We start from the raw sequence: 109,252 nt of genomic DNA, 5'->3' as shown, positions 1-109,252 counted from the left end.
GGGCAGGGCAATCGCATGTGGCGATCGCCGTTTTGTGCTCGTCTCTCTCCACGTCGTCATGGCCGGGCTTGTCCCGGCCATCCACGTCGGCCGGCATGCTGAGAACGACGTGGATGCCCGGGACAAGCCCGGGCATGACGGAGTAACTAACTTGCAGGATCGTTCGTCGAGACAGCCTGGAATTTCCACATGCGATGGCCCTGCCCTCCAGGGGAGGGGTGAGAGACCGAGATCGCGGCGCCCGACCATCGTTATCATCGGCATTTGGCCACCGTCGCGGAGAGCAGTCGGTGATGCTGGTCCCAATCGCTCGTAAGAGCGTCGAGGCGCGGTCTGCGCCAAGCATCTGGCTGTCGGATGCGGCGCGTGATCGCGAGCCCCTGAAAGAGGCTTACTCCACCACGATCTTGACGCGGTCGCGCACCTTCACCTGGGCGCGGGCGTCGAGGCCGTTGAGGACGCGGAAGCGTTCGATCGGGCGGTCGACGCCGTTCATGCGATGCGCCAGCGATTCGACGGTGTCACCGGGCTGCACGGTGATGACCTTGATCCGCAGCGGCCGGGCCGACTGGATCTCCTCCAGGCTGAGGCGGCGGAACGAGTTCACCGTCTCGCGGGCATTGCGCTCGCTCTCGGTCGTCTTCTGGCGCGAGGCGAAGATGAAGCGGTAGACGTCGCTGCCGACGCGCATCGCATAGACCTTGAACTGCCAGGGATCGCCGCTGGCGGTGGTCGAGGCCGCCGGGAAGCCGTTGATCGTCAGCTCCTCGGTCGCGGACTTGTCGACATTCTCCATCCAGCCGGAATTCAGATAGTCGCCGAGCGTCTGCTGGGCCGGCACGCGCACCACGTCGAAGCGCATCGCCTGGGCGCCGCCCTCACGCACGCCGATCACCGCCTGCGCGGTGTTGTCGAGGGTGAAGTTTTCGGGCGCCTGGAAGGTGAAGCCAAGCTTGGGATGCAGGAAGCGGCGGCCGCGGACGAAGCCCTCGCTCGGGTCCTCGCCGTAGACGATGTTGTCGACGGCCGCGAGATAGGTCTCGCGGTCATGCTCCTTGGCCTCCGGCGAGACATATTGCTTGGCAATGGCCGCGGCGTTCTGGACGCGCTCCGGTGTGGCCGGATGCGACGAGAGGAAATCCTGGGCCCGCGGGTCGAGCGCGACCTTGCCGGCCTTCAGCTCCGCGTTGCGCTCCATCGAGGTCAGGAAGCGGGCGGCGCCGTAGGGATCGAACTTGGCCTTGGCCGAGATGCCGACGCCGATGCCGTCGGCCTCGAACTCCTGCGTGCGCGAGAAGCTCGCCATCGTCAGCTTGGTCTTGGCCAGTGCCAGCGCCGTCAGGTCGGGATCGTTGCTCATGTCAGACACGACGCGGGTGACGACCGCCGCCTGCCGCGCCTGGTCCTCGCGGATCGCGGCGTGCCGCGCCAGCACATGCGCCATCTCGTGGCTCAGCACCGACGACAGCTCCGAGGTGTCGTTGGCCAGCGCAATCAGGCCGCGGGTGACATAGAGCTGGCCGGTCGGCAGCGCGAAGGCGTTGACCGCGCCGGAGTTCAGGATCGTGACCTTGTAGCCCTGGTCGGGGCGGTCCGAGACCGCCACCAGCCGGTCGACGATTCGGCCGATCAGCCCTTCGAGCTGGGGGTCTTCGTAGGCGCCGCCGTAGGTTGCAAGAATGCGCTCGTGCTCGCGGTCGCTCGCCGGCGTGGTCTGGACCATCGCCGGCTTCGGGCGCGGCGTCGGCAGCGGCGCCGTCGCCTGCTGCAACTTGCCCATGTCGCTGCAACCGGCCAGCGAGAGGCCGAGGACAACCTGGAGGCACAGCAAAGCCGGTGCGATCCGCGAACCGCAGTTCATCACCGTCATGCGCCTTCGAACAGACAGGGTCACGTCGCTACTCACGTACCTTAGCGGTCACTTCCGCTCAAAATCTCGATCTGCGCGGCTTGCGTCAGTTCCAGTCTCGGACCCGCCTGCGCTTCGATCCAACCGCGCACGCGAACCTGCCGATTCGCAAGTGATTTGACGTCGATACCGGCACCTTCCAATACCGCCATCATACGCTTTGGAATAATCACCGCGAAGCCCCGTGTCCAGCTACGAGCGAAGTTCAGATAAGTTGTTGTGCCCGTCTGTCGTACGGACAACACCTTGCCTTCGACAACCGTAAATAGCCCTGCGCGAGCCAAAATATCGTCTGGACTTTCCGCGTTTTTTATGACGGTTCTAATATTCCAGAGACCCCGGCGCGCCGTGCGCGCCTCATCCTCGGCCAGGCCCAGGCTGGCGGCGCAGTCGCGGTCGGCCAAGTCGAGCCCGCGCAGCACGGCCCCGGCCTTCAGCAACCCGATCTGCACCGGCTGATCCCCACCTGTCAGGAATGCGAACGCCCGCTGCCGGCCGTAGCGGTCCGGCGCGTCGTCGTCGCCGCGCAGCACGATGTCGCGGTCGCGCAGGAGCGCGCCGAGTGCCTCGACCGCAGCGGCGAGGTACTCGTCCGGCGGCGCTTCGAGACCGGCAAGCCGCACCTCTCGTCCATCGGATAATCGGAAGCTGCGCGCGTCGACGATGTCGCTGACACGACCCTCGCCGAGCTCGGCAAACATGCAGGGCGCGGCGCGGCTTGCGGGCGCGGCCGCGCCGATCGCGAACAGCGTGAGGTTGCAGGCGAGAAGCCAGTGTCTGGCAGCGATGATGCGGGCGTGCGGCATGACGCATCATCGCACGCTTTGTCCATTCCACTCAGCGGAAAACAGCGGCGCGTATCGTCTTTGTTGAGCGCTTGCCGCGTGCGCGCGCGTGCGTCATGATACGAACTATCAACGAGGCCGTCGCCATGCAGCGGCGTGTCCGCAGGGAGGAATTTGATGAGCAGAACGATCGGCGGCGCCGCGGTGTCATTGTTCACGCTGGCGCTTGCGCTGACCTTGTCGGCCGGTGCGCATGCGCAGAGCAAGCCGCCGCTGAAGATCGGCGGCATTCTCGACATGTCGAGCCTGTATGCCGACATCACCGGCCCCGGCAGCGAGGCTGCGGCGAAGATGGCGGTGGAGGATTTCGGCGGCGAGGTGCTCGGCCGCAAGATCGAGGTGATCGCAGCCGACCATCTCAACAAGGCCGATCTCGCCGCCAACATCGCCCGCGACATGCTCGACAACCAGGGCGTCGAGATGATCTGGGACGTGGCGGCCTCCGCGACCGCGCTCGCCGCCGGTGAGATCGCCAAGGCGCGCAACAAGATCATCATCTTCAACGGCCCCGGCTCGGTGCGTCTCTCCAACGAGGCCTGCGGTCCCTACACCGTGCACTACGTGTTCGACACCTTCGCGCAGGCCAACGTCACCGGCCTCGCCGCGGTGAAGTCGGGTCTCGACAGCTGGTTCTTCCTGACCGCCGACTACGCCTTCGGCCAGGACCTGGAGAAGGACACCACGGCTGTCGTCACGAAGTCGGGCGGCAAGGTGCTCGGCAGCGTCCGCCATCCGCTCAACACCTCGGACTTCTCCTCCTTCCTGCTGCAGGCGCAGGCCTCGAAGGCCAAGGTGATCGGTCTCGCCAATGCCGGCGGCGACACCATCAACGCGATCAAGCAGGCGGCGGAGTTCGGCCTCACCAAGAGCGGGCAGAAGCTGTCGCCGCTGCTCGCCTTCGTCTCCGACATCGACAGCGTCGGGCTGGAGACCGCGCAGGGGCTGCTGGTCGCGGAGGCTTTCTATTGGGATCTCAACGACGACACCCGCGCCTTCACCAAGCGCTTCATGGAGCGGACCAAGCGCGTGCCGACCTCGGCGCAGGCCGGCGTCTACTCCTCGGTGACGCACTATCTGAAGGCGGTGAAGGCCGCCGGCACCACCGACCCCGACGCCGTGATGAAGCTGATGCGCTCGACCGAGATCAACGACATGTTCGCCAAGGGCGGCCGCATCCGCGCCGACGGCCGCATGGTGCACGACATGTATCTGTTCGAGGTCAAGAAGCCGTCGGAGTCGAAGGCGAAGTCCGACGACTACAAGCTGCTCGCGACCGTCACGGGAAACGAGGCGTTCCAGCCGCTGGAATCCTCGCGCTGTCCGCTGGTGAAGAAGTGACCGCCGAACGGCGGTCATTCCGGGGCGCGCGTCAGCGCGAAACCGGAATCTCGATATGAGTCCATCATCTCCGGATTCCGGGTTCGACGCTGGCGCGTCGCCCCGGAATGACGGGGATCAAAATTGCGAACAGGAGCGCCGGCCATGACCACCAACTCCACCGTCCTGCAGCACCTCGATTCCGGCCTGCTCACGGTCACGATGAACCGCCCGGAGCGGCGCAACGCACTCAACAGCGATCTGACCAAGGGCCTGGTCGAGGCGGCGCAGCGCGCGGCGAATGATCCCGACGTCCGCGCCGTGCTGCTGAAGGGCGCCGGTGGCACGTTCTGCGTCGGCGGCGACGTCAAGGCGATGGCCGAGGCCAAGACCGCGCCGTCGTTCGAAACCAAGGTCACCAGCTTGCGCGAGCGCATGGAGGTGTCGCGGCTGCTGCATCAGATGCAGAAGCCGGTCATCGCCCAGATCGACGGCGCGGCTGCGGGCGCCGGCCTGTCGATCGCGCTGGCTTGTGATCTCCGCGTCGCCGGCGAATCGGCCAAGATCACGACGGCCTTCGCGAAGGTCGGTTTGTCGGGCGATTTCGGCGGCACCTATTTCCTCACCCAGCTGCTCGGCAGCGCCAAGGCGCGCGAGCTCTATCTCACCTCGCCGATCCTGACCGCGCGAGAGGCGCTGGCGCTGGGCATGGTGACGAAGGTGGTCGCCGATGCCGAGGTCGAGGCCGCCGCGCGCGAACTGGCGATGTCGCTGGCGCAGGGCCCGAGCGTGACGCTGGGCTACATCAAGCGCAACATCAACAATGCCGAGACGATGACGCTGGAGGCCTGCTTCGACGCCGAGGCGGTGCATCACTCGCGCTGCTCCGACACCGAGGATCACAAGGAAGCGGCGAGGGCCTTCGTCGAAAAGCGTGCACCCGTGTTTCACGGACGTTAAAGCGACCTCCTTCGTCATTGCGAGCGTAGCGAAGCAATCCAGAATCCTTGCTCGGCCCTGGATTGCTTCGCTGCGCTCGCAATGACGGTTGCTGGTGCTGCGGAGCTGTGTCGTAGATCGAACCTCATGAGGCCGGCCATGCCTTACCTCCATTTGCGCCAGTTCTGTCTTGTCGCTCGCAGGCTGGAGCCTGTGGTCTCCGACATCGCCGCGATCATGGGGCTGGAGGTCTGCTACCGCGATCCGCATGTCGGCAAATACGGGCTGGAGAACGCGCTGCTTCCGGTCGGGCCGATCCTGCTCGAAGTGATCGCGCCGACCCGCGACGGCACCGCGGCCGGACGCTTCCTCGACAAGTCAGGCGGCCGCGGCGGCTACATGGCGATCCTGTCCTGCGATGATCCGGACGGCCGTGCGGCGCGAGCCAATGCACTGGGCGTGCGCACCGCGAATGTCATCGATCACGAGACCTATCACGGCGTGCAGTTGCACCCGCGCGACTGCCGCGCCGCCTTCATCGAGCTCAATCACACCGATGGCAGCGACGATGTGCTGGGGCCGTATCCCCCGGCGGGGCCGGACTGGACGCGCGCGATCCGTCACGATGTCACGACGGCGCTGACCGAGGTCGTGCTGCAGAGCCCGGAGCCATCAGGGCTCGCCGCGCATTGGGGACGGATCCTAGATCTGACGCCAGCGGCTAACAGTGAGGGTGATTGGACACTGTCGCTGCCGAACGCCGCCATTCGCGTGACAACAGGCGAGCGCGAGTGCATGAGCGGCTTGTGCTTCCGGACGGATGTGGCTGTTGTCCTCGATGCTGCGCGTGCGCGAGGCTATGCGGTCTCGGGGAACGGGTTCGAGATCGCTGGTGTGACGTTCGCGGTAGTCGCTTGAGATCGGTTTTGAGGGAAACTCGTGCTGCGAACTCGCCGTAACCTCGCCCCGCTTGCGGGGAGAGGTCGGATTGCATCGTCAGATGCAATCCGGGTGAGGGGGACTCTCAGCACGGTCGGTGGGTGGGGCGGCCCCTCACCCCAGCCCTCTCCCCGTGAAGGACGGGGAGAGGGAGCGCAGCAGCGATCGTGGCGAGAGTGTAGGTTCACAACAACAATCGCTCACCGTCCCTTGAAGTTCGCGAAGCGGCGCTCCTCGGTGGCCTTGACGCCTTCCTTGAAATCCTCGGTCGCGCGCAGGCGGGTCTGTTCGGCGAGTTCGTGCTCGGTGGCGGCCATCACGCGGTCGGCGAGGTTGGCGCGTATCGTGGCGCGGGTCGAGAGCAGGCCGAGCGGCGAGCATTCGGCGATCTCGGAGGCCAGCTTCATCGCGGCCGTGCGCACCTGGTCCTGCGGCACGCATTCATTGGCGAGGCCCATCTTCAGCGCCTCTTCGCCGGTAACGCGGCGGCTGGTGTAGAACATCAGCTCGGCGTTGTTCTTGCCGACCAGCTCCGGCAGCGTGACCGTCAGGCCGAAGCCGGGATGAAAGCCGAGCTTGGTGAAGTTCGCCGAGAACCGCGCCTCGGGGCAGGTGACGCGGAAATCGGCTGACACGGCAAGTCCAAGCCCCCCACCGATCGCAGCGCCGTGCACGGCGGCGACGACAGGCTTCTTGCAGCGGAAGATGCGCACCGCCTGCATGTAGAGATGGTTGATCGCCCCGAGGCTGTCGGCCGGATCGCCCTTGGCCTCCGCCGCATCCTGCGCCTGGCGCGCCGGATCGGTGAAGTTGGCGCCGGCGCAGAACGCCTTGCCCTGCGCGGCCAGCACCGAGGCGCGGATCTCGATGTCGCGATCGAATCCCTCGAGCGCGTCCGCGATCTGGTTGATCAGGGAAATGTCGAAGAAGTTCAACGGCGGCCGGCGGATCTCGATCAGGCCAACATGGCCGTGGATCTCGACGCCGATGTCAGGGAAGGTCGTCATGGGGGTGGTCTCCGATTCTATGTCCTCAGGCGTCATTGCGAGGAGCGAAGCGACGAAGCAATCCAGAATCGTCGTGCGGCCCTGGATCGCTTCGCTGCGCTCGCGATGACGGTGCGAGCTGTTAGATGTGCGTGCTCGTTTTCGACGGCAGAGCGCCGACGGTGCCTACCGCAACCCCAGCCCGCGCGCGATGATGCCGCGCAGCACCTCCGTGGTGCCGCCCTGGATCGTCAGCTTCGGCGCGGTCTGCATCGCAAAGGTGAGCTGGCTCTCCAGCGTCTCGCGATTGCCGGCGTCCTCGTCGACGAAGGCGGCGAGGTCGCGCACGCGGTGCGGCAATTGCTGCTCCCAGACGGTGCCGACGTCCTTGACGATCGAGGCCTCCACCACCGGCTCCTTGCCCGCCTGCAGCATGCCGGCGACCGACACCGACATCCGGCGCATCGCATGCAATTGCGCCACCAGCCGGCCGATGCCCTCGGCGCTGCGCGTGTCCGGATCGGGGCCGACCGCGCGCACCAGCTCGGTCAGCACGTAGTAGGTCTCGAGGAACCGTTCCGGCCCGGAGCGCTCATAGGCGAGCTCCGAGGTCGCCTGTTTCCACGCGCCGTCGATCTCGCCGAGCTGATGATCGTCCGGCACGAAGGCGTCGGTGAAGACGACCTCGTTGAACTCCTTCTGCCCGGTGATCTGCGGAATCGGATTCACCTTGATGCCCGGCGATTTCATGTTGACCAGGAACTGCGTCAGGCCGTGACGCCGGTTCTCCTTGGTCGACGGCGAGGTGCGGAAGATCGCGATCATGTAGTCGGCCATGTGCGCCGAGGTCGTCCAGATCTTCGAGCCGTTGATCAGCCAGCCGCCGCCGGTCCTGGTGGCGCGCGTCTTCGCGGCGAACAGGTCGGAGCCGGAGTTCGGCTCGCTCATGCCGATCGCAAAGCACAGCTCGCCGCGGCAGATGCGCGGCAGGATGTCCGCCTTGATATGCTCCGGCGCATAGCGCAGCAGGATCGGCCCGCTCTGGCGGTCGGCGACGAAGAAGCGCCGCACCGGCGCGTTGGCGACACGCATCTCCTCGGTGACGACGTAGCGCTCCAGGAACGAGCGCTCATGGCCGCCATATTGCTTCGGCCAGGTCATGCCGATCCAGCCGCGCGCGCCGACACGGGCGGAGAACTCGCGCGCGTCGGCGTCCTCGCGCTTGGGCTGGTACGGGTTGAAGGTGCCGGCCGCGATCTCCTCGGCGAGGAAGGCGCGCACCTCCTTGCGCAGCTCCTCGCATTCGGGCGGCAGGCGGATCGGATCGAAACGAAGTGCGGTGGTCATGCGACAATCCTCTTCGTATCAGCGTGACGCGACCAGCGGCCACAACTCGTCGGCGCCGCGTGCGGCGACGCGTTTGCCGAGTTCGACGGCCCAATGGCTCTCGGAGCCGAAATCGTCGCGCCAGGCCAGCGCGCGCAACGAGAAACGGTGCAGGATGTGCTCGGTGGTGAAGGCGATCGCGCCATGGACCTGGTGGGCGATCGCCGCGCCCTTTTCGGCGGCCTCGGCGCAGCGGATCTTGGCGGCCGCCGCTTCCAGGAACACCGCGTCGTCGAATGTGCTGGCGCGCGTGATCGCATCGGCGGCCGAGGTCGCGGCGGCACTGGCCGTGGCGCTTTCGCCGGCGAGCCGGGCGAGGTTGTGCTGCACCGCCTGAAACTTCCCGATCGGCTTCTCGAAGGCGACGCGCTCACCGGCGTAGTTGACGCTGATCGACAGCAGCCGGTCGAGCGCGCCGGCGATCTGCAGGCCGCGCACCACGCCGCCCATCAGCATCAATGTCGCGGCGTCGAAGCCGGCCGGCGCCTTGTTGCTGGCGCGTGGCGCGACTTTGTCGAAAATCACGGTGTCGCTGGAATCATTGGCAACGTTGAGTCCCGGCTCGATGCGCAGCTGCGCGGTCTCGACCAACGCGATCACGGCGCCGTCGGCGCTGTCGGCGATCACCGCGACATGTTTCGCAGCCTTGCCGAATGGCACGCCCCGGGCGCGCCCTGACAGCGTACCGTCGGCGGCGAGCGTGATCCTGTCCTTCGGACTTGCGGGCGCGACGGTCATGGCGCCGTCGGGCGACGACAGGCCGCCCTGCTGCAGCAGCCAGCCGGCCAGCAGCGTTTCGGCGAGCGGCACCGCGATCGCGAACCGTCCCGCGGCGCTGATCACGGCAAAGCCGTCGGCGAGATCAACCCCGGCGCCGCCGAGCTCCTCGCTGACCCAGGCGAGCGGCAGGCCGGCCTCGCTCAGCGCCTGCCACAACGGCGCGGTCCAGCGGCCGTCCTTGTCGTGATTGATCGTCTGCGGGTCGGCGAGATCGGCGAAGATCTTCTCCGCGGTCGCAACGACGATGTTCTCAGCTTCCGCCACGGCGCGCCTCGTCCCTCTCTTGTTGTCCGCTTCGGCTGAAAGCGCCAGCGGTGCTTTGCGGCGCATGATGGGCGCAAGCGCGGTTCCTGACAAGCACTGCGCAGTGCAGGGCCCCGTCCGCTCGCCGCATGGAATCGACGGCGATTTCCGCAACGCGGAGATCGCGCCGATTTGCAGTCGCGGTGATCTTGGCTAGAAGAAGCCAAGCAAACAGGACGGCAAACAGGGAGGAGCGGCATGGCGGAAGGTTCGTGCGCGATCGTGACGGGTTCGGCATCCGGCCTCGGGGCCGCGAGCGCGCTGCTGCTGGCGAAGGCCGGCATGCGCATCGTCGTCAACTATTCCAACAGCAAGACCGAGGCGGAGCAGACCGCCGATCTGTGCCGCAAGGAGGGCGTCGAGGTCGTCGTCGTCCAGGGCGATGTGTCGCGTGACGAGGATTGCCGCAAGATCGTCGCGGCGGCGGCGCCCTGGGGCCGGCTCGACGCGCTGGTCAACAATGCCGGCACCACCAAGCATGTGCCGCATGATCAGCTCGACGGCCTGTCGGCGGAGGATTTCCAGCGCATCTACGCGGTCAACACCATCGGCCCGTTCCAGATGGTGCGTGCCGCGCGGCCGCTGCTCGAAGCCGCGGCGAAGGCGACGGTGCGCGCCTCGGCCGTCGTCAACGTCTCCTCGGTCGCGGGCATCAGCGGCATCGGCTCATCAGTTGCTTACGCGGCGAGCAAGGGCGCGCTGAACACGATGACCCTGTCGCTGTCGCGGGCGCTGGCGCCGTCGATCCGCGTCAACACCGTTTGCCCGGGCTATATCGATACGCCCTGGTTCACCAAGGGCCGCGGCGAAGCCGGCGCCAAGCAGGTGCGCGATGCCGTGGTGGCGCGGGTGCCGCTGCGCGCGGCGTCATCGGCCGAGGACATCGCGCAGCTGGTGGCGTTCCTGGCGAGCCCGGCGTCCGGCCACATGACCGGCGAGGTCGTGCGCATGGACGCGGGGATGCATCTGCTCGGATGAGAGCGGTGTCGCGTCGTCAGGGGGCGACGCCATCCGCCATTTTCGCGTAGCCCCTGGATTGCTTCGCTGCGCTCGCAATGACGCGGATGGAGCACCGCAGTCACTCCGTCATTGCGAGCGCAGCGAAGCAATCCAGAGGCCCAGTAAGGAATCTGAATTGCTTCGCCGTGCTCGCGATGTCGCGGAGGTCAGCGGTTGTAGTCGCGGATCGTGCCGCTGGCGACCAGCCGGTTCCAGATGAACAGCACGGCGACGGCGCCGATCGTCGCGGTGATGAAGCCGGCCCCCTGGTTCGGACCGTAATGGCCAATGGCCTGGCCGACGGCGGTGGCGAGGAACGCACCGACGATGCCGAGCACGGTGGTGAGAATGAAGCCGGAGGGATTGTTCGGTCCCGGCGACAGCAGCCGCGCCAGCAGTCCGGCGACGAAGCCGACGATCAGTATGTAGATCATGGAATCATCCTTGCCTGATGGCCGCGCTCAGATCTGGCCCGCGAGCTCATGCTCGGTCGGCAGCCGTCCGTCCGGCGTCAGCTGGTCGATCACCCTCGGCAGGTATTGGCTCAATCCGCTCAACAGTTCGTCGCGCGACAGGCCGCTCTGCGCGGTGAGCTGATCGAGCTGGTCGGCGCCGAGCGCATTGGCGAGATCGCCGGGGGAGATCGGCTTGTTCTCACCGGGCGAGACCCAGGAGTTCGCGGTGTCGCCGTGACCCTTCTCCTGGAATTGGCGCAGGAGATCGCCGAGTCCGCCGGACAGCACGCTGCCCGCGGCGCCGCCAGCCAGCAGACCGCCGAGCCCGCCGGCAATGATGTTGCCGAGACCACCACCAAGACCGCCGCCAAGTCCGCCACCTTGGTGACCGGTCGGCTGCGGCGGCGGAACCGGCGCGGGCGCCGCATTCGGCTGCTGCCCATTCTGCGAGAAGTGCTTGACGGCCTTCCACGCCAGCAAGGCGAGGATGGCCATGGTCATCGGCGACATGCCGCCGCTCTTCTGCGTCGTCGGGTGACTGGGCCCGTTCGGGCCGTTCTGCATGCCGTTGAGGATATCGAGTAGACCCATTGACCGCCTCCGTGCGCGCCCCGCACGTCAAGCTATGGCTTGGCCCGGAGCGTTACAAGGCGGGCGGAATCGCCGCATCTTCAACATGCTCCGCGCGCGCGGGTCGGCTCAGTTCCTGGCGTCCGCTCGCTTGGGCGCCTTGGCGGCCGGCGGCGCTGCCGCGGTCTCGCGCGGACCGGTGAACATGCGCTTCAGCTCGTCGAGCTTCTCGGACAGGACCGGGAAATTGCACGAAAACGAATCGCGCCGGCCGCCGTCCTTGGCACATTGCGCGGCCTTGATGCGGGCGCGGGCCTCCGCGGTCGAAGCGGGCGGCGGCACACCGCCCTGGGCCGTCGCGGCTGGCGGCTTGGCCGGTCGCGGCTGCGGCGGTGGCGCCGGCATCGCGGGCTTCGGCGGCTCGATCGCGGCGCGCGCCGTCATCTCGCGCAATGTCGGCTGCAGCTCCTGGGGCTGCGGCCGCGACATCATCGCGGAGCTCATGTTGGAGTGGCGCTGCCGCTCCAGATATTGCGTATACTGCTGGTCGATGAACTTCTGCTCGTCCGGCGTCGGATTGGGGCCGGCGATGTCGAAGCTGCGGTCCTGCATGAAGTCGTAATAGACATAGCCGCCGCCGGGCTTCCGTCTCCCGGCAAATTTCGCGTTGCATTGCGCGAGCGCAGCCGTCTTCTCCTCCTTGGAGGCGGACTTCTCGGCCGCGTCGGCGCATTCCTCGAAATCCGTCGGCGAGCGACTCCACCATTCGGCGTGCGCGCGTTGAGGTTGCGCGGCGGGAAGGCAGGTCAACGCTGCGAAAACCAATATTGGCAAGCGGGGTCGATACACGAACGGCAATCCTCAACGTCTCGCTGCCTCAGATGACCGGAGATTGTCGCCAATTTGCGGCGGGGTGTGACTCCAATGCTGCGTAAATTTGGACTTTCTTCTTTGTTTGCCGTGGTTCCGTGATCGACTTGCCACACTTGGTTCAGCCTTCACGGCCATGAGGTGAGTGAATCACGCCTGGCTGTGGCGCGCAAACGATACGCGGCATGGTTTTACCGTTTTTCTCCCGCCGTGGTTGACAAGGCAAATCTTGACGGTGGAAAGATTTCGGTTGACGGCAGGTTCCCCCGGCCCTAAAGCTTAATCTTGACATTGGAAAGATGGCGCGCGCCGGAGCGGCGCGGGGGAGGCTGGTATGAAGGTATTCCTCACGGTGAAATTGGCGTTGCTGCCGTTCGTGGTGTTCTGGGCTCTGCTCGCCTGGAACCAGCCCGCATGGGCGGTCTGGTCGGCGCTGGCGCTGGCGGTCGCCGGCAATGTCTGGCGCGCCTTCCGCGGCGAGCTGGCGCTGCTCGAACTCGGCGGCCTTGCCTTGTTCGTCATGCTGGCGATCGCGAACGACGTGGCGCCGAACTGGACGATGGCCAATGCGCTGTGGCTGTCCTTCGCCGCGCTCGGGCTGATCAGCTTCGCCTCGCTCGCGGTCGGCCGGCCCTGGACCGCGGACTATTCCCGTTCGGCCTATGCCGACAGCGCCGCGACACCGCAGTTTCATCTGATCAACATGCTGATGACCGGGCTCTGGGGTGTCCTGTTTCTCCTGCTCGGCCTGTGCCGCTGGGCCGGCGTCGCCTCCTGGATCACCACCGCGATCGTCGTCGGCGGTGCGCTGGTCTCGATCTTCGGGCCCCGCCTCGCCGTCCGCCAGGCGCTGCAGCGCATGCGGGCCGCGCGCGAGGACTATCATTGGCCGGCCCCGCGCTTCACCGGCCAGGCCGAGACCGATCAGGCCAAGACCGATTGCGGCGTCGCGGTGATCGGCGCCGGCATCGGCGGCCTCACCGCGGCCGCGCTGCTCGCGGAGTCCGGACTGAAGGTAAAGGTGTTCGACCACCACGTGGTGCCCGGCGGCTTCTGCCACACCTATCTGCGCAAGGCGCATCACGACAACATGCCGGTGCTGTACCGCTTCGATGCCGGCCCGCATGATTTCTCCGGCGTCTGGCCCGGCGGCCCGGTCGACAGCGTGCTGCGCCGTCTCGGCGTGGCCGACCGCATCCAGTGGAAGCGAGTCACTCATTCCTATCGTCTCGCCGGTCGCCGTATCGACGTGCCCGAGGACTGGCGCGCCTATGTCCGCCTGCTCTGCGAGATGTTTCCCGCCAACGCCGACGGGTTGACCCGGCTGTTCGACACCATCCACGCGATCTTCGAGAGCATGTACGCGACCGGGCAGGGCCGCAGCGGCATTCCCGGCATGCCTGCGACCCTGGAGGAGCTGCTCGCCTTCCCGCGCAAGCATCCGCAGGCCTATCGCTGGATGAACCGCCCGTTCGACGAGCTGGTCGCCGCGCACGTCTCCGATCCCGAGCTGATCAGTACGCTCAACGCGCTCTCCGGCTATCTCGGCGACGGCAGCGAGCCGCTGTCCTGCGCGCAAATGGTCCCGATCTTCGGCTATTACTTCAAGGGCGGATTCTATCCCGTCGGCGGCTCCGGTCATCTCGCCGACGTGCTGACGGATGCGATCACCGCGCGTGGCGGCGAGGTGCAGTTGAAGTCGCAGGTGACGCGAATCCTGGTCGAGCAGGGGCGCGCCGCCGGCGTCGTGCTCGCCAACGGCCGCACCATCCGGGCGCAAGCGGTCGTCTCGAATGCCGACCTCAAGCGCACCTTCACCGAGCTTTTGAAGCCCGAGGATCTGCCCGCCGCGTTCCGGGAGCGCGCCGCCGCGATCGCGCCGGCCACCTCCTGCTTCTCGGTGCATCTCGGCCTCGACATCGTGCCCGACATCGCCCCGGCCACCCATCTCGACACGCCGATGGGCGTCGGGCTTGCGGTGATGTCGAAGCTCGATCCGTCGGCCGCGCCCGAAGGCCATTCGACGATGACCATCATCACCCTCGTTCCGCATGAGCAGGCCAAGGCCTGGTTTCCGTCAGAGGGCGGCGACGACTGGAAGGCGTGGCGCCGTTCGCCGGAGTACGAGGCGCGCAAGCAGGAGCTGGGCGACGCCATGGTCGCGGCCGCCGAAACCGTCATTCCCGATCTGTCCAAGCACATCGTCTATCGCACCGATGCGAGCCCGGTGACCTATGCGCGCTACGATCTCGCCAGCGCCGGCTCGATCTACGGCGTCGGGCGCGCCGGCCGGCTGAAGGGCGCCAAGGCACCGGTGTCCAACCTGGTCATCGCCGGCGGCGGCAATGCCGGAGCAGGTGTCGAGGCGGTGGTGATTTCAGGGGCCGAGGCGGCCGAAGCGCTGGTCCCGGGCCTGCTGGCCGGCGCCGCGCGGGCCGGCTCGCGGCAGCAGACCGAGCAGCCCGCGCGGGCGGCGGAGACGCGGCCCGTAACCGCGGCCAATCAGGGCGTGTAGAGATAGCGCAGCAGGGTGCGACCGACCGCCTCGAGGCTCTGCGCCGAGCACTGCTCGATCGTGTCCTGCGTCGTGTTGAAATAGGGCTCGTAGTCGAAGTCGATGACCAGGAAGCTCGGAATGCCCGCCTGCATCAGCGCGGTGTGGTCGTCGCTGATCGGGTAGGCCGTCGGCTCCGGCGAGAACGCCTGCGGCGCGATCCGGCTGCCGATGCTCCAGAACTTCTTGACCTCCGGCAGCGCCGAGGCCAGTGACGACGGCTCAGGCTGCAGCTTGAGGTCCTTGTCGCAGACCATGTCGAAATCGACCGCCTTCTCCGGCTTTATGGTCGGGTAATAGGTCTTCAGATTGGCCGCGAAATGGGGCGAGCCGAGGGGGCGCCAGGTCGGGTCGCCGGCGCCGAGCGATTTCGGTCCTTCCTCGCCGTCGAAGAAGATGAAGTCGATGCCGATGTCCGGCTTCGGCGACAGTGACAGCACGCGGGCGGTCTCCAGCAGCAGCGCGACGGCGGAGGCCGAGTTGTTGGCGCCCGGCATCGGGGCATCAGGCGATTTCGGATCGCGATAGGCCTTGATGATGCTGTCGTAATGCGTGGCGACGATGACGCGGCGCGGGTTCTGCACCTGGAAGCGGGCGATGATGTTGGTGAGCGGGATCGCCTTGCCGTCGTCGCCCTTGGCCGTGAAGCTCTGCGTCAGCACCGCCTCGGCGGCGCTCTTGGCCATCTCCGCCTTGATGTAGTCGATGGTCTTCTGGTGCCCGGGCTCGCCCATCGAACGTGGCGTGAACTTCAGCAGGTCAGCGATGTGTCCGAGCGCGCGCTGGCCGTCCCACAGCTCGATCTGGGCGTCCGCCGCCTGCGCGGGCAGCGACGTCAGCAGCAGCGCGGCCGTTGCCGCGGTCGCGGCGAGGCGGGGCCAGAACTCGGTCATTCGCAAAGCTCTTCGATGATGAATATCAGGACGTCTTCTTGCCGAACGGAATGAACAGGATGCCGGCGCAACCGGCGAGCGCCACGGCGAAATAATAGGTGATCGCGCGCGAGCCGATCGATGGGATCAGCGTGAACGTCGTGACCAGCGTGCCGACGACGTTGCCGATGGTGGAAACGCCGTAAACCAGCCCCGCGACGCGGCCCGCTTCGCCGGCCGAGCGGGTCAAGAGACTGACCGCGATCGGCGAGAACGTGCCGAGTAGGGTCAGCGGCACCAGCAGCAGCGCGGTCGCGGCCATCAGCGTCGCCATCGGGCCGTCGCCGACCGTGTCGAGAATATCGGCCATGACGATGTCCGCCGTCGCCGGCACCAGCGCCATGTAGGCCGCAGCAATCAGGATCATGGTGGCGATGGTGCGCGTGGTGGGCCTGCGGTCAACGATGGCGCTGCCGGCGAAATAGCCGATCGCCAGCGCGCACAGCACGGTCGAGATCAGGCTCGCCCAGGCGCCGATGCCGCTGCCGAAATACGGGTTGAGATAGCGGCTGCCCAGCATCTCGAAGCCCATCAGCACGCAGCCGACCAGGAACGAGCAGATATAGATCGCCAGCATGCCGGCGCGGGACACCGGCTCGCTCATGGCAGCTTCTTGTTATGGCGCTCGATGCTCTTCAGCGCTTCCACCGGCGCGAAGTCGTCGGTCAGGATCTTGGCCTTGGCGTCGATCACCTGGCCGCCGTCGATGTCGATGCGCTTGCGCTGCGCCAGCATGTCGGCGAGCTTGTAGCGGAAGCCGAATTCCTTGTCGCGCTCCTGCGCGATGGCGGCGAGATCCTCGGCCTTCCGCTCATCGCCGGGATAGGCGACCATCACGATGTTGCCGCCGGCCTCGTAGAAGTCGACCTGCGGGAACACGCTGTGGATGGTCTTGACCGCGGCGTCGAACAGCATGGTCGACGGCTCGACGTTCTGCGCCACCACGCCGCCCTCGGCGAGGTGATCCTTGACGAGCTGGTAGAATTCCTTGGTCAGGAGATGGAACGGCACGAAGGGCCCGCGATAGGCATCGATCAGGATGATGTCGTAGCGGTCCTTGGATTCCTGCACGAACAGCCGTCCGTCGCGGTTGGCGACGTGGAAGTTCGGCTCCTCCTTGATGCCGAAATATTTCTTGGCGAAGTCCAGCACCGTCGGGTCGAGCTCGACCGAGGTGACCTGCACCTTGGGCAGGAAGCGGTGCAGGTACCAGGCGGTGCGGCCGCCGCCGAAGCCGATCTCCAGGATCGAGCTGACATTCTTGGCGTACATCACGCTCGCGGTCATGAAGCGGGTATAGTCGACCGGCAGATCGAGCTCGTCGCGGGTGTTGTAGACGCTCTCGGTATAGATGCGCCGGTTATGGCCGAACGTCATGCTGCGGTAAGGCCCCTGCTCATAAACGTAGATGTTGTTGTAGAGCGACTCCTTGGATTCCAGGAGATGACGGGCGTCCTCGGCGCCGGCGGCGGCGACGGAGAGGAGAGCTGCAAACGCACCTGCAATGACCGACCGGATAAGCATCGAACTGTCTGTTTCCCTCGGCTGAACAATGGGCGGGCGTGCCGCGCGCAAGCTCCGTGACCTCTGATGGCTGTCACGCGCTGCGCTCAGGCACGACCAATACGGCGATCCCGAGGCCGGTTCCGCATCGGCGCCGTTCTCTTAGACCATCGGCTGCCTGCCGGATAGTCAAACCGCCCCCCGCCAACGGGGCTGTGATCGCCCGGCCATGGCAGTAGGGCACAGGCGGTCTTCTGTTCCCGCCTCGAGGTGCCTATGGTCGAACCGGGGCACCGCCGTCCGGTGTCGCGTCCGGTTGGTGGGAATTCATGACTGCGTTGAAGTCGGCGCTGATCGCCTGTCTAGCACTGCTCGGCGGCCTGGCCTGGGCCCAGGATGAGACCGCGCCGAACCGCCGTCCCGTGGCTGTCGTGGCCGATGCGCGGCTTGCCGTCGGCGATCGCGGCATTCTGCCGCTTTATGTCTCCCGGCCCTGGACGAAGCCGCAGCCCGACATCACCCGCGCGGTTCTGGTCCTGCACGGCCGGCTGCGCAACGCCGACGTCTATTACGACACCGCGATCAAGGCCCGCGACGCCGCGGGCCCCGCCGGGGCCACCACCTTGCTGGTCGTGCCGCAGTTTCTCGCCGACCTCGATGTCGAGGCGCATGGCCTGCCGCCGGAGACGCTGCGCTGGACCCTGGAAGGCTGGCAGGGCGGCGATGCGGCGACCGCTCCGCACCCCGTCAGCTCGTTCGAGGCTCTGGATGCGATCCTCGCGCATCTTGCCGACCGCTCTTTGTTCCCGGCGCTGACCGAGGTCGTCGTCGCCGGCCATTCCGGCGGTGGCCAGGTGGTGCAGCGCTACGCGATCGCCGGGCAGGGCGAGGCGGCGCTGACGCGGCGCCAGGTCGCGGTGCGCTATGTCGTCGCCAATCCCTCGTCCTACGCCTATTTCTCCGCCGACCGGCCCGAGCCCGAGATCGCCGCGGCCTGTCCGGGCTATGACCGCTGGAAATACGGCATGGCCGACCGGCCGGCCTATCTCGCCACCCCGACGCCTTCCGAGCTGGAACGGACCTATGTGGCGCGACGCGTGATCTACCTGCTCGGCACCCGCGACACCGATCCGAATCATCCGGCGCTCGACAAGAGCTGCATGGCGCGGGCGCAGGGGCCGACGCGCTATGTGCGCGGGCATTCCTACGCCGCGGTCATGGCCGCGCGCGACGGCGGCACGCCGAATCACCGGCTGTGGGACGTCGCCGGCGTCGGTCACAACGGCGACAAGATGTTCACCTCGTCCTGCGGGCTCAAGGCGCTGTTCGACGTCCCCGGCTGCGGCGAGGCCCCGTGATGAGGCTTCCGGTCGCAGACCGGGTCTGCTATGCAGGCGGTCGAAGCAGGTGCACGTCGGTGCAGGCTCCGGTCCCGTAGCTCAGCTGGATAGAGCGGCGGTTTCCTAAACCGTAGGTCGGAAGTTCGAGTCTTCCCGGGATCGCCAATGCGAAAACGCACGAAACCCCTTAAAATATAGGCATTTCCTCGGCAGTTCTCGCTGCGTTCCAGGCGATTCCGGGGCTCTCAAGCGGTATTACGCCTGTTACGCCCAGTACATAGATTACAATGGGTTACGCCCAGTACCGTCCACTCCGTGCAACATCGATGCAACACGGAATCGACGTTTGTTCGCACTTCGTCCGTGCGCAATTGGATGACTTACGTCCTCCAATTGGAGGCTTTGCACCGGCCTCAACATCAACGCGTGTATCCGCTCCGACGTGCCGATCGTCCTACGATCGGGGAGTGCTGTTCGTGACGCCGTGAAGCAAAAGGCGAACGCATTTCGGCGTGAACGTGAGGGCGGTGGGAAGTCGAGGGACGGGGCGTATCCCGGGCATTCCGTCCGACGCACCGGTGTCGATTCTGCAAATGCGGATCGCCGGCCGGATGAAGTTTGTCATCATGGGAGGTCTGAAATTTCGCTACCGCAGCGCCCGCCTGCACACCTACAGCCTGGGACGACCAGAAACCCGTCCTAAGCTGCCGCCACCGCAGGCCCCCGGCCGCAAACCGGAAGGGTCTTCACTGGCACTCCCTTCCGGCGATGAAACCGTAGAACGTATGACTTCCCAGATTGAATATCTTTTCCTCGCGCTTGCTCGGTGGATCATTGGCGGCCTGATTGAACTGCAGCGGGACGCGTGTCGAACCTGGCCCTGCCGCGGGCAAAGGCTCCTTCATCACCGCGGCAGCGATCGAGACGACGTTCTTCAGGACGGCGGCTTCGGGCGCGTCGAGATCCTTTTCGAGAGCGGCCTTCGTCTTGAGGACGTCTCCGTTCATGACCAGTCTCCAGCGGGGCGTGTCGTAGCCTTTCACGCTTGTCTTGATCGCCTTGATGATCGTGCCGTCACCGAATGTCGTGTTGAAGCACTTCTTGCCGTTCTGCGTCGTCATGCGCGCATAGTAGGCCATATTGAGCACGCAATGGCCGATGGCACGCTTCTCGTCATCGCTTGCGTTCGCGCCGGTCGTTGCTTCCGAGAAGATCGCGCCGACGACAAGCATCTCGTCGGTATCGGTTGGTAACGGAAAATCGATCTTCCCCATGGCTTGTCTCCCTCATCCTGCGTCTTCAGAGAACGCACCATAAAAACTTTGTCGTTTACATCCAGCAGACAAGCGGCTCACAATTCGAAAACCGCCACGAAGCGAGGTCTAGAACAGTTGCTTCAATGGAATCTTTGCATTGCCGCGCGCGACGAAGCCCCCCTCTACCCCCGGGGGCGCGGCGCGGCCGTACCTCGCAAACAGGCGTACCACGGCATCGAACTGATAGACCCGGATGTAAGTCCATAGCGCGCTCCGAGCGTCATCGGACAGATGGCCGATCTTGTCATCGGGTCGGGCCGTCTCCCCCAGAAGAATTAGCCAATACGAAAACAGCTCTCCGAATTCGCGAGCGCCGATCACGCCGTTGACGATGAGATGCTCGATCGACTCCAGCTGCACGAGAAAACCGTCAAAGGCAGTGCGTATCGCCCGATCCCTAGCGTTGAAGGCTTTTTTCTCCGTCCCTTCCTGCTCCGATCCGCGCCGTGTGTCGACCCAGTGTTGTTTCAAGGCTTCTCTCAACTCTGAGGCCGCAACTTCTCCGACGCCCTCAAGATGAGCCCGTCCGTGGTCCAGCAGCTGCATCGCAAATTTTACGTTTGGGTCGTCGTAGAAGTTTTTCATATGTTCGACGGCCATCACCGCACGTTCCCGTCTCCGGGCACGATCGGCCTCCTCGCTGTTCATCCGATATTGATAGAGAGCGAATGCGAAGCCGGCCGCGGTTAGGCCCAGTCCGATGAAGGACCCTGCGTTCGAATCTGGCATGGTTCAAACCTCAGTAGGGCTTGTCGGTGCTTGCGGGGCCGGCCGTAGTGTACGCCTTGGTGCCGAGATAGGTCGCATGGCTGACCAGCAGAACCGCCGTGAAGGCAGCGCCCGGATCGGGAAGGTGGTCCAACCCGCTCAGGATGCTGTCCGGAGATATCGCGCGAAGCTGTCCGGTCAGCATCGCGAAATATCCGAGAACCAGGGTGACGGTCAGTACGACGTTCTGCAATCTCGAGATGTCGACGTTGCCCGCATCCGTCACCTTCTCGCCCATGAACACGTCGGCGATGGACGCCTGGGTAGGATCCGCCCGCGTCTCAAGTCCCGAAGGCGCCGCGGTCAGAAAATCACCGCGACCCCCGAAATCCTTGGCGTCTCTGGCAGATGCTCCAACTGTCGTGACATCCTCCAGCCCCTTGGTCTTGAGGATGAGCGCCGAGATCATCGGCGCGGCAAAAGCGATGCCTAGGGCGGCCGCGATTGATGCCGGGATTTGCGGAAACGCGACCGGCGCCCCTAGTCCGACATTGTACAGAGCGATTGTCGCGAAGCCCCCGAGTGCGACGATGGTCCATAGCGTCACCTGCGCGCGCGCCAGCGATACACGGTTGCGTTCGTCGATCCAAATACCATCGACTCGCCCTTTGGTGCCCAGACCGAGCGCGATCGCGAGCCCTGCGATTCCGATCGTGGTCAACAAGAGCTGCAGCAGAATTGACCTCGTCCCGGCAACAAGCTTGGCTCCAAAGAGCATCGCTACGGAGTTATTGAGAAAACCGGCATCGGCCTTCACAGGAACGAGATTGCCGGCGCTACGTGCGATCAATTCGCACGATGCGGCTTGATCCGCGGCGGCGGCAGCAGCATCGGCATCGGGAGTTCCTGCCGGCTTGTCCTCGGCGGGCGGAGCCGCCAGCCCGACGTTCAGGCATTTGCGGATCAACGCGATTGTCGCGCCGACGTCGCCGAACTCTCTGACGTCCTTTTGGGAAGCTTCAGACGCGAGGGCAGATTTTGCAGAACCGTTCTGCGAAGGCGCCGGTGGCACGCTCGGTGCGGCCGTCGGAACGGCCGAAGGCGTCGCCGTCGGTGCAGCCGTGGGCGCGGGTGTTGTTGTTGGTGTTGGTGTTGCCGTGCCGGTGGGCGTCGGCGCAACCGTGGGCGTAGCCGAGGGTGCCGCCGTAGGTGTAGCAGTTGGGGCAGCCACAACTGCCGCAGCCGCTTGTACGGCGATGCCCTTCGCTTGTGCCTCCTTCGCTCGGGCCGCCTCGGCCTCCTCGACCTTGCGCGGCATGACGTATTTGTCGCCGTCCTGGAGAAAGCTGCATGCGCCGCGCTTCCATTTCGGGAACAGTTTCTGGTCGTTGATGCAGTTGTTGGCCAGCTTGAGGACGATGTCGTACTGGAAATCGGCGTTTGCCATCTTCGTGCGGATTGCACCATCTGCTTCTCCGGTCCGCTTGGCCAGGACACCGCCGAGGATGAAGAGAATCGATGCTGCAACGCCAATTCCCCACGCGATCCTGCGCGTGAGTGTCGGCACGGTCCATTGTCTGACCGCAAGGCCAGTCGAACTGTAGGACGATACGTAACCCAGCTGACCGGTGACGGCCGGATCCTTCAATTCATAGAGACGGAATCGCGTGCCGGCCTTGCTGGAAAACTCGCCGGCCTGGGCGGCGGTCGGCTTGAAAATCCAGGATGGTGGCGCCTGGCCGTTGTCGCCAGTGTCGAACAGCAACCTGCCGTCGGCGTCGATCTGCCACAAAGCCGCCTGCTGGGGCAGGGTCTGACCGTCGTATTTTTCCTCGACGACCTTTTTGACCGTCTCCCTCATACGATTGTAGTTCGCGGCCTCCTCGGTGCCGACCGACTTTCCCGCGCGCTTCATTTGGCCGAGCAAACCAAGTGGCCGCGCTTTGATCGCGATGTAGGCAAGATCAGACCACAGTCGGTCCAGTACCTTATCGGGCTCGTCGCCCGATCCGCTCAGTCCGCTGGACTCGCCCCAAACAAAGGATGAAATCAAATCAATATCACTGTCAGCCATTGGCTATTTCCCCCAAGCGATGGACTAACGTCGACCGCGCTTCACCTCACCTCCGCATTCTCTAGCCAAGCACTATGATGTATGATTAGATAAATTTTGCAATCACAGCGCGAATGAATTTTTTTAGCTTGCAGTGCAGCAGCGTTTGAGCGGATCGGAGGATCCCGCGACATCAGTTCACCATTTCATTTCTTTGCCAGTTCATTTTGGGGGCGTGTCGCGAGACCATGACAGGGCTGAGGGCATTTGGCGGACCTCTTCCGGGCGGGTTGAGCTGGGAGCTTCAGCTTGAGGGAGATGTCGCTGCAGGGGCGCCGGGCAAGATATTCGAGTACGACGGTCCCTCGCCGGAAAAGCTGAACCGCGCGGTATTTCAAATCACGAAAGTCATCGTCAAGGCTGACGGGACTGAACGTGTCGGCGTCGCGTTAGCCAAGCCGATCGACGTTCCGGCCGGATTGATCAAGGACGACAAGAGCGGATTTCGCACGGAGGCAGAACTCAACGGCGAGATCACCACTGCTCTCAATGCCGCCAAAGCTAATCTCGTGCGACAGTTTGTCGCTTTATTACACGAAGCCCAGCGGCGCCTGCGGGTCGTGGAGATCTCTGCGGCGGGCGCGGTCTTTCTGGGCGTCGCGTCTCCGTTCGGAAGCGGCAATGCCTTTGCGGGCGGATCAATCAAGCTCAGGCTGCTCGACGAAAGCATGCTTGAGCAGAATCCACCGCAGATCAAGTTCAGCGGCAGGTGCGAGGTGGTCGGCGGCGCCAGCGTTTCTATTGGTGCCGTCAAGCGATCGGTCTCGCTGGTGTGCATCGTCGAGATGGAGACCAGCGCGACGTTGCGCATCGACATCGACGATTTCAACATCAGCCTACCGGAATTCGAGCTGCCTTCACTCGATCTGCCGTCCATTCACAGTCCGCTGAAGCTGAAGGGCGCGCTAAACGGACTTGCCGGCGCCTTCCAGCGGCTGGTGAGCAAGGTTGAAGCGGCGAAGATCGAAGCCGTCTTCGAACAGGATCCTGCTCCAGGTCCCAACGAGGAAGCGCGGCTGGCGCTGCGCGTGAGACCGGGAGGCGCGGGCGGCATCGACTGGGCCGTCGTTACGCAGGATCTCGCCGAGGGGGACTGGGCCGATGCACTGATCGAAGGCAAGCTCGCCAAGTTCAAGGCGACGATCAAGCAGAGCAAGGGCGGCGGGCCGACGCCGGTGGCAACGTTCGACGCGATGCGGTTTGCCTCCACGGCGACCAAGCTCGTCGTCGATGCAACCATCACCGTCAGGGATCCGCTCGACGTCCAACCCGGCACGTCCCGCTTCGGGCCGCTGGAAGTGTCCTGGGAAGGTCTGACCGTTGTACCGTCGGTATCGACCGGCGGCGAGTCGTTGTGGGTCGATGTGAGTTTCCGTCGTCTCATGGTTCGGGTTCATGACGATCCCACAGCGTTTCTCGCCTTCTCCGGAAAGCTCAAGCTGTCCCCAAAAGGCGTCCAGGTTACGGAACTACGCCTGGTGGAGCCGTATCCGATCCAACTGATCGCCGACACGGCCGTGGCCGTTGCGCGCGAAGCGGCTCCGATCGTCAAGATCATGTTCGAGCTGGTCGCCTCCGCCGCCAAGCAGGCCGAAGAGATCATAGTAATCATCGGGAAGATGGCGGCCGCGGTCGCGCGGGCTGCCGTGCTTGTCGCGGGTGAGATCGTCGACAACGTTGCCGACCTGGTATCCAAGATTCTATCCGGCATCGCCGAACTGATCGGCGCTGCGCTGAAAGAACTCAGGAATCTCAGCAAGGATACCCCGAATCTTGTCGTCGAAATCCGGATCGCGACCGATCCGATCGAACTCAGGCAGATTCTGATCACCCTGCCGCCGGTGGCGGAGCCGGCACCAGCGACTGGCAGGAAGATCGCCGGCGGCGCGCTTGGCGTGCAGGTTGACATCGACAACGCCTGGCAGCCGGGGCTGTTGATCGACTTCGTCAGCCAGCCCGGCGCCTATCTCACCCTGACGCACGATGTTGCGGCCGGCGGAGCGAAACTGACCGCAGCGAGCCTGTCGACCGATCTATGGCTGAAGAGCACGACCGCGGGAGCAAGCACCACGAAACCGGTGCGCGACGCCGACGCGGGCACCGGAGATCGTGCGGAAAAGCCGCTGCTCGAGCTCGACCTGAACCTTCTCGACAGTGCGCACGCGGGCAGCCTCGTCGTGGTCGTTGCCGGACTCAATCGGGGCAACCCGATATTTCTCCATTGGCTCGATGGCGAGGTGACCGACCTTCCACTGCCTGTACCGTCGGCCAGCATCAAGGCCAAAACGGCCGCCGGTGCGTTCGTGTTCAAGCCGATTCAGGACAAATTCGACGTTTCCGTCCAGTTCGACAAGAAACGCATCCTGCCCTTGTTGGGCATGGGCGAGCCCGGAAAGGAAACGACCAGCGGTCCGAAGCAGCCGAGCTTTCTCGACAAGCTGCAGAATTCGCTGTCCAACGTCATCTGGGTCAAAGACACCAAGACGACGGCCAATATCCACGATCGCTTTGCGGAGATCGACCTCATTCTGGGTCTCAAGGCCGCCGGGGTCGAAACCGAGGTCACGCTGCAAACCAAGCTCAGCCTCGACAATTTCGACGTCACTGTCGAGGCGGGGAAGCTGTTTCCAATCAAGTCGCGGCGCATCGAGGAGCATGCGCTCGGCCTTGTTTGGGTCGTGGAGCAGAAGAATGAAAAGGAACGCCTTGCCGACACGCCGGTCGACATGTTCCAGCTCGGATTCACCGGTGGCCAGAGCGGCTTCGAGCTCAACGCGACGAACGCCCGGATGGAGTTGCGTTTCGATGGCCTGTCCTCCGACGGCAAAGGTGTGGTGTTCGACGTCGAGGTCTTCAAGATCAGCGCCGGTGGCCTCGATCTGAAGGCCAAGGTCCGCGACGCTGCCGTGCAGATGAACGGGATCGACGTGCCGTTCCGCTTCACCGCCGGCTCGTTGGAGATCAAGGCCGGTCGGCTGGTCTCGGCGTCGATCGCGGGGCGAGGATCGCTGCCGCCGAAACTGATCGGCGATGCCGACTGCACCGTGGCGCTGACGTTCGGCGAGGATGCCAAGGAAGGCATCGTGCTGCAATCGGGCAAGGTAGAGCTCGACAAGAAGGGAGACCCGATCGTCTGTCACGCGTCGCGTTTCACGCTCACGATCACCGACCTCGACATCTCCTTCGTCAAGGACAACGGATATCACTTCTACTATCTCGTGACCGGTTCGTTGCGGTTCACGCCGAAATCTGGCGAGTTCGAGAGCGGGCTGCTGCAGTTCCTCGATGGCGTCGAGATGAACCTCGAGCGCACGCCTCTGTCTGCGGATCCGCGGGTTCTGCTCAAGCACATCTCGTTTCAGAAAGCGCTCAATCCCAAGAAGACCTTCAGCCTGTTCAATCTCTTCTCGTTTGAGATACGGGGTTTCGGTTACCATCCGGCCTCTCCGAAGTTCGGGGGCGACCCGGCGGTCAACGTATCCGGCCAGATCAAGTTCGTCGAAATCGGCGACATCATGCAGCCGAAGATCGACTTTCACGGCTTGTGGATTGCGCCGCCCGCCAAGGGCCAGTCGCTGCCCCGCATCAGGGCGGACGGGCTGGGTATCGATCTCAATCTTAAAGGCGCGATCCACGTTCGCGGTGCCGTGCTTGCGGTCGATCCCGGCACGACCGTGGAAGGCACCGAGCTGGCGCCGCCCGGCTACAATACCTACGGCTTCCTGGGAGAAGGCGAACTGGAGATTCCCGGATTCGGCAACCTTGCCGCAAGCCTGGGTTTTCTCGAATTGGAACGGGAGGATCATCCGGGGGAGCGGCGCAAGTCCTTTTTCTTCTATGCGGAGAAGCGCCAGATGGCGGTCGAAATACCGGCCGTCGTCTGGACCTTCTATCTGCGCGAAGTCGGCTTCGGTTTCGGCTTCCGTTACACGCTCGAGGCGCTCGCCGCCGCGGATCGAGCGACTTCGATTCCGAAGTTGATCCGCGCGCTCGACGACATTTCCAAGCGGCAGGGCGACCTTCACAAATTCTCCGCCTGGCGTCCCGAGGTCGAGGGCGATCGCGTCACGCTGGCGTTGAAGGGGGCGATCCAGGCCTATCCCGCGGAGACGACCTGGAAGGAAGAAGCGGAGGAAGCGGCAGAAAATCCGTTCCTCTTCGATCTCGTGGCCGCCATCCGTTCCGACTTCACCCTATTCATGGGGCTGCGCGGCTGGCTCGGCACCAACTACATCGACTACCTCAACGACAAGGACAAACTGCGGAGCAATCCCGGTCTCCGCGGTTACCTGTACATTTCGGCGCCGCACAAGCGGCTGCTTGCCCGCGCCATAGGCGACAGCCAAGGCTACATCGGCAATCGCATCCCGGCGTTGGCAAAAACCGGCGACTCCGAGCCGCCGCTGCGCAAGGCGCTGCGCTCGATCGACTGGTCGGTCACCCTGTTCATCAAGCCCGGCCTGTTCCACTACGAAATGGGCTGGCCTGACCAACTCGTGGTCCGCCTGATGAACGAGCCCAACATGCGCGTGACGGTTCGGGGCGGCATGATCTTCCGCGCGGCCGACGACGGGCTGCTGTGGGGCTACAACATCGAGGCCGATGCATTTTTCCGTTTCGGCGGGGCGCTTCAGATCGGGCCCGTCGGCGTTGCGGGCGAGGCATCGCTGGACGCGCATCTGGTCGCGCGGGTGATCTGCTATCTGTCGTGGCGGATCAAGGGCTCGCTAATCTACGGCCTGATCGCTCTGGATGCGTCATTGGCGATTTCGATCCGCGCCTGGCTGGAAGTCGACCTTGGCTTCAAGTCCTTCACGATCCGGATCAGCTTCTCGCGTTCGCTGCAGCTTTCGGCCTCGGTGGAGATGGTCATCTCGACCGAGGGCGTCGGTGCCCAGGTGCATGCGCGCGTCGCAATCTCGGCTTTCGGCTGCACGCTCTCGGTCAGCATCGGCTTTACCCTCGGCGCCTCCCAGCTCGCAGAAGCCCGTGCCCGTGTGCAGCGCTTCATGGCGATGTCGATCACCGCCGAGGAGCCCGATGCCGCGCCGGTGGCGGCAAGCAGCAGCGGCGACAAGCGGATCGAAAGCGACGCCAGGAATGCCGAAGCGCCTGCAAAGGCTCCGTCGCCAGAGCAGGTGGTCAAGCCGAATCCGGCCAATCCGTCGCTCAAGCCGTCGCAGTACCGGGCTCAATTCGGCGCCGCGACGCAGCCGACCGATTTCTGGCTGGTGCTGCATCGGGTCGGAAACGACGACGACTGCTATGCCTTGCTGGTGCCGCGCGAACCTGGGAAAGACGTCACGGACCGGTCCAGCTTTTACGCCGCGCCCACGGTGTTCAAATCGAACAGCGGCGAACGGTCGGAGGATGCGCCTGCTTATCAATTGCGGGGGCCTGCGGGAGACTGGAACCAGGCAGGCATCGAGCGTTGGGACGCGGTCACCATCACCTGGCAGCCGGTCAAAGCGGGGCAAAGCGACCCGACGAAAGCGGACATCAAGGTCAGGTGGAACAAACCGGTCCAGACAGAGCAGCCGGCAGGAACGGGCGGGGAAAAGTTTACGCTCGCCCACCTGTTCGACGAGTGCTTCTTGACCGACACGGAATGGCGAATCGGGGACGGTAACCAGCCCTACCGAGCCACGTTGGCGGCTTGGTGCGAGCCGCCATTGCGACGGCATGACCGAGCGGAAGACGTCGAAGGTGTCACCGAGCAGGAGCGGATCGCGGCGCGCGACACGGCGCAGCGCGCCCGCCTGGCGACGGCTGCGGAAAATCCCGTCGTCGAGGCGGTCCATCAGGCGCGTTCGACGGTGCTATCGATGTTCTTGGAGCAGTTCGTCGCGCTCGCCGAGACGGGTCTGCGCGAAGAGACCTTCGCCCATGTCTCCCATCTCGGACTGGTATTCCGCGGCAAGGCCGCCGATTTGGCGCGCCTCGCGAACCTTTACATCGAGAAGCTGGAGAGAGACGACAAGGACGAAACCGCAATACCTGCAGCCAAGCGCGGCAAAATCACGCTCTTCAACGCGAAGGAAACCTGGTTCGAGCTGCAGGATCCGGTTCTTGCGTCGGGGCGCTCTACGGTCGCGGCGGACGGGATCAAGCTCGACTGGCGACTACAGTTGGCCTTCCCCGGTGACGACCATGATCCCGAACATTTCCTGCACCATTATGAGGTCAGGCGTACGATCGAGGGCCAGGAATTCACACCGCGCGTCGTTAAGATCAAGCCGGCATCCACGATCGGTGGCCGCGATGATGCTGGTAACGTCACCCTTTTGCGCCCGGACTGGCAATTCACGGACGACCTCGCCGATATCGCCGCCGATCTGCGTGCTGCGATGCTGCCGGCGCGCGACGAATCGCATGCACTGCAGGCGGCGGTCAATTGGGTCAATCTGATCGGTGAGGACAATTCCGTATCCGTCACCTACACGGTAACGCCGGTCGATATCGCGGGTACGCGCGGCTTGCCCAAAAGCTTTTTGGTCGACGTACCCAAACCGCAACCTCCGATCAGGCCAGCGGAAGCCGAATTGCGATTTGTCGTCACCAAGATGGGACAAGGCGTGAAGGGAGACGTCGCCTGGACTTCGGATCTTGCTCCGAAGGGCAATGTCGGGGTTGTGATGGCGCTGCGAGATCCGTTCCGTTCGGAAAAGGATTGGAGCAGCGGCCCTCTGCGCGTGGTGCGCAACTATCGGCTTATAGCCGACCCCGAATCGATACGTCCCTCCGGGCACTACGGCACCGATGGCCTGACCGATCGGCGTCTCGGTCTGCCTTCGGGAGTTGGGCCGACCGCCGACGAGTTGATCTGGATTGTCAACTTCAGGGACAAGAATCGCGATCTGTTCTTCGACGTACGGCGCGGCGGAAAGATTCCAGACGATACCGACGTTGATTGGATCGAGCCCGACCACGACACGCTTGCCAAATTTCCGCTGTGGCGGCGACTCGATGGTCCGACGATCAACGAATTCGACTTGAAGTTCGACAAGAGACCGCCGGTCCGCAAGCTCAAACCGGAAGACAGAGATCCGGAAGGCATCGGCAGTAGCGACGTCTTCCTGGCGAGCCTGTGGCGTCGCGAGAATGGAGATAAGGAACGCATTGCGACGCGCTTTTCGCTGGAGACGTTCCATACAGTAATGGATGAAAGCGATCCGAAGCGGCCGAAGGTCGTGGCGACCTTCAATTCGAAACGGACTCCGGTCGCGATCGAAGTGCGCGTCGAGCCGCTCGCTGGCCGGGATTCGGGGCTGGATATCGGTTTGATGCGGCCGGAGGCGTTCGAATGGCCGGTCCATCTCGACATGCCGCCGCACCTTGCCGGACAGGTTCGCGCCGAATCCGGCTTCGCCCGTTTCCGTGTCCCGCCGACCGGTGCGCTCGGGAGCCTTAAATGCCTGACCGAGGGCGAGCCGCCAGCGCTGGTGCGGGACGCCGACCGGCGCGTGTTGACCCGGATTTCGTTCGCTGCTTCCTCCGGATTTGATGCGAGTTCGGCGACCGGCATCGACAAGATCCACCAAACGGCCGTCGCGGGCTACGACGTGCACGAACTCGACCTAGATGATCTGGCACGGCTCGATACCAGCACCATAAAGCTCGAGGACAATGCCAAGACTTGGCGGCGTGCCCGCCGTGTCGCCCGCGTTGAAAGAGTTTCGCCTGAAATGGCGCGCTTGATGCCGGATCACAACAGGGACTGGCAGGGCTGGCAGGCCCATTATCCCAGCGAAACCTGGCGGCTGCTGAACCGGGCCCAAGGGCGCGAGGGGCAATCGCAGCCCATCCGCGCGCCCTGGTACTCGCCGGCCGAATCGACCTTGCATTTCGCCGAACGGGTGCCGCGCATCCGGCTGATGGCGACCGCGCCGGAAGGTGCGGTCACGGACCTGATGCGGAATGGACGACCATCCGCCGTGCGGGCGCAGCTTGTGGCTGCGGCGGGCAGCCGGGCCGAAAAGACCCTGCTGTCGATCGCGCCCTCCGTCGAAGTGGCCTTGGCCAGCTGCGGGTGGGAGCATACGGCACTGGCGGCCGCCAACGGTGATCCGGGCCCACTCGTCTTCTACCCGAACGTTGGCCATTGCGAGTTCGGGGTCAACAACGAAGATGAGAGGTTCTCGGCTCGATTGCTCCGGGAGGCGCTGCTCGGGTTCGGCTGGAAACCGTCTCCAGCCCTTGTCGAGAGATTCACCGAGGATCGTACCGCGCTCGACGGCTTGGCCGTTGAACTTACGGGCAACATATTCACCCGCGGCGCTAACATCGAAACCGGCAAGTGGATCGAGCCGCTTGACTTCAAGACGTTCCGTCATCCGCTTCTCGAAGAGGTCGTCGGCGAGCTTGAATACGAAATCACGCAAAAGGCGTTGTACCGGCGATATGTCGTGACTCCCCAAAGTGCCGCACCGGGCGATGCCAAGGATCTTGCCGGCTTCCTCTCGGCAACGATGGCCGAGAAGGATCCCTATGGCTGGGCTGCTCTGCACCAGCTCGGCCTTGCGGTGACGCTGAGACTGTATGACCGCGATCAGGACCGCTTTGTTCTGCCCTCGGAACTCCTTGCTCTGATCGAACCGGTAATGAAAGAGGCCGCCAGACGGTATCGTCGCGTGTTCGATGACGAGAAAGCCGTAGGAGCCCCCTTCGTCGACGTGCTCCTCAAGCCGGGCAGCGATCGGACGGAGGGGCCGTTTAACGCCCTTCTGCCGACATCGGGCGTCGAAGGCGAAGTCGCCAGACTGAACCTTGACGATGACGGGCTTGCGCTGGCGCAGTTGTCGCTGCGGCCGCGACCGGCGAAGTTCTGGAAGTACTACCTGCTCGAGATGGGCTGGTCCAAAGCGGACTGGCCGTCAGCGCAAATCGCGGCCGGCAATCCAAAATCAAATCCCGACATATGGAAAACCATCAGAATTTCCGGCTACGATCTTTGCTTCGAAAACCAGGCGGGTAAATCGACGTTCGAGGTTTTGCGCGCCGTTGACGGCAGGATCGTCGAGGTCAGACCGCCGGAGCCCGGGCCGGCGGCTCCGCTAGGCCAGATGGAATCCGCGCCCGCAAGCCTGCAGGCCACTACCTGGCCGAAGGGGCGAGTCCTTTCGAACAAGCTCGATCCGGGTCTCAGTCTGTTTTTCCGTGTGGCGGGGGACGAGACCATCGATCTTGACGCGGCCCTGAACGTGCGGGCGCGCATAGTCACCACGACAGCAGCAGGCGACAACCCGGCGGTCAAGAAGGAGACGTTCGTTCTCTTCAAGGACCTGATGAAGTTCATCATCGATGAACGAAAAGATTTCGATCCGCCGTCGGATGATCCCGTCGACTTTCCCGGCAAGCCCTTCGCTGACGAAAACGACGGCGTGCCGGTTCTGGTTGAGCTGGACACTCCCGCTGCAACGGTGAGAGGGCGCTCGCCCTTCGAGCTGTTCGGAGCGATCAAGGCCGACGTCTGGTCGGTCATGGCAGTCGCCGAGGCGAGCCGGCCGGGCAATATCGAAGTTGGCGCGCCGAAATCGACGCCCGCGAGCAGGGCGGCGTTCGACTCGCTATGGCGAAACCTGGGATCGGCTTTGCCCGATTTCGCCTGGCCCACGAGGAGTTCAGACGGGCGGCTGGTGCCGCCGACCTACGACGACTACCAGCAGGTGATGGGCGCCTATCTCGGATGGTCGCAGCGCTTCCTCGATCATGGTGCAGTAGCAGGCGAAGCGCCCGAGCTTCCCTACGCGCTCGCTGCTCCGACCAAGGCGCAGCCGTGGCATCTTGCCGCCGACTCCGACGGCATGCTCACATTGTCGTTCCTCCACGCCGATCGCTGGGCACATGCGCGCGCTTATGCGGTGCGCCCGACCCCGCGCTATCAGAACCTCGCGCTCGGCGCCGGCTATTACGGCGATGACCAGGAGGACAGCGAGCGGTTGGTGACGCGGGGACTTCTCGAGGGCAACAAGGACGACGCGAACAAGTTCAAGAAGCCGATCGGTTACGCGGTCGCCGTATCGCCGCGCACCGAAAGGATCGAACCGCCCGTCATCCTAGGATCGCGTCTCACGGCCAGGAAAGACGACGGCATTGCCAGGAAGACATGGGAGCTAGTCGTGGCCCGACACGGCGAGGAAGCGCTCGCCTTCTCCAATCGTTCGTTGTTTGCCCGGCTGGGCACCGAAGGAACGGCCTTGACCTTCGCGCGCGAATACCGTGACCGCGACTGGCCGGATCGGCTCAGGCACGTCAGGGCCGATGATACGTGGCCTGACGACGTCCAACTCTATCCTAAGAGAAAGGTCGGCCCGCTGAAGCGCCCGCTGGGCGATAACGATATCGATGGCAAGACGCTCGGCGAGGTCGCGGATCGTTACCCGTCGCTCTGGAAGGGCGCCGACATCTGGCGCATCGACGACCTGCCTCCGCACTATCGGGTCACCGCGCTCGCCGTCGCACGCGCTGGCCTCGTCGTCTCCAACGTGGTCTCTGCCCTGCAGGATGAGACGCCCCGCCAGAACCTCAAGGGTCGCGAAGTCGAGAAGTTGCTTGGCAGCCCCACCATTGAGATCGTGCGGGAGGGCGAGGGCGAGAAATCCAGCATCCAGGTCGGAGGTGTACGCCTCATTTCGCACGCCGATCTGGCGGTAGAGGAAGCGTGGTCATGGATCGCGACCGATCCAAACGATCGAATGGCCCGCAAAGATGTCGTGTGGTGGCCGGATCCGAACGTGACTTACGCCTTGCTGCGCCAAGGCACGTCGGGTGCCGCGGCCGAAAACAGTCTCCTCGAAGAAGAGGACGCGGCGGTGCAGTTGGTGGCGCGGCCCGATGCGCAGGCCGACGGCCAAGCGGCCCCAGTTCCGATCGTCCTGCGTTGCCGTGGGCCTCGGTTCGAGCCGACAGCAGCGGATACAACACGTGCCGCCGGATGGCCGGTGGTCGCGACAAACGAGATCGACAAGGCGTTCGGACCCGGTCCGGCAAAGCCCGGCCGGCAATTCCATCTGGCGTTCTCGCTGGCGCCGCGCGCGGACGGCTTGGTCCACGAGCAAACGGCACGCTACGTACCGAAGGATCCAGACAGTTCGAAACAGGATCCTGTTCGCAAGGATTTCAATGAAAAAGCGAGTGCATTCGCGCTGCTGCGCGCGGAGCGACGACTAGTACTCAAGCTCGGCTTCGAGGGATTGCCCGACATTGCCGCCCTCAAGAAGCGCTTTGTCGATGCCAGCGATGTTCTTCTTACTGCCGCCGACACCCTCGATCAGTCGGACGATAACAGACGTCTCGCCGAAGCTCTAAAGAGCATGGCCGGAAATCTGAAAGTCGAAGCGGACGCAATTGCCGGTCCTGCGATGCCCGATCTCGCTCTGTTGAGCGGAGAACGCTACCGGGTGCTGGCGTTGCTGACATCGGCGGCTGACGACGCCATCCTGCCGCCGATCAACACGACGCTGCCGCTGACGCTCATGGTCGAACGCACCGGCGCGGAGATATTGACTGTATCCGACCTGCCGACACAGACCGAGGCTGACGGGGTGCTGGCGCTCGATCAGCACCCATTCGGCAAGAAGGGCGGCGTGTTGTGGCGGCTTTGCCGCGAGCGGCTCTTTGGTGCGGCGGAGGAGTTTAGGATCCGCGCCGTAGACCGGCGGAACGCGATCGACATGTCCAAGCAAAGGTCGGAAATCCAAGGCCCGGTGCACGACTGGGAGGCGATCGGCGAGATCGAGACCGACGTTGCACCGCCCGATTGGGCCGCCTTTGCGAGCGAGGGTTAGTCATGGCCGACCTCATTATCGACGGCGATCAGCCGCAGCTCCGCCAAGTGATGTTGACCGGCCATGCCGCGCGACGTTCGGCGCAGAAGTCCCAGCGTGATGCGCGGTTCTTCTGGGTGCTGTCGGCCACAGCACCCTATTTCGGGCGGCAGAATACCTTTGACGAGTTCAACAGGCCGAGCGGAGTCACTGCGGATCATGTCTATCCCCTTCGTCTGCTCACCGCCGATCAGCCTCGCGCCGGAGGCGCCGGCGGTCCTCCGTGGCGGCGGCCGCGACTGATCGACCTCCATCTGCTGGTCGGCGCGACCAACCCGGCTTACGCAGAACGCGCCGGCGATGCCGATCGCCTGATCTTTTCCTTCTCGCAGACCTCGCGCATCGAGGTGCGGGCGCGGAAAGGGGCCGTGCTCCAGACCTTCGCTGAAGCGGACGAGCCATCAACCGGCGTCGATCCGCGCAAGGCACCGTTCGTACGCACCGTTGTCGAGCCGCTGCCGGTCGACGATCGGCAGTGGCCGCCGCCCAGCGATGATTCCAAGGTTATTCCGGTGCCGCCGCTGCGGCTGGTGGCCGGGCGCGTCGGCTTGCGCGCCCTCATGGAGGCCAATGGGCATCCGACAGACGGACTGGCCTGGCTTACGAAGCTCGGCATCGAATCCACGAAGGAAGGCAATGCGGTCTGGGCCCGTATCTGGCTGGTGCCTGACGGCATCGAATTCGACGCGCGTTTCAACGCCTTTCCCGGTTCCAGGGGGCATGAGTTACGTGGCAGAGTGCTCCTTTCCTCGGACGAAGAAGGCAGGTTTTTTCTGAACCTGCTCTCGGCCGCTGATGGAGCGGAGAAAGAATGGCGTGACGCTTGGACCAGGATCACGCCGGCGGTTCGCGAAAACCGCGAGGACTATCTGCTGGGATTGAAATTCGCTGCCGCCCACGACGGCAGAATCCCCGGCTTCCGCTGGTCGGTGACGATGAAGGACGGCGTCCCCAGCACGCTCGGTCCCCTGGAGGTACCCCAACGCGCGCTGCGCGTCGAAATGGTCAGCCCCAGTGAGAATGGCGATGTTGACGGCGTCGCGCCGCTCGCGACCGGCTGGGTCGGCGCAACCGAGAGTGCCGGCAAGGTGACATTCAAGTTTGGGCAGCCGGCGACGGCCACGGCGCCGTCGGCCCTGAGGATTGCCTGCCTGCCGAAGTCGATCGCCGCAACCTTCGGAACATTGCAGCCGCTTGGTGTCCATGTTGACCAGCTCGCGACCAATCTGCGGAGTGCTTACGGTCTTGAGCATCCGCCGCCCGTGCCGCCGGTCGAACCCGGTTCGCCGGCGGGACCAGCCTTTGCGCGACCGCTCCTTCCTGCGTTCGTGCCGCTGGCTGACGGTTGGCTGCAATTGCCGGTGCCCAACGTCGGCCCGCGCGACACGAACCAGGATTTGAATCTCACGGTGAGGCCGCCGGAGAAGCAGAAGACGTCGATGTTCGATGACGGCTTCTTCCGCTTGAAGCGCCTCGGCTTGCCCCCTCACGTGCTTTCAACTGGGGGCGAATTTGGTCCGGGCTCTCAAGCTCCCTGGGCCGTGACTGTTGCAAAACCAGCCGCACTTTACGGCGTGGTCGAAGTCGAACCGGCAAACGATCCCGATCCGCGCCCCGGCGTCTCCCCAGCGGCACTTCTGGCCAAAGCCGATATCTGGATCGACGGTTTCAGCCTCTCCGCCCGCGGGCTGGTCTGGATGTCGGCGGACCGACCGGACGCATTCGAGGCGTTGCCGCGACTTGGCGCAGGGCCGGGCTCGTTCGTCGATCTCCCTTTCGAGAGCGACGCCCAGGACCTTCTTCGGGTCAACGTGTCAACGCTCGCGATCGCCACGACGCGGGTTGACGACAAGCCCCAGTCCCACCCGATGGAGGTGGAGCAGGTCGATCTGGCCATTGATTTCAACGTCAAAGGCAACCGCTGGATCGACGATCTGCTCAGGCCGAAGGAGGCACGGGCCGCCTTGCAGGCGGCTGTAACCGCCGTCGAGGGCAAGATGGCCGCGGGCGCACTGGATTCTGCCTTCGCGGTCAAATCGGTGCCGCCGTGGTCCCCGGTGGTCTGGCGACGTCACCACACCATCCCTCTCGCGGCCGCTATGCCGATGACACGCGCCGCCGCCGGCGGAGTTAGACCGCTCGAGAGTCGCGATCTGATCCCTTTCGCCCTCGAGACCAAGGCCGCAGGGGAGGAGTGGCGGAGGCTCGCAACGCTCCGCGTTGTGAAAGGCAAGCCTTTTGCCGAGCTGGTCGACGCTGCCTTGCGCTACAAGCTCGTCAGTTCCTGGCCCACGGATCCCGGCGCTGACGAGACCGGTAGTCCGGATCGAGGCATTGCTTTCGCGGCGCTCGGTTTGCCGGGCGTCGAGCTGCGTCCGCTTCCGGATGCCGGCCTTCACAACCCCGTTCCGTATCACGCCTCGCTTCGCTTCGATCTGCCGGCACTCGACGAAGCCTTTGCGACTGCGCCGTTGCCGCCGCAACCGGGAGGGCCTGCAAGCAAGGAGGAGCGCGAAGCGCCGCCGCCGCGGCCGGTGGCAACTGCGCTCGATTGGCCGCTTCTCGCCGAATTTTGGAGCGACCAGGAACGCAAGCACCAAAATTCCCGCGTCGTAGACAGCTATATGATGCCGTTCAGGCCGGTCGACGGCGATGCCGACCGCGCGAAGGTCGATGTCAAGACGCTCGTGAAAGGTCTGACCTGGGGAGGTGTTTCTATTCAGGTCGGCACCAAGGTCGCTGCCGGCAAGCTGCCTTACGGCAGCCTCTCCATCGACAATAGCGACGCGCTGTCGGGCAATGCCGTGCTCAGAGGTTTTGACGGGAAATTCACGCCCAACCTCGCGACCAGAATATTGCAGAGCAACGGCGGCCCTCTCGAAGTGGTGGGTTTCAGTCCGGCGACTTTCAGAGACCGGGCCGGCGGCGACGACTATTTCGATCTCGACAACCGTCTCACCGGAATCAAGCCTCCCGTGGAGACTCCCGTCGGCGTCTTGTCGCGACCGGTGATGCTGCCGGACATGAAGGATCGACGCCTGGTTTCGCTGCTGACGCCGGTGTCGATCGGCTTCAAGGCGAACGGCATCGTGCGGAGTTTCCAGTTCTGGTTCAAGGACGTGTTATTTCAGGACGGCAAGGCGTTGCTCGACGGCGAAGGCAATATCGCTTTCGACATCTGGAACGACGAGCAGAAGTTGGCCAGCGCCGGCTTCGAATGGCGGCTGGTGCCCGCCAACCCGATCGACGCCGAATTGGCATTCCGGCTCGGCCGCAGCCAGCTTCCGTTCTTCGGCTTCTGGCTGGAGCCGCTGCGGCTGACTGCGCTCTCGATGAAGGACGATAAGGTGTCGGCGGCTTCGATTCTCTGCCGGCTCACTCTCGGCGAGCAGGTGCCGTTGCCAGACCCCGGCCTCAACCTGGTGACGCTGAGCCTGATCTTCGACGATCAAGGGCAATGCACGCGCGCGAGCTTCGACGATCGGCCGCTGCAGTTCTCGTTCGTCGTTGCCGACAAGCGGAATCCGCGGCGAAATGTTGTCGTCAACGCCCAGATCAAGCCGACCGAGAGCTCTGCCTTCGATCTTGCGATCGCCGACCTGACGGTGGACGTTGCCGGCGTGGGCATCAGATTCGACCAGGTTTCGGCTGTGTTTGCGGAGGCTGTGCAGGATACTGTCCGGAGCGAAACCGTGCGCTTCACTGCAGCGGTGCAGCCTAACCTTCCGGCGCCGGGAAAAGGGCGGCTGCGGGTGACCAAGGCGGAGCTCGAGGCGGGCTTGCGGGTCCAGCCGGTCACGCCTCCTCCCCCGAGGAGAGCGTCGCTTGCACTGACTTACCGTATCGAGATCGTGCCGCGCGGCGAAGAGCCGACATCTCCGACGGGGTCATTCGGCATCGAGCTGGACAATGTCGGGGCCGGCAAATTCTCTTTCCTGGGACAGAGCGTCGATCTCGAGGCGGTATCCATCAACGAGGGCGACGGCGCCCTGGTGATGGCGATACCCGAGACCTCGATTTCCACGTCATGGATGGCATCGCTTGGTTTCGTCGCGCGGTTGTGCAAGAGCGCGACGGCGGGTACGGCCGACCTCGCGTTTGGACACTGCGAAGGTGAAGTCGTCGCGCAGGAGCCGTCTGTCGCGCTGGGCAAGGCGATCGACGCCAAAGGCGCCAGGTTGCGATTCACCCTTTCAGGTGTGGGCTCCGGATCCGACTGGAAGGGCACCGCGACGGTGACAGGCAAGGTCATCGCAAAAAATGCCATCAGCTGGCCGTCGATCGGCTGGGGATCTACGCCGACCATTCCGCTGCCGGGCGATCCAAAGCAAAGCAACGGGCGGATCACCGTCAAGCCGGGAGCGGGCGTCGCCGCATCGCATATCGTCACCTGGACATTCCTGGATCATCGGCTCGATCTCGCGCTGGCGGCCGCGGTTGCCGAAAAATCTCCCGTCGCCTGCTGGACCACGCCGGTCACCGCGCGCCACGAGCTCAGTCGTGACGGCAAGACGTTGAGCTGGACCGGGGTCGAGACCATAGCGGTCGGATATCCGAAAGCGATGATCCCGGTGCCTACGGCGAATGACGCCGACTTCGATGAGGACACGACCACGTTCGCGGCGCGCTACCGGGGGAAGATCGTCAAGAGCGAGTATGTCTCCCCAGACAGGGAGCCCGGCATGCACCGTCCAGGTCTGGGCGCGGTCGCCACCGTGCTGCAGGGTGCGTTCGGCGCCGCCTTTCGAAAGGCCTTCTGGAACGAGCCGTCGCAAGGTTTGATGGTGATGGGCGGTTTCCTCGGCGCGCTTCGGCTGAGCACAGCCGCCGCTACTCCGTTGCTGCGCCTGCCGGTGCTGGCGGGGTTGGATGCCGGCATGATCAAGCAGACGCTGCCAGGCCGGGGCATCGAATTGTCCTGGACCGACGGACCGGCTGCACGGCTACTGGCGCTGACAAGGCCGGGAACACCGTCGCCGGCCGATGCCTCGCTCGATGCGCTGCGCGCCGCAGCGCTGGCCGGATCGCTGCCATTGCCTCCGACAAACGAGGACAGCACCTGGGACGATCCTGCCGGCGCGCTGCTGGTCGAGCAGAGCTACGTCAACGCCGATCTCACTAAGGACGCGCAGCTGGCATCCACGCCGTTCTTCCTCGCTTCCGCAGTCACGGTTGAGCGCATCTTCAGGATGGGGGAAGCATCGCTTCCGGCGCAGGTCGAAGCGCTGTCGCTCGTTGCCGGCGCATCGGTCTTGCGCAAACGTGGCAATACATCGTCACTTTCGTTGGCAGCTGCCATGGCGCTGCGCGACAAGGACCTGCCGGCATCGCCGAAGAGGCCCGCGCCGCGTTTTGCCCTGGTGGGAGAGAAGCTGACAGTTGCCGACTGGACAGGCCCCCTGTCGGGAGAGAGCGATGCCAGTCCGATGCCCGTTTTGAACGGACTGGCAGTTGCGCGCGACGCAATCCCCAGGGCCGCATTCGTCGCTGTTCCCGCGGCTTCCGGCGCGTCCGTGGCAACTTATATCATGCATGTGTTCCCGGCGGCGATAGCCGATGTGCCGCCAGTCCCGACGAGCCCTGCCGCATCGTTTGCCGATCACGGCCGTGGCGCGGTTGCGGTCCCCGATCCGACCGAACCGCTCCGCTGGCTCGCTCCGGCGATCGAAGGCGCGGGCACGCCGATTCGCGATTACGACAAGGGTCTGGACCAAGGTTCGGGCCTCGCCGGTCTAGCGAGGCGCGTACGCCTTCCCGCTCATGCCGGCGAGAAGATCGACCTCGCATCAACGCAGGCCGAGAGCGATTTCATTTGGTTCTCACAGACGCAGGTGCCGATCTATCTGCCGCTGCAGACCAAGGGTATGAAGGGTCCGCCGATCGGATGGCTGACTCCGGCATCGCCTCAGGTGCGGCTGCCGGTCGTCGGTGACGTGCTCCAAGCGATCCGCGCCAGCAATGGCAACGACGATGCCGTGCTGGCCGGTCGCAGCCGCGAGGTCCAGCCATTTCTCCCGCAGGAAATAAGTGCCGCTTCTGTCGGCGAGCGCGCCGGAATCATGACCGCGCGACGCGCGCGTCTGCTAAGCGGCCTTGGGACGATCGGCATGTTCGATCCCATGTATTCGCGGTTTGGCCGGCCGGCGCAGGGCGGCTCCTCCTTCGCGCGCCAGCTCAGGACGCCTCGGCCAGCGCGCCTACCGGCGAATACGGGTAATGCACTCAGGGATCGGCGGATCGAGGCCTCGCCGGTCGACCCGACTGCGCCGTTTACGGCGGTGATTGGCTCGGCCGACATCGTTGAGGGTGTCAGTGTCGGGTCGAAGCCAGGAGAGGTGAAGTACGGAGCCTGGTCGATCAGCGTCGTTGCTGCGCCCGAATGGCAAAGCACCACCTCCGATCTGTGGGACGGCACCATCAGGCTGGTGTGCCGGATGATTGTCGTCTCGGAAGACGCGCCTGTGGCGCCGCCTCGCGAGTTGCTGGGGCAGGTTTTGATCGAGGGCGTGGCCAGTAAGCTCGAGACGCGCGCCATCTTGAAGCTTGGAAAAGCCATCATTCCCTTTTCTCAGGCAAGTTTCACTACGACGAAGGACTGGACGCCGCATGCTGCGGCGCCGATCAAGACCTTCCGCGCCGAGATCGCGGTCACCCTCGTTCCAAGAGGCGCGACACGACAGATTGCGAATCCGGACATCGCGGCGGCTTTTTCCGTGCCTGGGCCGCTGCCGGCGGCGGAAATTCAGTGGACGGTTCATCCCTCGTCGGCGCGCGTCTCCAGCGTGGTTGTGCAGGATGGCGCGTTACCGCTCATGGTCGCCGATCCTGACAAGCCCGAACTTGCGCAGGGCTCCGACCGCGCACCCGTCACGCTCCGCATGCCGCTGTACCCTGTCACCGCGATCCGTGGCGCCTTGCCGCTCACGCCCGCAACCTTGCTGTTTGCCGATCCTGCTTATGATCGCGATCTCGCGGGCCCGCCGGTTGGCGACGGAAAGAGGCTTGAGCTCACCGATGCGGCCAGGCAACTCTTGCCCGGCGGCCGCGGCGATCTCAAGCTCGTCCTGACGGCGGATCGCGGCCAGCTCAACCGTCGCGGCACCGTGACTTTCATGCTCGACGTTCGCTTCGAGAGGCAAATGGACGATATCGCACAGGCTGTCGCCGAAGCGAACGGAGCTGCTTCGGGGGGCGATCTCATGAAAGCGCAGCCAAACGACGCCGCTGCCTCGATGCGGCTCGAGCTGCAACCAAAGGGCGAACCGTCCCGCCCGCTGCGTTTCGCCAAGGACCAGGTCGCCATCAAGCTCGGCAGCGTATACGAACTGCCGCTTGCCGCCGTCACGGAAGCCGATGGCACACCGGCTCGATTGTCGGCCGGCGACATATTGGTAATGGAGACGGCTCTGAACGGTGTGGCCACCGCCGTGCTTTGGAACTCGGTCAGCGCAAATGCAACGGCTTCAGTCGATCTGCTGCCCAAGCCACCGGCGGCCCCCAATGCGCCTAGGGAAATCCCGTCGTGCAGCCTACGCTTCGTGCTGACCGACGATCCCGTGATCGAGCCGCCACCTGCGCTTTTTGCCGCGCTCCTGCGCACAGGAGAAGGAGCCGCTTCGCGCTTGTCGGTGCCGCTGCATGCCCAGTCTCCGCTACCGTGGAGGGTCGATCTCGTCGAGCCGGCGCGGGACTTTCGTCGGGGCATGATGCGCCGCCACGCCGCCTTCGTCTGGACTCTGGTAAGACCGAGCGACGATTTCAGAAGCAATTGTGTCTTCGTGATCAAGGCCGATCGCAACGGACAGACTTATCTGCCGGAAAGGGAGAGCGAATTCCTAAAGCCTGAAGAAGATAAATCTCCGGCGCCGAGCTGATCGAGGTGCTCGATAGTCTTCTCGTGAATGATGGAGGCCCCGTGACCCTTCTATTGAAGCTCAGGCTCACGAACTGTCGTGCGACCAGGAATCCGAAGTGCATGACCGGGTCGATCCGTCGGCTAATCCGATCGCCAGGATTTTCGTCGCCGGTGCGGAATGTCGCGACGGATTGCTTGCACTGAGGCTCGCGTGGCGCGGCTGGGTCGTCCCGATCGAGCCAAACTCGTGCGGTCAATCCGTCAACGAGGAGATTCGCTACAATCAAGATGAGTTCACTTACGCGGCGTGAGTAAGCGAGGGGAGAAGGAAAATGGTCAAAATCGTCGTAGCAGCCTCCGGCGGCGCTGTTGGAATCGAGCTTGATCGACGCGCCCGGATTGTCGGTCGGATCATCGCGGAGCGCGGATGCGACCTTCTGACCGGCGGCGGGGGCGGCGCGATGGAGATCGTCGCAAAGTCGTTCTGCGGGACGCCGTTCCGGGGCGGACGCTCGATCGGAATCATTCCGGGAAGCGCGGAAGGTTTTGCAGGAGCAAGACTTGGACATGTGTCGCCATACACGCTGAGTCCGAAAGACGGCTACCCGAACCGGTGGATCGAGCTCCCCATCTTCACGCATCTTCCCGGCAAGTCGCCAAAGAGTGCCGATTCGCGCAACATCATGAATATGGCCTCGGCCGATCTGGTCATCGTTCTGGCGGGCGGTGAAGGTACCCAGGCTGAGCTCGAAATCGCTTTGGGCCTCGGAAAGCAAGTTGTCGCCTTTGTCGGTCCCGAAGAGCGTATCGGAGGTTATCAGGCGGGTTCGCTTCCGAAGGACGTGATCGTCGTGCCCGATGAGCTCTCGCTGCAGGACGCGCTGCGCGACATGCTCTCTCCGTTTGCCCTGACGAGGCCCGCGTTTTCGGCCGTCCGGGCCGTCTACAAGACGGATCCGACGCAGATCCATAACTGCACCATGCACTTTCCGAACACCTGTGCGATCCGCATGAGCGAGGCTCTCGACAAGACGGTCACAGGGATCAAGGACAAATTTGCGAACAGCGGGGTCAACCTTTGCCCCCACAATTTCGTCCGCGGCGCGGGCGACCTGGCCGGCATTCTGCGCAAGGCGGAGGTGTTCGGCGTTCACGACATCGGCGTCAGTGCGCCCGGCATCGCCCCAGCGAGCGTTCAGGGAAAGAAGGGGCTGGTTGCCTACCTTAACATTCCTGATTTCCCAGGGCAGGGCCACATCGACCTGTGGGACGGCAGCAATCCTGTAGGAGCCGACTATTGGAACGCCGATCCCATCTGGTTCTGGATCTTGACGTAACGTCTTTCCCCCAGCGGCGGCTCGAGATGATCTGCGAGGCCGTGCAGGGCCTCCGTCATGTGCTGGGAAGCACCGATACTGTTCGATGGCGACATGCGATGCGGAGCGAGGAGATGAAAAGATTGGACGAGGCAGCGACTGCCGGTCAAGATCCCGGCGGGGGAGGCCAGGCCCTAGCTGCCGCAGTTCAAAAAGAGGCTGAATAAGCGCGGCTAGAGCCTTGGCCATTCTGGATCATGCCTAGTAGGCTGCCGGAGATCTTAGAGATATCGACTTAACCTTCCTTTCTTCGACAAATGTCATCGCCCGTTGATCCCGCTCTAATTTTCGAGGATGCATCGCCCGGCCCGGGTACGCATGCAATTGTCATCGGCATCGGCCACTACGATGCCGTCGCAGCGGAATCGATCGCCGCAGCGGGGCTTGAGCAGCTTGCTGCTCCGCCTCTGTCGGCTCGTGCTCTGGTCACGTGGTTTTTGGACCACTTCGATAACCCGGGGCGTCCCCTAAAGAGCGTTTCGCTCGTCTTATCCGAGGGTGAAACAGCTCGACCGTTCTCGCATGCGCGGACAATTCCGGGTGCCCGGCCTACGATTGGAGCAGTCTCCGACGTTGTTCCTGCGATACGCGCCTGGCTGAAGCGCGCTTCCAGTCACTCCGACAATCTCGCCATCTTCTTCTTTTCTGGGCACGGCGTCTCGACCGGTGAGCCGATTTTACTCCTCAGGGACTACGGGATCGATCCTGAAAACCGGTTCGATGGTGCCATAAACTTCAATCGCTTCGCGGCGGCTATGAAGACGAAGCTGCCGACGCACCAAGTCTTCTTCATCGATGCATGTCAGAATCCCGATCCCTTGGCCTTTTCTCCTGACGCTGCGCATCGGGAGGTGGGGTTGGCCTGTATCGAGGCCACGACCTACGGCCCCGTAAATGCTCAGCAGAGCGTGCATCATTCCACCTCAGATCTGACCGTAGCCTACGCGAGGACGAGCGGGCTGAGCTTGTTCACCGATGCTCTGATCCAGGGTCTCAACGGCGGGGGCGCACAGTCCGGTACGGAGTGGTACGTCAGCACTCTCGGGCTACAGAGCGTCTTGTCGCATCAAATCGAGAGGCTCGCGAGAAAGCTCAACATCGTGCAGGTTCCGCACGCCGCAAGATGCTACCAGATTCCGATCCATAAGCCTGCCGCGATCAACGTGCCGCTATATGTACGTTGCGATCCGACCGCGGCCATGAAGAACGCATGCATCGAGATCCTTGGCGTTGTCCCTAGAAACTACTACGATTCCGACGAGCACGAACCGACGGAGGAATGGATGACGGTCCTCAGCAGGGGCGAGTATAAAGTTCGCGCTACCTTCAAAGACCATCTTGGTTATCGGGAAGACGAGTCGGTTTCGATGGTCGTTCCGCCGGAGGCGATTTGCCGGATCAAGTGCAGGCCACGATGATGAGCGCATTCGCCTTGAGATTGGACCTGACGGACGGGGACGAGATCCCGATCGGCGCTGTCACCCGCATCCAGGGATATGCCGATGGGGCTCCGAAAGAGGTCGTATATCGTCAACTATCCATTCCCGTTTCGAAAACGGCGACTGCTCGCGTCGAGGTACCGCCGGGACGATATGTCATCCAAGCGATCCTGCCATCTGGAAAGATATTGCAGGAGGAAAGACGAGTGGGCGGCGAGGACGTCGTGACGGTCGTTTTCGCGAGTCCGCCACGCCGCGATTGGCTCCGCTGGCAGGATTATTCGGCTGCCATGCCGCAGTTAGATCTGCCTGTCGCCACGCCGGTCGAGCTGTCCAGGCTCGGGCGCGTTGGACAGGTGATGCAATCGCTGCCTTACCTGGACAAGATACTAGGTGTCGTGATGGGAAGGGCACCCCGGCGCTTTCCGGACGACGCTACTGGGACGGCGTCAGCCGAGATGCCGAAAGTCAGAATTGCATCGATGGCGAAAATCGACGGAGCAGCGGCATGGAACGCTCTCGCTCTTTCTCCTCCCGAGGCGGGCAGCAACGAAGCCGGCTTCAACCCGGTTCGAAGGGAAGGGCCGCTCGCGCTTTACGAGATTTCCACGGTCAAATCGTTTGCCGGGCGCCAATGGCTTGTCGTCGCATTGGACGACGGGGTGGAGGTCGTCAGCTTTCCGTTTCCCTGGCATGACAAGGATCTCCCGGCCGCGGAGCTACTGGTCGATCAGAGTGCTACGAGTGCGCTATGCCGGTCCTCTCTCGTCGTCCGAGACGGAACGAGCGCTTCCTTGCTCGCATATCTCGGCCGCGGAAATCCGGAGCCTGCACTTGAGGTTGTACATCAAGTCAGCGCCGGCAGCTCCATGCTTTCCAGGAGCAACGTATCTTCGAACCCGTTCGTATTCTGTGCGGCCTCCTACATCAGACTGATGAACAACGAGTCCGCACCGCCCGAGGAGCTAAGCTTCGAGGAGGGCATGGAATTGTTTCCCTGGCTTCCCGACGTCGCGGTGATCCGCGCGCAGTCCATGATCCGCAATGGCGACGATCGAGGCAACATCGTCCGAGCACTCCATTCCGCCTACGGGAGGGGCATTCCCTACTTCGCGGCGGGGGTGCAGCACCTTAGGGAAGCGCTCGCGATGGTCGCTGGCGAAGATGCGCAGCTCAAGGGGATGTCGGCCGACGTCGCGAGGATCGCATCGCGCATGGATCCCGGTAAGTCATTCACGGCACTGAGATATTCCCGTCCCCAGACGAGGCAATAAATAGGAGGATAAAATCCCGGCGGGGGCGAGGTCTCAGTCGACGTCGTGCTTGCGAGACGGGGAAAAATAAAGCAAAAACAAGATATTAGGCTAGGAACGAGTTGATGCTCGCCGAATTGATCTGTCGCGATTTGCCAACATTGGGCGTAGGAGATATTTAAGGGGAAGACTCGATCCTGTTGCTGCGCGGTAGAGGCGATTCGTGCATGTTCTCGCGATTCGGCCCGAGCGTGATCGGCGCATCCACCGCGACCTTCCCTACGAGGAATAGAATGGCTGATGATTTTGGAACACCCGTGAAGATTCCGGGGCCGCCTCCGATTCCGAAGGAGGACGTACCGAATCCCAGGCTCGGCGAGCGCCTGAGCGAGGATGCGCGCACGAACCTGAAGCAGATCGAGGAAAACTTCCGGCACATCGATTGGCGGATCGGCGGAGCGTTGCGCCGGTAGGTTTTTTGCGACTCGCCTTGAAATTGTAGTATCAAATTAAACGGCTCGATCGAAAGATCGAGCCGTTTAGTTTGATGGATAGGTCGATCTGTATGGCGTCCGGCGAGGACAGCATTTCAGTACGCAAAATGGACTCGGAGGACGACTGGAGGGCGCTGGTCTCGGCGCTTGCGCCGGTCGATCCTCCCGACCCGATGTCCAACATTCTCCGGCACCTGAAGGCTGGGGGCATAAAAAGCATCGTGGTCGAAAATGATTATCTCGACCGCGATTTCAGCGAAGAATATACGGTGTTCTACGCCAAGCTGTTCAGGCCGCATCGCCGTCATGCCAGGCGAATGCATTTCTTCCGGTCCGACGTCAGCGAGATCATCGCCCAGGAGGACGCGGCCGATATCGTCACGGGGCTCGAAGCCGAACAAGCGGCCGGAAACTATGCGGGTTTCCTGATCTGGCGGCCGATGTCCGAGGCCCCCATCGGACGGTTAGTTCTGGATGTTCTAAACTCTTGGCCCGGGTTTCACGAAAGCCTTCAGGTTAGCGCGACCTACGATACCCATCTGCTCGGAGCGCGACTGTCCGTCTCGGGCATACCTTTCATGGAGCAGGACGAGCAGTTCACCGCCTGCGGGCAAGCCGCCCTGTGGGTTGTCGGTCGGCATTTCCATGCAAAACATGGAGGAGCGTGGCTATCGCGAGCAGGCATTGCCGAAGCTGCCTTCGACTCGCACGACGTCAATAGCGCGTCGTCGCTTCCCGGAGGGAGCGGCGGACTAGGTCTGTCGAACATGATTGCGGTTCTTCGAAAGATGGGCCTGCAACCCCTTCTGTTTCATAAGCGCGAGCGGAACGGCGAGATGGTTTGGCCGCAATCGCCGGCTTCGATCATCATCCACTATTTGGATTCCGGGCTGCCGGTTCTGCTCGGAGTTCATAAGGGAGGTGACGACTATCATGTGGTCACCGCTGTAGGCACGGCGTTCCGCGAACTGGAGCAGACCAGGTTGGACGCTGCCGGCCTGAGCTATGCTGACTTCTTTCCGTTTTTGCTTGTGAACGATGACAAGCGCGGCATCAACCGTAGGATGCCCACCGGCTCAAATAGCTCCGAGGGATCGTCGGAGGAGACCGACTACGATCTCGAGAAAGACGTGTTCTTCGCGCTGATGCCGATTCCGCAGAGAGTCTTCGTGACGGCGGAACATGCGGAGACGTATTCATTCGATACGGTCGCGGGGTTCTACAAGGATTGGCCGGCGTTCCGAACCGGCCTGCAGGACCAAGCAACCGCCGCGGCCGGCGACGCCGTTGCCGAGGCCCTGAGCTCGCGGCAGGTCCTGGTCCGGACGTATCTGCGCCAGGGATGGAAATACAAACGGTGGATCGCGGGGAGTGGCGCACACACCGTTCTCAAAGCTCGTGCCCTGCGTCACGAGTTGCCCCGGCTGGTTTGGGTGACGGAATTCGCGCACAGGCCGGATTTCAATCACCTCGATCCAGCCCAGCGAAGAATTTTCGGCCATGTAGTCTACGATGCCACGGCTGCAGGCCAGGTCCGCAACCCTCTCCTGATGCATGTGCCCGGCGCGGTCTACGTCTGGAAGCAAATCCGCGACGAGTACTACGGGCGCGCAGAGCCGGACGTCTTCAGACTTGATAGCGATCTAAAGTACGTTGGACGCTACCGGTAGCGTGCCCTGCCGGTGCATCGGGGTGCGCCGCAGGGTGAGACATCGCCGGGAGAATCTCGCCAGCCCGTCTTCAGGAGGGTTGTCGGAACGGCTTAGTTCGCTCTAAGATCGTTCCATCGTTTTATTCATATTCACATCGGAAGGCGCGACCATGCCGCTCGTCTACGTGCACGGCGTCAACACCCGCCGCGGGGCAACTCCTGCAGATCAACGGCTTTTCGACGACCGCGTCGAGCTGATGCGGCAACAGTTCGCTCGAGTGGCTTTCGCCGATCGGGTGACTGCGCCGGGGGGGCTGACGACCTTCACTCCATATTGGGGAGATCTGGGGGTGAAGTTCGCTCGCGGGTTCGCGAGCCTGCCCAAATCCGGCGTCCAGACTCTCGCCGTACAGGCTGCGGTGGATCTCGCTGTCGCCACGACCGCAAAGCTCGACCCTGAAGTCGTCCAGAACCCAAGTTTCGGAACGGACCCACTGCTCACCGTGGCGAAGTCTCGATCGCTCGGCGCGGCGCTAGACCTTCTGTTCGCCGCTGCGACCAACGCACCACAAGCTCCCATGATGCAAAAGACGATGACCGACGCGCTGCCGGAGGTCGCGAGGTTCTCGGCGGCTGCAGAGCGCTATGCCGCTGCGAATCCGTCTCCCCCTTGGCTTGCCACAGTGCAGAACGATCAGGCGTTCGTCCAAGAACTCTTTCGGGTCGTCGATGCTCAAGGTCCGGCGACGGGCACGCCGGCCGGAGAGGTTCAGACTCTGGGCATCGGCAACGATGTGCTGACTTGGCTCAGGACCGGCGCCGGCGCGGTCAAGAATGCCGTGAAAGACGCGGTGGTCTCCGTCAGGAACGCCGTCCGTGGGGCCGCGACTGACGCCGCGCGAGCAGCGTTCATGGAGTTGTCCAATTATGTGCGGCCGGATGCGTCAGCTTTCGCGGGGCGCTTCGTCGGAGACGTATTCACGTATCTGGAGAACCGCAAACCCATAGCGGACCTGGTGCTGCAAAGCGTGCGCGAGGCCGACCAAGCGCGGAGGGACGGCGATGCCGAACTCTATCTCGTAGGACACAGCTTCGGCGGGATCATCCTCTACGACATCCTGACGAAATTCGCGCCCGACATCAAATGCGACCTCTACGTCACCGTAGGCTCGCAAGTGGGATTGTTTGCGGAAATGGGTCGACTGGCGGCGAAGGCGGATATCGCAGATGCCTTCGCGGCAAAAAGGGCAGCGGCGCGGCCGAAAGCCGCGCAGAGGTGGCTCAACATCTACGACCTAACCGACTTCTTCGGATTCGGCACTGACGGCGTCTTCGATGGCGTGCTCGACTACAAGTTCGAGACTGACGCCTTACCTCTCGTATCGCACGCTGCCTATTTCGACACTCCGCGTTTCTTCGCGCGTCTCAAGGAACGAGTGGCAGAAGCCTTCGAAAAGGGAACGGACAAGTTGACTGATACGAAGGCGAAGTGATGGCCCTGATCTGGGCAGAGGGCTTCGAAGGCGATCGAGCTCTCGCCCCTGCCTGGCTCGCCTGGAAACGTGCTGAGGAGCGTCGCGCGGCCACCTCGCTGGAGGAGCCGGTGCAGTTCGCGGCCGCCGTCGCTGCCGAAAAGGCGGCTCGGGCGCGCTACGAGGATTTGGCAAGGCAGGCTGACGAGGCCCTGATGGCGTTGGCGCAACCGCGCAGCCACTTCATGATCGTCGGGGTCGGCAAATACGAGAATGATCCCAACGTTCCTTCCGTGACAACATCGGTCAACGGGGCACGAAAATTCCTCGAATGGGCGCTCACCCAATTCTCGCACGAGGATCGGCCGCTGGGGTCCGTCGAGTTCATATGCTCGGAGGTTGCAGGGCAGGGCCAATGGCGCCCCGGCGAGACCGCTTCAAGGAAGCTGTCGCTCGAACGCTTGGATCAAGCGCTCGTCACGGAGCCCGCAACGTTCGACAACATCAAGAAAGCCTTCGACCGATGGCTGGCTCGCGCCGGATCCAGAATGGAGAATGCCGCTCTCTGGTATTTTTCGGGACACGGTCTCTTCAAGTCGGAAACCTTCGTGATGGCGGAGGACTCCCGTCTTCCCAACGAACAGCGGTCGGCCGAGAACCTCATCGCTCCGGCCCGAACCCTTTTCTATCTTCAGAGCCGTCCGCCTAGCGTTCAGTGCTTCTTCGTCGATGCTTGCTCCGAATACAACGCAGACGCCATAAACAATCCGTTGGAGGTCCTCGGCACGGCACTGTGCGGGCCGACCGGCGCTCCGGTCATCCCCGATCGGGATGCCGCGATCTTCTTCGGATCTTATGCTGGCGGAAAGGCATATGGACCTGCAGATGAAGCGCCCTACTTCACGCAGGAACTGATCGATTGCTTGACCAAACGAGCAGGGGACGCCGCCTACGCCGGCAGGCAGGTGACGATCGCCTCCCTGTCGCAGGCTCTGACAGCGGCCGCATCCCGCCGGGCCGAGATAGAGAAGAACGAAGAGATCAAGTTCTATGAGGGCAAGCCCGGCGTGTGTCGCACATCGGGAGTATTATGTGATCTCATCGGTCCGCAAGAAGTCCTCGTAAGGGTCAGATGCCGCCCGAACGATGCCATGCCGCTCGCCAAACTCTACGTGTCGGAGGCCGCTCAGGGCATCCGCATAGATCGCGCCAAACCGGCTCCCACGTTCTGGTACACGGTCGTTCAACCCGGCTCGTGGTCGGCCAGCGCCGACTTCGAGAATGCTTCCTACATCTGCGCACCACAGCCTTTCGAACCGAGGCCTCCTCTCCTCGAGGTTACGATCAACGCACAATCGGCCCTCGTTGCCCAAAAGGGTGGAGGGACAAGGTCGTGACGCGGTATCTCGTCGAGGTTCAGGCTTCGAACGTGCCGGACAACCTGGCGGGCGTTCCTCTTGCCGTAGAAATATTCGACCAAGATGGCAAGGCATCTCGCAACGTCCTGCAGCTCTCAGGAGAGCCCCTCAAACGCGATGTTCCCGGGGAAGGGACTTATCTGGTCCGAACGACGTTGCCGTCTGGCCGCGTAATCTCCAGCATCGCGGAGACGCCGGCGGTGGCGGACGAGAATGGACTGGCGGTCGGACGGACCGTACTCGACCTCCAAGAGGCGGACGCCCTCGCCGAGTTTTGGCGGGAGGCAAAATCCTTTCTCGGAGCGCTGGCCGCAATCCAGGAGAGTGTCAAACAAGGCGCTCCCATTCCACCCTGGGTCGCGTCATGGGTCAACGAACTTCTGGCTCGCGGCAAAGAGAATGCAGGCGGTATACTCCAAAGCGCGCTTGCTTACGTTCTGGACAAGATCGGTCTGGCAGTCCTTGCTAATTTGGGAGGCGAAGACGCGGGGCCGACGATAGAGCCGCCCCCTGCGGCGCCGATCTTGAATTTTCGGTGCGGAAGTTTCGTCGAATGGGAAGCGCATGGCGCACCCACTGGATCGACGATCGTGCTGAAGCCGCTTCAAGAAGGCACAATCGGCCTCGACGGCACGATTCCTGCCCCGATGGAAAACATCAGGGCGGCACACTTGTTCGAAATAGCCGACAGCACCAAGCAGATCCGATCGCTGGTGGTGTGGAAGCCCGGCATCAACAGACGGCCCGCCCGACTGAGCCTCGATTTCAGCACCGTCGGCTATCGTAGCGGCTCGATGCTGTCGGCCTCTTTCGATCCCGAGGAGGACCCAATAACCGCGTCATGCTTCGAGTATCTGACGCGCGGTGCGTTTGAAGACGCGCGTTTGGGGCTCGAAGCCTTGGTCCCGTTGCTCAAGCAAGGGTACGCCGAAGCCGACCCCATCCGAGGCATCCTGGCTGGATACGTCCTCTACAAGCTCGGCGAGCCGAGCGCCGACACGTTCATCCGATCCCTTTGCGAACGGAGCCCGGACGTCGCGGACGTGCACGTTCTGGCTTGTGCTCAATCCATAGCCGCGGGCAAGAGCGACGAGGCGCTGCTATCCTTCAACGAGGCGTTCGTTCGCGGCATACCCGCATTTACGGAAGGCATAAAGTTGTTGCGCGACGGCGCGAACTATTTCCGAGATCTACATCCGCAGGACGAGAGCGTGAGGCAACTTGCACGCAGGGCCAGCGCGATTGCGGCAGCGGCGAACTTCGACTCCACCCTGGCCTGTCTGCGGCTTGGTCTCGACTTGGACGTCCGGTTCCTTTGAAATCCGCCGTTTGACCGAACTAAGCCTCGAAATATCCGATCAGGGAAGTGGCAACGTATTGGTGCAAGCTGCTTTCGACGGCAGTAGCTGTGTGGACCTTGCGTCCGATGCCCGATGATCTCGTATTCGGCGGGAGGCCAATCGCCGACCGGCCGCGACGCTGCTAAAGCTGTCGCAGCGAGCCCGTCATCCGGATCCGGAAAGCTGAATGTGTAACCTCTACTCGATCACCACCAACCAGGCTGCGATCAGCGCGCTGTTCCGCGTCGTTAACCGGTACGTTGGCAACCTCGCGCCCATGCCCGGCGTCTTCCCCGATTACAAGGCGCCGATCGTCCGGAACGGTGCGGACGGCCGTGAGCTCGCGACCGCTCGCTGGGGCATGCCGTCGTCGTCGAAGGCGCTGATGGACGCGACCAAGAAGCGGGCCGAAAAGCTGCAGGCCAAAGGCAAGCCGGTCGATTTCAAAAAAATTGCTCCGGATGGAGCCGGATGCCGGAACAACCAACATCCGCAATGTAAATAGCAAACACTGGACTCGGTGGCTGGGCCCCGAACACCGCGCTGCGTGGTGCCGTTCAATTCGTTCAGCGAGTTCAACAAGGCCGAGGGCGGCGACATCTGGTTCGCGCTGAACGAGACCCGCCCGCTCCTCTGCTTCGCTGGCATCTGGACCAGCTGGACGTCTGTCAGGAAGGTCAAGGAAGGCGAGACCACGAATGATCTATACGCATTCCTAACGACGGAGCCGAACGCAGAGGTCGGCGCCATCCACCCGAAGGCGATGCCGGTGATCCTGACGACGCCCGAAGAGGTCGAAACCTGGATGACCGCGCCCGCCGAGGAGGCTTTGAAGCTGCAGCGGCCGCTGTAGGATGGCGCGCTCCGGATCGTCGCGCGCGGAGTAAAGGAGGATGCTGTCGTCGAAGCGCAGGGAACTGGCTCCGGGTCATGATTCGGAGCGACGGAAGATAGGTCGCTGTAAAGTCCGCGGACCACATCGGAAACCTCGGTCGGGTCCGCATCGTCTTCGCATCACGCACCCTGACGCCGGCGCGCTTGCGAAACTCGGGGTCCTTGCAAAGGGCTGCGAGATCCTCCGGTCCCTCATAGGCGATGATCGCCGGCTCGTTCACCTCGAAGCCCGCTGTCGCTGCTCTGCCCTTGCGCTTGTGTTTGGCGCCGTCGACGAAGCAGGACTCGAGGACGTGTTCGGGCAGGCACGGGCGGGCGCGGTGCAGCCAGAGACTACCGTACCACTCGAGTTCGGCGATCATCTCGTGGTCGGCCCTTGTCTTCACTCTCTTGCTCGTGAAGGACGCCAAGTCGATCGCCTGTTGGTCTAGGGGATCGGCCAGCGTGCCGCTGTGCATCAGCAGGGGGCGGACGCCGTTCAGTCGGAGCGAAATACGCTCAACGGTACTCATTGAAATTGACTCCTACGGTGGGATCGAAGAGAGGAACCTGGCGTTCGTAGAGGGGCGCAGTGTCGACGATGCGCGGGCGGATCGTGACGTAACGGCGGCGGCGGATCTCATCCGTGATCACCCGATGACAATCGCGGCACAGCGCCGTCAGGTCGCCGATCGCCTCGCATCCGAAGCGCTCGTAGGTCCGGTGATGGACCTCCAGAGGCGCTTCGGAGGTGCCCGGTTCGTAACAGGTGCGGCACCGATGGCCCGCCGCTTCGAGTTCGCCCAATCGGGCGTCGCCGAGGCGCCAACGAGCGCTGCAGATGTGCTCTCGATAGTGAAGATTCATGTCGGTCGGCTTCCGTTTCTTTCTACACGGTTTAACGTATAGAGCGATCGATGTCAATAGTGTACTATATCGCTAGTTCACTATAGAAGATGGGGTGGCGGAATGGCGGCTCGGAAGGCGACCACACCAGCGCGGTCACGCGTGCCGAAAGGCAAGAAACAGATGCTTTGCATCCTCGACGAGGACGTGATCAAGCGGATCAAGATGGCTGCGATCGAAGACGGGACGCCGATGTCCCATGCAGTCGAGAAGGCGATCCGCGAGTGGTTGGCGCGGCGCCCCAAGCCCCCTAGGCCGCAACAGCAACGGGATTAGCCGGCGGACCGAATTCCGCGCGGGTCGAACAGTTCGGCGAGCCTGACGTCCAGGGCGTTGGCCAGTTTGGTAAGGGAAGCCAAGGTCGGATTGGCCTCCGCACGCTCGATCTCGCTGACGACGGCCTGCCTCAAGTCGGCGGCAGCGGCGAGCCCCTCCTGGGAAAATTTTCTCTCTCGCCGCAATCTCTTGACGTTCGCCGCCAAAATATCTGCGTTCTGGGCCAAGCTCCCTGGCTCTTCTTTAGCTGGCCGCCCCATTCGTCACCGGTCGATTGTTTGCGCTCGCGCTCACTTTCGGCGATTCCCGGGTCTCAGTCCAATAGCAGGCAAGAATCCGGGCCGTCTGCGGCGGTTTTCGACGTTTCCCGGGGCTCCAATCACCGGGTATGATGGCATCCCCAGCGAATCTCAGGCCGGACCGGCATGCCAACCAAGCCTCGCTTCGACATCGGAATCGTGGTCCCCCTGCCGGAAGAGCTTCAATACGTGGTCGAGGTCGCGCCGATCGTGAGTTCGATCAGCCGGAACGGAGCTCACTTCCACGTCCTGGACTTCGGGCCGTACACCGCGATCGCCTGCCTGATAGGGGAAATGGGCCTTCTGGCAGCCCAACACGCGACGCAGCGCTTGTTGGACTACGCGGATCTGAGGTTGCTTGTCCTGTTGGGTACCGCAGGCGGCCTCGACGAGGACCTTGCCGTCGGCGACGTCGCGCTCGGTACCGAGATCAACGAATACCTAGCCAACTCCCGGGCCGAAACGGCGGGCGGGGGGTACGAGCTCCGCTATTCGGGGCGCCATTGGCCGCTCGAGTACCGCATTCGCCAGGCGCTCGGGAATTTCGAGTTCGGAGCGCGGACTGCCTACGAACGCTGGGCGCAGGGTGCAGAAGACCTCTACCGGCAGCTCGACATCCCCGACAAGCCGGAAACCTGTACCCCGCCGCCCGGCATTCGTTGCGGGAAAATCGCCTCCGGCACGGTGGTTGCAGCTTCGAAGGCCTTCGCTGACGAGCTCAAGGGCATCGACCGTAAGTTCATCGCGATCGATATGGAGGCTGCCGGATTCGCTTACGCCGCGTCAGAACGAATTCGCCCGGTGCCTCATCTCGTGATGCGCGGAATATCGGACCGGAGTGACGAGAACAAGAAGAAGCTGGACAAGACGAGCAAGAACGGCTGGCGGCGCTACTGCGTCCGCAATGCAGCGACGCTACTCAAGGGACTGCTGGAATGGGATGGTTTCCGCGATGCCGTCGGGATCGTCAATTCGGCCGGCGAACGGCAGAGCGGAACGTCTGTCCGTGATCTCGTCACAGCGGTCAGGGACCGCCTCGGCGGGGCGTGGGCCGTGGGGCTGGCTCTTGGGATTTGTACCCAAGGGCCCGCGGTGGTCGCTTCGGGCAATGCGATCGCGGTAGACGTGAGCAGACTTCGAGCCTCCGATGCAAGATTCCGTTCGATGATCGAGAGCATCGAGAGCCATGTGGATGCCTCGGGCAGCTTCGCCGTCGACGTCGCCGCCGATGCCGTGCTGGAGGCGGTCGATCGTTACCGCAATCGACTGGCGAACGCCGATGCCGACGCGCTGATCGCCGATTTCGACGCAGTTGTGGTGGAGATCGTCTTTGCTGAGGAGGAGCCTGCCGAGTCAACGGCGGCGCTATTGCTGGTGGAGGCCGATCGGCTTGCGGAGGACGTCGGGCCACATGCGGTCGTCGACCTGCTGAAGGACCATATCGGAGAGGGGCCCCTAGTGCGCGAACGCTACGTCAATGCACTCGCCGAAACCGGAGCTGCCGACCGAATCGTCCAGCTGGCCGAATCCGTAGGCACGGCGAATCTTACTCGAGCAGAGCTGGAGCATGCGATGTTCGCCTGCCCCGGCCAAGGCCGCGAGGATCTGGCCAAAGAGCTCTGGAGGCGCCATGTATCGGAGTTCGTCGACGCCGCGGCAGTCCTGACCCGGAAGCAACTGGTCAGCCGTTTTCCCGCCTTCGGCAAATATCGGACGTAGTCATGGTCTCAAACGGACATCCTATCGAAGTCGATCTGGAGCGGATTCTTCCGCTGCTCGCGCGTGAGATCTACACGTCTCCGTTCGCGTTTCTTCGTGAGAACGTCCAAAACGCCGTCGACGCTATCCGCATGCAGCGCTACAGGGAGCGCCGCCAGAAGCGCCGTTTCCGGCACAGCATAACCATCGAAGTCGTCGGCAACCGTCTGTCGATCACAGACACGGGCATTGGAATGACCCGTGACGATCTTTCCAACTTCTTCTGGAGCATCGGAAAGAGCGGCAAACATACGGAGGAGGCGAAGACCGCGGGCGTGGTGGGAACCTTCGGGATCGGAGGCATGGCCAATTTCGGCGTCTGCTCGCGACTGGAGGTCGTCACGAGGACTCGGGCAGACGGACGCGCCGTTCTGAGCTATGCCGAGCGATCGCGTCTTTCCGCCAAGGAAAACTGCGTCTTCTACGAACAGGGCCCCGCAGACGCCGAACCGGGAACGACGGTCACGGGAACGCTCATCGAGAGCATTTCGTTCGACCAGATCTTTTCGTATCTTGAGCCGATCGTGAAGTATCTCGATGTTCCCATCAGCATCGGTGATCGGTCGCTAGGGCAGTCCGAGTTTCCCACCGTCGAAAGGGACGATCAAGGTCAGACCTGGGAGGTCGAGCACGGGCCCGCCAAGGCGACAGTGTGGATCCGCGCTCTCCAAAACGGCCAAGCCGAAATTGAAGTTGAAAGCTTCAAATGGGAGGAACAGGAGACAGATGTCTCCGCAGTTTTCTCGACAACGCGCAACGTGATCTCCGCCTATCAGCATGGTTTCATGCTCGCCAACGTTCCGATCACGACGGTGTTCGGATTGGGCGGGATGATCAACAGTTCAGTGCTTCGGCCAACGGCTGGCCGCGAAGCGGTCACCGACGAGAGCCGGCGGCTGGTACAAGCTCTCGTACACGCGGTCGAGCGCGGGCTCGCCGAACACATCTCGCGCACGGCTGGACTTCCGGAGCGCTTTTCCTCCTTCTATCGATACCTCTCGCAAACGGGACTTTGGGAGTTGGCAGGAGCCACCTCGGTAAGGGTCTACGGCTCGAGCCAAAGGCGTCGGCTCGACTCGTTCAAATCTGAGAACCCGGGCAAGCTCTACTTCGCTCGCGAAGGGCACGACCAATCGATCGTTCAAGCGTTCAGCGAACAGGGAAAGACCGTGGTGCTGCTCTCATCTGATGGGCAGCGTCAGAAGGTGGAGAGCAACTATCTCCAGGGATATTGCAAAGCTTCTCTACTCGCCGATCGGGTCACTTGTCTTAAGATCGTAAATCGTCTTTCCATTCCGGAAGAGGTCTTCAAGTATCAACTGCTCGATCGCTTGCGTACCCAGTATCTGGTCGAAGGGCTTCACGTAAAAGCCGGTCAATTGACCCATGGTGCGATGCTGTGGCCCACTTCCAATCCGGAGGGCGGGAAGATCCTGTTCGTCGACTTCAGACATCCGCAAATCAGGCGGTTGGTGGAGCTACGGGATTCCTATTCCTTCGACGCGGTGTTCGATATCTTCATCCGCGACTCCATATTTCCCAGCCTCGAGTCCTTCTTTCCCGATCTCAGGAGGCGTGATTTCGACGCTTTGCTTCGCAGGCTGCAGTCCACCGTGGAGTACTTCGAGATCGATCCCGCCGATATCGGACGCATCCAACAACTGGCGTCGATCACCAAGATGGCTCCGGAAAAAGTGGCTCTAGTCTTCGGAAGACGAAGCTCCGGAACGCCGCGGCCGACCTCGGTCGGCGCCGCGGACGTGATCCCTGTGCCTTCTCAGATCAACGATGTCGCGCAGGAGACAGAAGGAAGATCTCTGGAGGACCGGAAGCGGGAATTCGAAATCCGGCTTCTGGAGACCTCTCTCGATGCGAAGATACTCGACGCCCGGGAGGTAAGCCCGGACTTGGGGCTGGCAAGATACTATCTCGCCCTCACAAGCGATGCGCACGTTCTTTACCGAAGGATATTCCTCGAACGGAAACCCTCGGCGGACTTCTCCTGGGGAGGGTATCGGGGAGGTTATCTTTTCTATAGCGAGGGATCCGCCGTCGTCTACTACGACATCCAATTCGAGCATTTGGTCGTCGAGAACAACGAGCGAGAGCGCACCGGCAAGGTTACCCTCGAACACACAGCGCTTGTTCTGGAGAATCAAGTCTTCCTACCTATCCCTCAAGAATTCGAATCCGAACTTGTGCCTAGGGAGAGACCTTTGAAGTTCACGATTCGCCACCAAATTCTCGGGGTCCGCGACGACTGATGGTTAGTAGAGAGCTTGGCCTGAGAGCGCGGCGCAAGGTTCGACGGCAGGAGAGGCGCCAGTCGAAAGGCTGCGCGGGGCCGTAAGCCAGACGGTTGCGGGCTCCGCGTCGAGCACGAGCACCATCAGGATAGGCTGATCGGCGGGGCGCGAGGCGAAGACCTGCTTTCGGCTAGACGGCGCGACATCAGTACCATAGGCTTGTGGGGCGCCAAATGGGGGACTTTGCCATGAATCGCGCATTCTTTTCCGGTCTCTTTCTTGCATTCCTTTCGAACTGCCCTGCCGGAGCTCAGGAAGTCTCGTTGACCGAGCTCGACAACAGGATGACTTACTGGATCACCAAACTTCCGTATTGCATGTACCAAGAGGGCACGTTTCCATCCAAGGATAACTGCAACGACGGCGACTCCGTTTCGCTGAACGGATTGAGCTGTGCAGCGGCAAACAAGCGACCTGGCGAGTTCGGCCGCTTGGGAGTTGAAGCTTGCGAGGCCGTTAAGAATTCTCGGGGCACGAAATCGGGCGCGTTCTACCGCTCGCCAAAGAAGCGGTATGAGATTGAAAACGGCCTTCCTACTAGCGATGAGAAGCCATCCAGCAACGACTCCGCTCAGGGAGTTTGGGCTTACATCGCGGAGAAGAAAGACGTCGAAGCCTTCCGCGCTTGGACCGGCTGGATGAAGGAGCACAAGCTCCTGGGGACGTGGCCTCGCTATTGCCTGGACAACGCCTGCGCTTTCAATTTCGCAGACTGTCCGATGCTCGATCGGCTTGCCTTATATCTCGAACAAGGAAACTCCTTGTGCGACTTGCCCCCGTTGCCGTCCGCAGGCGAACCCGTTCAGGCATTGCAAGCAGGATATGAGGCCACGGTAAAACTCGTTGAAGGCCTGCCTGGCACGAAGGCGCTTGCGCCCCAGATCGATGGGCTGAAAAAGCGAATTGACGCCGCGCTCAAAGACAGTTTCGATCGAGCCAAGCAGGTCGACGAAGCCAGAGCAAAAGGACAAACGCTCGCGCGGGTGCTAAGCCACCATGCTGATTTCATAGCGTACATTGACGGATATGCGAACGCAGCTGGGCCGCCGCGTCAGGATGTTGCCTATACGGCCTACATGTTGAAAAAATATGGTGGGTTCACGACTCAGGACTTGGCGAACGCGGCTGAGGTCGTAGCGTCAAAGGAGCCAGAAAACGCCTTCTTCGAATACGTGGCGCACGGTCCGACGTCCAAGATGCTTTCACAAATTCTCTTCATCAATGGGATACAGAAGTGCCCTTCGAAAGAATCGGACGTGCCGAATCACCCTCGAACGTCCTGGATTTGGGAAAGTCTTGACCGACAGACGGAGCCCGGAAAAGCCCAGCCTTGGGTCGAGACGATGTATTGGGACTGCATCTTCGTTGGGAATCTGTACAAGAGTGGCCCGATCCAGGGATTCAACCTTCCTGCGCTCCCAGGGTACGCGGAGGCGTCGCGGGCAGCTGAACAGCAACTCCAGAACGCCATCGACCACACGAAGAAGCTGATCGCTGCTCTCGAAAAAATTCAGCAGAGGGTAAAAGATCCAATGCATCCTCCGAGTCTTCCGGAGATCGAGAAAGAACTCAGCGACGCTTACGAAGACCCAACCAAGATCGTACCTCCGCCCGTGAAGGGGCTGCCACCGCCACCACCACCTCCGCCCCTACCTCCACCGCCAGTGAAGTTTCCAAAGCTGTGAGGATCTGACGAATGGTCTCGGCCGAGGCACTACGGCGGGGCTGTTCGAACCGGCAAATCATCAGTGATTTGCCAGTCCAGGTTACGGTGAGCGTCGGTATGGCGTGGGCATCGAAGGCTACGGAACTGGCGTATATGCTTCGCGTCGCCGATGCTGCCCTCTACTCCGAGACGCAACGTGGCCGCAATTGCGCGGTTCGGGCAGAATCGCTGATTGCTGCCTAGGGCGTGATCTCATAAATCGGAATGTCCGCTCATCTCCCAACAGCGAGCGCAGAAACGGACATTGCATGAGGTCCGAGCCGGCCAGCAGCAGACTTAAGATCTGCAAACCCTGTTCTTGGGGAGGCGTTAGGGCCGAGCGACATCGTCATGCAGCTTTCTGGCTTGCCTGCATCATCTGCAACGAGCGGACGCGGCGGCGCAGGATCTCGTTACGCATCGTCGCCAGATGTAGCGTGACGAACAGCAGCGTGAACGCGACGGCCATTACCAAGAGCGGAATCAGGAATGATTTGTCGAGCGCCGATCCGCCCATGCGCATCACCGAGGCCAGCTGGTGCAGCGTGTTCCACCAGTCGACCGAGAATTTGATGATCGGCAGATTGAGCGCGCCGACCAGCGTCAGCACGGCCGCGGCGCGTGCCGCGCGCGAGGGATTCTCGACCGCGCGCCACAGCGCCATCAGGCCGAGATACATCAGGAATAGGATCAGCACCGAGGTCAGCCGCGCGTCCCATTCCCAATAGGTGCCCCACATCGGCCGGCCCCATAGCGAGCCCGTGAGCAGCGTAAGGAAGGTGAAGCTGGCTCCGATGGGAGCAGCCGCCTTCGCGGCGACGTCGGCGAGCGGATGCCGCCACACCGATGCTGATGCCGATCAGCGGCAAGAAGCCCAAGGAAGGGGCAGCGAAGAAGTCATCCACCAAGCCCCAACGAAAGTCAGCCTGACGCCCCCCTCCGCTGCAGGTTATGGATATGACGCGCGGCTTCGGACCGCCGCGTCGACGTTCTCGACGAAATCCCGGACCGCGTCGGCCGCCTGTCGAACAAACGTCCGTGTGAAGATTTGTTGCTCGTTACCGTCCTTGTCGTTCCCGTTGCGATGGACGCAGTCGTGTCGGAGGCTGACGAGTCGAAAAAGGAACTCCTTGTCCGCCGCGCGATCGAGCAGCCGTAAGCCGAGCGCGATGCGGTAGAGCACGTCGACCTTCGCGAGGTTGTGGTACAGGATGCCGCGCAGGTGGCTGCGGACTTTCCCCTGGACCAGTGTGAGGTCCTTGGAGATCTCGGAGAGAGTAAACTTCTCCTTCTTCAGATCGTCGCTCTCGTCGACGAGCCGCTGCAACGCATCGCTATCGGAGAAGACCTCATTGAGAAGGGTGTCGCCGAGATAGGTCTCTAGTGCCGTGATCTGATGTGAAAAAACCAGTCGGTTGACGAGATGTCCCCCGTCGTCCGAGCCGTGACTCGCGAGCAAGTCGGTCGTCTCCCGAAACGAGCGTAGAAAAACCGAACAGGGATCGCCAGGCGGCGTTAGATCCAGCCATTCGTCGAGGTCGGGTTCGGGCGGCTCGTGCTCGAGCCCGTAGTCGAAATCTTCGACGATCTCGTGCTGACCGACGTCGGTGGCTTCATGATTTTGGGCGCCGACCGGGTATTCCCATAGACCCCAGGTCAGGAGTCCCAAAACCGGGTGATCGACGGACGCTTCATGGTGCAGCGCTTCGCCCATGCCTCTTTCGTCGCTGTCGACGATCTCCCAGTCGAGTTCGTCACTTTCGATCTCATAGATCTCTCCGGTATCGTGGTGCCTGATGCGGGCGGTCCCTAGACAATAGACCTGCATTCGACTTCATTCCCTCCACGACGAAGTGTCGACGTCTATCACTGTGTCATCTAGATCAAAGTCCTCCGGGGTGCTCGCTGGCGCCGAAGTGGTGCACTCGAAAGGAAAGCTCTCTTTGAAGTCAACTGGATCATGTTTGCCGCCAGCCATCAGCGTGACGCTGACGGTGCCGGTGAACCGGCATCGGATCCTATCAGCGTCCACGCTCAATACCTCCGGATCGTCGATCAGAACGCCGCCGGTCTCGTATTTGCCCGAGATTTCATCGAGTTCACTGATGGTCTGGTTTATGAATGCTCTCGTGGCGGCACCGCTGAGCGCGTGCGATAGGGCAGTCGCGACACGATCCTTCATCTCGTCGATCGTCACGAACAAATCGTCGAGCGCAGCCAGCGCGTTCTCCGCGAACTCTTCGATCTCTTGTTCTGTCGTCAATTCGGTGTCCGGTCGGACATGGGTCCGCTTATTCAGTTCCTGGAATGCGGGCCCTAAACCCGAGTGAAGCGTTTCAGGCTTGATACCGAGCTTGGTTTTGAGGAAAGCGTCGGTCAAACCTCCACGGCAGGTGTACAGCGCGCGTTGTCTCCTTGTGGGGCCTTCGACGTTGGCGTCCTGCTTGAACCACTGGCAACGCATCACCTCGGCTTCGGGAGCCATAAGTTCGAGCACATGCGCGGTCAGTTCGCGGAACGAACTAGCAGACTGGTTCGCGCGAGCGGGATTATTGTCCTGGGTGAGCACAGCCAATGCCCCCTCAAGTTGGCGCCTGGAAAAATCGTCGGGCAGGCGATCTTTGATCTTGTCGACTAGTTCCTGGCTTGGCACTGCTTCGTCCCATAGCGGATGGCTTGAATCATTCGAGCGAACGCCGCTTTGCGGCGAGCAAGTCGAAATGTTTGGCGACTTGCTTTAGCCCGGGTCGATTATAAACCGGTTGACGGCGATGGACAGGGCTCCCGCTCGTTTTCCACGAATCGATTGTCGGCAACAACTAAAGCGGGAGTGGCACTATCGTGATTGCGCGCACGTCCAGTGGAGCTGGGAAACATGAAGAAGCATCGCCAAAAGCCATCAACTTCCAAGAGGCAGAAGCCGGCTGGAAAACCGAGGGCCGAGTCTTTGGCCATGGAAGCGAACTACCTCACGGCCGGGCAACGCGCGCGCGGCATCCGCGCCTTCTCGCTCCATCCCGGCAAGATCTTCACGCCGCTTCAGCGTCATCTCACGCAGACCGAGATGGCGGCTGAAGGCTGGTTCGACGCAAACGGTAATCCTGCGGATCCAACTTGAAATCTCCGGCCGGATTCAGGAAAGCGCCGCCTACAAGGAAGGCTCGGCTCTTTAAGGACGAGTAGTAACCAGCCTGCCCGAGTTCTGGCCCTCAAAGGCCGGGAAGGCCATCCTCACGGGATGCCGTCCGCAGGCGCTGGGTCAACACTAGGTGGTTTCTGCGGAGACTAATGTGTCAAACAGAAGCCGTAACACGGCCGCGGCGGAAGCTGACGCCTTCGCGCGGTAATTGTCCGCCTTGTGGGCGTCGCAATAGTCCACGATTCCGCGGACGACGATGAAGTCGGTACTTTGTGCGTAAGCGGCTTCCCGCAGTCCCGCCGCTTCCATCTCGATGGCCATCGCCTTGAAGCGGTCGCGTATCGCGTCGCGAACGGCGGGATCTTTGAGGAGCGTATCTCCCGCCGCGATCACGCCGGTGTGGACCATCGAGCGGCCTGGGACGGTGCGCCTGGGATCGATCGGGTGCGCGATTTCGCCGCCGTCGGCATCATGCAGAACATCAAGCGTCGGATCTGGTTCGGTCGCCCCGAGGTTGACCATGGCTTCTACATAGGCAGTACGCCAGGCGTCGGAAAAGCCGGAAGTGTTGTTTTTGAGCATGCTTGCAGCCTGCAGCCAGGCATGGCTGGCGCGCTGCGGTTCGTCGCGGTAATCCAACCTTCCGTCGGCGTGCCGCTTGGTGTGGTCGTGCTCGGCGACCTTGGTCGAGATGACGACATCCCCCAGCCTTACGTGGGTCTCCGGGTCACTAGGATTGGGGCAGCCGCCGGCGATGCCCACGAACGCGCACCATCGGACGTCGAACGAGCGCAGCATATTGGCCGCCAGAACCGCGGCTCTGGTATTGCCCTGGTCGGACGTCCCGTAGACGACCGTGACCTTCCTGCTCGCGATATCGAATTGGACTAGCCGGTACATGTTGGCGTCGCCGTTGACCATCAACAAGCGGCCTTCACCGAAGACATGCTGGACGGCCTCGCGCTCGATCGGTAGGGCCGTTACGATGGCGAGATCGACTCGTGTTTTCGTGACGACGGGCAGGGTTGCGTATCCTTGGGTTTGGGTCATCTCGAAGGCATCGATGAAGCGGGGATCACGGCTGAGGGCATCGAGGTCATCCGGTGCTGCGGCTCTGATTTCGTCGAGCAACTCGACGTCGCGACAGGCCTTCACCAGGATATCGTACCGAATGTCATCCCCAAAGGCTTCCGAAGGCAAATCATGGCTGCCAAGGTGGAGCAGTCCCTGGATCATGCCGGCGCCGGGATCCTTGGAATAGCTCCTGAAGTATTCACGATTGACGATGCTGTGCGATCGGTTCCTGATGATCAAATTCGTCGGGTCGAGTCCGAGCACCGGCAGGATATGGTCGACCACCCACGCGGCCCCTGCGAGCCGCTCCTCCACTTCGGCCCACTGCTTCTCGAAGACGTCCTCGCTTCGCCCGTCCGTATATAGCCCGTGAAAGGAGCGCCCGGCTTCGCCCGACTGCAAGGCGTCGAGCCATCCCAGTGCAATGTCCCGACCGGCACTTCTGGTGCGCCGATGCCAACCCATAGGCTGATCCATGGAAGCCAGGTAAGCCGAATGTTGAGGCGATCCGGGAGCGTACTGGGGAAGCTTTTCGTATCGGAACTCTTCGATGGATGAGCCGCCGCCCACCAGGACAAACCGCTGCGAAACAAAGGCGCTCTCGAGAAATGGTTTTAGGACCGTCGCCGCGATGGCACTCTCATGGTAGGAGGATGCCGGGATAAGTATCCTCGATCCCACCATGACGGCGAAGCGGGTCGCGAGATCCATTTCTTCGAGAGCGTTGCGGCTCTTGGCGTAACTGCCGCGCTCTTCCAGGAAATGGACGTCGAAAAAATGAAGAAAAATGGGGCGGGGGCGAATGGAGCCCGGTGTCAGAATTGAGGAAATCTGAGCTGGGCCGTCTCGTGACGACATGATGCTTCGTACATTTTTACGAGCTGGGAAAGATCGCCATGGAGCGAAATGGCGCCCCAGGCAGTCAATTCGTCGGAATATTGGCGCGGGATCTCGCCCAAAAGAAAAATATGCTTTCGCGAAGAAAAGGCCACGCTCACCTCGGCGAACGTGTTGGCGCCGATGTAGCCGTGAACGCCGTTTTTGTCGAAATTTGCCACCAGAACGCCGTACGTGAGCGGGTGCTTGATCTTGTTGATGTGAGACGTCGAGATTCCTTTCTTGAACGACATGTAGGAGCGCTTGTCGAGAACGTTGAAGCCGGCGTCGATATCATCGGGCATGACTGAGCGGACGCCGAGTCTGTCGAACTCGTTCTTGATCTGGCGCATTTGGGACATGAACGCGACGCTGCCCGAAATCACCACTCGCTTGGCCGCAGCGAGTTCCGGGGAGTGCATTTGTTCATGTCGAAGCGAGGCGGCGCTCGACATCGAAGACTTCTCCGCTGCCTTTCGAAAAGATCCAGTCGAATGGGGTGTCACCCTGGAATCTTAGCACGAACTCCGCCGGTGCGACCACACACCACTCGGGGATATGAACAGGTAGGTCGTTGGGCTGTTCCGAGAAGTAGATGGGCTGCCGACGCTGGATGATCCGTCCGATCTCGTATGAGGTGGTTCTCCCGACGTACCCCCGCGGTGCAACCACGTAGACGGCATCCGCAGAGAAGATATTCTCGAGCGTACGACTCTGGACCTCTGGGTCGCTCGCGGAGGCATCGTCGGTCGAAAACCTCACGAACTCCTCTCCGTCGACGATCGCGGCTCCCGATGGAGAGACGATAGCGAATCCGGCCGCTCTGAAGCGATGCAGGATGTCCAGCACGCCGTCGTACCGTTCGCGGCGGAAACTTCCGATTATCGCTATCCGCTTCGTCATTGCACGCCTAGGCTGAAACTGCGTAAGGTTCGCGTAGCTTGAGCATGTTTCGCGTCCAGAGGCAATCGATCTGAGGCAGCCGCGTCGAATAACCTTCGCTGGGCGAGTGGCCCTACGGTCCTCATTGCGGACACCCCTTCCGGGCATAGCCGCGTTGACGAAGGCATCCTCGACCCAGGTTGGTTACGGGCGTGTCTCTGGATTGGCGGCACCCCGGCGCTGCAGAGGGGACGCGAAGCGCCGATTGGCGGTGCGTGCCCGTGAAACGCCCGGCCGTTTCCACCGACGAGACAGGCATTGGATCCAAGGAGAGCCGCACCGATGTCTGTGCCGCTGTGGGCGGCCGTGTCAGCGTTGGAGGACGACTACCCCTTGCCGCGTTCGGTCGTCTCCCATGCGAAGACGTCCGGATGTTCTACGTCGTCGCTTCGAAGTCCATATCGTGCGACCAGGAACGCTTCGAGCGTCTTCTCGTCGGCCGCGGGGAAGTGGACGTCCAGGTCCCAGGATCTCAGATAGGTCGTTTGATAGACCTGTCGGAACCGCTGGAGAAGGTCTACCGGAATGAGGTCGGGATCGAGGGCCGAATGCGGGTCTTCGACGAAGTCGAAGGCTGCGCGAAGCGCTTCGGTCGCTTGCGTTTCGGAGGCGTCATCTTTCAGGGGATGTCGCAGGTTCGCTGCGGCGTTGGCTATGATCGAAAGGATTTCCCAGTCTCGCAATCCTTCGCGATGCCACTGCACGAGAAGTTTTCGGCGATCCGCGCGATTGCCGAGGCGGCGTGTGGTGTAGCCGACGCTTGCGATTCCCTTTTCGTACCTGCGTCCGATCCGCTCCAACGCTTCGGCCTTCGAATAGGTCGGTCCGGGGCCGGTTTTGGAAGCGAGCAACGGATGCTCCTGTCCGTCGAATCGGCGATCGAGGGCGAGGGGAGCGGTGTCGGTGGGGTTCGTACGCTCGAAATTCTCGTCATCCGTGAACTCTCGATAGAGTTCGCGATAAGGCCGCGCGATATAGACACGACCTGCGGCTTCCCTGAGTTCTCGTTCAATAGCGGACTGCAGGATGTCTCTAGGGAGGAGCGAGATCAGACTGAGCAGCCCCATGGTCGGCACGAAGACGTCTGCGATCCATCGGTTTACGTGCTTCTCGGAAAACTGCCGGCGGACCTCCATGTCCACGACGATCGCATCCTTTACAGAAGGCTCCTCGCGAACTTGGACGCGAGGCGCTTTGCGACAAAGCGTGATGTTTAGATGCACGTTCAATGGCAGCAGGCAGAGATCGAGGCCGGCCAGCGCTACCAGCACGATCTGGAGGGTGGCTATGGTTTCCTCGGCGATCGCGACCGTCTCCGGGACATTGGCGAACGAGGCGGTCCAGCGAACACCGAGGGCCCGCCAGGAAACCGTCCGGGTCGCGCCGAGGTCGCCGAATGGCCGATCCACGAAGCTTTCCTCGATCCTGCTCCAGGTCTCGTCCCACGAGCCCTTTGTCCAGAACCCGTCCGGGTCGAGAGACGATTGGATGATCGTCTCCTGCAGCGGCGGAGGCCATTTCGAAAGTGCGGCATCCACTTGCGCGAGATAGTACGATCCGGCACGAGCTGCGAGACCTCGGAGGGCGGCGGCCTGGCCGAGCTGGGCACGGATATCGGGATGCCTATCGTGATCGAGCGGGTCGGCGTCATGTTCGACGTGGGCAAGCATCGCCAGAAGGAGCAAGCGGAGGAACGACATGGAATTGCCCGCCGTGTCGTCCGCGTCCGCGGCTCGGAAGAGCATGGTTGGCGCGGTACGGGCGACCTCCTGATCGTCGGACGTTCGGGCGACGAACGCGGCCGCCAAGGCCACGTACTTCGCGGCATAGGCGGCTCCGAGTTCGAGGTATGAGGTGGCCAGAAGATAGCTCGCTTGCTGAAACGCGACCATGGAGTCGCCGGTCAGCCAGCGTTGCTGCACCCGATGCAGATCGCGCACCGCCTGGAGCAAATCGTCGATCTTGTAGAATGCCCGCGCGCGCTCGAAGGTGCTTTCGGCCGCCATCATCGGACCCTGCCGTTTCGCGAGCAGCGCGTCGGCGTCTTCAGCCAATTTCGCAAATCGAGGGTGAGGTCCCAATGGGCCGGTCATCTTCGACAGGTGGGCTGCGAATTCGGCGATAGGAAAGAGCGGCGTCGCTTCCGCCTCCTTCAGCATCAGCTCCCAATCGTCGAATGCGCGATCGGTAAGGAGTGGGCCGCCCTCTACCTCCGGCACCAACTGCAGGAAAGCCCGGGCATCGAGCAGGGTGCTCCGTCGTCCCGGCCCCAGTGCTCCCAAGATCTCGCGATCGAGCAGCGACTGCAATCGACCCCGCCAAGCGAAAAGCTCGGCTGGGTCCGCTTCGAGTTGCTTCAAGGCCAAGCCTCCGAAAGCGTAGACCAGCAGAACCGAAGCGTCTTTCATATCCGCCACGGCCAACCAGTCTTCGAGGTCGGAGAAGAAGTCCCTCAGACGCGGCAACTGGCTCGTCATCTCGCTCTTGCCGCGCAGAAAGGCGACCGCAATTTCGTAGGCAGCCCAGCGTTGGAGGTGGCGGGGCGAAGCGGGTTCGGTGAAGCGCTCCATCAGCCCGATCCAGCGGAGGAAGTCCGGCTTCGCGCCTTCGTTCCGCGTCGCGCGACGGAGACCGAACTTAATCTCGGCAAAATCGGCCGCGCTGGCCGAGAGAGGTGCGCGCCCGCTCCAGCGCTCGCGCAGCTTCCCGTACCATTCGTCCTGATCCACGGTCGCCGGAACGATCTCCGCTGGGATGTGAAGGAACTCCTGGGCGATCCAGAACACGTCGCGGTCGCTCAACATCTCGGCGATCGCGGATCCGTCGAAAATTTCCAGAGGGACGTCATGGGTCTTGCGGACCCAATCCTGGAGCGCGTGCCGTCTGCCGACCGGCAAGTTGCTTTCGCAGAAGTAGAAGATCTCGTCGGCCCTTCCTTCCTTCAGCGCGGAGTTGACGTCCGCTTTGATCTTCGCCTCGATCCGTTTCTCGATTGAACAGAGAAAGACGGCCTTGCCGTCGGAGATCCTGCGGTCGAAGAGGCCGATCCCAATCCCGGCGCTGTAGGTCTCGAAGTCGCGGCCCTGGTCTCCTCCTGCGGAGACCGGTCCGGTCGCCGGCAGGATGTTGCGGTAGATCCTTGCCCGTGCGAGATGGCGGCAGAGGTTCTCGAATTCGTGGTGGCCGTTGCGGGCCGAAAGCTCGCCCAGATGGAAGCGGATGACCCTCGCGAGCTTCACCGGCGTCTGGCCGCTCGGAGGGATAACAACGGGATCCATTTCTCGTCTCGCTCGAGCACACGGCGGCTCGCCGCGACGGTGCTGGGGCCGAAGCGGTGTTCGGCTCAGCCAACGGCTGCAATATGCACGATTCTAGGCCGGACGGGATGGGGACTTCTTAGCGGCCGAAATCGGGCGTGCAACGTATCTGCAACACCGGGGTGCTAACCCATTGATTTATTATGCGGTGATACGGTTTCCTAAACCGTAGGTCGCATGTTCGAGTCATGCCGGGATCGCCATTCTTTCAGCGCCACGCCTCCAGCCGCCGGACATCATCGCAGCTTTCCTGAAGTGCGCAGCATCGCCGCGAAATGACGCTTGTCCGGGAATCGGGTGGAGCGCATCGCCGTCATCAGGGAACCATCCAGGAGCCGACAGTGGCCGTCGCCGCTGCATCACCTGGAGAGCGTCATGCACACCACCATCGAGCCGGGCATCCTGTATTTCGGGACGCCCGTGGTCCTCATCAGCACCGTCAACGAGGACGGCAGCGCCAATCTCGCGCCGATGTCCTCGGCGTTCTGGCTCGGCTGGCGCTGCATGCTCGGCCTCGCGGCGGGATCGAAGACGCCGCAGAACATGCTGCGGACCGGCGAATGCGTGCTGAACCTGCCCTCGGTCGACCTCGTCGCCGCCGTCGACCGGCTGGCGCTGACCACGGGGTCCGATCCGGTCCCGCCGATGAAGCTGCGCAAGGGCTATCGTCACGAGCCCGACAAGTTCACTGCGGCCGGTCTCACGCCTGCGCCGTCCGAGACCGTCGCCGCGCCGCGCGTCGCCGAATGTCCGGTGCAGCTCGAAGCCTGCGTCGAGGCGGTGCACGGCATCGCCGATGACGATGCCGTCCTGAAGGGCCACATCCAATGCTTCGAGGTGCGCGTGCAGCGGGTCCATGTCGCCCCCGCCATCCTGATGGACGGCACGCGCGACCGCGTCGATCCCGATAAATGGCGGCCGCTGATCATGAGCTTTCAGCAATTCTATGGGCTCGGTCCGCGCGTTCACGAGTCCCGCCTGGGCACCATTCCCGAAGCAGCCTATCGCACGCCCGACATCATCCGTGCACGGGACGCGTCGCGTCCGCTGGCCGTTCCGGCCTGACGCGCAATGGTGTGGCGGGCGACGACGCTATCGCGTCGCCAACCGTGCCGGTCCTGTGTCGCCTGAGAGCGCGGATCGGAACGACAGCCTGATCAGGCTGTAGAGCATCGGGAATTGAAATACGAAGCTCATCGCGGCCGCGCCGACCAGCACGTCGTAGCGCTGCGTTTCGATCAGCCGCTTCGCTGTCGGCACGGCATGGACCAGGCCGTCGGCGAGGTAGATCACGGCAAAGACCCGCCAGATGATCGCCGTGAGCAGGTGCAGCCTGAAGGCATGGTCGAACAGCGCGATCAATCCGCCGAGCGCGAGCGTCGCGCTCACCGTGTGCGCCGTCGTATCGTAGAAGCCGGGATCCAGGGCAGCCTGCACGAACCAGAGGCCGTAGACCACCGCGATCACCTTCAGCACCATCGGATCGTCCCCCAAGCTCGGCACCGCGCGCGCCGTCTGACACCAACAGGCTACGACGCGTGCGGCCAAGGATGGGTTAACCCGTCAGCGCAGATTGTCCCGAACCATCCTGTCCCGCCAGCATGATGTCGCTCCGCTGCACACAGCCGCGCCCTCTCGGACGCGGCTGTTTTGAAGGCCGGCGGATCACATCACCATTGATATCTGACCCGGCCGGTGCCGGCCCAGGACGATGCGGACGGCGCGAACTGGCCGTCGATCTGACCCGACAGCGTGAGATGCGAAGTCAGCGCGACCTCGGCGACACCCGACAGCAGCGCCGAGTCCGCCGCGATCCGCGCGCCCGTGGTGACGAAGCTCGCACCGGGGAGGGTCTGGAACGTCGCGCTCACATTGGAGTCACGATTGTAGTCGTGGGCCCAGGCGGCGCGGCCGCGCAGCAGGAACGTCTCGGAGATGCGGCGATCGGCCCAGAGGCCGAGCTCGGTGCGCGGCAGGGTGGTGTCGCGCGCGGCGAAGGTGAGGGCCGAGCCGCCCGCGCCGAGCGAGCTGGTCTCGCTGTAGGACGGGCTCCACACCTGCTGCAGCTGTAGCGCGGCGTAGGGCGTGAGGCCGCCGAAGCCCAGATCGAACCGGTAGCCGGCCTCGGCGCGGCCCGCGAGGGTCGGCGCCGTGTAGCTCGCGCGCAGCGTCTCGATGGCGCCGGCGGTGAGGTTGCGCGTCGTCGACATCCAATGCGCGCCGGCGGCGAGGCTGCCGGAGACATAGGCCGCGCCGAAGCGCTTCGTCGCATAGGCCGCCGCCTGGATGAAGTCCGAATTGCCATAGCCGCCGCCCTGCGCGACGCTGAAGCTGGCCTGGCCGCCTGACAGCGCGAAGCCCAGCGTCACGTCCGGCGCCAGCCGATAATCGGCGCCGGCCGCGAGGCCGTAGATCCGCGACGACAGGTCCTGGCTGCCGGCCGCGGCATCGCCGCCGATGCGGCCGCCGCCGCCGAACGCCGAGCCCCACACCGCCCAGCTCGGCTCCATCGGCATCGCCTTGGCGAAGATCCTGCCGGCCTTGGCGGCCGGGCCGCTCGCCTCGGCATAAGCCATCATCGGCGAGCCGCCGGGGTTCGAACCGGAGCGGCCGCTGCCGCCGAAGTCGAGCACGGTGGAGAGGAAGCCGGTCATGCTCTGGCCGACGCTCTGCGTCACCGCCGGTGCGCTCTGGCTGGCGAGCTGATTGAACGTCGCGCCGACGCCGGCCGCGCTCTGGAAGTAGATCGACTGCAGCGACGTCGGCAAGGTGCCGCCCTTGGTCACCGCATTGGCGAGCGCGTTGTAGATCTGCTGGCCGTTGCCGCTCACGCCAGTGGCCGGCAGCGACGGCAGCGCGGCCTGCTTCAGCGTGAGATAGGCGTTCTGGCCGTCATAGCTCAAGGTCGGCGTGACGTTGGTGATGCCCGTGGTCGTGGAGTTGAACGAGGCGAACTGACCGTTCACGCCGCCGCCGGCGGACACGATCGCCACCTTGCTGCCCGCCGCATAGACGCCGCTCGCGAACGTCGCTGTGACCTGGCCGTTCAGCGTCGCCGTGCCGGACACGCTGGTCGTGCTGAAGCTGCCGGGCGTGAACTGCAGCGCGTAAGCTGCGCCGCTGGTGAAGGCGAGGCTGCCGAGCACGGTGAGCTTGCCGGCCTGGCCGGTGAGGCCCGTCACCGCCTGATAGCCCGGCGCCAGCGTGCCGGCGACGTTCACGTTGCCGACGGTGCCGAGGCCGGAGAGGGTCGCGCCGGCATTGACGCTGATCGGGCTCGTCACCGCAGCGCCCGCCGCGATGACGAGGGCGCCGCCATTCACGGTGGTGCCGCCGCCATAGCTGTTGTTGCCGGCGAGCACGAGCGTGCCGCTGCCGCTCTTGGTCAGCGATCCCGCGCCGGAGATGTCGTTGCTCCAGATGTCGAACGCATTGTAGCCGCCCTGCGCGGCATCCATCGTCACCGCGACCGCGCTGTTGAACGCGCCATAGCCGTAGGCCGCCTGGTAGAGATTGATGCGGCCCCAGCCGTCCCAGGTGTTGCCGTCGAGCAGCGCGTAGCCGGAGGGCAGCGCCGTGGTCTTCAGGATGTCGGTGCGCTGGGCGTCGCTGAGATAGGGAAAGCGGGTCAGCAGCAGCACCTGCGCCTGCACCGGCACGTTCTCCGGCAGGGTGGTGCTGGCGCCGGCGAGCTGCAGGCCATAGGTCATGCGGTAGGTGTAGCTCGACGGATCGGTCGAGCTGAGGTTGACGTCCTTGGAGGCCGCCGCGATCGTCGCCGCGCCGCCCTGCGCCTGCTGGATGCAGGCCTGCACGCTCACCGTGCCGCAGGATGACGAGAGATACGACTGCGTCTGGGTGTAGGCCTGGTAGACGGCGTAGGCATTGGTGTTGGCCGGGTTGGTCCAGTCGACCCGGTCGCCGTTGGAATCATACAGCGCATTGTAGATGTTGGTGGCCGCGATCGCGGTCGCGAACGTGCGGCCGCCGATGACGTCGAGCGGCGAATGCATGCCGGCCAGGATGCGGTTGTTGCCGAGATCGGCGGCGCGTGCCAGCAGGCTCTGATATTGCTGCGGCACCAGGAAGGCGAGGCCGAGCGCCTGCGTATAGCCGGAATTGGTGTGGCCGGAGATGAAGCCGCCGTCGGCATAGGGGTTGGTGCTGTTGATGATCTGCAAGAGCGGCGTCGGCACGCTGACGTCGGTCGACAACCGGTAGGGCCGCGACGCCGCGCCGATGCCGGGCACGTAGTCGCCGACCACGAACTGCGTCGGCTGCAGCACGCCGTTCACGATGCTGCCGACATTCGGCACGGTGAGATAGCTCAGGCTGGTGCCGTTCGCGTTGTTCTGCGCGTCGATCATCCCCTGGGTCACGGTGAAGCCGCGCACCCAGTTGGTGGCGTTGCCGTAGACCGCGGGGATCGTGAGGTTGCCGTAATAGGTGGGGACGACGATGTTGGCGGTGTCGGCCGTGGTCAACCCGGTCCTGGTCGTGGCGTTGTAGTTGCCGAAGGCGGCGGCCAGCGGGCTTACCGTGGTCTGGTTCACCGAGGCGCCGAACGCGCCGGGGTTGGTCACCGGCGCGGTCGAGCCCATGTAGCGCTCGAAGGTGCGCTTGGACGGCTCGGTCGAGGAATTGGCGCGCACGGTGTTGTTGACGAAGTTGACGGCGGCGGCGAGCGGTGTCGCGCTGCCATTGCCGAAGGTCGTCGCGCCCCAGCTCGCGCTGTTCAGATAGTTGATGTTGGATTGGAAGTTCTGCAGCGTGTACGGCGCGTAGGTCGTCGGCGTCAGGCTGTTCGGCGTAGTGCCGCTGGCGGAGGCGCCGGTGCCGGTCATGAAGGAGCTGGTGAGCACGCCGAGCCCGTTCAAGACGCTGTATTGCTGACTGGTGCGGTCGTCGTGGATCGCCTCCAGCGTCTGCGCCGCGGTGCGCGCCCGCGTCATGCGGACCACGGTGGCGAGGTTCTGTTCCATGACGCCCGTGCCGTTGGTCAGCGCCGGATCGTTCAGCATCAGGTTGATGTAGGAATCGACCACGTTGACCATGGTCGAGCCAACCGTTGCCGTGCTCGAATTGGTGAAGTTCACCGGCGGCGTGGTCGGGATGTCGCCGGCCTTGGCGGCGAAGGGCAGCAGCGCCGAGCCCAGCGCGGCATATTTCCAGAACTTCAGGTAAGCAGACGACGACATTCCGACGGTTCCCAGACAAAGACATTCGATGCCGGAACCGATGCGGACTCCGGCGGGACGCGTCGCCGTCACACATGCGACGTTTTGTCCCGCCGCCGTCACTATTGGGCGTTTGTTTCAGATTCTTAACGGTTTGTTAGCGATTGCCTTTGGTCGGTGTCTGTCATCGCCGGGACACACAGCCTTGACGTGATCGCGAATCACCCTGCCCAGCACAGCGGGAATTTTGCCGACCATTTGGTGTGGCGCGATCGGCGCGCGTGCTTTCGGTTGTAGTCACGTCGGACAATGCCGGGCGTCGATGTGGGTTGCCCAGGGGCAGCCCAACATCGCAGCCTCAGGACATCGTGAGCGACTGATCCGCCTCGCTTGGACGTTGCTGGCTCTCCGCGAGCAGCTCCCGCACCCGCGGCACCACCACCCGGCCGTACAGCTCGATGCTGCGCATCAGCTTGGCGTGGGGCAGGGGACCCGCGGAGTACTTCAGCTGGAAGCGCGACAGGCCGAGCGCCTTGATCGTGGCGGCGATCTTCTGCGCCACCGTCTCCGGCGAGCCGACATAGAGTGAGCCGTGATCGGCCTCCTGGACGAATTCGTCGCGGCCCATCGGCGGCCAGCCGCGCTCGCGGCCGATGCGGTCGCGCATGGTCTTGTAGTCCGGCCACAGCTCCTCGCGCGCCTGTTCGTCGGTGTCGGCGACATAGCCGGGGGAGTGCACGCCGATCGGGTTCGTCGCGCGGCCGAACTGCTTGATCGCGCGATGATAGAGATCGACATAGGGCGCGAACCGCGTGGGGTCGCCGCCGATGATCGCGAGCATCAGCGGCAGCTCGTAATGCGCCGCGCGCACCACGGACTCGGGACTGCCGCCGACGCCGATCCACGCCTTCAGCCGGCCGTGCTCGACCGGCGGATACACCAGCTGCTCGCGCAGCGGCGGGCGCAGATTGCCCTGCCAGGTCAGCGGCTGCTGCGGCAGCAGGCTGACGAACAGATCGAGCTTCTCCTCGAACAGCGTCTCGTAGTCCTTGAGGTCGAAGCCGAACAGCGGGAAGGATTCCGTGAACGAGCCGCGGCCGAGGATCACCTCGGCGCGGCCGTTCGAGACAGCATCGAGCGTGGCGAAGCGCTGGAACACGCGGATCGGATCGTCCGAGCTCAGCACCGTCACCGAAGATCCGAGCCTGATCTTCGTGGTCCGCGCCGCAATCGCCGCCAGCGCGACCTCGGGCGCCGAGATCGCGAAGTCGCCGCGGTGATGCTCGCCGAGCCCGATGAAGTCGATCCCGAGCTGGTCGGCGAGCACGGCCTCCTCGACGACGTCGCGGATCACCTGGGCATGCGGCGCGATCGCGCCATCGGCGCCGCGGGTGACGTCGCCGAAAGTATCCAGGCCGAATTCGATTGCTGCAGTCATGTCTCGTTCCAATCCGTCGCGCCGTCATACGGCGTCCCGCTGTCAGCTGGAAGGGGCTGAACCGGATTGCAAGCGGCCAGGGCGAAACACAGGGTTTCACTCCGCAGAGGCCCTGTCTGCGAACGCGGGTCCGCCGCCTCACCCCGTCATCCCCCGTCATTCCGGGGCAATCGTCATGCGCGACTGCGCATGACGATTGAACCCGGAATCTCGATGTGGCGAAAAGAGATCCAGACAATCTCGGGATTCCGGGTTCAAGGCCTTTCGGCCTTGCCCCGGAATGACGGTTGCCTGGCGAAGACGAGGGCCGCAACCCGATTCGGGTCACGCCCAAAATTTCCTCTTTCGTTTTTCCGAAAACTATGCTCTACTCTCTCCATCCCGCCTCATCGATGAGGGGCGTACGCGCGGTCGTCACGAGACGCGAGGCGGGGATGCGGTGGCCGTGGCGGGTCGCAGCGTGACGCAAGTCGCGCCGACGAACGATCCGCTGCGGACGGTCAAGCCGTGTGGTCCTGGCCTCCCGATGCTGAGGCCAAGCCGGTGGTGTGATCCATCGGCGACGGGGGCAAGACAGCCGGTCCCCGGGGAGAGCTCGGAGCAGCCGTAAGCCCATCGCGCAGGGAATGCCGGATTGTCGGCTGAACCTGTGGTACCTGCCGCCTGCATTTTTTTCGCAGGCGGGCCATGGGTTGCGGCCAGCACCCGGCATTCCCTGCGCCCTCATCTTTCGAGGGTGTTCCATCTGGCAAGACTCGGGCGAAACCGGCCGCGGGACCGCCCGCGCATGGGCGGTGCAACGCCGGCCGTCGCGCCCTTGATGCGCGCATGCCATGCCAAAAAATGGGCGTGTCGGCCCGCCGCGCATCACCTAGGCTCGGTGCATGGACGACATGGGACCACGCGCATGACCTCAGGCGGCGACTATCAGATCTTCCATGCGGGCGACGTCCTGCTGCAATCGGGCGTGACGTTCCCGTCGCTGCGGCTCGCCTACAAGACCTATGGCACGCTCAATGCGGCCAAGGACAACGTCATCCTCTATCCGACCTCGTTCGGCGCCCAGCACACCGACATCGAATGGCTGATCGGGCCCGGCGGCATTCTCGACTCCGACAGATATTTCATCATCATCCCGAATCTGTTCGGCAACGGCCTGTCGTCGTCGCCGTCGAACACGCCGGTCGGCGAGACGCCGTTCCCGGCGATCAGCTATCACGACGCCATCGCGGTCCAGAGGCGGCTCCTGGCGGAGCAGTTCGGCATCGAGAAGCTCGCGCTGGTCTATGGCTGGTCGATGGGCGGCATGCAGGCCTATCACTGGGCTGCGCTCCATCCCGACATGGTCGAGCGCGCCGCGGTCGTGTGCGGCAGCGCGCGCTGCTCGCCCTACAATCATCTGTTCCTCGACGCCGTGAAGGCGGCGCTGATCGCCGACCCTGCGTTCCGGAACGGCCGGTTCGTCGAGAAGCCGGTGGCCGGCCTGTGCGCCATGGGCCGTATCTATGCCGGATGGGCGATGTCCTACGAGTTCTACCGCGACGAGGTCTGGCGCGAGCAGGGTTTTGGCTCGCAGGAGGACTATCTCGCCGCGACCTGGGACACCGCCTTCGCCCATCGCGACGCCAACAATCTGCTGACGCAGATCGCGATCTGGCAGGGCGGCGACATCAGCAATTGCGCGGCGTTCTCAGGCGATCTCGACCGGGCGCTGGCCGCGATCACCGCGCGCATGCTGCTGATGCCCGGCCAGACCGACCGCTATTTCGACTGGCGCGACAATGAGCGCGAGCTGCCGAAGCTTATCAACGCGCGCTCCGCCGCGCTGCGGCCGATCCCCTCGGTCCACGGCCACCGCGCCGGCAATCCCGTTCGCATCCCGGCCGATCGCGACTTCATCAAAGCCCAAGTGTCGACCCTTCTCCAGAGCTGAGCCCTATCTGTCATGACCGACGTGCCCACCGACGAATTCGCGCCTCGCCCGAAGCTGCTGACTCCGCCAGTGTTGCAGCAGCTCTGCACGCGCTCCAACCTCAAGGGCGCCCTGCGCACGCTCAGTCATTACGGCGCGATCGTCGCCATCGGTGCGCTGATCGGAGCCATTGCCTCGACGCAGGGCGTCGTGTGGACGCTGCCCTTGCTGCCGGTGCAGGGCGTGCTGATCGCGTTCCTGTTCATGGCGGTGCACGAGACCGCGCACAAGACCGCATTCGACAGCCGCAGGCTCAACGTGGCGGTCGGCAATCTGTCCGGCTTCCTGATCGGGCTGCCCTATGAGTACTACTGCCTGTTCCACTGGGAGCATCACCGCCACACCCAGGATCCCCAGCGCGATCCCGAACTGATCGTTGGCCCCAAGCCGCGCTCCGAGACGCAACTCGCGATCGCCTATTCAGGTCTGGTCCAGGTGGCCGGCCGCCTCAAGCTGGTGCTGAAGCATGCGGTGACCGGCGAAGTGACCGTGCCCTGGGTCCCCGCCGGCCGCCGCGCGATCATCGTGCGCGAGGCGCGTTTCTACGTCGCCGGCTACGCGCTGCTGCTGCTCGGCTCGCTGGCGCTGCACAGCGCGTTGTTGTTGTGGGTCTGGGTCGTGCCGCTGCTGCTCGGCCAACTGATCCTGCGCCCCTATCTCTACGCCGAGCACACCGGCTGCGATCACACGAGAAGCGCCTTCCACAACACCCGCACCACCTTCACCACGCAATTCGTGCACTGGATCGCCTGGAACATGCCCTACCACGTCGAGCACCACGCCTATCCCGCCGTGCCGTTCCACGCGCTGCCGAAGCTGCATGCGATCGTGGATGGGGAGATCAAGTATCGCGGGGAGGGGTATGTCGCGGTGACGCGGCAGACCTGGGCGTGGTTTCGGACGCAGTGGGAGGGGACGAAGTCTCAGACCTAACGAAGTCTCGCACATGATGAGTTGGGATCCGAGCCGTTGCCACGCGATCAGTGCGCCCTCTCTCCCGCTTGCGGGGGAGGGTCGGGGTGGGGGCGCCACAGCGGCAGTCTTTCCGGAGCGGCCCCCACCCGCATCGCATCTGACCATGCGATGCGACCTCCCCCGCAAGCGGGGGAGGCGCAGACCGACCGCGTCGCCTGCGATGTCGGCAAGCCCTCGCCGAGCAGACGGTGCACCCTCTCCCCCAAGGCGAAGCTATTGCTTCGCCAGGGTGGGAGATGGTGGCTTTCAAGCAACGCATGAAAGCCGGGTGAGGGGTTGCCACGAACTCAGTCCTGAATTTGGGGAAAGAACCCCTCACCCGAGTGAGTATGACGCTTATAGCGGCGATGCCCTTTCCCACCCTGGCGAAGCCATTGCTTCGCCTTGGGGGAGAGGGCGCAGTCATTGGCGCCATAGGAGCACTGCTGCTGCAGATTTAGTTCACCGCCACCGCTCGCGCATCCTTGCGCCCAGGTCGATCCGCGGCCCCGCGCTCGCAACCGCCGACCCCGCCTGCACCTTCGGCCAGCTGACACGCTCGAACAGCGACACCAGCGCCTCTGGAATAAATCGCGTGCGCGAGGCGTAGACATGACGATCGCCGCGCACGGGCTGGCCATGGACGAAGAAACGCTGCGGCACCAGCAGATGCAGATCGTCCTTGGCGCGGGTCATCGCGACATAGAGCAGCCGACGCTCTTCCTCCAGCTCGGCGCTGGAGCCGGCGCCGAGATCGGACGGCATGCAGCCGTCGACGACGTTGAGGACGTGCACCGCATTCCACTCCATGCCCTTGGCGGAGTGGATGGTGGAGAGGATCAGATAGTCCTCGTCGAGCAGGGGCACGCCGGCCTGGTCGGAGGTGGCGTCGGGCGGGTCGAGCGTCAATTCGGTGAGGAAGCGCTCGCGCGACGGATAGCCGCTGGCGATCTGTTCGAGCTGCAGCAGATCGGCGCTGCGTACCTCCGCATCCTCGTGCACGCGCTCGAGATGCGGCTGATACCAGTGCCTGACGCGCTCGATGTCGGCGGGCCAGTCCGAAACGCGCAGCTGGTCGAGCATGCGCACGAACGTCGCCCAATCCTCTCCCGCGCGCGCCGGCGTCGGTTGGGCGCACAACGCACGAAGCGGATCGGCGCTCTCACCGGCGGCATCGAGCAGCCGCTGCGCCGACGCCGGGCCGATGCCCGGAATCAGATGCAGCACGCGGAATCCGGCGATGCGGTCGCGCGGATTTTCGACGAAGCGCAGGCAGGCCAGCATGTCCTTGACATGCGCGGCATCGAGAAACTTCAGCCCGCCGAACTTCACGAACGGAATGTTTCGACGCGTCAGCTCGAACTCCAGCGGACCAGAGTGCGAGGAGGTCCGGAACAGCACCGCCTGCTGCTTCAGCACGATGCCTTCCTCGCGCTTGGCCAGCACCTGTTGGACGATGTAGCGCGCCTGGTCGGTCTCATCGCGCACCGTCACCAGCTGCGGCTTGCGCGAGGCGATTCGGTCGGTCCACAGATTCTTAGTGAAGCGCTCGCGCGCCAGTCCGATCACCGCGTTGGCTGCGGAGAGGATCGGCTGTGTCGAGCGGTAGTTGCGGTCGAGCGTGACGATGTCGGCGCGCGGACTGAACTGATCGGGAAATTCCAGGATGTTGCGCACGGTCGCGGCACGGAACGCGTAGATCGACTGCGCATCGTCGCCGACCACGGTAAGACCGGCGCCGTCAGGCTTGAGGCCAAGCAGGATCTGCGACTGCAGCCGGTTCGTGTCCTGATACTCGTCGACCAGCACGTGGTCGAAACGATCGCCGATCTCGCGGGCGATGCTCTCGTCCGCCATCATCTGCGCCCAGTAGAGCAGCAGGTCGTCATAGTCGAGCACCGCATTGGCCTGCTTGGCGTCGACATAGGCCGCGAACAGGCCCTTCAGCTCGCCGGCCCACTCCGCGCACCAGGGAAAGTGCCGCACCAGCGCCTCGTCGAGCGGCATGTCGGCATTGACGCAGCGCGAGTAGATCGCAAGGCAGGTGCCCTTGGTCGGAAAGCGCTTCTGCGTGTTGGACAGGCCGCGCTCGTGCCGCACCAAATTCATCAGGTCGGCGGAATCCTCGCGATCATGGATCGTGAACACGGGATCGAGGCCGATGCGTTCGGCATAGTCGCGCAGCATTCGCGCGCCCAGGCCGTGAAACGTGCCGGCCCAGGTCAGTCCCGAGGTGATCGCCTCCGCCTGGCTGCCCAGCACCTTTCGCGCGATGCGCTCGACACGCCGGCTCATTTCGCTCGCGGCGCGGCGCGAGAATGTCATCAGCAGGATGCGGCGCGGATCGGCGCCGTTGACGAGCAGATGCGCGACGCGATGCGCCAGCGTGTTGGTCTTGCCCGAGCCGGCCCCCGCGATGATCAGCAGCGGCGGCCCAGGTGCGGCCAAAGCGCCGCCATGCTCGACCGCGCGGCGCTGCTCCGGATTGAGATCGTCGAGATATGTCGCGGCCGCTGCCTGCACGAATCGCCCCTCAGCTCGCGAGAATCCGCGATTTGCGCCATGCGCGCAACGACATGGCCCGCTTGCGGCAGCGTTTTACATGATTCGCAATCGGTCTTTTTTGCCACGGTTGCCCACAGAGCGTCAGTCAGCCGCTTGCGCCGGCGCGCTTGGACTCCTATCCAATCAGCCCCGTCACGAATCTCGGAAGAACACCGTGTCGAATTTTGCCTCCATCATCGCTGCTGAGCTCTCTGTCAGGGACGCCCAGGTCCAAGCCGCGATCGACCTGCTCGACGGCGGCGCGACCGTTCCGTTCATCGCGCGCTACCGCAAGGAAGCGACGGGCATGCTCGATGACACGCAGCTGCGTACGCTGGAAGAGCGGCTGCGCTACTTGCGCGAGATGGATGCACGGCGCACCGCGATCATCGAGAGCATCAAGTCGCAAGGCAAGATGACGCCGGAGATCGAGCTGGCGCTGGCGACCGCCGACACCAAGGCGCGCCTGGAAGATATCTATCTGCCGTTCAAGGAGAAGCGCCGTACCAAGGCGCAGATCGCCAAGGAGGCCGGGCTCGAGCCGCTCGCCGACATGCTGATCGGCGATCCGATGAAGAACCCCGAGGAAGAGGCGAAGGCCTTCATCAAGAAGGACGGCGACAATCCGGTCAAGGACGTCAGGGCCGCGCTCGACGGCGCCCGCGCGATCCTGGTCGAGCGCTTCGCCGAGCATGCCGACCTCGTCGGCTCGCTGCGCGAGGAGATGTGGACGCGCGGTGCCGTCAAGTCGACGGTGCGTCACGGCAAGAAGACCGAAGGCGCCAAGTTCGCCGACTATTTCGATTTCTCCGAGCCGTTCACCAAGCTGCCGTCGCACCGCATCCTGGCGATGCTGCGCGGCGAGAAGGAAGAGGTGCTGCAGCTCGATTTCGGCGACGGCGAGCCGGAAGACTCGAAGGATCCGTCGCTGTATGAGAACCGCATCGCAGTGACCTTCGGCATCTCGCGCCAGGGCCGTCCCGCCGATCAGTTCCTGTCGGACTCCGTGCGCTGGGCCTGGCGCACCCGCATCAAGACCTCGCTCGCGCTCGATGTGCGCATGCGGCTGTGGCAGGAAGCGGAGAAGGAAGCCGTGCGCGTGTTCGCCGCGAACCTGCGCGACCTGCTGCTTGCAGCTCCCGCCGGCGGCCGCGCCACGCTCGGTCTCGATCCCGGCTTCCGCACCGGCGTCAAGGTCGCGGTCATCGACCGCACCGGCAAGTTCGTCGATCACGCCACGATCTATCCGCACGAGCCGCAGCGGCAGTGGAACGAGAGCATGCTGACCTTGGCGCAGCTCTGCATCAAGCACCGCATCGAGCTGGTCGCGATCGGCAACGGCACCGCGTCGCGCGAGACCGAGAAGCTGGTCACCGACCTGATGAAGCTGAAGCCGGACCTCAAGCTGACCAAGGCGATCGTCTCGGAAGCCGGCGCGTCGGTCTACTCGGCCTCGGAATTCGCCGCCAAGGAATTCCCCAATCTCGACGTCTCGATCCGCGGCGCGGTGTCGATCGCGCGCCGTCTGCAGGATCCGCTCGGCGAGCTCGTGAAGGTGCCGCCGGCCTCGATCGGCGTCGGCCAGTATCAGCATGACCTCAATCAGTACGAGCTGGCGCGCGCGCTCGATGCCACCGTCGAGGACTGCGTGAACGCGGTCGGCGTTGATCTCAACACCGCCTCCGCGCCGCTGCTGGCACGCGTGTCCGGCATCGGCGAGACCCTGGCGCAGAACATCGTCGCGCATCGCGACGCCAATGGTCCGTTCCCGACCCGCGACAAGCTCAAGGACGTGCCGCGATTGGGACCGAAGGCGTTCGAGCAGTGCGCGGGCTTCCTGCGCATCCGCGACGGCGACAATCCGCTCGATGCCTCCGGCGTGCATCCTGAAGCCTATCCGGTCGTGAAGAAGATTCTCGAAGCGACCAAGAGCGACATCAAGGTGCTGATCGGCGAGACCAAGACCTTGAAGGCGCTCAATCCGGCGAAGTTCGCCGATGAGCGCTTCGGCGTCCCGACGGTCACCGACATCATCAAGGAGCTGGAGAAGCCCGGCCGCGACCCGCGCCCCGAATTCAAGACCGCGACCTTCCAGGAGGGCGTCGAGAAGATCACCGACCTCAAGCCCGGCATGATCCTGGAGGCGACCGTCACCAACGTCGCCGCGTTCGGCGCCTTCGCCGACATCGGCGTGCACCAGGATGGCCTGATCCACATCTCGGCGATGTCCGAGAAGCGCATCAACGATCCGCGCGAGGTGGTGAAGCCGGGCCAGGTGGTGAAGGTCAAGGTGCTCGATGTCGACGTGCCGCGCCAGCGCATCTCGCTGACCTTGCGGCTGTCCGATCCGCTGCCGGCCAAGGGCGAGAAGCGCACCAGCGCGCGACCGCCGGCGGCGGCGCGCATGACCACGCGCGAGGAGAAGCCGTCGGGCGGTGGCGCCTTCGCCGCGGCGCTGGCGAAAGCCCAGGAGCGGCGCAAGGGCGCGTGAGCGCTCAGACGACTCCTGACAACGGTGGCACGTCGCGGCATGGCGCTTCATTCCGCGGCGTTGAACTAAAAAGGTCGAGGCGCCTTCCGTATCGGCCTGGCTATGCTTATCTCCTCCGGCGAGCGTTGTCTGAGGGCAGGGGATGGCGAAACGCACCGCGATCATTGCCGGGGCTACCGGCCTCGTCGGCCGCGAGCTTTTGCGCGGCCTGCTCGCTGATCCCGCAGTGGATCATGTCCACGTCTTAGGCCGCCGCGCGCCTCCGGTGATTTCACCGAAGCTGACAGCCCATGTCGTCGACTTCGCCGCGCTGCCGCCTTTGTCTGCTGCCGATGAGCTGTATCTGGCGCTCGGCACGACCATCAAGGTCGCCGGCAGCCAGGCCGCCTTTCGTGCCGTCGATCACGACGCCAACCTCGCCGTCGCCAAGGCCGCGCTCGCGAGCGGCGTCAAACGCGTCGGCCTCGTCAGCGCGATGGGTGCCGACGCCAAGTCGCGCGTCTTCTACAGTCGGGTGAAGGGCGAGCTCGAAAACGATCTGGCTGCACTGCCGTTCACGGGGCTCGTAATCGCACGGCCATCGCTGCTGGTCGGCGCGCGGGCGGAACTGGGACAGCCGGCGAGGCCGGGCGAGGAATGGGGCAACAGGCTGAACCAGCTCATCGGCTTTCTCATTCCGCCGAACTACAAGCCGATCCCTGCCGCCGACGTTGCGCAGGCGCTCTTGTCCACGGTGCCTAGCGCTGCCGGCACCACGGTTCTTCCATCTGGCGCGATGCGTAGATAATCAGGCCGCGCCACCTTGCGGACCCGAATTGTCGTTTCCATTTATCAGAAATTCGAGGGTCGTGGCCCTGGCCGTAGTTTTACGGAGACGGCGGTCGAGCAGTGCTGGTTCGCCGAGTAAGCAGATCCGGTTGATTAACCTATGATATTCCGTGAGTTGAAGATTAGCTCGTGCTCGCTTTTAACACCTTAACCATATCTGCCTGCTACCACTGCGGTGAGAACAACGAGCTCGGGATCTCATGCGCAGACAGCTTCGAGATGTTTTTGTTGCGGGACTGATGACAGCGGCATTGCTCGGCCCGCATCCAGCGGCGGCCTCGCCCCGCATGGTCTCGCTGGTCTTCAACTCACAGCCGCAGAACCCGCAGCAGATCGGGTCGGACGAGTTCCGGACCAAGCTTCAGGCGCTGGCGGGCAAGAAGCTGGTCATCGACGAACGCGCCGGCAATTCGTTCGGCAGCGAGGCGGCCGTCCTGGCGGCGACCCGCACCGGAGCCGTGGACATCGCCGTCGTCTCCGGCGGCATCGCCAGCGCAGTCGTCCCCGAGCTTGGCGTGTTCGACATTCCCTTCCTGTTTCGCGACACCGCCCACGCCAAGGCCGTCGCCACGGGCCCCGTGGCAACCGCGATCGGAACGAAATTCGCCGACAAGGGGCTGGTATTGCTCGCTCTGGGCAAACAGGGCTTCCGCAACCTGACCAACTCGAAGCGCCCGGTGCGGACCGTCGACGACGTCAAGGGGCTGAAGATCCGCGTCATCCCCAATCCGGTCTATCAGATGACCTTCAAGGCGATGGGCGCCGAAGTTCTGCCGATGGACTTTCCATTGGTCTATGCCGCGCTCAAGGACGGTCGCCTCGACGGTCAGGAGAATCCGGTCGCGACCATCGCCGCCAACCGGTTCGAGGAAGTTCAGAAGTACCTCACTCTGACCGGCCATTTCTTCGCGCCGATCGCATTCGTCGCCAATCGCGCGACGTTCGAACAGCTCGATGCGAGCGAGCGCGACGCGCTGATCACGGCCGCCAAGGCCGCCGCAGAAGTGACGTGGCAGGCGCAGCTCGACGCCGAGAAGCTCGCCGACCTGCGCAAGGGCGGCATGGATGTGATCGAGACCTTCGATCGCAAGACCTTCGTCGATGCGGTCAAGCCGCTCGACCCCGAATTCGAGAAGCGCTTCGGCAAGGATCTGCTCGCCACCATCAGGTCCACGCCGTGAACGAGCCAGGAAACTCCATGAATCTCTCTTCGATGATGTCGTGGATCGGCGTCCGCCCGCGGATTTTCGGCGGCTTTGCGCTGATCCTGAGCTTTCTCGTGCTGCTCGGCGGCTTCGCCATGAGTCAGGTCGGACGCATCGGCGGCACCGTGGATGATCTCGTGGCCAGCGCCGCAGGCGATGCCGGCATGTCGCAGGTGCGCGCGGCGTTGCTCACGGCCAATGGCGCGGTGGAGAAGTTCATCCGCACCTGGAGCGTAGGTGACAAGGATGCAGCGGGCAAGGCGATTGATGCCGTCGGCGGACTTGCAGACGAGGTCGAGAAGCAGTCGGGCAAGCTGAAGGTGATCGCCGATGGTGTCGGCTCGGTCAGGAGCGCGCTCGCCGCCTATCGTTCATCGTTTGGCGCCGCCGCCGAGGCGGTTGACCGCCTGCGCGTCGCAACAAACAAGACCGAGGCGCTTGGCGCCGTCGCGGGAGTCAATGTCGGAGGCATCCAAGTCGCCCTCGCCAATCGCGCGGGTCGCGAGCCGCTGCTCAATCCGTTGCGTCTCGCCAGCACGGTGGATGCGGCGCGCGTGGCGGTCATGCGCTACACCAACTCACAATCTGCCAACGATGCCGAGGACGCACGGCTCACCTTCGTCTATGTGAAGCTTGCGCTCGCCGATTCCGAAGCTGAGCTCGCGGGCGTCGATGACGCCAAGCTGAAGGGCCTGATTGCTGCCCTCAAGGAGGCGGTGACTGCCGACGCAGCGGCGCTCGAAGACGTCATCAAGGTCACCGCTGACTTGCGCGCCAAACAGGCCGAGCTCGTCAAGGCGAGCGCGGCGATCGACGAGCAGGTGGGACGGATCAATCGACAGCTCGGCGCGGCTCGCGCCGAACAGGGCGCGAAGACCGGCGTGGCCGTTGCCGAAACGCGGCAGACGGTGATCGTCACGGCCACCGGCGCGGTCGTGCTCGGAGCAATCCTGGCGTGGCTGATCGGCGCCAGCGTCTCCTCGCCGATCCGCAGCATGACCGATCGCATGCAGTCGCTGGCAGCCGGCGAATTGGAGCAGCCGATCCCCGGCGGCGAGCGCCGTGACGAGATCGGACGGATGGCGCGTGCGGTGGAGATCTTCCGCGACAATGCGCTGGCCGTTCGCCGCATGGAGCAGGAGGCTGCCTCGCAACGTGAGGCCACGGAGGCCGAGCGCGCCCGCATGATGGCCGATCTCGCCGGGCGGTTCGAACAGGGCATGCAGGGCGTGATCACCGGTGTCGGCGGGCGCGCCTCCGACATGGGGCAGAGTGCGAGAGAGCTTGCGCAGATCGCCGAGCGCGGCCGCGGTCTCGCGGAAGCTGTCGCCAATCGGGCCGAGCAGGCCTCGGTGAACGTGCAGACCGTGGCGTCGGCGACGCAGGAACTCGCGGCTTCGATCCGCGAGATTTCCGGACAGGTGCAGCGTTCGGTAACCGTCTCGACGCGGGCAACGCATGAGACGCAGCGGACGTCCGAACTGATCAACGGGCTCTCGAGCGCGGCGGAGCGCATCGGCACCATCGTACAGCTCATCCAGGCGATCGCCAGCCAGACCAACCTGCTCGCGCTCAACGCGACCATCGAGGCGGCCCGTGCCGGCGAAGCAGGCCGGGGCTTTGCGATCGTTGCGAGCGAGGTCAAAAATCTCGCCTCGCAGACGGCGCAGGCGACCGAGCAGATCTCCAGCCAGATCGCGACCATTCAGGGTGCGACCGAGGAGACAGTCGGCGCGATCGCGCAGTTCGGGAGCACCGTGCGCGAGATCGCCGAAATCTCCAACGCGATCGCCGCCGCGGTCGAGCAGCAGGGCGCCGCGACCAGCGAGATCGCCCGCAATGTCGAGCAGGCGGCCAGCGGCACCGCGGCGGTCACGCAGGAGATCGGCGACGTGCGCACCGTGGCCGGGCAGACCGATGCGGGCGCGGAAGCCGCGCTGACGGCAGCCGCAGCGTTGCAGCAGCAGGCGGAGTCGCTGCGGAGCAATGTCGCGGACTTCCTGCAGACGATCCGCACGGCGGCCTGAGCGCCGACGAACGATGACGTTGGCAGGCCGATGTGCCGGTCCTGCTACGGGAGTTGACGATTGCGGAGCGCGACGGCAAGCATGATCCGATGATCGCTCCGCAGTTGCGCTCTCTCAGTCTCGCGGTCGACGGCGACAGCGCGGTCTCCGCGCTTTTCCTCGCTCCACAAGCGCCGCGCGCCTGTTTCGTCTTCGCGCACGGAGCCGGGGCCGGCATGACCCACGCCTTCATGGCGCAGGCAGCCGATGGCCTCGCCGCGCACGGCATCGCTACGTTGCGTTTTCAGTTCCCCTACATGGAGAACGGCAGCAGGCGGCCCGACCCGCCGGCGGTCGCCCACGCCGCCGTTCGCGCTGCAGTCGCCGAGGCGGCACGGCTCTGCCCGGGTCTGCCGCTGATTGCCGGCGGCAAATCCTTCGGCGCGCGGATGTCCTCGCAGGCGCAATCGGTGGAGCCGCTGCCGAAGGTGGTGGGTCTCGCCTTCCTCGGCTTCCCGCTCCATCCGGCCGGCAAACCGTCCATCGCCCGCGCCGATCACCTCGGCGGCGTCGACATCCCGATGCTGTTTCTGCAGGGCACGCGCGACAAGCTGGCGGAGATGCCCCTGCTCGAACCTGTCGTGAGGGGGCTTGGGCCGATTGCGACCTTGCATGTGATCGATCAGGCGGATCACGCCTTTCACGTGCCGGCGCGCTCCGGACGGAATGACCGGGACGTGATGGTCGAGCTGACACAGGCGTTCGCGACGTGGCTCGATGCGCTCGGGGGGCGCCGCGACTGACGCGCTGAATGGCGGCCACGAAGAAAAACTAAAGGAGAACAAAAAAAGAACATTCCAGCGATGTCGGTTCGTGCCGAGGATGGCTTGAAGGGCATCGAGACCTCACATGGCGCGTGCAAGAAACTGACGGTCGCGGCAAAAGACCGGACCTCTGACTGCAAAGGCGTCCTGCTCAATACGCGCTATGATGACGGCCGGACCGGCTATTACTTCGTGACGCTGGACGGCGCGATCATCACCTTCTCGAGCCCTGGCGAGGCCGCCCCGCGGACGGACGCGACGGCGCGCCTACCCGGTCGATATGATCATCTTCAAGGCCGAAGGCGACATTCGCAAGCTCGCCGCCAAGGGGGCGTGCCGCGCGACGCAGCCGTCTGGTGCTCTCTCCGGACTAAACTGCCGAGCGGAGAGCGAAGCCGGCCGCTTCGAAGGCGAATTTTCGGTCGCGACCAAGGCGCCCGGGCTGTAGGGAACGGCTCTTCCGCAAGATTTGGCGCGACATCAGGCCTGAAATATTGCAACAAGTCGGCGTCATCGTTGGGCTTGGTGCGCAGGTCGCCCGATCTTGGAGAGTTTGATGTTCCGATACCTCGGCTTCGTCCTGGGGCTGCTCTGCAGCCTCGTATCGATCAGCGCCGCGCTGGCCGACGACGCGAAGCTCCGGATCGGCGTTCTCCGGCTGTCGTCGTCAGCGCCCGTGTTCATCGCGCTCGACAAGGGCTACTTCCGTGACGCCGGGCTGGACGTCGAGCTGAAGTTCTTCGATGCAGCGCAACCGATCGCCGTGGCGACAGCCACCGGCGATGTCGATGTCGGGGTGACCGCGTTCACCGCGGGTCTCTACAATCTCGCCGGCAAAGGCGCCCTCAAGATCATTTCCGGCATGAGCCGCGACCGACCGGGCTATCCGCTGATCGGCTACTTCGCCAGCAACAAGGCTTACGACGCCGGTCTCAAGACGCCGAAGGACATCGCCGGCAAGCGCGTGGCCATGACGCAGGTCGGGTCGAGCTTCCACTACTCGGTGGGACTGCTCGCCGAGAAGTATGGCTTCAAGCTGTCCGATGTGAAGATCGTGCCGTTGCAGTCGATGTCCAACATGGCCGCCGCCATCAAGGGCGAGACGGTGGATGCGGCGCTGATGCCGGTGTCCGTCGCGCGCAAGCTGATGGAAGAGGGAGCGGTGAAGCATCTCGGCTGGGTCGGCGACGAGACGCCGTGGCAGGTCAGCGGCGTGTTCGCCGGACCGAAGACGCTGGCCAATGCGGCGCTTGTCGGCAAACTGCTGGCCTCGCTGCAGCGCGCCGAGCGCGAGTATCATGATGTCGTGCTGTCCACCGTGAAGGACGGCAATGCCGCGATCGACGAGAAGACCAGGCCGCTGCTCGAAATCATCGGCAAATACACCAACCTTCCGGTCGAGCAGGTGGTCGGCAATTGCGCCTATATCGACCCCGACGGCAAGCTCGACGTGAAGAACATCGATAGCCAGATCAAGTGGCTGCAAGGGCAGGGGTTCGCTGATCAGGGCTACGATGCAGCCGCGATCATCGCGAAGGAGTTCGTCAAGCCGGACTGATGGGAGGGGGAGAGAGCACAACCGCGGGATCACCGAGATGGACCTGATCGCCGACGCCATCAGTCATCGCTTCGATGCGCTCGAAGTGCTTGAGGACGTCTCCTTCACGGTCGGAGCCGGCGAAGTCGTCGCCATCGTGGGCCCTTCCGGCTGCGGCAAGAGCACGCTGCTTTCGATTCTCGGCGGCCTGCTGCAGCCCACCCGAGGGGAGGCGAAACTGCGTGGCGCTGCGCCAGCCGGCAGCCTCAATCCCCTGACCTTCGTGTTCCAGGATTTCGCCCTGCTGCCCTGGGCCAGCGTCGAAGACAATGTCGCTTTCCCGCTGCTGCATACGCCGCTCTCGGCAGCCCAGCGCGCTGCTGCCGTCGACGATGCGCTGCGGCGCACGGGCCTTGTCGACTTTCGCCATGTCTATCCCAAGCAGTTGTCGGGTGGCATGCGTCAGCGCGTCGGCATCGCCAGGGCACTGGCGGTTCGTCCGGCGATCCTGCTGATGGACGAGCCGTTGTCCGCGCTGGATTCGCAGACACGCGAGCTCCTGATGGAGGACTTCGTCGATCTCCTGGCCGACGGAGCCATGGGCGCGGTCTACGTGACCCATAACCTCGAAGAGGCCGTGCGGCTCGCCGATCGCATCGTCGTGCTGTCACGACGCCCTGGCCGGATCCGCAAGGTGGTGAGCGTCCCGGCGACGCGGCAGAGCCGCGGCGATGCCGCGACGCGCGCGCAATTGCTGGAGCTGCAGAACGAATTGTGGGCGCTCATCAGGACCGAGGCGATCGACGCCGAGCGCGAGGTTCAGAATGCTTGAGCGCTCCCCGGCAGACCGGTCCGAGATCGTCGGCACGCAACCGACCCGCAAGGTCCCGTTTCGCGGCGGCGGCTTCACGCCGGCCGCGAGCCGCTGGGCCGGGTGGCTGGCGCTCGCCGCGGCGCTTGGCGTCTGGCAGGCGGTCGGCAGTCTGGCGCTGGTCAATCCGTTGTTCCTGCCGACGCCGCTGACGATCCTGCGCGCGCTGGTCCGTCTCGCCGAGAGTGGCGCCCTGTGGCAGCACGTCTCGGCGTCGTTCGTGCGCATCGTGACGGGGTGGGCGCTCGGCACGGCCTCCGGCATCGTCATTGGCTTTGCCATTGGCCTGTGGCGAATCGCGCGCAGCATCGGAATCACCTTCGTGTCGGCGCTGTTCCCGATCCCGAAGATCGCCGTGCTGCCGCTCTTGATCCTCTGGCTCGGCATTGGCGAGCAGCCGAAGATCGCGACCATCGCGCTCGGCGTTTTCTTCTCGACCACAATCTCGGTCTATAGCGGCGTCGATGCGGTGCCGCGCAATCTGATCCGGATGGCGCAGAGCTTCGACGTGCCGTTCCCGACCATCGTGCGCAAGGTGATCTGGCCCGGTGCGCTGCCGTCGATCCTGGCGGGCTTTCGCATCACCGCATCGGTGGCGCTGATGCTGGTGGTCTCGGCGGAGATGATCGGCGCCGAGACTGGCATCGGCACCTTCGTGCTGCAGGCCGGCAATCTGATGCAGACCGATCAGCTGATGGCGGGGATTCTCATCCTGTCGCTGTTCGGCCTCGCCGTCGGCAAGTTGATCAGCTTGCTCGAGGCGCGCCTGCTGCACTGGCGCTGAGCGCCTCAGGCGTTGCCGCGATCCTCGCGGAACAGATCGAGCTTCTCCTGCACGGGCCGGTCGGAGAATGAGAACAGTACGGCATCCTCGTCCGCCTCGTGGCTGACCCATTGCCAGCTCGGCACGACGAACAGATCGCGCGGTCCCCATTCGAAGGTCTGGTCACCGATGCGGCTGCGGCCCCTGCCCTCGATCGCCGTGAAGACGGTGGCATCCGTCGAGCGATAGCGCGCCGTCTTGAAAGACTTCGGCAGCAGCTGGATGAAGGTGCCGATGGTCGGCATCGCGAAGTCGCCGGTCTCCGGGTTGGAGAACTTCAGCTTCAGCCCATGACACGCGTCCCATTCCTCGCTGCGCTTGGCATTTTCCAGCGCTTCACGCGTGTAGGCGTAGGGATAGTTGAAGATCGGCGAGGTCCGCGATTTGCGCTTGGCGTCCACCGGCAGCAGATTGTGCCCGTAGCGCGCAAAGCTGTCGCCCGCGGGACGCGCGACCTTCTGCTGATCCTCCTGGGCGCCTTGTGCGAACGAGGCGTCGAGGAACTGCACCAGAGGAATGTCGAGGCCGTCGAGCCAGAACATCGGCTCCGAGGTTTCGTTGCCGTGGTCGTGCCAGGTCATCGACGGCGTGATGATGAAGTCGCCCGGCTCCATCAAGGTGCGCTCGCCGTCGACGGTCGTGAACGCGCCCTTGCCTTCCAGCACGAAGCGCAGTGCCGACTGGCTGTGGCGGTGGGCCGGCGCGACGTCGCCGGGGATGACCATCTGGATGCCGGCATAGAGCGAGGTCGTCACCTTCGACTGTCCGCGCAAACCCGGGTTCTCCAGGATCAGCACGCGACGCTCGGCCTCCTTGGCGGTGATCAGGCGTCCGGCCTCGATCATGTAGTCGCGAATTGCGGCGAATTGCCAGAGGTGCGGCCGGCAGGCGCTCTTCGGTTCGGGCGTGATGAGATCGCTCATCACGGTCCACAGCGCCGTCATGTTCTCGCCGTCGATCTTCTTGTAGAACGCCTCGCGTTCCGGCGTCGAAACCGCGGCCATGAGCGTCTCCCGTGAGCATGTGTCATTGTTGATTGACAGTATACTGCCAATTTGACTACCGTCAAACTCAATCAAGGCGACAATTCGGGAGGAGTGTCATGATGAAGCTGCACGGCTATTTTCGCAGCAGCGCGTCCTATCGCGTCAGGATCGCACTGAATCTCAAGGGGCTCACGGCTGAGCACCTGCCGCACCATCTCCGCAAGGGCGAGCAGCGCGCGCCCGCTTTTCTCGCCATCAATCCTCAGGGACTCGTGCCGGCTCTTGAGGATGACGGCGGCATCGTTCTGATCCAGTCGCTCGCGATCATCGAGTGGCTCGACGAGCTCCATCCGGAGCCGCCGCTGCTGCCCAGCGATCCCCTGCGCCGGGCGCAGGTCCGTGCCTTTGCGCAGGTGCTCGCCTGCGACACCCACCCGGTCCAGAACCTGAAGGTGCTGGCGCGTCTGCGCGAGCTCGGCCTGCCCGAGGACAAGGTCACGGCCTGGGCCGGCTGGGCCAACCGTGAGGGGCTCGCGGCCTGTGAGGCGCTGGTCAAGCATGAGCCGGGCCCGTTCTGCTTCGGCGCCACGCCGACTCTTGCCGATCTCTGCCTGGTGCCGCAGCTGGGCAATGCGCGGCGTTTCGGCGTCGACGTCGCAGCGTTCCCGCGCCTGCTGCAGGCCGAGGCGGCAGCCAAGGCGATGCCGGCGTTTGCGGATGCCGCGCCGGAGCGTCAGCCCGATGCCGAGTAGACCGCCCGACATCACGATGGACGCGGTCTACACCAAGCCCGGCTATCTGTTCCGGCGCATGCAGCAGATCGCGGTGTCCATCTTCGTCGAAGAGTGCCGGGAGTTCGATCTGACGCCGGTGCAATATGCGGCGCTGGTCGCGATCCAGACTCATCCCGGCATCGACGCCACCCGCCTGTCGGCCGTGATCGCGTTCGATCGGTCGACGCTCGGCAGCGTCATCGAGCGGCTGGAGGCCAAGGGCCATATCGAGCGCAAGCCGTCGCTGGAGGACAAGCGCGTCAAGCTGCTCTATCTGACCAAGGCCGGAGCGGCGCTGCTGCGCGCCATCATGCCATCGGTCGACCGCGCGCAGGCGCGCATGCTGGCGCCGCTGAAGCCGGCTGACCGCAAAATGCTGATGCTGTTGCTGTCGCAACTCGTCGACCTCAACAATGAGGTTTCGCGCGTGCCGCTGCGCGCCGAGGATGCGTTGGAGCATCTCGGCAAAGCCGGCTGAGCGCGAGGTGCCATCGAGCGCCGTGCGGACGCGACGCATTCATAGCCGCATCACCGCCTGACGGTCGATCTTGCCGGTGCCGGTCTTGGGCAGTTCGTCGATGAACACGATCTCGCGCGGATATTTGTACGGCAGCAGCTTCGTCTTGACGTAGTCCTGCAACGCCTTGGTCGTCGCCTGCGCGTCGCGGGCTTCGCCGTTGGTCACGACCACCGCCTTCAGGCTCATCCGCCGATCCGGCAGCTCATGGGCGAACACCGCGCATTCCCTGATGTCCGGATGTTCGGCGAGGCAGAGCTCGACCTCCAGCGGATAGACCCATTGTCCGGAGATCTTGACCAGATCGTCGGCGCGGCCGCGGAAGAAATGGAAACCCTCGGCGTCGCGGACGAAGCGGTCGCCGGTGTAGATCCAGCCGCCATCGCGGATCGTCTCCGCGGTCTTGTCGGGCCTGTTCCAGTACAACGGCGTGTTGGAGTCGCCACGGACCCAGAGGATGCCTTCCTCGCCGGTTGCGACCTCGCGTCCGTCACTGTCGCGCAGCGCGATTTCGTAGCCGGGCACGCGCAGGCCGGCGGCGCCGAGCTTCTTCCGGTCCTCGCGATTGGAGAGATAGACGTGCAGCACCTCGGTCGAGCCGAGGCCTTCGACGATCTCGAGGCCCGTAAGGCTCTTCCAGCCGTTGAACACCTCCGACGACAACACCTCGGCCGCGGACACCGCGAGGCGCAGGGACGAGAAATCGGTCTGCCCGGCGCCGTCGGCCTTCGTCAGTGCGGTGTAGAGCGTCGGCAGGCCGAAGAACACGGTCGGACGGAAGCGGCTGATCGCGTCGAAGATCGCGGCCGGCTTTGGCTGGCCCGGCAGCAGCAAGGTAGAGGCGCCGACCGAGAACGGGAAGGTGATCGCATTGCCGAAGCCATAGGCGAAGAAGATCTTCGGCACCGAGAAGCAGATGTCGTCGGACTTCAGGCGCAGCACGTTCTTCGCGAAGGCCTGCTCGCTATAGGCCATGTCGTGCTGCAGATGAACGATGCCCTTGGGGCGGCCGGTCGAGCCGGACGAGTACATCCAGAACGCCATCTCGTTGCGGTGGGTGTCCACCTCCGCGAGCTGATCGGGAAAGCCCGGGAGCCAGCGATCGGCCGGGACCGTCGAGGCTGCCGACGTCGCCGTCGGCTCGCCATTGACCACGATCAGTGTCTGCAACGCCGTGGCCGCGCAGGCCTGCGCATCGAACCGCCCGGCGAACTCGGCGTCCGCGACGGCTACCTTGGCGCCGGAGTCCGCGAGATAGAACTGCAGCAGGTCCGGCGGGGTCAGCGTGTTGATCAGCAGCGGCACGAAGCCCGCGCGCACCGCGCCGAAGAACGCGGCCGGATAGGCCGGCGTGTCGTCGAGGAACAGCAGCACGCGGTCGCCGCGGGTGAGGCCAAGCGACGCAAAGCCGTTGCCCCAGCGGCAGGCGTCGCTGCACAGTTCGGCATAGCTGCGTCCGCCCGCGGGACCGATCAGTGCGGGCTTGTTCGCGTTGCCGCGCGCGAGGTTGTCGAACAGGATGCGGCTCGCGTTATAGCGCTCGGGAATCGCGAAGCCGATTTCGCGGGCGCCGGCGCTGTCGTGCGGGACCTGATCGGTCATGTCAGTCGTCATGCCGGCGCTCCCACATTGCGAGAGGCCTCGTAGCGCGCCATGAACTGAGGCGCCATTGCGCGCAGCCTGCTGTCGTCGATGCGGCCCGAGCGCGTGATGTAGCTGTAGGCAAAATCCATCAGATCCGCCTGCATGTGCGCCGGGAACTTCTCATACCAGTCGGCGCTGGTGCGGGCGGCCGTCACCAGCTTCTTCACGATCGGCTGACGCTCAGCCTGATAGCGAGCAAGTCCGTCGGAGAGGTTGGCTTCCGCGTCGAGCGCCTTGGCCAGCGCGATCGCATCTTCGATCGCAAGCCGCGTGCCCGAGCCGATCGAGAAATGCGCCGTATGCAGCGCGTCACCGATCAGCACCATGTTCCGGTGCCACCAATGCTCGTTCCACACCCATGGAAAGTTGCGCCACACCGAGCGGTTGGAGACCAGGGAATGGCCACCCAGCGTGTCGGCAAACACCTGCTCGCAGATGCGCCGGGATTCGTCGACCGACATCTCGGCGAAGCCGTAGGCGTGCCAGGTCGCGCGATCGCACTCGACCAGGAACGTGCTCATGTCGGGCGCGTAGCGGTAGTGATGCGCGTTGAAGGTGCCGCGCTCCGTGGCGACGAAGGTCTGCGACAGCGTCGGGAAGGTCTTTGACGTTCCGTACCAGGCGAATTTGTTGCTGGAGTAGGAGACCGAGAAGCCGAAATCGCCCTCGAAGCTGCGCCGGACCAGCGAATTCAGCCCATCCGCCGCGACGATGAGATCGTAGCCGGCGAGCTGATCCAGCGACTGGATGGTCGTGCCGTAGCGGGCGACGACGCCGACGCTTTCGGCGCGCGACTGCAACAGTTTCAGCAGCTCGAGCCGGCCGATCGCGGAGAAGCCGACGCCGTCGATCTCGACGCTCTCGCCGCGCAGGTTGAGCGTGATGTTGCGCCAGCTCTCCATCTGCGGTGCGATCGCGTCGACGGTGTCGGGATCGTCCGCGCGCAGGAATTCCAGGGCCTGGTCGGAGAACACGACGCCGAAGCCCCAGGTCGCGCCGGCCGGGTTCTGCTCGAACAGATCGACCACGGCGGTGGGATGCCGCTTCTTCCAGAGATAGGCGAAATACAGCCCGCCAGGGCCGCCGCCGAGCACGGCGATACGCAAGGACGCTCTCCCAAATTGACAGTATACTGTTTATTTTGGGTCGGAGACTAATCCGTCATTCTCATCGACGCTAGAGAAATCTTATTGCGGGATCTCGGGCGAACCGGCTGCCGATCCTGAGGGGCGGCATCCGAAGATCGCGTCGAGTGCGGCGAAGGTTGCCTCTTCGACCAACTCGGGCGCGTAGTCGCCGAGCGCTTCCATCTTCACGCCCGAATTGATTTCGAGCACCTGCCATTGCCCGTCGGCCATGACCACATCGACCGAGGCATAGCGGATGTCGAGGGCGCGCGCGGCATCGCGCGCCAGTGCCGTGCAGGTCTCGCGCAGCGGGCCTTCGGTCAGCAGCACCGGCTGGGCTCCGAATTCGAGGTTGTGTCGCCAGCTCAGCAGGCGCTGCTCGCCTTGCGGGATGATCGCTTGCAGCGTCGATGCGTCGAACTCCACCGCCAGACGCCGCAGCAGGCGTGATTGCTGTTCGACTGGCACCGCCTGGAGCGCAAGGTCGCGCAGCGAATGAAGTCCGTCGCCGGTCACGACGGGCCGCAGCTTGCGATAGACGATCAGCGGCGCGCCATCGAGCATGATGACGCGGACTTCGTCGGCGATCTCCAGCAGCGGTGCAATCGCCGCGCTGGCGCCGGTCTCGAAGATCTGAGTGAGCGCATCCTTGAGCTCGGCCGAGGTACGGACGCGCGTCACGGCGCGGCCCGACGTCCCCTCGTTCGGCTTGACGACGAGGCCGGTGGGATGCGTTTCGATCAGTTCCAGCATCGTTGTCCAGGCCGGCGCGCTGACGCCGGTCACCGTCGGTGCGAGGAACAGCGCGTGCGGGACGGCGGGAACCCCCGAGGTCGTCAGCAGGGCGGACGTGGCGGCCTTGTCGCACGCAATTCTGTGCGCCACCGCACTGTTCAGGCCGAGGTCATAGCCGAAGATCAGGTGACGTTCGCGGCCGTTCCCGAGCACCAGCAGCCAGCCGTCCTCCCGGACGTCGAGCGCGATCCTCCGCTCCTTGCAATAGCGGGTGACGGCGGCGCGCTGGCGGTGGGGATGGTTAATCATTGCTCAAGGATTGGGCCGGAGATGCGGAATTAAAGTGCTGGAAAGTCACAATCCCGGCAAGTAAATTGCGCATATCGTTTGTGTACGAATGAATGGCTGATCGAGGCAATCCGGGACGGGCCGGCATGCGTTTGATCGTGATCAATGGTGCAGTCATGCGGGTTGATTATTCGCTGTTTTCACGTACATCAGGCGCCGAAAACCGCTGGATCTATAGGGTTTTTGCGGGTCTGCCTCGTTACGACTTGTTTCTTCCAACTTCAGCCCACGTGAAAAAACAAACGACATGAGCGCGTTCTATAAAGAGAAAGTTCTTTCCGTTCACCACTGGACGGACACGTTGTTCTCCTTCCGGGCGACCCGTGACGCGGGCTTCCGCTTCCAGAATGGCCAGTTCGCGATGATCGGCCTCGAGGTCGAGGGCCGCCCCCTGTTGCGCGCCTACAGCATGGCGAGCGCCAATCACGAGGAGGAGCTCGAGTTCTTCAGCATCAAGGTGCAGGACGGTCCGCTGACCTCCCGGCTGCAGAAGATCAAGGAAGGCGACACCATCCTGGTCGGCCGCAAGGCGACGGGCACGCTGATCCCCGACAACCTGCTGCCCGGCAGCCGGCTGCTGCTGCTGTCGACCGGCACCGGTCTCGCCCCGTTCGCCAGCCTGATCAAGGACCCCGACGTCTACGATCGCTTCGAGAGCATCGTGCTGGTGCATGGCTGCCGCCAGGTGGCCGAGCTGGCTTATGGCGAAAGTGTGGTTGCCAAGCTGCGCGAGGACGAGGTGTTCGGCGAGCTGCTGGAAGGCAAGCTGCACTACTATCCGACCGTCACCCGCGAGCCCTTCCGCAACCGCGGCCGCATCACCGACCTGATCTCCTCGGAGCAGCTGTTCAACGATCTCGGCCAGCATGCCCTGGATATCGCCAAGGACCGCGTCATGATGTGCGGCAGCCCGGCGATGCTGGAAGAGCTCAAGACCATGTTCGAGTCGCGCGGCTTCCTCGAAGGCAGCGGCAACGAGCCCGGCCATTTCGTGATCGAGAAGGCCTTCGTCGAGCGCTGAGCCTCTCGCGCCGCCGTTTCCGACAAATTCCAAAGAGCGCCTCGACGCAATCGGGGCGCTCTTTTCGTTGGCAATATCCTCCTTGCACGTCGCGAAGCGGCCGTGCGATTTTCGACGCCAGGACCGGACCTGCAGACGTCCGGCGACAGGGAGGGGACATGGATGCCTGGACGGCGCCATCCCCGCGACGATGAGGGGAATGGCCATGGATTCGATCGTTCGGCGGCAGACGCTCGGTGACCTCCTGCGGCGGAGCGCGGCGCGTACGCCGGGCAAGACGGCGGTCATCTGCGGCGAGACCAGCTGGACCTATGCCGAGTTCAATGCGGTGGTCGATCGCCTTGCCGCGGGCCTGGCGAGCCGTGGCGTCGGAAAGGGCGAGCGCGTCGCCATCCTCGCCCGCAATTCGCATGCCTTCGCCGCCCTGCGCTTCGCGCTGGCGCGGCTCGGGGCGGTGCTGGTGCCGATCAATTTCATGCTGAAGCCGGAGGAGGTCGCCTACATCCTCAAGCATGCCGGCGCGCGGCTGCTGGCCACCGACAGCGGCTTTGCCGGCGTGGCGCGCGCTGCCAAGGCGCTGGCGCCGGCGGTCGAGCAGATGATCTGGCTGCCGTCGGAAGCGCCCAGCGAACGGCAAGCCGACATGATCGATTTTGCTGAGCTGGCATCGTCTACGTCGGCCGCCCCGATTGTCGAGATCGCGGGCAGCGATGTCGCGCAGATCGTCTACACATCTGGCACGGAGTCGCTGCCGAAAGGCGCGATGCTGACCCACGACGCGGTCATCTGGCAGTATGTGAGCTGCATCGTGGATGCCGGCATCGCGGCCGACGATGTCACGCTGCATGCGCTGCCGCTGTATCACTGCGCGCAGCTCGACGTGTTCTTCGGTCCCTCAATCTACGTCGGGGCCACCAACATCATCACGGCGTTTCCGACACCCGACAATCTGCTGCCGCTGATCGCGAAGCATCGCATCAGCTCGTTCTTCGCGCCGCCGACGGTGTGGATCTCGATCCTGCGTTCGCCGCTGTTCGAGACCACGGATGTCTCGACCCTGTGCAAGGGCTATTACGGCGCTTCGATCATGCCGGTCGAGGTGCTGCGCGAGCTGGCGCAGCGGCTGCCGAAGGTGCGGCTGTGGAATCTCTACGGGCAGACCGAGATCGCGCCGCTGGCGACGATGCTCGGGCCTGAGGATCAATTGCGCAAGCCGGGCTCGTGCGGACGCGCCGTGCTGAACGTCGAGACCCGCGTGGTCGATGATGACATGAACGATGTCGCCCCGGGCGAGGTCGGCGAGGTTGTGCACCGCTCGCCACATCTGATGCTTGGCTACTTCCACGATGACGAGCGCACCACTGCTGCCTTCCAGGGCGGCTGGTTTCACTCCGGCGATCTCGCGACCATCGACGACGAAGGCTACATCACCATCGTCGACCGCAAGAAGGACATGATCAAGACCGGCGGCGAGAACGTCGCCAGCCGCGAGGTCGAGGAGGCGCTGTACCAGATTCCGGAGGTGTCGGAGGTCGCCGTGGTCGGCCTGCCGCATCCGCGCTGGGTCGAGGCCGTGGTGGCGATGGTCGTCGTGAAGTCCGGCTGCGAGCTGACCGAGGAGGCGCTGCTCAAGCAGGCCTCCAGCCGGCTGGCCTCGTTCAAGACGCCGAAGCGCGTGGTGTTCGTCGATGCACTGCCGAAGAACCCCAGCGGCAAGCTGCTCAAGCGACAGTTGCGCGAAGCGCATTCCAGCCTGTTTTCTGAAGGGTAAGGCACGGCGGGGCCGCCTGGTCAATTACTCTTCCGGACAGGTCTGCTACTCTTCCGGACAGATCGGGGCGGCCGGTCGATCCACCAGGATCGGGCCTTCGCGGTCGCGCACTCGCTCCATCGACACCGTGACATCCCGGTCGATAGCCCCAGGCTATCGACGACGTGAAACCTCGGATAGTCAATCGCGCGCGCTTGTGTAACGATTGTTTCGCGATGCGCGTAGTATGGTCATCGCCGATTGTCCACGATCCGCCCGGGGCCCTCCATGGATACGCTGCTGCTTCCGTTCTCGCCGCGCTACATCGTGCTGACGATCTGCGCCTCGGCGACCGCTCTGCTGCTCATCCTCGGGATCTACGATCGCAAGATCTTCGATCTCGTTCTCATTCCGTTGCTGATCTTCGGGGCGCTGACCGCGCTCGGTATCCGCGACTTGCTGCAGAGCAGCCACGCCGTCCTCCGCAACTATCCGATTTCGGCGCATCTGCGCTTCATCCTCGAAGAGATCCGGCCGGAGATGCGGCAGTATTTCTTCGAGAGCGAGAAGGACGGCATGCCGTTCTCGCGCGACACCCGCGCGGTGGTCTATCAGCGCGCCAAGATGGTGCTCGACAAGCGCCCGTTCGGCACCCAGGAGGACGTCTACCGCGAGGGCTATGAGTGGATGCACCATTCGGTGTCGCCCAAGCCGCATGCGGAGGAGAAATTCCGGATAGAGATCGGCGGGCCGGATTGCACCAGGCCGTACTCGGCCTCGGTGTTCAACATCTCCGCCATGAGCTTCGGCGCACTGAGCCCCAACGCGGTCCGGGCGCTGAACGCCGGCGCCAAGCGCGGTGGCTTTGCCCACGACACCGGCGAAGGCGGCTTCAGCCCGTACCACGCCGAAATGGGCGGCGACATCATCTGGGAGATCGGCTCCGGCTATTTCGGCTGCCGGCACCGCGACGGCAGCTTCGATCCTGACGCGTTCGCCCGCGTTGCTGCGACCGAGCAGATCAAGATGGTCGAGCTCAAGGTGAGCCAGGGCGCCAAGCCCGGTCATGGCGGCGTGCTGCCGGCGGCGAAAGTGTCGGAAGAGATCTCGAAGATCCGCGGCGTCGCGATGGGCGAGGACTGCATCTCGCCGCCGGCGCATCGCGCGTTCTCGACGCCGATCGGCATGATGCAGTTCATCGGCGAGATGCGGCGGCTGTCGGGCGGCAAGCCGGCGGGCTTCAAGCTGTGCATCGGCCATCCCTGGGAGTTTCTGGCGATCTGCAAGGCGATGCTGGAAACTGGCATCTATCCCGACTTCATCGTGGTCGACGGCAATGAGGGCGGCACCGGGGCCGCACCGCTGGAGTTCATGGACCACCTGGGCATGCCGATGCGCGAGGGCGTCAACTTCGTTCACAATGCGCTGGTCGGGATGAACATCCGCGATCGCGTCAAGATCGGCGCCTCCGGCAAGATCGCGACTGCCTTCGACATGGCGCGGGCGATGTCGATCGGGGCTGACTGGTGCAATTCCGCGCGCGGCTTCATGTTCGCGCTTGGCTGCATCCAGTCCCTGAGCTGCCACACCGACAAATGCCCGACTGGCGTCGCGACGCAGGATCCCACGCGCGCCCGCGCGCTGGTCGTGCCGGACAAGATCCAGCGTGTCTACAACTATCACCACGCGACGCTGCACGCGCTCGCCGAGCTGCTCGCGGCGGCCGGGTTGGAGCATCCGCAGGACCTGCGGCCGATCCACTTCTCGCAGCGGACGTCAACGACGGAGGTCTCGTCGTTTGCAAAACTCTATCCGTCGCTGCGGCCGGGCGAATTGATTGAAGGTACGCAGGATATCCGCTTCAAGGATGCCTGGGCGATGGCCCGGCCGGACACGTTCGCGGCGGCGTGAGATAGTTCCGCCGTTTTAACTGAGACGGAACTCAGCGTCCCCACCCTCGGTGTCATCCCCGCGCAGGCGGGGATCCATAACCACAGGGTCTGGTTCGTGGCACGAAGGTTCAACTGGCCGCGTGCCTCGAGCGAGATCACGCGGTATGGGTCCCGGGTCGGCGCCCACTGACGCGTTGCGTCAGCGGGCTTGCCCGGGACGACGGCGGGGGGTGGGGCAGGCGGTCAGCGCCTCAATGCGGATTTTCCAGGCTGAACGTTTCCGACTGCTCGTCGTAGGAGAACAGCTCGGCGTAGCGGCCCCAGGAGACGATGGTCTGCAGGGTCTCGTCGGCATATTGCTCGGACATGTAGTCCTCGAGCTCGATGCGGAATCGCGCAGCGGGCGCGGCGTGCGAGGGGCGGTCATCGAGCACGCGGCGGATCAAGCCCATCAGCGGCACGTTCTCCATCAGATGCGCGGCGAACAGCTTCTTGCGGTCGTCGGTCTCGAGGTCGGCGAAGCGCCGGCCGGCGTCGGTCAGGGTCAGGTCGCCTTCGCTGAGATGGGCGAAGCGTAGCAGTTGCAGCGCCTCGGCCAAGGGGAAGATCTCGTCGACTTCGAGCTGCAGATGACCCGCGAGCACCGGCAGATCGGCGTGCCCCTTGTACGGCGCGCCGGCGAGCGCCTCGATCAGGCCGGAGATCGAGTTCGAGGAGACGTGGCTCAGCACCATGCCGACCCCGGCGCTCGCGGTGCTCGGCAGCTTCGGTTCGGGCCGCTGCGTCATGCGCGCATAAAGGCTGTCGACGAGCTGGCGAAACGCCGGATCGAGCCGGTTGCGCGGATGGGCTAAGTCGATCCTGAACTCGGCGGCGACGCGGCCCGGATTGGACGAGAACACCAGCACGCGGTCGCACATCAGCACCGCCTCCTCGATATTGTGCGTCACCATCAGCACCGATTTGATCGGCAGCCGTCCGTCGGTCCAGAGATCGACGAGGTCGGTGCGCAAGGTCTCCGCGGTCAGCACGTCGAGGGCCGAGAATGGCTCGTCCATCAGCAAGAGGTCGGGATGCACCACAAGCGCGCGGGCGAAGCCGACGCGCTGGCGCATGCCGCCGGACAGCTCCTTCGGAAACGCGGATTCGAAGCCGTCGAGACCGATCAGGTCGATCGCCGCCAGCGCACGCTTGCGCCGCTCGGCGCTGTCGATGCCGAGCGCTTCCAGGCCGAGCTCGACGTTCTGCAGCACCGTCAGCCAGGGAAACAGTGCGAACGACTGGAACACCATGGCGACGCCGCGCGGGGGGCCGGCGATGATCTCGCCGCGGCACTTCGCCTCGCCTGACGAGGGCGACACCAGGCCCGCGATGATCCGCAGCAAGGTCGACTTGCCTGAGCCGGAGCGGCCGAGCAGGCCGACGATCTCGCCGGCGCGGATGGTGAGGTCGACCTTCTCGAGCACGACGAGATCCTCGCCGCTGCCCTTCGGGAACGTCCGGCTGACGCTCTTGATCTCGATCAGCGAGCTGTCCTTGACCTGGTCGCGCATGATGATCTCTCCCGGTCAGCCGAGCCGCAGCCGGCGTTCGCCGAAGGCATAGAGCGGCCGCCACAGCAGCCGGTTGAACAGAGTGACGAGAATGCACATCACGGCAATGCCGAGCACGACGCGCGGGAAATCGCCGCGCTCGGTCGCCCCAGCGATATAGGCGCCAAGACCTGACGCGGTGAGATGCGTGTCGCCCCAGCTCGCGACCTCGGCCACGATCGCAGCGTTCCAGGAGCCGCCGGACGCGGTGATCGCGCCGGTGATGTAATAGGGGAAGACGCCGGGCAGCACGACCTTGAACCACCAGCGCCAGCCGGTGAGATGCAGGCTTGCGGCGGCTTCGCGCAGGTCGCTCGGGAAGGCGCTGGCGCCGGCGATGACGTTGAACAGGATGTACCACTGCGTCCCCAGGATCATCAGCGGGCTCAGCCAGACATTGGCGTCGAGGCCGTAGCGCACGATCAGCACGACGAAGACGGGGAAGGCGAGGTTGGCCGGGAAGGCCGCGAGGAATTGCGCCAGCGGCTGGATGCGCTCGGCCAACTTCGGCCGCAGCCCGATCCAGACGCCAACGGGGACCCAGATCAGCGAGGCCAGCGCGATCAGCACGGCGACACGGACCAGCGTGATCAGGCCGTAGCCGATCGCGGCGAAGACATCCGCCGGCGCCAGGGTGGCCGACAGATAGAGATAGGTTTTCCAGCCGGCATAGGCGCAGCCGAGAACGACCGCGGCGAGCCACAGCCCGTCGACGAGCTGCGACGGCGGCGCATGGCGCGCCGGACCGCTCCAGGCTTTCGGCCAGTTGATCCGCAGGTTGGAGAACGTGCGGTTGATCGCCGCGAACGGGATCGACAGCGAGCGCAGCGCGCGGGTGCGGCGGAACAGGTCGAGCATCCATGAACCAGGCGGATTACCTGACGCCGTCTGCTCGAAGCGGAATTTGTCGGCCCAGGCGACGATCGGGCGAAACAGCAACTGGTCATAGGCGGTGATCACCAGCAGCATGGTCAGCAGCGCGGCGCCGATCGCGGCGAGATCCTTGTGCTGGATCGCGAGCGCGACATAGGAGCCGATGCCGGGCAGGGTGACGGTGGTGTTGCCGACGGTGATCGCCTCGGACGCGACGACGAAGAACCAGCCGCCGGACATCGACATCATCGCATTCCAGATCAGGCCGGGCATCGCATAGGGCACGTCGAGCCGCCAGAAGCGCTGCCAGCCGGAGAGGTGGAAGCTGCGCGTCGCCTCCTCGAGATCTTTCGGCACGTTGCGCATCGACTGGTACATGCTGAAGGTCATGTTCCAGGCCTGGCTGGTGAAGATCGCGAACACGCAGGCGAGCTCGGCGCCGAGCACCTTGCCCGGGAACAGGTTCATGAAGAACACGACCGTGAAGGTCAGGAAGCCGAGGATCGGCACCGACTGCAGGATGTCGAGCAGCGGGATCAGCACGATCTCGGCGCGGCGGCTCTTGGCCGCGAGCGCCGCATAGACGAAGGTGAAGACGAGCGAGCAGATGATCGCGAGCAGCATGCGCAACGTCGTGCGCAGCGCGTAGAGCGGCAGGTTGGCCGGATCGAGCGACACCGGGGCGGTGTCGAGCGCCGACAGCGGCAGCGTGGTCTGCTCGCCGCCATAGACGATCAGAACCATCGCCCCGACCACGATGATCAGCGCGACCACGTCCCAGATGTTGGGGCGCACGGCCTCGCGCAGCACGGCCGTCCTGATGTCGTGGAGCTGCATCGGCGTGTCTCGTCTCGTCGGCCGCAGACAGTGGCTGCAGACGTCTTCGGTCGTGGCGCTCGGGGTGGCTCGCGCCGACGCTGCGGCCGGGCGAAGCGGCACCCTAGGTGCGCTGTGTGATGGTTTGATTTCAAGCGGCGGGGGCCGGTGATCCCCGGCTCCGTGACCGGCCTATCAAAGGATACGCCGCGCGGGTCTTCACGTTCCCGCGACAACGTGCGTGTGGGCCTTCGTCGCAAGCCGCAACGACGGTCAGCGCCTCCCCCGCTTGCGGGGGAGGTCGTATCGCATCGCCAGATGCGATACGGGTGGGGGAATGCTCCGGAAAGACTGCCGCGGGGGCTGCCCCACTCCGGCCCTCCCCCGCACGCGGGAGAGGGGGCGCACCGTCGGTGCCGCGACAGCTTGCGCTTCAACTACCCTACGTTCGGCTCGCCGCCCTCGGGCGCGAGCTTCGTGGCCAGGATCTTATCGATGCGGCGGCCGTCGAGGTCGACGATTTCGAAGCGCCAGCCTTGCAGCTCGAAACTCTGGCCGACCTCGGGCACGCTGCCGAAATGCTGCAGCACGAGACCGGCGACGGTGTGGTAGCCGCGATGCGGCGGGACTTCGATGGCGAGCACGTCGGCGAACTCGTCGAGCGGCATCCAGCCCGACACCAGCAGCGAGCCGTCGTCGCGGCGGACGCAGGCGGGCTCGGGCGGGCCTTCCTCGGACGAGAAGGCGCCGACGATCGATTCCAGAATGTCGGCCGCGGTCACGACGCCTTCGAACGCGCCGTATTCGTCGTGCACCAGACCCATATGCACGGGCGCCACTTTGAGGATCGCAATCACGTCGCGGGCGTCGACCGTCGACGGAATGATAGGCACCTCGCGCACCAGGCTGCGCAGGTCCGGCGTCTCGTCGCGCAGATAGGCGACCAGCAGATCCTTCGCCTGCAGCACGCCGATCGGACGGTCGCGCTCGCCGTCCGACACCGGCAGGCGCGAATGCGGGCTCTTGGCGAGCAGCTCCCGGATCACCTTGGGATCGTCGTTGAGATCGACCACGTCCACCTCGGGCCGCGGCGTCATGATCGCGCCGACCGGGCGGTCGCCGAGCCGCATCACGCCGGCTATCATTTCCTTCTCGCCCGGCTCGAGCACCCCCGCAGTCTCGGCCTCGCGCACGAGATGGTGGATCTCTTCTTCCGACACTTTCTCCTCTGCGTCCCCGGAGCGGCCGAGCAGCGCCAGGATCAGCTTGCCGGAGACGTCCAGCAGCACGACCAAGGGCAGCGATACTTTCGCGAGCACTTGCATGGCCGGCGCGACGCGCACGGCGATCGCTTCGGGATCGCGCAGCGCGAGCTGTTTCGGTACCAGCTCGCCGACGATCAGGGTCGCATAGGTGATGATGCTGACCACGAGACCAACGCCGACGATGTCGGCGATCGAGGCGCTCATCCCGAGCTCCAGCAGCGTCTGGGTCAGGCGCTGGCCGAGCGTGGCGCCGGAGAAGGCGCCGGAGAGCACGCCGACCAGGGTGATGCCGATCTGCACCGTCGACAGGAAGCGGCCGGGATCGGAGGCCAGCGTCAGCGCCCGGCGAGCGCCGGACACGCCTTTCTCGGCCAGCAGCGCCAGCCGGGCGGGCCGCGATGACACGATGGCGAGCTCCGACATCGACAACAGCCCGTTGACGACGATGAGGACGACGATGATGGCGAGTTCGGCGGAAAGCATTGCGACCTGATGTGGCGCCCGGATGGGCGGGAATGGACACAGGTCCTAGCATATGGGGATGGCAGCCGCCCATTGCTGCGTTGCGGTAGGTGCATGGAGGGATGCGCGCAGGCGGCGGCTCAGTTTGGCGCACCCGCCGGAGCTCAGCCCTCCGCCGTCGTCCCGGCCTCGAGCCGGGACCCATAGCCACCAGCCTGGATGAGCCAGGCAATTGGCGACGGCGTTTCCTCGATAGCGTCCGCGGTATCGGTCCCGGCTCAAGGCCGGGACGCCACCGCCTTTGACGAGGCGTCGCTGGCTCCACCTCGTCATTGCGAGCGCAGCGGTAACTACCCAGGTCGCCGCTCTGTCAAGCAAGGCGGATTGTATGGATGAGCTGTGTTGGGCATAGGGTCAATGTTT

General features: G+C 64.0%; 72 protein-coding genes, 2 tRNA genes and 3 pseudogenes. 43 read left to right on the top strand and 34 right to left on the bottom strand.

The genetic code is table 11. The features are described 5' to 3' along the window. Positions 1-391: 391 nt before the first annotated feature. Together ACQR1L_RS31965 and ACQR1L_RS31960 are read right to left on the bottom strand one after the other, a co-directional pair. Complete coding sequence (locus ACQR1L_RS31965) at positions 392-1,870, bottom strand: M48 family metalloprotease (RefSeq protein ID WP_434861892.1); 1,479 nt, start codon at positions 1,868-1,870, stop codon at positions 392-394. Positions 1,871-1,911: 41 nt separating this feature from the next. Next, complete coding sequence (locus ACQR1L_RS31960; protein ID WP_434861888.1) at positions 1,912-2,715, bottom strand: thermonuclease family protein; 804 nt, start codon at positions 2,713-2,715, stop codon at positions 1,912-1,914. Between the two features lie 156 nt (positions 2,716-2,871). Between ACQR1L_RS31960 and ACQR1L_RS31955 the strand changes: the two genes are divergently transcribed. The 3 genes from ACQR1L_RS31955 (at position 2,872) to ACQR1L_RS31945 (ending at position 5,928) form a co-directional block, all read left to right on the top strand. Next, positions 2,872-4,092, top strand: coding sequence for an ABC transporter substrate-binding protein (locus tag ACQR1L_RS31955; RefSeq protein WP_434861887.1), 1,221 nt, complete (start codon positions 2,872-2,874; stop codon positions 4,090-4,092). 144 nt (positions 4,093-4,236) lie between these two features. Further along, positions 4,237-5,031 carry an enoyl-CoA hydratase gene (locus tag ACQR1L_RS31950; protein WP_434861886.1) on the top strand — a complete coding sequence of 265 codons (795 nt, stop codon included), beginning with the start codon at positions 4,237-4,239 and terminating at the stop codon, positions 5,029-5,031. Positions 5,032-5,169: 138 nt separating this feature from the next. Beyond that, complete coding sequence (locus ACQR1L_RS31945) at positions 5,170-5,928, top strand: hypothetical protein (protein WP_434861885.1); 759 nt, start codon at positions 5,170-5,172, stop codon at positions 5,926-5,928. Between the two features lie 221 nt (positions 5,929-6,149). Here the strand turns inward: ACQR1L_RS31945 and ACQR1L_RS31940 are convergent, their stop codons facing one another. The 3 genes from ACQR1L_RS31940 to ACQR1L_RS31930 form a co-directional block, all read right to left on the bottom strand. Beyond that, entirely contained in the window at positions 6,150-6,956 is an 807-nt protein-coding gene (locus tag ACQR1L_RS31940) for an enoyl-CoA hydratase/isomerase family protein (protein WP_434861884.1), read from the bottom strand. Between the two features lie 165 nt (positions 6,957-7,121). Further along, positions 7,122-8,282 carry an acyl-CoA dehydrogenase family protein gene (locus ACQR1L_RS31935; RefSeq protein ID WP_434861883.1) on the bottom strand — a complete coding sequence of 387 codons (1,161 nt, stop codon included), beginning with the start codon at positions 8,280-8,282 and terminating at the stop codon, positions 7,122-7,124. 18 nt (positions 8,283-8,300) lie between these two features. After that, complete coding sequence (locus ACQR1L_RS31930) at positions 8,301-9,365, bottom strand: acyl-CoA dehydrogenase family protein (protein ID WP_434861882.1); 1,065 nt, start codon at positions 9,363-9,365, stop codon at positions 8,301-8,303. Positions 9,366-9,602: 237 nt separating this feature from the next. Between ACQR1L_RS31930 and ACQR1L_RS31925 the strand changes: the two genes are divergently transcribed. Continuing rightward, positions 9,603-10,382, top strand: coding sequence for an SDR family NAD(P)-dependent oxidoreductase (locus tag ACQR1L_RS31925; protein ID WP_434861881.1), 780 nt, complete (start codon positions 9,603-9,605; stop codon positions 10,380-10,382). Positions 10,383-10,570: 188 nt separating this feature from the next. Here ACQR1L_RS31925 and ACQR1L_RS31920 read toward each other — a convergent pair whose 3' ends face one another. From ACQR1L_RS31920 to ACQR1L_RS31910, 3 genes are all read right to left on the bottom strand, one after another. After that, on the bottom strand, positions 10,571-10,837 hold the full coding sequence (locus tag ACQR1L_RS31920; protein ID WP_434861880.1) for a GlsB/YeaQ/YmgE family stress response membrane protein: 267 nt from the start codon (positions 10,835-10,837) through the stop codon (positions 10,571-10,573). 27 nt (positions 10,838-10,864) lie between these two features. Beyond that, entirely contained in the window at positions 10,865-11,449 is a 585-nt protein-coding gene (locus ACQR1L_RS31915; RefSeq protein ID WP_434861879.1) for a YidB family protein, read from the bottom strand. Positions 11,450-11,557: 108 nt separating this feature from the next. After that, positions 11,558-12,238, bottom strand: a complete 681-nt coding sequence (locus tag ACQR1L_RS31910; protein WP_434861878.1) for a hypothetical protein — start codon at positions 12,236-12,238, stop codon at positions 11,558-11,560. Between the two features lie 394 nt (positions 12,239-12,632). Here ACQR1L_RS31910 and ACQR1L_RS31905 point away from each other — a divergent pair, with 394 nt between their 5' ends. Further along, positions 12,633-14,813 carry a phytoene desaturase family protein gene (locus tag ACQR1L_RS31905; RefSeq protein WP_434861877.1) on the top strand — a complete coding sequence of 727 codons (2,181 nt, stop codon included), beginning with the start codon at positions 12,633-12,635 and terminating at the stop codon, positions 14,811-14,813. Here ACQR1L_RS31905 and ACQR1L_RS31900 read toward each other — a convergent pair. Genes ACQR1L_RS31900 through ACQR1L_RS31890 form a run of 3 tightly spaced genes read right to left on the bottom strand, consistent with a single transcriptional unit; the run spans position 14,801 to position 17,308 of the window. Beyond that, a complete protein-coding gene (locus ACQR1L_RS31900; RefSeq protein WP_434861876.1) occupies positions 14,801-15,745 on the bottom strand; it encodes a M28 family peptidase in 945 nt (314 codons plus the stop codon). The two genes, ACQR1L_RS31905 and ACQR1L_RS31900, sit on opposite strands and share 13 nt — an antisense overlap. 25 nt (positions 15,746-15,770) lie before the next feature. Further along, positions 15,771-16,388: a fused MFS/spermidine synthase gene (locus ACQR1L_RS31895; RefSeq protein ID WP_434861875.1), complete on the bottom strand. Its 618-nt coding sequence runs from the start codon at positions 16,386-16,388 to the stop codon at positions 15,771-15,773. Continuing rightward, positions 16,385-17,308: a spermidine synthase gene (locus ACQR1L_RS31890; RefSeq protein ID WP_434861874.1), complete on the bottom strand. Its 924-nt coding sequence runs from the start codon at positions 17,306-17,308 to the stop codon at positions 16,385-16,387. Before ACQR1L_RS31890 ends, ACQR1L_RS31895 begins: the two co-directional genes overlap by 4 nt. A gap of 308 nt (positions 17,309-17,616) precedes the next feature. Here ACQR1L_RS31890 and ACQR1L_RS31885 point away from each other — a divergent pair, with 308 nt between their 5' ends. Together ACQR1L_RS31885 and ACQR1L_RS31880 are read left to right on the top strand one after the other, a co-directional pair. Continuing rightward, positions 17,617-18,645 (top strand): alpha/beta hydrolase, encoded by a 1,029-nt coding sequence (locus tag ACQR1L_RS31885; RefSeq protein ID WP_434861873.1) that lies wholly within the window; start codon positions 17,617-17,619, stop codon positions 18,643-18,645. A gap of 70 nt (positions 18,646-18,715) precedes the next feature. After that, positions 18,716-18,792: transfer RNA gene (locus ACQR1L_RS31880), tRNA-Arg, on the top strand. 581 nt (positions 18,793-19,373) lie between these two features. On the opposite strand, the gene ACQR1L_RS31875 is transcribed toward ACQR1L_RS31880, so the two are convergent. The 3 genes from ACQR1L_RS31875 to ACQR1L_RS31865 form a co-directional block, all read right to left on the bottom strand. After that, the gene (locus ACQR1L_RS31875) at positions 19,374-19,901 is read right to left on the bottom strand and encodes a hypothetical protein (RefSeq protein WP_434861872.1); all 528 of its coding nucleotides are present in this window, start codon (positions 19,899-19,901) and stop codon (positions 19,374-19,376) included. 108 nt (positions 19,902-20,009) lie between these two features. Further along, the gene (locus ACQR1L_RS31870) at positions 20,010-20,672 is read right to left on the bottom strand and encodes a hypothetical protein (RefSeq protein ID WP_434861871.1); all 663 of its coding nucleotides are present in this window, start codon (positions 20,670-20,672) and stop codon (positions 20,010-20,012) included. A 10-nt stretch (positions 20,673-20,682) separates the two neighbouring features. After that, on the bottom strand, positions 20,683-22,725 hold the full coding sequence (locus ACQR1L_RS31865) for a hypothetical protein (RefSeq protein ID WP_434861870.1): 2,043 nt from the start codon (positions 22,723-22,725) through the stop codon (positions 20,683-20,685). 227 nt (positions 22,726-22,952) lie between these two features. On the opposite strand from ACQR1L_RS31865, the gene ACQR1L_RS31860 reads away from it, so the two are divergent. The 12 genes and pseudogenes from ACQR1L_RS31860 (at position 22,953) to ACQR1L_RS31805 (ending at position 53,740) form a co-directional block, all read left to right on the top strand. Then, positions 22,953-34,550, top strand: coding sequence for a hypothetical protein (locus ACQR1L_RS31860; RefSeq protein ID WP_434861869.1), 11,598 nt, complete (start codon positions 22,953-22,955; stop codon positions 34,548-34,550). Positions 34,551-34,552: 2 nt separating this feature from the next. Next, positions 34,553-42,463, top strand: a complete 7,911-nt coding sequence (locus tag ACQR1L_RS31855) for a hypothetical protein (RefSeq protein WP_434861868.1) — start codon at positions 34,553-34,555, stop codon at positions 42,461-42,463. Positions 42,464-42,560: 97 nt separating this feature from the next. Further along, positions 42,561-42,755, top strand: a complete 195-nt coding sequence (locus ACQR1L_RS31850; RefSeq protein ID WP_434861867.1) for a hypothetical protein — start codon at positions 42,561-42,563, stop codon at positions 42,753-42,755. 21 nt (positions 42,756-42,776) lie between these two features. Then, positions 42,777-43,781, top strand: a complete 1,005-nt coding sequence (locus tag ACQR1L_RS31845) for a T6SS effector amidase Tae4 family protein (RefSeq protein WP_434861866.1) — start codon at positions 42,777-42,779, stop codon at positions 43,779-43,781. Between the two features lie 296 nt (positions 43,782-44,077). Beyond that, positions 44,078-45,238 carry a caspase family protein gene (locus ACQR1L_RS31840; RefSeq protein WP_434861865.1) on the top strand — a complete coding sequence of 387 codons (1,161 nt, stop codon included), beginning with the start codon at positions 44,078-44,080 and terminating at the stop codon, positions 45,236-45,238. Beyond that, a complete protein-coding gene (locus ACQR1L_RS31835) occupies positions 45,235-46,533 on the top strand; it encodes a hypothetical protein (protein WP_434861864.1) in 1,299 nt (432 codons plus the stop codon). Before ACQR1L_RS31840 ends, ACQR1L_RS31835 begins: the two co-directional genes overlap by 4 nt. Before the next feature lie 206 nt (positions 46,534-46,739). Continuing rightward, positions 46,740-46,985, top strand: coding sequence for a hypothetical protein (locus ACQR1L_RS31830; protein ID WP_434861863.1), 246 nt, complete (start codon positions 46,740-46,742; stop codon positions 46,983-46,985). 92 nt (positions 46,986-47,077) lie between these two features. Next, positions 47,078-48,676, top strand: a complete 1,599-nt coding sequence (locus tag ACQR1L_RS31825) for a hypothetical protein (protein WP_434861862.1) — start codon at positions 47,078-47,080, stop codon at positions 48,674-48,676. Between the two features lie 151 nt (positions 48,677-48,827). Beyond that, complete coding sequence (locus ACQR1L_RS31820; RefSeq protein ID WP_434861861.1) at positions 48,828-50,150, top strand: hypothetical protein; 1,323 nt, start codon at positions 48,828-48,830, stop codon at positions 50,148-50,150. Continuing rightward, positions 50,150-51,526, top strand: coding sequence for a caspase family protein (locus tag ACQR1L_RS31815; protein ID WP_434861860.1), 1,377 nt, complete (start codon positions 50,150-50,152; stop codon positions 51,524-51,526). Before ACQR1L_RS31820 ends, ACQR1L_RS31815 begins: the two co-directional genes overlap by 1 nt. Continuing rightward, on the top strand, positions 51,523-52,866 hold the full coding sequence (locus tag ACQR1L_RS31810) for a hypothetical protein (protein WP_434861859.1): 1,344 nt from the start codon (positions 51,523-51,525) through the stop codon (positions 52,864-52,866). The genes ACQR1L_RS31815 and ACQR1L_RS31810 overlap by 4 nt, the downstream gene beginning before the upstream one ends. Before the next feature lie 208 nt (positions 52,867-53,074). Further along, positions 53,075-53,740: pseudogene (locus tag ACQR1L_RS31805) on the top strand (SOS response-associated peptidase). 539 nt (positions 53,741-54,279) lie between these two features. Here ACQR1L_RS31805 and ACQR1L_RS31800 read toward each other — a convergent pair. Further along, positions 54,280-54,627: an HNH endonuclease gene (locus ACQR1L_RS31800; protein ID WP_434861858.1), complete on the bottom strand. Its 348-nt coding sequence runs from the start codon at positions 54,625-54,627 to the stop codon at positions 54,280-54,282. Positions 54,628-54,729: 102 nt separating this feature from the next. Between ACQR1L_RS31800 and ACQR1L_RS31795 the strand changes: the two genes are divergently transcribed. Beyond that, entirely contained in the window at positions 54,730-54,942 is a 213-nt protein-coding gene (locus tag ACQR1L_RS31795) for a hypothetical protein (protein ID WP_434861857.1), read from the top strand. Here ACQR1L_RS31795 and ACQR1L_RS31790 read toward each other — a convergent pair. Further along, complete coding sequence (locus ACQR1L_RS31790; protein ID WP_434861856.1) at positions 54,939-55,169, bottom strand: helix-turn-helix domain-containing protein; 231 nt, start codon at positions 55,167-55,169, stop codon at positions 54,939-54,941. The genes ACQR1L_RS31795 and ACQR1L_RS31790 overlap by 4 nt on opposite strands. 198 nt (positions 55,170-55,367) lie before the next feature. On the opposite strand from ACQR1L_RS31790, the gene ACQR1L_RS31785 reads away from it, so the two are divergent. From ACQR1L_RS31785 to ACQR1L_RS31775, 3 genes are all read left to right on the top strand, one after another. Next, entirely contained in the window at positions 55,368-56,960 is a 1,593-nt protein-coding gene (locus ACQR1L_RS31785; RefSeq protein ID WP_434861855.1) for a hypothetical protein, read from the top strand. Between the two features lie 2 nt (positions 56,961-56,962). Continuing rightward, entirely contained in the window at positions 56,963-59,263 is a 2,301-nt protein-coding gene (locus ACQR1L_RS31780) for an ATP-binding protein (protein WP_434861854.1), read from the top strand. Positions 59,264-59,493: 230 nt separating this feature from the next. Further along, complete coding sequence (locus ACQR1L_RS31775) at positions 59,494-60,990, top strand: hypothetical protein (RefSeq protein WP_434861853.1); 1,497 nt, start codon at positions 59,494-59,496, stop codon at positions 60,988-60,990. A gap of 369 nt (positions 60,991-61,359) precedes the next feature. On the opposite strand, the pseudogene ccmC reads toward ACQR1L_RS31775, so the two are convergent. The 3 genes and pseudogenes from ccmC to ACQR1L_RS31760 all read right to left on the bottom strand — a co-directional run. Next, a pseudogene (ccmC, locus tag ACQR1L_RS31770) lies at positions 61,360-61,869 on the bottom strand (heme ABC transporter permease CcmC); the annotation flags it as partial. Between the two features lie 90 nt (positions 61,870-61,959). Continuing rightward, complete coding sequence (locus ACQR1L_RS31765) at positions 61,960-62,838, bottom strand: hypothetical protein (RefSeq protein WP_434861852.1); 879 nt, start codon at positions 62,836-62,838, stop codon at positions 61,960-61,962. 6 nt (positions 62,839-62,844) lie between these two features. Next, entirely contained in the window at positions 62,845-63,663 is an 819-nt protein-coding gene (locus ACQR1L_RS31760) for a hypothetical protein (RefSeq protein WP_434861851.1), read from the bottom strand. 297 nt (positions 63,664-63,960) lie between these two features. Here ACQR1L_RS31760 and ACQR1L_RS31755 point away from each other — a divergent pair. Further along, positions 63,961-64,125, top strand: a pseudogene (locus tag ACQR1L_RS31755) (oxidoreductase); the annotation flags it as partial. A 150-nt stretch (positions 64,126-64,275) separates the two neighbouring features. Here the strand turns inward: ACQR1L_RS31755 and ACQR1L_RS31750 are convergent. The 4 genes from ACQR1L_RS31750 to ACQR1L_RS31735 all read right to left on the bottom strand — a co-directional run bounded on the left by ACQR1L_RS31750 (position 64,276) and on the right by ACQR1L_RS31735 (position 70,319). After that, positions 64,276-66,081 carry a hypothetical protein gene (locus ACQR1L_RS31750; protein WP_434861850.1) on the bottom strand — a complete coding sequence of 602 codons (1,806 nt, stop codon included), beginning with the start codon at positions 66,079-66,081 and terminating at the stop codon, positions 64,276-64,278. After that, complete coding sequence (locus ACQR1L_RS31745; RefSeq protein ID WP_434861849.1) at positions 66,039-66,554, bottom strand: hypothetical protein; 516 nt, start codon at positions 66,552-66,554, stop codon at positions 66,039-66,041. The genes ACQR1L_RS31750 and ACQR1L_RS31745 overlap by 43 nt, the downstream gene beginning before the upstream one ends. After that, positions 66,526-67,002 (bottom strand): hypothetical protein, encoded by a 477-nt coding sequence (locus ACQR1L_RS31740; RefSeq protein ID WP_434861848.1) that lies wholly within the window; start codon positions 67,000-67,002, stop codon positions 66,526-66,528. The genes ACQR1L_RS31745 and ACQR1L_RS31740 overlap by 29 nt, the downstream gene beginning before the upstream one ends. Positions 67,003-67,367: 365 nt before the next feature. After that, positions 67,368-70,319, bottom strand: coding sequence for a hypothetical protein (locus ACQR1L_RS31735; RefSeq protein ID WP_434861847.1), 2,952 nt, complete (start codon positions 70,317-70,319; stop codon positions 67,368-67,370). Between the two features lie 174 nt (positions 70,320-70,493). On the opposite strand from ACQR1L_RS31735, the gene ACQR1L_RS31730 reads away from it, so the two are divergent. Both ACQR1L_RS31730 and ACQR1L_RS31725 read left to right on the top strand, forming a co-directional pair. Continuing rightward, positions 70,494-70,561 (top strand) — tRNA-Ser (locus ACQR1L_RS31730). Positions 70,562-70,733: 172 nt separating this feature from the next. Continuing rightward, positions 70,734-71,423 carry a flavin reductase family protein gene (locus ACQR1L_RS31725; RefSeq protein ID WP_434861846.1) on the top strand — a complete coding sequence of 230 codons (690 nt, stop codon included), beginning with the start codon at positions 70,734-70,736 and terminating at the stop codon, positions 71,421-71,423. A gap of 27 nt (positions 71,424-71,450) precedes the next feature. Here the strand turns inward: ACQR1L_RS31725 and ACQR1L_RS31720 are convergent, their stop codons facing one another. The 3 genes from ACQR1L_RS31720 to ACQR1L_RS31710 all read right to left on the bottom strand — a co-directional run bounded on the left by ACQR1L_RS31720 (position 71,451) and on the right by ACQR1L_RS31710 (position 76,973). Next, complete coding sequence (locus ACQR1L_RS31720; RefSeq protein WP_434861845.1) at positions 71,451-71,861, bottom strand: hypothetical protein; 411 nt, start codon at positions 71,859-71,861, stop codon at positions 71,451-71,453. 167 nt (positions 71,862-72,028) lie between these two features. After that, a complete protein-coding gene (locus ACQR1L_RS31715; RefSeq protein WP_434861844.1) occupies positions 72,029-75,556 on the bottom strand; it encodes an autotransporter domain-containing protein in 3,528 nt (1,175 codons plus the stop codon). A 337-nt stretch (positions 75,557-75,893) separates the two neighbouring features. After that, positions 75,894-76,973, bottom strand: a complete 1,080-nt coding sequence (locus tag ACQR1L_RS31710) for an LLM class flavin-dependent oxidoreductase (protein ID WP_434861843.1) — start codon at positions 76,971-76,973, stop codon at positions 75,894-75,896. A 907-nt stretch (positions 76,974-77,880) separates the two neighbouring features. On the opposite strand from ACQR1L_RS31710, the gene ACQR1L_RS31705 reads away from it, so the two are divergent. Further along, a complete protein-coding gene (locus ACQR1L_RS31705) occupies positions 77,881-78,906 on the top strand; it encodes an alpha/beta fold hydrolase (protein ID WP_434861842.1) in 1,026 nt (341 codons plus the stop codon). Between the two features lie 12 nt (positions 78,907-78,918). After that, a complete protein-coding gene (locus ACQR1L_RS31700) occupies positions 78,919-79,878 on the top strand; it encodes a fatty acid desaturase family protein (RefSeq protein WP_434861841.1) in 960 nt (319 codons plus the stop codon). Between the two features lie 483 nt (positions 79,879-80,361). On the opposite strand, the gene ACQR1L_RS31695 is transcribed toward ACQR1L_RS31700, so the two are convergent. Further along, positions 80,362-82,422, bottom strand: a complete 2,061-nt coding sequence (locus ACQR1L_RS31695; RefSeq protein ID WP_434861840.1) for an ATP-dependent helicase — start codon at positions 82,420-82,422, stop codon at positions 80,362-80,364. Between the two features lie 196 nt (positions 82,423-82,618). On the opposite strand from ACQR1L_RS31695, the gene ACQR1L_RS31690 reads away from it, so the two are divergent. The 9 genes from ACQR1L_RS31690 (at position 82,619) to ACQR1L_RS31650 (ending at position 92,989) form a co-directional block, all read left to right on the top strand. Further along, a complete protein-coding gene (locus ACQR1L_RS31690; RefSeq protein WP_434861839.1) occupies positions 82,619-84,934 on the top strand; it encodes a Tex family protein in 2,316 nt (771 codons plus the stop codon). Positions 84,935-85,076: 142 nt separating this feature from the next. Continuing rightward, on the top strand, positions 85,077-85,721 hold the full coding sequence (locus ACQR1L_RS31685; RefSeq protein ID WP_434861838.1) for a nucleoside-diphosphate sugar epimerase: 645 nt from the start codon (positions 85,077-85,079) through the stop codon (positions 85,719-85,721). 241 nt (positions 85,722-85,962) lie between these two features. Next, entirely contained in the window at positions 85,963-86,943 is a 981-nt protein-coding gene (locus ACQR1L_RS31680) for a TRAP transporter substrate-binding protein (protein ID WP_434861837.1), read from the top strand. 35 nt (positions 86,944-86,978) lie between these two features. Then, positions 86,979-88,994, top strand: a complete 2,016-nt coding sequence (locus ACQR1L_RS31675) for a methyl-accepting chemotaxis protein (protein WP_434861891.1) — start codon at positions 86,979-86,981, stop codon at positions 88,992-88,994. An 89-nt stretch (positions 88,995-89,083) separates the two neighbouring features. Beyond that, complete coding sequence (locus ACQR1L_RS31670) at positions 89,084-89,776, top strand: alpha/beta hydrolase family protein (protein WP_434861890.1); 693 nt, start codon at positions 89,084-89,086, stop codon at positions 89,774-89,776. Positions 89,777-90,077: 301 nt separating this feature from the next. Beyond that, positions 90,078-90,245, top strand: a complete 168-nt coding sequence (locus ACQR1L_RS31665) for a hypothetical protein (protein WP_434861836.1) — start codon at positions 90,078-90,080, stop codon at positions 90,243-90,245. A gap of 108 nt (positions 90,246-90,353) precedes the next feature. Continuing rightward, on the top strand, positions 90,354-91,355 hold the full coding sequence (locus ACQR1L_RS31660; RefSeq protein WP_434861835.1) for an ABC transporter substrate-binding protein: 1,002 nt from the start codon (positions 90,354-90,356) through the stop codon (positions 91,353-91,355). A gap of 37 nt (positions 91,356-91,392) precedes the next feature. Continuing rightward, a complete protein-coding gene (locus ACQR1L_RS31655; RefSeq protein WP_434861834.1) occupies positions 91,393-92,166 on the top strand; it encodes an ABC transporter ATP-binding protein in 774 nt (257 codons plus the stop codon). After that, the gene (locus tag ACQR1L_RS31650) at positions 92,159-92,989 is read left to right on the top strand and encodes an ABC transporter permease (RefSeq protein WP_434861833.1); all 831 of its coding nucleotides are present in this window, start codon (positions 92,159-92,161) and stop codon (positions 92,987-92,989) included. Before ACQR1L_RS31655 ends, ACQR1L_RS31650 begins: the two co-directional genes overlap by 8 nt. 5 nt (positions 92,990-92,994) lie before the next feature. Here ACQR1L_RS31650 and gtdA read toward each other — a convergent pair whose 3' ends face one another. Beyond that, positions 92,995-94,032: a gentisate 1,2-dioxygenase gene (gene gtdA / locus ACQR1L_RS31645; protein WP_434861832.1), complete on the bottom strand. Its 1,038-nt coding sequence runs from the start codon at positions 94,030-94,032 to the stop codon at positions 92,995-92,997. A gap of 101 nt (positions 94,033-94,133) precedes the next feature. On the opposite strand from gtdA, the gene maiA reads away from it, so the two are divergent. Continuing rightward, positions 94,134-94,766, top strand: a complete 633-nt coding sequence (maiA, locus tag ACQR1L_RS31640; RefSeq protein WP_434861889.1) for a maleylacetoacetate isomerase — start codon at positions 94,134-94,136, stop codon at positions 94,764-94,766. Next, positions 94,756-95,265 carry a MarR family winged helix-turn-helix transcriptional regulator gene (locus tag ACQR1L_RS31635; RefSeq protein ID WP_434861831.1) on the top strand — a complete coding sequence of 170 codons (510 nt, stop codon included), beginning with the start codon at positions 94,756-94,758 and terminating at the stop codon, positions 95,263-95,265. Before maiA ends, ACQR1L_RS31635 begins: the two co-directional genes overlap by 11 nt. Positions 95,266-95,304: 39 nt before the next feature. On the opposite strand, the gene ACQR1L_RS31630 is transcribed toward ACQR1L_RS31635, so the two are convergent. The 3 genes from ACQR1L_RS31630 to ACQR1L_RS31620 all read right to left on the bottom strand — a co-directional run bounded on the left by ACQR1L_RS31630 (position 95,305) and on the right by ACQR1L_RS31620 (position 99,119). After that, complete coding sequence (locus ACQR1L_RS31630) at positions 95,305-96,918, bottom strand: benzoate-CoA ligase family protein (protein ID WP_434861830.1); 1,614 nt, start codon at positions 96,916-96,918, stop codon at positions 95,305-95,307. Continuing rightward, a complete protein-coding gene (locus ACQR1L_RS31625; RefSeq protein ID WP_434861829.1) occupies positions 96,915-98,054 on the bottom strand; it encodes an FAD-dependent monooxygenase in 1,140 nt (379 codons plus the stop codon). The genes ACQR1L_RS31630 and ACQR1L_RS31625 overlap by 4 nt, the downstream gene beginning before the upstream one ends. An 81-nt stretch (positions 98,055-98,135) precedes the next feature. Next, a complete protein-coding gene (locus ACQR1L_RS31620; RefSeq protein ID WP_434861828.1) occupies positions 98,136-99,119 on the bottom strand; it encodes an ATP-grasp domain-containing protein in 984 nt (327 codons plus the stop codon). A 125-nt stretch (positions 99,120-99,244) separates the two neighbouring features. Between ACQR1L_RS31620 and ACQR1L_RS31615 the strand changes: the two genes are divergently transcribed. From ACQR1L_RS31615 to ACQR1L_RS31600, 4 genes are all read left to right on the top strand, one after another. Then, entirely contained in the window at positions 99,245-99,409 is a 165-nt protein-coding gene (locus ACQR1L_RS31615) for a hypothetical protein (protein WP_434861827.1), read from the top strand. Then, on the top strand, positions 99,406-100,179 hold the full coding sequence (locus ACQR1L_RS31610) for a ferredoxin--NADP reductase (RefSeq protein ID WP_434861826.1): 774 nt from the start codon (positions 99,406-99,408) through the stop codon (positions 100,177-100,179). Before ACQR1L_RS31615 ends, ACQR1L_RS31610 begins: the two co-directional genes overlap by 4 nt. 205 nt (positions 100,180-100,384) lie before the next feature. Then, on the top strand, positions 100,385-101,950 hold the full coding sequence (locus ACQR1L_RS31605; RefSeq protein ID WP_434861825.1) for an acyl-CoA synthetase: 1,566 nt from the start codon (positions 100,385-100,387) through the stop codon (positions 101,948-101,950). A gap of 267 nt (positions 101,951-102,217) precedes the next feature. Beyond that, positions 102,218-103,840 (top strand): FMN-binding glutamate synthase family protein, encoded by a 1,623-nt coding sequence (locus ACQR1L_RS31600; RefSeq protein WP_434861824.1) that lies wholly within the window; start codon positions 102,218-102,220, stop codon positions 103,838-103,840. Between the two features lie 232 nt (positions 103,841-104,072). Here the strand turns inward: ACQR1L_RS31600 and ACQR1L_RS31595 are convergent, their stop codons facing one another. The 3 genes from ACQR1L_RS31595 to ACQR1L_RS31585 form a co-directional block, all read right to left on the bottom strand. Beyond that, the gene (locus ACQR1L_RS31595) at positions 104,073-105,374 is read right to left on the bottom strand and encodes an ABC transporter ATP-binding protein (RefSeq protein WP_434861823.1); all 1,302 of its coding nucleotides are present in this window, start codon (positions 105,372-105,374) and stop codon (positions 104,073-104,075) included. 15 nt (positions 105,375-105,389) lie between these two features. Beyond that, positions 105,390-107,123 carry an ABC transporter permease gene (locus tag ACQR1L_RS31590; RefSeq protein WP_434861822.1) on the bottom strand — a complete coding sequence of 578 codons (1,734 nt, stop codon included), beginning with the start codon at positions 107,121-107,123 and terminating at the stop codon, positions 105,390-105,392. A gap of 416 nt (positions 107,124-107,539) precedes the next feature. Further along, positions 107,540-108,850 (bottom strand): hemolysin family protein, encoded by a 1,311-nt coding sequence (locus ACQR1L_RS31585; RefSeq protein WP_434861821.1) that lies wholly within the window; start codon positions 108,848-108,850, stop codon positions 107,540-107,542. Positions 108,851-109,252 lie beyond the last annotated feature (402 nt).

Source organism: Bradyrhizobium sp. HKCCYLR20261, assembly GCF_051168435.1.
Taxonomy (GTDB): Bacteria; Pseudomonadota; Alphaproteobacteria; order Rhizobiales; family Xanthobacteraceae; genus Bradyrhizobium.
This window is presented reverse-complemented; position numbering and strand designations above follow the sequence as displayed.

Excerpts from the sequence above, each read along its gene's own strand:
- ACQR1L_RS31965 (WP_434861892.1), bottom strand. The coding sequence starts at position 1,870 with ATGACGGTGATGAACTGCGGTTCGCGGATCGCACCGGCTTTGCTGTGC.
- ACQR1L_RS31960 (WP_434861888.1), bottom strand. The coding sequence starts at position 2,715 with ATGCCGCACGCCCGCATCATCGCTGCCAGACACTGGCTTCTCGCCTGC.
- ACQR1L_RS31955 (WP_434861887.1), top strand. The coding sequence starts at position 2,872 with ATGAGCAGAACGATCGGCGGCGCCGCGGTGTCATTGTTCACGCTGGCG.
- ACQR1L_RS31950 (WP_434861886.1), top strand. The coding sequence starts at position 4,237 with ATGACCACCAACTCCACCGTCCTGCAGCACCTCGATTCCGGCCTGCTC.
- ACQR1L_RS31945 (WP_434861885.1), top strand. The coding sequence starts at position 5,170 with ATGCCTTACCTCCATTTGCGCCAGTTCTGTCTTGTCGCTCGCAGGCTG.
- ACQR1L_RS31940 (WP_434861884.1), bottom strand. The coding sequence starts at position 6,956 with ATGACGACCTTCCCTGACATCGGCGTCGAGATCCACGGCCATGTTGGC.
- ACQR1L_RS31935 (WP_434861883.1), bottom strand. The coding sequence starts at position 8,282 with ATGACCACCGCACTTCGTTTCGATCCGATCCGCCTGCCGCCCGAATGC.
- ACQR1L_RS31925 (WP_434861881.1), top strand. The coding sequence starts at position 9,603 with ATGGCGGAAGGTTCGTGCGCGATCGTGACGGGTTCGGCATCCGGCCTC.
- ACQR1L_RS31920 (WP_434861880.1), bottom strand. The coding sequence starts at position 10,837 with ATGATCTACATACTGATCGTCGGCTTCGTCGCCGGACTGCTGGCGCGG.
- ACQR1L_RS31915 (WP_434861879.1), bottom strand. The coding sequence starts at position 11,449 with ATGGGTCTACTCGATATCCTCAACGGCATGCAGAACGGCCCGAACGGG.
- ACQR1L_RS31905 (WP_434861877.1), top strand. The coding sequence starts at position 12,633 with ATGAAGGTATTCCTCACGGTGAAATTGGCGTTGCTGCCGTTCGTGGTG.
- ACQR1L_RS31900 (WP_434861876.1), bottom strand. The coding sequence starts at position 15,745 with ATGACCGAGTTCTGGCCCCGCCTCGCCGCGACCGCGGCAACGGCCGCG.
- ACQR1L_RS31895 (WP_434861875.1), bottom strand. The coding sequence starts at position 16,388 with ATGAGCGAGCCGGTGTCCCGCGCCGGCATGCTGGCGATCTATATCTGC.
- ACQR1L_RS31890 (WP_434861874.1), bottom strand. The coding sequence starts at position 17,308 with ATGCTTATCCGGTCGGTCATTGCAGGTGCGTTTGCAGCTCTCCTCTCC.
- ACQR1L_RS31885 (WP_434861873.1), top strand. The coding sequence starts at position 17,617 with ATGACTGCGTTGAAGTCGGCGCTGATCGCCTGTCTAGCACTGCTCGGC.
- ACQR1L_RS31875 (WP_434861872.1), bottom strand. The coding sequence starts at position 19,901 with ATGGGGAAGATCGATTTTCCGTTACCAACCGATACCGACGAGATGCTT.
- ACQR1L_RS31870 (WP_434861871.1), bottom strand. The coding sequence starts at position 20,672 with ATGCCAGATTCGAACGCAGGGTCCTTCATCGGACTGGGCCTAACCGCG.
- ACQR1L_RS31865 (WP_434861870.1), bottom strand. The coding sequence starts at position 22,725 with ATGGCTGACAGTGATATTGATTTGATTTCATCCTTTGTTTGGGGCGAG.
- ACQR1L_RS31860 (WP_434861869.1), top strand. The coding sequence starts at position 22,953 with ATGACAGGGCTGAGGGCATTTGGCGGACCTCTTCCGGGCGGGTTGAGC.
- ACQR1L_RS31855 (WP_434861868.1), top strand. The coding sequence starts at position 34,553 with ATGGCCGACCTCATTATCGACGGCGATCAGCCGCAGCTCCGCCAAGTG.
- ACQR1L_RS31845 (WP_434861866.1), top strand. The coding sequence starts at position 42,777 with ATGGTCAAAATCGTCGTAGCAGCCTCCGGCGGCGCTGTTGGAATCGAG.
- ACQR1L_RS31840 (WP_434861865.1), top strand. The coding sequence starts at position 44,078 with ATGTCATCGCCCGTTGATCCCGCTCTAATTTTCGAGGATGCATCGCCC.
- ACQR1L_RS31835 (WP_434861864.1), top strand. The coding sequence starts at position 45,235 with ATGATGAGCGCATTCGCCTTGAGATTGGACCTGACGGACGGGGACGAG.
- ACQR1L_RS31830 (WP_434861863.1), top strand. The coding sequence starts at position 46,740 with ATGTTCTCGCGATTCGGCCCGAGCGTGATCGGCGCATCCACCGCGACC.
- ACQR1L_RS31825 (WP_434861862.1), top strand. The coding sequence starts at position 47,078 with ATGGCGTCCGGCGAGGACAGCATTTCAGTACGCAAAATGGACTCGGAG.
- ACQR1L_RS31820 (WP_434861861.1), top strand. The coding sequence starts at position 48,828 with ATGCCGCTCGTCTACGTGCACGGCGTCAACACCCGCCGCGGGGCAACT.
- ACQR1L_RS31815 (WP_434861860.1), top strand. The coding sequence starts at position 50,150 with ATGGCCCTGATCTGGGCAGAGGGCTTCGAAGGCGATCGAGCTCTCGCC.
- ACQR1L_RS31800 (WP_434861858.1), bottom strand. The coding sequence starts at position 54,627 with ATGAATCTTCACTATCGAGAGCACATCTGCAGCGCTCGTTGGCGCCTC.
- ACQR1L_RS31795 (WP_434861857.1), top strand. The coding sequence starts at position 54,730 with ATGGCGGCTCGGAAGGCGACCACACCAGCGCGGTCACGCGTGCCGAAA.
- ACQR1L_RS31785 (WP_434861855.1), top strand. The coding sequence starts at position 55,368 with ATGCCAACCAAGCCTCGCTTCGACATCGGAATCGTGGTCCCCCTGCCG.
- ACQR1L_RS31780 (WP_434861854.1), top strand. The coding sequence starts at position 56,963 with ATGGTCTCAAACGGACATCCTATCGAAGTCGATCTGGAGCGGATTCTT.
- ACQR1L_RS31775 (WP_434861853.1), top strand. The coding sequence starts at position 59,494 with ATGAATCGCGCATTCTTTTCCGGTCTCTTTCTTGCATTCCTTTCGAAC.
- ACQR1L_RS31765 (WP_434861852.1), bottom strand. The coding sequence starts at position 62,838 with ATGCAGGTCTATTGTCTAGGGACCGCCCGCATCAGGCACCACGATACC.
- ACQR1L_RS31750 (WP_434861850.1), bottom strand. The coding sequence starts at position 66,081 with ATGTCGTCACGAGACGGCCCAGCTCAGATTTCCTCAATTCTGACACCG.
- ACQR1L_RS31745 (WP_434861849.1), bottom strand. The coding sequence starts at position 66,554 with ATGTCGAGCGCCGCCTCGCTTCGACATGAACAAATGCACTCCCCGGAA.
- ACQR1L_RS31740 (WP_434861848.1), bottom strand. The coding sequence starts at position 67,002 with ATGACGAAGCGGATAGCGATAATCGGAAGTTTCCGCCGCGAACGGTAC.
- ACQR1L_RS31735 (WP_434861847.1), bottom strand. The coding sequence starts at position 70,319 with ATGGATCCCGTTGTTATCCCTCCGAGCGGCCAGACGCCGGTGAAGCTC.
- ACQR1L_RS31725 (WP_434861846.1), top strand. The coding sequence starts at position 70,734 with ATGCACACCACCATCGAGCCGGGCATCCTGTATTTCGGGACGCCCGTG.
- ACQR1L_RS31715 (WP_434861844.1), bottom strand. The coding sequence starts at position 75,556 with ATGTCGTCGTCTGCTTACCTGAAGTTCTGGAAATATGCCGCGCTGGGC.
- ACQR1L_RS31710 (WP_434861843.1), bottom strand. The coding sequence starts at position 76,973 with ATGACTGCAGCAATCGAATTCGGCCTGGATACTTTCGGCGACGTCACC.
- ACQR1L_RS31705 (WP_434861842.1), top strand. The coding sequence starts at position 77,881 with ATGACCTCAGGCGGCGACTATCAGATCTTCCATGCGGGCGACGTCCTG.
- ACQR1L_RS31700 (WP_434861841.1), top strand. The coding sequence starts at position 78,919 with ATGACCGACGTGCCCACCGACGAATTCGCGCCTCGCCCGAAGCTGCTG.
- ACQR1L_RS31685 (WP_434861838.1), top strand. The coding sequence starts at position 85,077 with ATGGCGAAACGCACCGCGATCATTGCCGGGGCTACCGGCCTCGTCGGC.
- ACQR1L_RS31680 (WP_434861837.1), top strand. The coding sequence starts at position 85,963 with ATGCGCAGACAGCTTCGAGATGTTTTTGTTGCGGGACTGATGACAGCG.
- ACQR1L_RS31675 (WP_434861891.1), top strand. The coding sequence starts at position 86,979 with ATGTCGTGGATCGGCGTCCGCCCGCGGATTTTCGGCGGCTTTGCGCTG.
- ACQR1L_RS31670 (WP_434861890.1), top strand. The coding sequence starts at position 89,084 with ATGATCGCTCCGCAGTTGCGCTCTCTCAGTCTCGCGGTCGACGGCGAC.
- ACQR1L_RS31665 (WP_434861836.1), top strand. The coding sequence starts at position 90,078 with ATGATCATCTTCAAGGCCGAAGGCGACATTCGCAAGCTCGCCGCCAAG.
- ACQR1L_RS31660 (WP_434861835.1), top strand. The coding sequence starts at position 90,354 with ATGTTCCGATACCTCGGCTTCGTCCTGGGGCTGCTCTGCAGCCTCGTA.
- ACQR1L_RS31655 (WP_434861834.1), top strand. The coding sequence starts at position 91,393 with ATGGACCTGATCGCCGACGCCATCAGTCATCGCTTCGATGCGCTCGAA.
- ACQR1L_RS31650 (WP_434861833.1), top strand. The coding sequence starts at position 92,159 with ATGCTTGAGCGCTCCCCGGCAGACCGGTCCGAGATCGTCGGCACGCAA.
- gtdA (WP_434861832.1), bottom strand. The coding sequence starts at position 94,032 with ATGGCCGCGGTTTCGACGCCGGAACGCGAGGCGTTCTACAAGAAGATC.
- maiA (WP_434861889.1), top strand. The coding sequence starts at position 94,134 with ATGAAGCTGCACGGCTATTTTCGCAGCAGCGCGTCCTATCGCGTCAGG.
- ACQR1L_RS31635 (WP_434861831.1), top strand. The coding sequence starts at position 94,756 with ATGCCGAGTAGACCGCCCGACATCACGATGGACGCGGTCTACACCAAG.
- ACQR1L_RS31630 (WP_434861830.1), bottom strand. The coding sequence starts at position 96,918 with ATGACGACTGACATGACCGATCAGGTCCCGCACGACAGCGCCGGCGCC.
- ACQR1L_RS31620 (WP_434861828.1), bottom strand. The coding sequence starts at position 99,119 with ATGATTAACCATCCCCACCGCCAGCGCGCCGCCGTCACCCGCTATTGC.
- ACQR1L_RS31615 (WP_434861827.1), top strand. The coding sequence starts at position 99,245 with ATGCGTTTGATCGTGATCAATGGTGCAGTCATGCGGGTTGATTATTCG.
- ACQR1L_RS31610 (WP_434861826.1), top strand. The coding sequence starts at position 99,406 with ATGAGCGCGTTCTATAAAGAGAAAGTTCTTTCCGTTCACCACTGGACG.
- ACQR1L_RS31605 (WP_434861825.1), top strand. The coding sequence starts at position 100,385 with ATGGATTCGATCGTTCGGCGGCAGACGCTCGGTGACCTCCTGCGGCGG.
- ACQR1L_RS31600 (WP_434861824.1), top strand. The coding sequence starts at position 102,218 with ATGGATACGCTGCTGCTTCCGTTCTCGCCGCGCTACATCGTGCTGACG.
- ACQR1L_RS31595 (WP_434861823.1), bottom strand. The coding sequence starts at position 105,374 with ATGCGCGACCAGGTCAAGGACAGCTCGCTGATCGAGATCAAGAGCGTC.
- ACQR1L_RS31590 (WP_434861822.1), bottom strand. The coding sequence starts at position 107,123 with ATGCAGCTCCACGACATCAGGACGGCCGTGCTGCGCGAGGCCGTGCGC.
- ACQR1L_RS31585 (WP_434861821.1), bottom strand. The coding sequence starts at position 108,850 with ATGCTTTCCGCCGAACTCGCCATCATCGTCGTCCTCATCGTCGTCAAC.